Source organism: Ancylobacter sp. (assembly GCF_965229075.1).
Classification (GTDB): domain Bacteria; phylum Pseudomonadota; class Alphaproteobacteria; order Rhizobiales; family Xanthobacteraceae; genus Ancylobacter.
The window spans coordinates 1296748-1406821 of record NZ_CBDDIO010000002.1; the positions used below are offsets into that span (position 1 = coordinate 1296748).

At 69.0% G+C, this 110074-nt stretch carries 107 protein-coding genes and 4 tRNA genes (1 of these 111 cut by a window edge); 42 read left to right on the plus strand and 69 right to left on the minus strand.

What is annotated here, in order from left to right; genetic code table 11:
• Window positions 1–669: 669 nt before the first annotated feature.
• The 5 genes from ACO07Z_RS12130 to aroA all read right to left on the minus strand — a co-directional run bounded on the left by ACO07Z_RS12130 (window position 670) and on the right by aroA (window position 4365).
• Complete coding sequence (locus ACO07Z_RS12130) at window positions 670–1029, minus strand: hypothetical protein (RefSeq protein WP_421698954.1); 360 nt, start codon at window positions 1027–1029, stop codon at window positions 670–672.
• A 95-nt stretch (window positions 1030–1124) separates the two neighbouring features.
• Window positions 1125–1898, minus strand: coding sequence for a precorrin-6A synthase (deacetylating) (gene cobF, locus ACO07Z_RS12135; RefSeq protein ID WP_421698955.1), 774 nt, complete (start codon window positions 1896–1898; stop codon window positions 1125–1127).
• Between the two features lie 3 nt (window positions 1899–1901).
• Window positions 1902–2372: a carboxymuconolactone decarboxylase family protein gene (locus tag ACO07Z_RS12140; RefSeq protein ID WP_421698956.1), complete on the minus strand. Its 471-nt coding sequence runs from the start codon at window positions 2370–2372 to the stop codon at window positions 1902–1904.
• The gene (gene cmk / locus ACO07Z_RS12145; RefSeq protein WP_421698957.1) at window positions 2369–3007 is read right to left on the minus strand and encodes a (d)CMP kinase; all 639 of its coding nucleotides are present in this window, start codon (window positions 3005–3007) and stop codon (window positions 2369–2371) included. The genes ACO07Z_RS12140 and cmk overlap by 4 nt, the downstream gene beginning before the upstream one ends.
• Entirely contained in the window at window positions 3004–4365 is a 1362-nt protein-coding gene (gene aroA, locus ACO07Z_RS12150) for a 3-phosphoshikimate 1-carboxyvinyltransferase (RefSeq protein WP_421698958.1), read from the minus strand. Before aroA ends, cmk begins: the two co-directional genes overlap by 4 nt.
• Window positions 4366–4579: 214 nt before the next feature.
• On the opposite strand from aroA, the gene ACO07Z_RS12155 reads away from it, so the two are divergent.
• Both ACO07Z_RS12155 and ACO07Z_RS12160 read left to right on the plus strand, forming a co-directional pair.
• Window positions 4580–4978: a TIGR02300 family protein gene (locus ACO07Z_RS12155; protein ID WP_421698959.1), complete on the plus strand. Its 399-nt coding sequence runs from the start codon at window positions 4580–4582 to the stop codon at window positions 4976–4978.
• A 166-nt stretch (window positions 4979–5144) separates the two neighbouring features.
• Window positions 5145–5220 (plus strand) — tRNA-Ala (locus ACO07Z_RS12160).
• Between the two features lie 155 nt (window positions 5221–5375).
• Here ACO07Z_RS12160 and ACO07Z_RS12165 read toward each other — a convergent pair.
• The 14 genes from ACO07Z_RS12165 to ACO07Z_RS12230 form a co-directional block, all read right to left on the minus strand.
• A complete protein-coding gene (locus ACO07Z_RS12165) occupies window positions 5376–6758 on the minus strand; it encodes an FtsX-like permease family protein (RefSeq protein WP_421698960.1) in 1383 nt (460 codons plus the stop codon).
• 110 nt (window positions 6759–6868) lie between these two features.
• The gene (locus tag ACO07Z_RS12170) at window positions 6869–7585 is read right to left on the minus strand and encodes an ABC transporter ATP-binding protein (RefSeq protein WP_421698961.1); all 717 of its coding nucleotides are present in this window, start codon (window positions 7583–7585) and stop codon (window positions 6869–6871) included.
• A 2-nt stretch (window positions 7586–7587) separates the two neighbouring features.
• The gene (locus tag ACO07Z_RS12175) at window positions 7588–8082 is read right to left on the minus strand and encodes a hypothetical protein (RefSeq protein WP_421698962.1); all 495 of its coding nucleotides are present in this window, start codon (window positions 8080–8082) and stop codon (window positions 7588–7590) included.
• Window positions 8083–8099: 17 nt separating this feature from the next.
• Window positions 8100–9842: an alkaline phosphatase gene (locus tag ACO07Z_RS12180; protein WP_421698963.1), complete on the minus strand. Its 1743-nt coding sequence runs from the start codon at window positions 9840–9842 to the stop codon at window positions 8100–8102.
• An 89-nt stretch (window positions 9843–9931) separates the two neighbouring features.
• Entirely contained in the window at window positions 9932–10282 is a 351-nt protein-coding gene (locus tag ACO07Z_RS12185; protein WP_421698964.1) for an ethanolamine utilization protein, read from the minus strand.
• A 275-nt stretch (window positions 10283–10557) separates the two neighbouring features.
• A complete protein-coding gene (locus ACO07Z_RS12190) occupies window positions 10558–11427 on the minus strand; it encodes a Cof-type HAD-IIB family hydrolase (RefSeq protein ID WP_421698965.1) in 870 nt (289 codons plus the stop codon).
• The gene (zwf, locus tag ACO07Z_RS12195; protein ID WP_421698966.1) at window positions 11424–12968 is read right to left on the minus strand and encodes a glucose-6-phosphate dehydrogenase; all 1545 of its coding nucleotides are present in this window, start codon (window positions 12966–12968) and stop codon (window positions 11424–11426) included. Before zwf ends, ACO07Z_RS12190 begins: the two co-directional genes overlap by 4 nt.
• Window positions 12969–12985: 17 nt before the next feature.
• Window positions 12986–13993 carry a phosphogluconate dehydrogenase (NAD(+)-dependent, decarboxylating) gene (gene gnd / locus ACO07Z_RS12200; RefSeq protein ID WP_421698967.1) on the minus strand — a complete coding sequence of 336 codons (1008 nt, stop codon included), beginning with the start codon at window positions 13991–13993 and terminating at the stop codon, window positions 12986–12988.
• Between the two features lie 142 nt (window positions 13994–14135).
• Window positions 14136–15962 (minus strand): monovalent cation:proton antiporter-2 (CPA2) family protein, encoded by a 1827-nt coding sequence (locus ACO07Z_RS12205; RefSeq protein WP_421698968.1) that lies wholly within the window; start codon window positions 15960–15962, stop codon window positions 14136–14138.
• Between the two features lie 243 nt (window positions 15963–16205).
• Window positions 16206–16493, minus strand: coding sequence for a formate dehydrogenase subunit delta (locus tag ACO07Z_RS12210; protein ID WP_371348328.1), 288 nt, complete (start codon window positions 16491–16493; stop codon window positions 16206–16208).
• Complete coding sequence (gene fdhD / locus ACO07Z_RS12215) at window positions 16483–17331, minus strand: formate dehydrogenase accessory sulfurtransferase FdhD (RefSeq protein WP_421698969.1); 849 nt, start codon at window positions 17329–17331, stop codon at window positions 16483–16485. Before fdhD ends, ACO07Z_RS12210 begins: the two co-directional genes overlap by 11 nt.
• Window positions 17332–17347: 16 nt before the next feature.
• Entirely contained in the window at window positions 17348–20203 is a 2856-nt protein-coding gene (gene fdhF / locus ACO07Z_RS12220; protein WP_421698970.1) for a formate dehydrogenase subunit alpha, read from the minus strand.
• Window positions 20204–20215: 12 nt separating this feature from the next.
• Window positions 20216–21775: a formate dehydrogenase beta subunit gene (locus tag ACO07Z_RS12225; RefSeq protein ID WP_421698971.1), complete on the minus strand. Its 1560-nt coding sequence runs from the start codon at window positions 21773–21775 to the stop codon at window positions 20216–20218.
• Window positions 21772–22245 carry a formate dehydrogenase subunit gamma gene (locus ACO07Z_RS12230; RefSeq protein WP_244380283.1) on the minus strand — a complete coding sequence of 158 codons (474 nt, stop codon included), beginning with the start codon at window positions 22243–22245 and terminating at the stop codon, window positions 21772–21774. Before ACO07Z_RS12230 ends, ACO07Z_RS12225 begins: the two co-directional genes overlap by 4 nt.
• 262 nt (window positions 22246–22507) lie before the next feature.
• On the opposite strand from ACO07Z_RS12230, the gene ACO07Z_RS12235 reads away from it, so the two are divergent.
• From ACO07Z_RS12235 to ACO07Z_RS12250, 4 genes are all read left to right on the plus strand, one after another.
• Complete coding sequence (locus ACO07Z_RS12235; protein ID WP_421698972.1) at window positions 22508–24040, plus strand: YifB family Mg chelatase-like AAA ATPase; 1533 nt, start codon at window positions 22508–22510, stop codon at window positions 24038–24040.
• 232 nt (window positions 24041–24272) lie between these two features.
• Window positions 24273–25319 carry a GNAT family N-acetyltransferase gene (locus ACO07Z_RS12240; RefSeq protein ID WP_421698973.1) on the plus strand — a complete coding sequence of 349 codons (1047 nt, stop codon included), beginning with the start codon at window positions 24273–24275 and terminating at the stop codon, window positions 25317–25319.
• Between the two features lie 195 nt (window positions 25320–25514).
• Window positions 25515–25937 (plus strand): Hsp20 family protein, encoded by a 423-nt coding sequence (locus tag ACO07Z_RS12245; RefSeq protein WP_421698974.1) that lies wholly within the window; start codon window positions 25515–25517, stop codon window positions 25935–25937.
• A gap of 47 nt (window positions 25938–25984) precedes the next feature.
• Entirely contained in the window at window positions 25985–26269 is a 285-nt protein-coding gene (locus ACO07Z_RS12250) for a DUF1150 family protein (protein ID WP_421698975.1), read from the plus strand.
• Between the two features lie 83 nt (window positions 26270–26352).
• Here ACO07Z_RS12250 and gshB read toward each other — a convergent pair whose 3' ends face one another.
• The 3 genes from gshB to rsmI all read right to left on the minus strand — a co-directional run bounded on the left by gshB (window position 26353) and on the right by rsmI (window position 28731).
• A complete protein-coding gene (gene gshB / locus ACO07Z_RS12255; protein WP_421698976.1) occupies window positions 26353–27294 on the minus strand; it encodes a glutathione synthase in 942 nt (313 codons plus the stop codon).
• 116 nt (window positions 27295–27410) lie between these two features.
• The gene (locus ACO07Z_RS12260; RefSeq protein WP_421698977.1) at window positions 27411–27815 is read right to left on the minus strand and encodes a YraN family protein; all 405 of its coding nucleotides are present in this window, start codon (window positions 27813–27815) and stop codon (window positions 27411–27413) included.
• A complete protein-coding gene (gene rsmI / locus ACO07Z_RS12265) occupies window positions 27808–28731 on the minus strand; it encodes a 16S rRNA (cytidine(1402)-2'-O)-methyltransferase (protein WP_421698978.1) in 924 nt (307 codons plus the stop codon). The genes ACO07Z_RS12260 and rsmI overlap by 8 nt, the downstream gene beginning before the upstream one ends.
• A gap of 215 nt (window positions 28732–28946) precedes the next feature.
• Between rsmI and ACO07Z_RS12270 the strand changes: the two genes are divergently transcribed.
• Window positions 28947–30146 carry a penicillin-binding protein activator gene (locus ACO07Z_RS12270; protein WP_421698979.1) on the plus strand — a complete coding sequence of 400 codons (1200 nt, stop codon included), beginning with the start codon at window positions 28947–28949 and terminating at the stop codon, window positions 30144–30146.
• Window positions 30147–30155: 9 nt separating this feature from the next.
• On the opposite strand, the gene hemW is transcribed toward ACO07Z_RS12270, so the two are convergent.
• From hemW to rph, 3 genes are read right to left on the minus strand one after another with little or no spacing between them, the layout of a single operon-like run.
• Window positions 30156–31331, minus strand: a complete 1176-nt coding sequence (gene hemW, locus ACO07Z_RS12275; protein WP_421698980.1) for a radical SAM family heme chaperone HemW — start codon at window positions 31329–31331, stop codon at window positions 30156–30158.
• Window positions 31324–31977 carry an RdgB/HAM1 family non-canonical purine NTP pyrophosphatase gene (rdgB, locus tag ACO07Z_RS12280; protein WP_244380322.1) on the minus strand — a complete coding sequence of 218 codons (654 nt, stop codon included), beginning with the start codon at window positions 31975–31977 and terminating at the stop codon, window positions 31324–31326. The genes hemW and rdgB overlap by 8 nt, the downstream gene beginning before the upstream one ends.
• Window positions 31974–32687, minus strand: a complete 714-nt coding sequence (rph, locus tag ACO07Z_RS12285; protein WP_244380326.1) for a ribonuclease PH — start codon at window positions 32685–32687, stop codon at window positions 31974–31976. The genes rdgB and rph overlap by 4 nt, the downstream gene beginning before the upstream one ends.
• 211 nt (window positions 32688–32898) lie before the next feature.
• Between rph and hrcA the strand changes: the two genes are divergently transcribed.
• The gene (gene hrcA / locus ACO07Z_RS12290; protein WP_244380331.1) at window positions 32899–33999 is read left to right on the plus strand and encodes a heat-inducible transcriptional repressor HrcA; all 1101 of its coding nucleotides are present in this window, start codon (window positions 32899–32901) and stop codon (window positions 33997–33999) included.
• 81 nt (window positions 34000–34080) lie between these two features.
• Window positions 34081–34698, plus strand: a complete 618-nt coding sequence (gene grpE, locus ACO07Z_RS12295) for a nucleotide exchange factor GrpE (RefSeq protein ID WP_421698981.1) — start codon at window positions 34081–34083, stop codon at window positions 34696–34698.
• 79 nt (window positions 34699–34777) lie between these two features.
• On the opposite strand, the gene ACO07Z_RS12300 is transcribed toward grpE, so the two are convergent.
• From ACO07Z_RS12300 to hisB, 9 genes are all read right to left on the minus strand, one after another.
• Complete coding sequence (locus ACO07Z_RS12300; RefSeq protein ID WP_421698982.1) at window positions 34778–35731, minus strand: hypothetical protein; 954 nt, start codon at window positions 35729–35731, stop codon at window positions 34778–34780.
• 54 nt (window positions 35732–35785) lie between these two features.
• Window positions 35786–36427, minus strand: coding sequence for an alpha-ketoglutarate-dependent dioxygenase AlkB family protein (locus ACO07Z_RS12305; protein WP_421698983.1), 642 nt, complete (start codon window positions 36425–36427; stop codon window positions 35786–35788).
• A 1-nt stretch (window position 36428) separates the two neighbouring features.
• Window positions 36429–37388 carry a type I pantothenate kinase gene (coaA, locus tag ACO07Z_RS12310; RefSeq protein WP_244380339.1) on the minus strand — a complete coding sequence of 320 codons (960 nt, stop codon included), beginning with the start codon at window positions 37386–37388 and terminating at the stop codon, window positions 36429–36431.
• A 129-nt stretch (window positions 37389–37517) separates the two neighbouring features.
• Window positions 37518–37853, minus strand: a complete 336-nt coding sequence (locus tag ACO07Z_RS12315) for a phosphoribosyl-ATP diphosphatase (RefSeq protein ID WP_421698984.1) — start codon at window positions 37851–37853, stop codon at window positions 37518–37520.
• Window positions 37850–38650 (minus strand): imidazole glycerol phosphate synthase subunit HisF, encoded by an 801-nt coding sequence (gene hisF / locus ACO07Z_RS12320; protein ID WP_421700802.1) that lies wholly within the window; start codon window positions 38648–38650, stop codon window positions 37850–37852. Before hisF ends, ACO07Z_RS12315 begins: the two co-directional genes overlap by 4 nt.
• 26 nt (window positions 38651–38676) lie before the next feature.
• Window positions 38677–39411, minus strand: coding sequence for a 1-(5-phosphoribosyl)-5-[(5-phosphoribosylamino)methylideneamino]imidazole-4-carboxamide isomerase (gene hisA / locus ACO07Z_RS12325; RefSeq protein ID WP_421698985.1), 735 nt, complete (start codon window positions 39409–39411; stop codon window positions 38677–38679).
• Window positions 39408–40070, minus strand: coding sequence for an imidazole glycerol phosphate synthase subunit HisH (gene hisH, locus ACO07Z_RS12330; protein ID WP_421698986.1), 663 nt, complete (start codon window positions 40068–40070; stop codon window positions 39408–39410). The genes hisA and hisH overlap by 4 nt, the downstream gene beginning before the upstream one ends.
• Window positions 40067–40564, minus strand: a complete 498-nt coding sequence (locus tag ACO07Z_RS12335; RefSeq protein ID WP_421698987.1) for a DUF2628 domain-containing protein — start codon at window positions 40562–40564, stop codon at window positions 40067–40069. The genes hisH and ACO07Z_RS12335 overlap by 4 nt, the downstream gene beginning before the upstream one ends.
• Before the next feature lie 18 nt (window positions 40565–40582).
• Window positions 40583–41176 (minus strand): imidazoleglycerol-phosphate dehydratase HisB, encoded by a 594-nt coding sequence (hisB, locus tag ACO07Z_RS12340; RefSeq protein ID WP_421698988.1) that lies wholly within the window; start codon window positions 41174–41176, stop codon window positions 40583–40585.
• Between the two features lie 146 nt (window positions 41177–41322).
• On the opposite strand from hisB, the gene hslV reads away from it, so the two are divergent.
• Genes hslV through hslU form a run of 3 tightly spaced genes read left to right on the plus strand, consistent with a single transcriptional unit; the run spans window position 41323 to window position 44257 of the window.
• Window positions 41323–41868 carry an ATP-dependent protease subunit HslV gene (hslV, locus tag ACO07Z_RS12345; protein ID WP_421698989.1) on the plus strand — a complete coding sequence of 182 codons (546 nt, stop codon included), beginning with the start codon at window positions 41323–41325 and terminating at the stop codon, window positions 41866–41868.
• Window positions 41865–42953 (plus strand): hypothetical protein, encoded by a 1089-nt coding sequence (locus ACO07Z_RS12350; RefSeq protein WP_421698990.1) that lies wholly within the window; start codon window positions 41865–41867, stop codon window positions 42951–42953. Before hslV ends, ACO07Z_RS12350 begins: the two co-directional genes overlap by 4 nt.
• Window positions 42950–44257 (plus strand): ATP-dependent protease ATPase subunit HslU, encoded by a 1308-nt coding sequence (gene hslU / locus ACO07Z_RS12355; protein ID WP_421698991.1) that lies wholly within the window; start codon window positions 42950–42952, stop codon window positions 44255–44257. Before ACO07Z_RS12350 ends, hslU begins: the two co-directional genes overlap by 4 nt.
• Before the next feature lie 226 nt (window positions 44258–44483).
• Here the strand turns inward: hslU and ACO07Z_RS12360 are convergent, their stop codons facing one another.
• Genes ACO07Z_RS12360 through ACO07Z_RS12375 form a run of 4 tightly spaced genes read right to left on the minus strand, consistent with a single transcriptional unit; the run spans window position 44484 to window position 47454 of the window.
• The gene (locus ACO07Z_RS12360) at window positions 44484–44849 is read right to left on the minus strand and encodes a helix-turn-helix domain-containing protein (RefSeq protein ID WP_244380373.1); all 366 of its coding nucleotides are present in this window, start codon (window positions 44847–44849) and stop codon (window positions 44484–44486) included.
• Window positions 44846–45454: a Smr/MutS family protein gene (locus ACO07Z_RS12365; RefSeq protein ID WP_421698992.1), complete on the minus strand. Its 609-nt coding sequence runs from the start codon at window positions 45452–45454 to the stop codon at window positions 44846–44848. Before ACO07Z_RS12365 ends, ACO07Z_RS12360 begins: the two co-directional genes overlap by 4 nt.
• Complete coding sequence (locus ACO07Z_RS12370; protein WP_421698993.1) at window positions 45454–46713, minus strand: murein transglycosylase A; 1260 nt, start codon at window positions 46711–46713, stop codon at window positions 45454–45456. The genes ACO07Z_RS12365 and ACO07Z_RS12370 overlap by 1 nt, the downstream gene beginning before the upstream one ends.
• 12 nt (window positions 46714–46725) lie before the next feature.
• Window positions 46726–47454, minus strand: a complete 729-nt coding sequence (locus ACO07Z_RS12375; protein WP_421698994.1) for a Tim44/TimA family putative adaptor protein — start codon at window positions 47452–47454, stop codon at window positions 46726–46728.
• Between the two features lie 414 nt (window positions 47455–47868).
• On the opposite strand from ACO07Z_RS12375, the gene secB reads away from it, so the two are divergent.
• Window positions 47869–48333, plus strand: coding sequence for a protein-export chaperone SecB (secB, locus tag ACO07Z_RS12380; RefSeq protein ID WP_421698995.1), 465 nt, complete (start codon window positions 47869–47871; stop codon window positions 48331–48333).
• A 45-nt stretch (window positions 48334–48378) separates the two neighbouring features.
• Here secB and dnaQ read toward each other — a convergent pair whose 3' ends face one another.
• Genes dnaQ through ACO07Z_RS12405 form a run of 5 tightly spaced genes read right to left on the minus strand, consistent with a single transcriptional unit; the run spans window position 48379 to window position 52049 of the window.
• Window positions 48379–49080 (minus strand): DNA polymerase III subunit epsilon, encoded by a 702-nt coding sequence (dnaQ, locus tag ACO07Z_RS12385; protein WP_307018586.1) that lies wholly within the window; start codon window positions 49078–49080, stop codon window positions 48379–48381.
• Window positions 49073–49702 carry a dephospho-CoA kinase gene (coaE, locus tag ACO07Z_RS12390; protein WP_421698996.1) on the minus strand — a complete coding sequence of 210 codons (630 nt, stop codon included), beginning with the start codon at window positions 49700–49702 and terminating at the stop codon, window positions 49073–49075. The genes dnaQ and coaE overlap by 8 nt, the downstream gene beginning before the upstream one ends.
• Window positions 49703–49715: 13 nt before the next feature.
• A complete protein-coding gene (locus ACO07Z_RS12395; RefSeq protein WP_421698997.1) occupies window positions 49716–50561 on the minus strand; it encodes a shikimate dehydrogenase in 846 nt (281 codons plus the stop codon).
• Window positions 50558–51190: a Maf family protein gene (locus ACO07Z_RS12400; protein ID WP_421698998.1), complete on the minus strand. Its 633-nt coding sequence runs from the start codon at window positions 51188–51190 to the stop codon at window positions 50558–50560. Before ACO07Z_RS12400 ends, ACO07Z_RS12395 begins: the two co-directional genes overlap by 4 nt.
• A complete protein-coding gene (locus tag ACO07Z_RS12405; protein WP_244449939.1) occupies window positions 51183–52049 on the minus strand; it encodes a pyruvate, water dikinase regulatory protein in 867 nt (288 codons plus the stop codon). Before ACO07Z_RS12405 ends, ACO07Z_RS12400 begins: the two co-directional genes overlap by 8 nt.
• 341 nt (window positions 52050–52390) lie before the next feature.
• On the opposite strand from ACO07Z_RS12405, the gene hemE reads away from it, so the two are divergent.
• From hemE to ACO07Z_RS12425, 4 genes are all read left to right on the plus strand, one after another.
• On the plus strand, window positions 52391–53452 hold the full coding sequence (gene hemE / locus ACO07Z_RS12410) for a uroporphyrinogen decarboxylase (protein ID WP_421698999.1): 1062 nt from the start codon (window positions 52391–52393) through the stop codon (window positions 53450–53452).
• 134 nt (window positions 53453–53586) lie between these two features.
• Window positions 53587–54012 (plus strand): protoporphyrinogen oxidase HemJ, encoded by a 426-nt coding sequence (gene hemJ, locus ACO07Z_RS12415; protein WP_421699000.1) that lies wholly within the window; start codon window positions 53587–53589, stop codon window positions 54010–54012.
• 242 nt (window positions 54013–54254) lie between these two features.
• The gene (gene rho, locus ACO07Z_RS12420; protein ID WP_244449942.1) at window positions 54255–55520 is read left to right on the plus strand and encodes a transcription termination factor Rho; all 1266 of its coding nucleotides are present in this window, start codon (window positions 54255–54257) and stop codon (window positions 55518–55520) included.
• Window positions 55521–55584: 64 nt separating this feature from the next.
• Window positions 55585–55989: a hypothetical protein gene (locus ACO07Z_RS12425; RefSeq protein ID WP_421699001.1), complete on the plus strand. Its 405-nt coding sequence runs from the start codon at window positions 55585–55587 to the stop codon at window positions 55987–55989.
• Window positions 55990–56336: 347 nt separating this feature from the next.
• Here the strand turns inward: ACO07Z_RS12425 and ACO07Z_RS12430 are convergent, their stop codons facing one another.
• Window positions 56337–58364: a thioredoxin domain-containing protein gene (locus tag ACO07Z_RS12430; RefSeq protein ID WP_421699002.1), complete on the minus strand. Its 2028-nt coding sequence runs from the start codon at window positions 58362–58364 to the stop codon at window positions 56337–56339.
• 75 nt (window positions 58365–58439) lie between these two features.
• On the opposite strand from ACO07Z_RS12430, the gene mnmE reads away from it, so the two are divergent.
• The 5 genes from mnmE to ACO07Z_RS12455 all read left to right on the plus strand — a co-directional run bounded on the left by mnmE (window position 58440) and on the right by ACO07Z_RS12455 (window position 64488).
• Window positions 58440–59849, plus strand: a complete 1410-nt coding sequence (gene mnmE, locus ACO07Z_RS12435) for a tRNA uridine-5-carboxymethylaminomethyl(34) synthesis GTPase MnmE (RefSeq protein WP_421699003.1) — start codon at window positions 58440–58442, stop codon at window positions 59847–59849.
• 249 nt (window positions 59850–60098) lie between these two features.
• Entirely contained in the window at window positions 60099–61967 is a 1869-nt protein-coding gene (gene mnmG, locus ACO07Z_RS12440) for a tRNA uridine-5-carboxymethylaminomethyl(34) synthesis enzyme MnmG (protein ID WP_421699004.1), read from the plus strand.
• Between the two features lie 58 nt (window positions 61968–62025).
• Window positions 62026–62718 (plus strand): 16S rRNA (guanine(527)-N(7))-methyltransferase RsmG, encoded by a 693-nt coding sequence (gene rsmG, locus ACO07Z_RS12445; protein ID WP_421699005.1) that lies wholly within the window; start codon window positions 62026–62028, stop codon window positions 62716–62718.
• The gene (locus tag ACO07Z_RS12450) at window positions 62711–63568 is read left to right on the plus strand and encodes a ParA family protein (protein WP_421699006.1); all 858 of its coding nucleotides are present in this window, start codon (window positions 62711–62713) and stop codon (window positions 63566–63568) included. Before rsmG ends, ACO07Z_RS12450 begins: the two co-directional genes overlap by 8 nt.
• 11 nt (window positions 63569–63579) lie before the next feature.
• Window positions 63580–64488 (plus strand): ParB/RepB/Spo0J family partition protein, encoded by a 909-nt coding sequence (locus ACO07Z_RS12455; protein ID WP_421699007.1) that lies wholly within the window; start codon window positions 63580–63582, stop codon window positions 64486–64488.
• Window positions 64489–64503: 15 nt separating this feature from the next.
• On the opposite strand, the gene holA is transcribed toward ACO07Z_RS12455, so the two are convergent.
• Genes holA through leuS form a run of 3 tightly spaced genes read right to left on the minus strand, consistent with a single transcriptional unit; the run spans window position 64504 to window position 68794 of the window.
• Window positions 64504–65529, minus strand: a complete 1026-nt coding sequence (gene holA, locus ACO07Z_RS12460; protein WP_421699008.1) for a DNA polymerase III subunit delta — start codon at window positions 65527–65529, stop codon at window positions 64504–64506.
• Window positions 65530–65532: 3 nt separating this feature from the next.
• A complete protein-coding gene (locus ACO07Z_RS12465) occupies window positions 65533–66147 on the minus strand; it encodes a hypothetical protein (RefSeq protein WP_421699009.1) in 615 nt (204 codons plus the stop codon).
• A gap of 13 nt (window positions 66148–66160) precedes the next feature.
• Window positions 66161–68794 (minus strand): leucine--tRNA ligase, encoded by a 2634-nt coding sequence (leuS, locus tag ACO07Z_RS12470; RefSeq protein ID WP_421699010.1) that lies wholly within the window; start codon window positions 68792–68794, stop codon window positions 66161–66163.
• A gap of 187 nt (window positions 68795–68981) precedes the next feature.
• On the opposite strand from leuS, the gene ACO07Z_RS12475 reads away from it, so the two are divergent.
• Window positions 68982–69680, plus strand: a complete 699-nt coding sequence (locus ACO07Z_RS12475) for a YggS family pyridoxal phosphate-dependent enzyme (protein WP_421699011.1) — start codon at window positions 68982–68984, stop codon at window positions 69678–69680.
• Here ACO07Z_RS12475 and ACO07Z_RS12480 read toward each other — a convergent pair.
• The 5 genes from ACO07Z_RS12480 to htpX all read right to left on the minus strand — a co-directional run bounded on the left by ACO07Z_RS12480 (window position 69677) and on the right by htpX (window position 74960).
• Window positions 69677–70738: an acyltransferase family protein gene (locus ACO07Z_RS12480; RefSeq protein ID WP_421699012.1), complete on the minus strand. Its 1062-nt coding sequence runs from the start codon at window positions 70736–70738 to the stop codon at window positions 69677–69679. The genes ACO07Z_RS12475 and ACO07Z_RS12480 overlap by 4 nt on opposite strands.
• A 120-nt stretch (window positions 70739–70858) precedes the next feature.
• Window positions 70859–71761: a LysR family transcriptional regulator gene (locus ACO07Z_RS12485; protein ID WP_421699013.1), complete on the minus strand. Its 903-nt coding sequence runs from the start codon at window positions 71759–71761 to the stop codon at window positions 70859–70861.
• Window positions 71762–71780: 19 nt separating this feature from the next.
• Window positions 71781–72755, minus strand: coding sequence for a YeiH family protein (locus ACO07Z_RS12490; RefSeq protein ID WP_421700803.1), 975 nt, complete (start codon window positions 72753–72755; stop codon window positions 71781–71783).
• Window positions 72756–73735: 980 nt separating this feature from the next.
• Window positions 73736–73811, minus strand: a tRNA-Thr gene (locus tag ACO07Z_RS12495).
• A 153-nt stretch (window positions 73812–73964) separates the two neighbouring features.
• On the minus strand, window positions 73965–74960 hold the full coding sequence (gene htpX / locus ACO07Z_RS12500; RefSeq protein WP_421699014.1) for a zinc metalloprotease HtpX: 996 nt from the start codon (window positions 74958–74960) through the stop codon (window positions 73965–73967).
• Between the two features lie 178 nt (window positions 74961–75138).
• On the opposite strand from htpX, the gene ACO07Z_RS12505 reads away from it, so the two are divergent.
• Window positions 75139–75369, plus strand: coding sequence for a DUF1674 domain-containing protein (locus tag ACO07Z_RS12505; RefSeq protein WP_421700804.1), 231 nt, complete (start codon window positions 75139–75141; stop codon window positions 75367–75369).
• An 11-nt stretch (window positions 75370–75380) separates the two neighbouring features.
• Here the strand turns inward: ACO07Z_RS12505 and arfB are convergent, their stop codons facing one another.
• Genes arfB through ACO07Z_RS12520 form a run of 3 tightly spaced genes read right to left on the minus strand, consistent with a single transcriptional unit; the run spans window position 75381 to window position 77023 of the window.
• A complete protein-coding gene (arfB, locus tag ACO07Z_RS12510; protein ID WP_421699015.1) occupies window positions 75381–75812 on the minus strand; it encodes an alternative ribosome rescue aminoacyl-tRNA hydrolase ArfB in 432 nt (143 codons plus the stop codon).
• On the minus strand, window positions 75809–76294 hold the full coding sequence (locus ACO07Z_RS12515) for a Crp/Fnr family transcriptional regulator (RefSeq protein ID WP_421699016.1): 486 nt from the start codon (window positions 76292–76294) through the stop codon (window positions 75809–75811). Before ACO07Z_RS12515 ends, arfB begins: the two co-directional genes overlap by 4 nt.
• 42 nt (window positions 76295–76336) lie before the next feature.
• Window positions 76337–77023, minus strand: a complete 687-nt coding sequence (locus ACO07Z_RS12520) for a response regulator transcription factor (RefSeq protein WP_018388480.1) — start codon at window positions 77021–77023, stop codon at window positions 76337–76339.
• A gap of 204 nt (window positions 77024–77227) precedes the next feature.
• Between ACO07Z_RS12520 and ACO07Z_RS12525 the strand changes: the two genes are divergently transcribed.
• Window positions 77228–77800, plus strand: a complete 573-nt coding sequence (locus ACO07Z_RS12525) for a L,D-transpeptidase family protein (protein WP_421699017.1) — start codon at window positions 77228–77230, stop codon at window positions 77798–77800.
• 60 nt (window positions 77801–77860) lie between these two features.
• Here ACO07Z_RS12525 and ACO07Z_RS12530 read toward each other — a convergent pair whose 3' ends face one another.
• On the minus strand, window positions 77861–78172 hold the full coding sequence (locus ACO07Z_RS12530; protein WP_421699018.1) for a hypothetical protein: 312 nt from the start codon (window positions 78170–78172) through the stop codon (window positions 77861–77863).
• A gap of 180 nt (window positions 78173–78352) precedes the next feature.
• Here ACO07Z_RS12530 and ACO07Z_RS12535 point away from each other — a divergent pair, with 180 nt between their 5' ends.
• The 3 genes from ACO07Z_RS12535 to ACO07Z_RS12545 all read left to right on the plus strand — a co-directional run bounded on the left by ACO07Z_RS12535 (window position 78353) and on the right by ACO07Z_RS12545 (window position 79378).
• A complete protein-coding gene (locus ACO07Z_RS12535) occupies window positions 78353–78670 on the plus strand; it encodes a hypothetical protein (protein WP_421699019.1) in 318 nt (105 codons plus the stop codon).
• 44 nt (window positions 78671–78714) lie between these two features.
• On the plus strand, window positions 78715–79194 hold the full coding sequence (locus tag ACO07Z_RS12540) for a hypothetical protein (protein ID WP_421699020.1): 480 nt from the start codon (window positions 78715–78717) through the stop codon (window positions 79192–79194).
• 97 nt (window positions 79195–79291) lie between these two features.
• A tRNA-Leu gene (locus tag ACO07Z_RS12545) sits at window positions 79292–79378 on the plus strand.
• A 70-nt stretch (window positions 79379–79448) separates the two neighbouring features.
• Here the strand turns inward: ACO07Z_RS12545 and cysN are convergent.
• Together cysN and cysD are read right to left on the minus strand one after the other, a co-directional pair.
• Window positions 79449–81344 (minus strand): sulfate adenylyltransferase subunit CysN, encoded by a 1896-nt coding sequence (cysN, locus tag ACO07Z_RS12550; protein WP_421699021.1) that lies wholly within the window; start codon window positions 81342–81344, stop codon window positions 79449–79451.
• Window positions 81344–82237 carry a sulfate adenylyltransferase subunit CysD gene (cysD, locus tag ACO07Z_RS12555; RefSeq protein ID WP_421699022.1) on the minus strand — a complete coding sequence of 298 codons (894 nt, stop codon included), beginning with the start codon at window positions 82235–82237 and terminating at the stop codon, window positions 81344–81346. The genes cysN and cysD overlap by 1 nt, the downstream gene beginning before the upstream one ends.
• A 446-nt stretch (window positions 82238–82683) precedes the next feature.
• On the opposite strand from cysD, the gene ACO07Z_RS12560 reads away from it, so the two are divergent.
• The 6 genes from ACO07Z_RS12560 (at window position 82684) to ACO07Z_RS12585 (ending at window position 90477) form a co-directional block, all read left to right on the plus strand.
• Window positions 82684–83178 (plus strand): RNA polymerase sigma factor, encoded by a 495-nt coding sequence (locus tag ACO07Z_RS12560; protein ID WP_421700805.1) that lies wholly within the window; start codon window positions 82684–82686, stop codon window positions 83176–83178.
• An 85-nt stretch (window positions 83179–83263) separates the two neighbouring features.
• Window positions 83264–84238, plus strand: a complete 975-nt coding sequence (locus ACO07Z_RS12565) for a FecR family protein (RefSeq protein WP_421699023.1) — start codon at window positions 83264–83266, stop codon at window positions 84236–84238.
• Between the two features lie 103 nt (window positions 84239–84341).
• Entirely contained in the window at window positions 84342–86741 is a 2400-nt protein-coding gene (locus ACO07Z_RS12570; protein WP_421699024.1) for a TonB-dependent siderophore receptor, read from the plus strand.
• 9 nt (window positions 86742–86750) lie between these two features.
• Window positions 86751–87647 (plus strand): ABC transporter substrate-binding protein, encoded by an 897-nt coding sequence (locus tag ACO07Z_RS12575; RefSeq protein ID WP_421699025.1) that lies wholly within the window; start codon window positions 86751–86753, stop codon window positions 87645–87647.
• Window positions 87644–89617 (plus strand): Fe(3+)-hydroxamate ABC transporter permease FhuB, encoded by a 1974-nt coding sequence (gene fhuB, locus ACO07Z_RS12580; RefSeq protein WP_421699026.1) that lies wholly within the window; start codon window positions 87644–87646, stop codon window positions 89615–89617. The genes ACO07Z_RS12575 and fhuB overlap by 4 nt, the downstream gene beginning before the upstream one ends.
• Window positions 89614–90477 carry an alpha/beta hydrolase gene (locus ACO07Z_RS12585; RefSeq protein ID WP_421699027.1) on the plus strand — a complete coding sequence of 288 codons (864 nt, stop codon included), beginning with the start codon at window positions 89614–89616 and terminating at the stop codon, window positions 90475–90477. Before fhuB ends, ACO07Z_RS12585 begins: the two co-directional genes overlap by 4 nt.
• A gap of 181 nt (window positions 90478–90658) precedes the next feature.
• On the opposite strand, the gene ACO07Z_RS12590 is transcribed toward ACO07Z_RS12585, so the two are convergent.
• Together ACO07Z_RS12590 and ACO07Z_RS12595 are read right to left on the minus strand one after the other, a co-directional pair.
• Window positions 90659–92203 (minus strand): class I SAM-dependent methyltransferase, encoded by a 1545-nt coding sequence (locus ACO07Z_RS12590; protein ID WP_421699028.1) that lies wholly within the window; start codon window positions 92201–92203, stop codon window positions 90659–90661.
• Between the two features lie 278 nt (window positions 92204–92481).
• A tRNA-Arg gene (locus ACO07Z_RS12595) sits at window positions 92482–92558 on the minus strand.
• Window positions 92559–92728: 170 nt separating this feature from the next.
• On the opposite strand from ACO07Z_RS12595, the gene ACO07Z_RS12600 reads away from it, so the two are divergent.
• Both ACO07Z_RS12600 and ACO07Z_RS12605 read left to right on the plus strand, forming a co-directional pair.
• Window positions 92729–93652, plus strand: a complete 924-nt coding sequence (locus tag ACO07Z_RS12600) for a thermonuclease family protein (RefSeq protein WP_421699029.1) — start codon at window positions 92729–92731, stop codon at window positions 93650–93652.
• A 65-nt stretch (window positions 93653–93717) separates the two neighbouring features.
• The gene (locus ACO07Z_RS12605) at window positions 93718–95157 is read left to right on the plus strand and encodes a M48 family metalloprotease (protein ID WP_421699030.1); all 1440 of its coding nucleotides are present in this window, start codon (window positions 93718–93720) and stop codon (window positions 95155–95157) included.
• A gap of 38 nt (window positions 95158–95195) precedes the next feature.
• Here ACO07Z_RS12605 and ACO07Z_RS12610 read toward each other — a convergent pair whose 3' ends face one another.
• The 6 genes from ACO07Z_RS12610 to ACO07Z_RS12635 form a co-directional block, all read right to left on the minus strand.
• Entirely contained in the window at window positions 95196–96077 is an 882-nt protein-coding gene (locus ACO07Z_RS12610) for an RNA polymerase factor sigma-32 (protein WP_421699031.1), read from the minus strand.
• A 241-nt stretch (window positions 96078–96318) separates the two neighbouring features.
• A complete protein-coding gene (locus ACO07Z_RS12615; RefSeq protein ID WP_421699032.1) occupies window positions 96319–96921 on the minus strand; it encodes a CarD family transcriptional regulator in 603 nt (200 codons plus the stop codon).
• Window positions 96922–97309: 388 nt separating this feature from the next.
• A complete protein-coding gene (gene fdxA / locus ACO07Z_RS12620; RefSeq protein WP_307023397.1) occupies window positions 97310–97645 on the minus strand; it encodes a ferredoxin FdxA in 336 nt (111 codons plus the stop codon).
• A gap of 142 nt (window positions 97646–97787) precedes the next feature.
• Window positions 97788–98147 (minus strand): RNA-binding S4 domain-containing protein, encoded by a 360-nt coding sequence (locus ACO07Z_RS12625; protein WP_421699033.1) that lies wholly within the window; start codon window positions 98145–98147, stop codon window positions 97788–97790.
• A 5-nt stretch (window positions 98148–98152) separates the two neighbouring features.
• Window positions 98153–101569, minus strand: coding sequence for a helicase-related protein (locus tag ACO07Z_RS12630; protein ID WP_421699034.1), 3417 nt, complete (start codon window positions 101567–101569; stop codon window positions 98153–98155).
• 178 nt (window positions 101570–101747) lie between these two features.
• The gene (locus ACO07Z_RS12635) at window positions 101748–102590 is read right to left on the minus strand and encodes a DUF3108 domain-containing protein (protein WP_421699035.1); all 843 of its coding nucleotides are present in this window, start codon (window positions 102588–102590) and stop codon (window positions 101748–101750) included.
• A gap of 184 nt (window positions 102591–102774) precedes the next feature.
• Here ACO07Z_RS12635 and ACO07Z_RS12640 point away from each other — a divergent pair, with 184 nt between their 5' ends.
• The 3 genes from ACO07Z_RS12640 to ACO07Z_RS12650 all read left to right on the plus strand — a co-directional run bounded on the left by ACO07Z_RS12640 (window position 102775) and on the right by ACO07Z_RS12650 (window position 104059).
• Entirely contained in the window at window positions 102775–102990 is a 216-nt protein-coding gene (locus ACO07Z_RS12640) for a hypothetical protein (protein ID WP_421699036.1), read from the plus strand.
• Between the two features lie 153 nt (window positions 102991–103143).
• Window positions 103144–103437: a 50S ribosomal protein L28 gene (gene rpmB / locus ACO07Z_RS12645; RefSeq protein ID WP_244449972.1), complete on the plus strand. Its 294-nt coding sequence runs from the start codon at window positions 103144–103146 to the stop codon at window positions 103435–103437.
• Between the two features lie 4 nt (window positions 103438–103441).
• A complete protein-coding gene (locus ACO07Z_RS12650) occupies window positions 103442–104059 on the plus strand; it encodes a queuosine precursor transporter (RefSeq protein ID WP_421699037.1) in 618 nt (205 codons plus the stop codon).
• Between the two features lie 21 nt (window positions 104060–104080).
• Here the strand turns inward: ACO07Z_RS12650 and ACO07Z_RS12655 are convergent, their stop codons facing one another.
• Window positions 104081–105085 (minus strand): esterase-like activity of phytase family protein, encoded by a 1005-nt coding sequence (locus ACO07Z_RS12655; protein WP_421699038.1) that lies wholly within the window; start codon window positions 105083–105085, stop codon window positions 104081–104083.
• A gap of 96 nt (window positions 105086–105181) precedes the next feature.
• Here ACO07Z_RS12655 and rutR point away from each other — a divergent pair, with 96 nt between their 5' ends.
• Both rutR and ACO07Z_RS12665 read left to right on the plus strand, forming a co-directional pair.
• Complete coding sequence (gene rutR / locus ACO07Z_RS12660; protein ID WP_421699039.1) at window positions 105182–105886, plus strand: HTH-type transcriptional regulator RutR; 705 nt, start codon at window positions 105182–105184, stop codon at window positions 105884–105886.
• Between the two features lie 50 nt (window positions 105887–105936).
• Window positions 105937–106605, plus strand: a complete 669-nt coding sequence (locus tag ACO07Z_RS12665; protein WP_421699040.1) for a DsbA family protein — start codon at window positions 105937–105939, stop codon at window positions 106603–106605.
• A gap of 3 nt (window positions 106606–106608) precedes the next feature.
• Here the strand turns inward: ACO07Z_RS12665 and ACO07Z_RS12670 are convergent, their stop codons facing one another.
• Window positions 106609–108174: an AAA family ATPase gene (locus ACO07Z_RS12670; protein WP_421699041.1), complete on the minus strand. Its 1566-nt coding sequence runs from the start codon at window positions 108172–108174 to the stop codon at window positions 106609–106611.
• A 138-nt stretch (window positions 108175–108312) separates the two neighbouring features.
• On the opposite strand from ACO07Z_RS12670, the gene ACO07Z_RS12675 reads away from it, so the two are divergent.
• Complete coding sequence (locus ACO07Z_RS12675; RefSeq protein ID WP_421699042.1) at window positions 108313–109365, plus strand: threonine aldolase family protein; 1053 nt, start codon at window positions 108313–108315, stop codon at window positions 109363–109365.
• A 132-nt stretch (window positions 109366–109497) separates the two neighbouring features.
• Here ACO07Z_RS12675 and ACO07Z_RS12680 read toward each other — a convergent pair whose 3' ends face one another.
• Window positions 109498–110074 carry the end of a PLP-dependent aminotransferase family protein gene (locus ACO07Z_RS12680; RefSeq protein ID WP_421699043.1) on the minus strand. Its footprint extends 809 nt past the window's final position, so only the last 577 of its 1386 coding nucleotides appear in the window; the start codon falls outside the window, past its right edge — the gene reads right to left on this strand; the stop codon is at window positions 109498–109500.

Below are 110074 nucleotides of genomic sequence, written 5' to 3' on the forward strand. Positions count from 1 at the left end.
ACTTTCGTTAGACAATTCATTATGCGCCGCCACATTGGGTGCGTTTAACAAAATCACTTTGCTGGAATCAGCGCTCTTTAGTTCGCGCTTCCCCAAGCAGAAAATTCTTTTACCGGACCTCGGCTCAGCCATTGTTCGGGCGCTCGCCGCTTCAGATAAGCTGGGCGACTCCCTCGTGCCCGTCAACCTTGCGTCACAAACTCTAGCGTGGAGTGCGTGAAAAAATCGCAAAATCTAGATGGCATGCGAAAGGGTCCGGTGACGACGCCGATACCCAATCGAGAGGGGATTCGCGCGCCATGTCCAGCGCCGAACGCAATGGGCAGGAAAGGTCGGTGAACAGTGGGGATGACAAGAGTGGCAAAAGGCTAGGCCACTCGAAGTGGCCTTTCACAACTCCGGCAACGGAAGCTTCCGCTCAAGAACCCCAGTCGAATACTGAGCCTTAGCCAAATTTCTGTGACGGCCGCGCCGAGGCGGATGCATCCGGAAACATCGTCATCCCGGCCGCAGCCGAAGGCGAAGAGCCGGGATCGTCTACGAGACTTGGAACTCGATCCCGGACAGGACCTGCGGTCCTTCCGGGATGACGCGGGCGGCAGCGCGTTGAAACCGGCGCTCCGCAAGCGCAGCGCCCGGCGCGGGCCGCGCTCGTGTCCCGCCCATCCCTCACCGCCTCCCCGCCCGCACCACCGCCGCCACGCCCATGAGGATCAGCCCCGTACACACGCCTGCCGCGAGCACCGCGGCGGGGGTCATGCGGGCGCCGCCGGCGAGGCGCAGCGGGCCGAGGCGGATTTCGCCCGCCGCCTTCATCTCCTGAGGGTGCGTCGGCGGGGCGGCGAGCCAGGCGAGCACGGGGGAGGCAGCCTCCGCCCGGGGCGCAGCCTCCGGACGGGGCGTAGCCTCCGGCCGGGGCGCGGCTTCCGCTCCACCGGGCGCGGCAGGCCGGGCCGGCACGGCGCGCGCCGGCAGGCCGGGGCGGTGGGCGGGATCATCCAGCAAATCGTCACGCGGATCGGCTTCCATGGCGGGCTCCTCGCGGCTGCGTTGTGCCCACCCATTATGCCGGGGAATGCGCGCGCGCCAACCGCGCGAAAACGCCAAGCGAAACGCCGCCGGCCTCAGCCGGCGGGAAGCGCCCGGGCCAGCCACACATCCATCACCCAGCCGCGCGCCGCCTTCACTTGCGCCCGCACCTGCGCGATCTCGCCCGCGACATCGCCGAGCCGCCCGTGCCGCAGCACCTGCGCCGATGTGCCGAGATTGGCGCCCCACCAGATGTCGCCGTCAAAACCCCGCGCCGCCAGCGCGGCAAGGCCGGAACCATCGTCCAGCAGCACGGCGAAGGCGGGGGAGGCGGGCGTCGCTTGCGCCACATTGCGCCCGGTGGTGAGCGCCACTTCCTCGCCAATGGCGTTGAGCGGGATTTCATGCGCCGCGCACAGCGCCTGCAGCGCAGTGAGGCCGGGGAAAACCTCGATGGAAAATTCCGCCTGTGCCCGCGCCGCGCGGAGCACGCGCAGGGTCGAATCATAGAGCATCGGGTCGCCCCAGACGAGCAGCGCGCCCGTCCCCTCCTCCGCCAGCTCCGCCTCGATGAGGCCGGCGAGCAGGCGGGCGCGGGCGCCGTGCCACTCCGCCACCGCGCCTTCATAGGTTTTTCGCGCGGTGTCGAGCGCAGCGGGGCGGCGGGGCGGGCTCGGCGCCCGCACCACGCGGTGGCCGGGGCGGCCGAAGCGGGCGATCAGCTTTTCGCGCGCCGCCACCAGCTCCCCCGCGCCTTCGGATTTGTCGAGCAGGAAGAACACCTCGGCGCGGGCAAGGGCTGAGATGGCGTGGCCGGTGAGCCCTTCCGCCTCGCCCATGCCGATGCCGATGACCAGCACCCGCCGCATGGCTTACCCCGCCACGGGGCCGAGGCCGCGCGCGGCGAACACTTCCTTGGCGATGAGCAGCGCGTCGAGCGCGGCGGGGAAGCCGGCATAGAGCGCCATCTGCATGATGACCTCGACCACCTCTTCGCGCGTCGCCCCCACATTCAGCGCCGAGCCGATATGCACGCGCAGCTCCCGCTCGGCATGGCCGAGGCAGACCAGCCCGGCGACGGTGGCGAGCATGCGGGCGCGCAGATCCAGCCCCGGGCGGGAATAAACGTCGCCATAGCCGAATTCGAAAATATAGCGGGCGAAATCCGGCGCGACATCGCCGAGCGCGGCCATCACCTCCTCGCCGGAGCGGCCGGTGATGGCGGAGAGCCGCGCCTTGCCACGGGCGAGCTTGTCCTCCGCCGGGGCCTTGCCAGTCAGGTCGGCCGCATCGGCCCGATCGGTCTCATCGTCCACCTCATCGGACTCACTATCCACGCTCATCGCACCCCTCCCAAAGCCTGCCGGCGGGCGACGATGGCGAGCGCCGCCTGCCAGCTTTCCTCGACGCCGAGATGGGTGTTGTCGAGGATCTCGGCATCGTCGGCGCGGATGAGCGGGGCACTGGCGCGGCCGCTATCCCTTTCATCGCGCTTGTGAATATCCGCCAGCACCTGCTCAAAGGTGACGGCTTCGCCGCGCCCGACCAGCTCGGTATGGCGGCGCGCGGCGCGGGCTTCCGGCGTCGCGGTGACGAAGATTTTCACCTCCGCCTGCGGCGCGATGACGGTGCCGATGTCGCGCCCGTCCAGCACCGCGCCACCGGGCTGGCGGGCGAAATCCTGCTGTAGGGTCAACAGCTTGGCGCGCACGCCCGGCAGGGCGGCGACGCGCGAGGCGGCCTCGCCGATGGCGCCGGATTTCAGCGATTCGGGGTCCAAAGTGGCGAGGTCGAGCGCGCCGGCGAGGCGTTCGAGGGCGGTGGCGTCCTCGAAATTGACGTGTTCCGCCAAGGCCTTGGCGCCCACCGCGCGGTAGAGCAGCCCGGTGTCGAGATGCGGCAGGCGGAAATGCGCGGCGAGCCGCCGGGCGATGGTGCCCTTGCCCGAGGCGGCCGGTCCGTCGAGCGCGATGATCACGCCGCCGCCTCGCTTTCGATCACCGCTCCCAGCGCCCGCATCTGCGGCAGGAAGGTGGGGAAGGAGGTGGCGATGAAGGAAATATCGTCCACTTTCAAGGGCTTGTCGGTGGCGAGGCCCATGACGAGGAAGCTCATGGCGATGCGGTGATCCATGTGCGTGGCCACCGTTCCGCCCCCCGCCGCCGCCCCGGCGCCGGTGACGATGAGGTCGTCGCCCTCGATGCGATAGGCCACCCCCGCCTGCGCAAGGCCATCCGCGACGGCGGCAAGGCGATCGGACTCCTTCACCCGCAATTCGGAAAGCCCGTTCATCCGCGTCTCGCCGGTGGCGAAAGCGGCCGCAACGGCCAGCACGGGATACTCATCGATCATCGACGGCGCTCGCTCGGCCGGCACATTCACGCCCGTCAGCGCCGAGGCCCGCACGCGGATGTCGGCGACGCTCTCGCCGCCCTCGACGCGCTCGTTCTCGAAGACGATGTCGGCGCCCATCTCCTTGAGCGTGATGAACAATCCGGTGCGCAGCGGGTTGGTCATCACCCCTTCGATCACCAGCTCCGAGCCCGGCACGATCAGCGCCGCCACCAGCGGGAAGGCGGCGGAAGACGGGTCGGCGGGCACGCGGATCGGCGCCGGCTTCAGCTCCGGCCGGCCCTTCAGCGTCACCTTGCGGCCATGCGCGCCATAGGGCTCCACCGTCACCTCGGCGCCGAAATGGGTGAGCATGCGCTCGGTATGGTCGCGGCTCGCCTCCTTCTCGATCACCGTCGTCTCGCCCGGGGCGCCAAGGCCGGCGAGCAGCACGGCGGACTTGATCTGCGCCGAGGCGACCGGGCTCTCATAAGTGATCGGCACCAGTTCCTGCGGGCCCTTGAGGGTCAGCGGCAGGCGCCCGCCTTCGGCGGCGTCGACGACGGCGACGCCCATCTTCTCCAGCGGGTCGAGAATGCGGCGCATCGGCCGGCGGCGCAGGCTGGCATCGCCGTCAAAGGTGGCGGTGATCGGGTTGCCGGCCACCACGCCCATCATCAGCCGCGAGCCGGTGCCGGCATTGCCGAAATCCAGAACGCCCTCGGGGGCGCGCAGCCCGCCGACGCCGACGCCGTGCACCCGCCATTCGCCCTCGCCCACCCGCTCCACATCCGCGCCGAGGGCGGCGCAGGCCTTGGCGGTGTTGAGCACATCCTCGCCCTCCAGAAGGCCGGAAATGCGGGTCTCGCCGACGGTGAGCGCGCCGAAGATGAGCGAGCGGTGCGAGACCGACTTGTCGCCGGGCACGCGCACCCGGCCCTTCAGCGCCGGGGAGCGGCGGGCAAGGGCGGGAACGGGGAGGGTGGCGTGACCGGTGCTGCTCATCACTCAAGCCTTGTCTTGCGATCGATCGGGGAACCGCCCGGCCGGGGGCGGTAACGCGGAACGCCAGGAGAAGCCCCCTCCGGCGCCACAATGCGGGGCCCCTCCTAGCACGGGGGCCGGCCAGCCGCCACGGCCCGTGCAGATGCGGCTTGACTCCGCCCCCTCAGCGGTTCAATGGGAGCACCCTTTCCATCACCACCCGAGGTCCGAAACCGTGGTGAAACCTGAATTAGGCACCAAGCGCGTCTGCCCCGTCACCGGGCGGAAGTTCTACGACCTGAACAAGGATCCGGTGATCTCGCCCTATACCGGCCAGATCGTGCCGATCACCCTTCCGGTCACCCGCGGCCGCGTGGAAGCCCCGCGCGCCGCGGCTGTTGCGGCCGATCCCGACCTGGAAGAGGTCGCCGATGTCGAGCTGGTCTCGCTGGAGGACGCCGACGAGGAAGCCGCCGGCACCTCCAAGGCGGCGGCCGTCGACGACGATCTCGAAATCGACGACGACGAGGTCGCGACCGATGACGACGACACCTTCCTCGAAGAAGACGAGGATGGCGATGATGACGTGACCGATCTCATCGGCGACGGCATCGAGGACGACGAAGAGAGCTGAACGAAGAAAGCCCTGGGGACGGATCACTCGATTTAAAATCGAGGCTTGCAGTCCGATCCGTCCTGTGGTTTACGAGCGTCCCGTCCCGGAGCGATCCGGGCCGGAAAGACCGGATGAGAACCCAAGGTGCAGCGCTCCGGCGCTCCACGCATCCGGCGCCCTCGGTGGGGCCATAGCTCAGTTGGGAGAGCGCTTGAATGGCATTCAAGAGGTCGGCGGTTCGATTCCGCCTGGCTCCACCAAATCTCACCTCCCCCAAGACATTCACGATCAAGACCGCCTGAAGAGACGCCGTGCGGCGTCGTTTGCGGTGCGGCGCGGCTGATGGCCGGAACGCACGCCTCCAGGCAATGCGGGGCGAATCACCCGCGCCTGACCATGCCGCCCGCACAGCGCGTCAGGCGCGAAGGGCGGCCGCAGGGGACTGGCGATAGGCCAGCACGGCCGGCAGCAGTGCCGCCAGCCCGCCAATGGCGAACAGCAACAGAAAGGCCCCGCCATCCTCGGCGGCGAAACCCACCGGCAGCACCACACCGGTCTGCATCGAGATCTGCCGCGCCAGCATCCGGGCGACGCCATAGCCGAGCGCGAATCCGCCCGCCAGCCCGGCACCGATCACCAGCACCGCTTCCAGCCAGACCATGGCACACACCACTGCGCGCGGCGCGCCAAAGGCCCTGAGCGCACCGATCTGGCGACGTCGGCCCATGACATGGATGAGCACCACCAGCAGCACCGCCGCAGCCACCAGAAGCTGGGCGTTGAGCGTCACGAAGGCGAGAATCTGCCGCGCATCGCCGAGCGTACCGTACAGGCGGGTGAGCACCTCGCCGGGAAACACCGCCAGCGTGTGGTCGGTGCGGTAGGCCTGCCGTAGCCGGTAGGCATCGGCGATGGCGCGCGGCTTCACCACGATGGCGGGCACGCCCGGGGCATCGGGGTCCGTCAACGCCGCCGGGTTGATCAGGGCGTCGAAGCCGGCGGCGTCGCTCTGCTCACGCTGCCTGTGCGCCTCGGCGATGGTCCGCGCCGGCGCGCCGGCAGCCGGGCCGGGCTCCAAGGAGCCTTGCACGCCGCGCGATTCCGCCCCCGCCTGCGCGTGGCCGTCGTCCGCGTGATTCGCGTCTTCGTGGTCTTCGGGCGCGTGAGCGTCGCTGCCATGGCCCTCAGCCCCGTGCCTGCCAGGCGCATGGGTGCGCCACACCGCCTCGATCGGCACCAGGATGGCCCGGTCCCACGCGGTACCGGTCGGTGCCAGCCGCCCGACGATTCGGTAGGTGATGGCGCTGTGCACCCCGCCACGGGCCTCCGCCAGGCCGTGCATGGGATGGAAGCTGTCTCCAAGCGCGCGCGGCACGGCGGCACCGATGATGGCGTCGCCCAGCCGGCGGAAACTGTGGCCCTCCGTCACGCCGCCGAGACCATCGACCAGCGGCTGGGTGGTGCCGACGACAGGACGGTCATCGGAAAAATCGCCGAAGCCGACCGGCGCGGCATAGGCAACGCGCGGATCCGCAGTCAGCGCGGCCAGCACGCTGCCGGGCAGCAGAGTCAGCGGCGCCGGCTGCAGGAACACCGCCGACAGCACCAGCTGCGTCTCGCTGCCGGGGGCGCCGATGACGACGTCGAAGGCCGCCGCCGCCCGGGCGCTGCCAAGGCGCAGGGCACGCTCTTCCAGCGTGACCACCACGCCGAGCGCCGTCGCCAGCGCGATCAGCAGCGCAATGGCGAGCGCGCCCCCGCGATGCCGAACGAGATCCGCCGCAATGAGCCGGAACATCTGCGCCTCCTGAAGCATCTTCGAGCGAAGCGGGGTGCGGTTCGCGGGAGAAATGCGTGACAAAGAAAACCCGAAGCCCGTCCGCTCACCCGGCGCGCCCCGGAAACGAGCTAGGCGGCGGGGTCGACGGCCGCGTGAGCCGGCGCGGCGGGACGCATGTCCGCCGGCCCCAGCCGCCCCGCGTCGAGGCGCAGCACCTGCGCCATGCTGGCGATGAGCCGGGCATCATGCGTCGCCACGATCAGGGTCGCCCCCACCTCGCGCGCCAGAGCGACAAGCAGTTCCGCCACCGCCGCCCCGGCGTCGGCGTCGAGGCTGGCGGTCGGCTCGTCGGCGATGAGGATGCGCGGACGCGCCACCAATGCCCGGGCCACGGCCACCCGCTGCATCTGGCCACGGGAAAGCGTTTCCACCTTCTGCCCGGTGCGCGCGATGCCCACCCGCGCCAGCAGGCGGTTGGCCTCGTCCCGCAGGGCCGGCGCCAGCCGGAACGCCGCCAGGCGCTGCGGCAACAGCACGTTATCCAGCGCGGAGAGGCCAGGGAACAGATGAAAATCCTGCATCACCAACCCGACATGCGCGGCCCGCCAGCGGTCGCGGGCACCCTCGCCCAGCCGGCCTATGTCGGTGTCGCCCCAGACGATGCGGCCGGCGGGGGCGCGGTCGAGCCCGGTGAGCAGGTTGATGAGGGTGGTCTTGCCGGAACCTGAGGGCCCGGTGAGCGCCACATGGGCGCCGGCGGGCAGGTGGAGCGCGGAGATGTCGAGCGCCGGCCGCTCCAGCCCCGGAAAACGCACGGCGAGGTCGCTGACGTGAAGTTCCGGCATGGTCACACGGCCCGAAAGGCGGCGCCGACCAGGCGCAGCAGGCTGACGAAGCCGGTTTGCGGATCGGTCCAGGAGCCGACCTCCAGCCGTCCGGTAACGTCGATCGGCGCGTTGGCCTGCACGAAAGTCTGGGCGCGGTCGAGATAGACCACGACGATATTGTCCGGCCAGTCGCTGTCCGAGGAGCAGAAGGGGCAGATGGACATCGGAATCTCGGTCAGGACGAAGAAATTGGCCTCGGCCTTCAGCGGCGGCGCCATGAAGCCGCGCATGGTCACCTCGCGGCCATTCAGCCCCTTCACCTTGTCGGAGAAGGTCAGGCCGAGAACGGTGACCTTGGCGTAGAGCTCGTCGAAGTCGAGCCGCGTCGTGGCGGCCGCGGGCAGGCCGCAGAAAGTGGCGCCGCCGACCCCAAGCAGCAGCCGCGCGCTGCCGATGAGGAAGGCGCGGCGCCCGTCAAAGCCGGCCCCCGTGGGGGCCGGCGGGGCCGACAGCATTGCAGGGTCGTCCGCGATCACTTCTGCGCCGGGGCGAGGGCGAACGCCTCGACCAGCACGCGGTACACGTCGCTTTCTTCCATATAGCCCTTGAAAGCGTCGGCGCCGGGGCCGGAGGCCTGAAGGATGCCGTCATCCACCGCATGCACGGCGGTATCGGTCGAGCGCGGAATATTGCCGATGCGCAACACCGCGCCGGGCAGGTCCTTATAGGCGGCGTTGGCGACGTATTCGCCCTTCTCGTTCTTGATCGCCGGGTCGAACGGGCCGTTCATCTTCGGCCGCCAGGTCTCGTAATAGTCCGGGTAGTTGTTGGCGAACACGGCGAGGCGGCGCGACACGTCCACCTTGTCGGGATAGCCGTCGCCGTCAGTGTCGGTGTAGTTGGGGAAGCCGGCGGCGGCGTAGACGCCCACCTTCTCGCGCATGTCCTCGCCCGGCTTGTCGTCGTCAATCGTGCCGATGATCGAAACGCCGTGGGTGTGGTCCGGGGTCGCGATGACGAGCGTGTCAGGATGCTCCTTGGCGAAATCCATCGCCACGCGCAGGGCCTGATCGAACTCGATGGTGTCGTAGAGGGCGCGGTCCCAGTCCATGGGATGCGACATCTTGTCGATCGTGGCGCCTTCCACCATCAGGAAGAAGCCTTCCGGGTTCTTGGCCAGCTGGGCCAGCGCCACCTTGGTCATGTCAACGAGGCCGGGCTGGTCGGGGAACTTGTCGACCGTGCCCTTCTTCAGGAATTTGCGGTCGAGCACCGAGTCCATGTTGCCGGTGTGGAACAGGCCGAGGATCTTGCCGGCATTCGCCTGCCCCACCGCCTGCAGCGTGCCGGCGTCGGTGGCGAGGCTGTAGCCGGCCTCGGTGAAGGCCTTGATGAAGTCCTGGTCGTCCTTGCGCTTCGAGCCGGGGGTGGACTTCGGCAGGAAATAGGCCGAGCCGCCGCCGAGCACGACTTCCGGCTTCAGCGCGAACATCATCTCGACGATATCCGCCTTGCGGTCGCGCAGGCGGGTATGGGCGACCACGGCGGCCGGGGTCGCGTCCTCGACCTCGGCGGTGGTGACGATGCCCACCGACTTGCGGCCGGTGCGGGCGAGCGCTTCGGTGATGTTCTCCACCCGCGGATCGTCCAGCGGGTCCTTGGTGCGGTCGGCATAGACGCCGAGCGCGTTCACCGCCGTCTTGTGGCCGGTCATGTGCGCCGACATGGTGTTGGCGCTGTCGGTGGCGATGGCGTTGGTGGACGAGGTGCCGATGAAGGCCATGTAGTCGAGATCGTCCATGGCGAGGCGGCCATTGGCCTTGCCCTCGGTCATGCCCTTGGAGAGCAGCCGGGCGCCGGTGCGGTGCGCCACCGACATGCCGTCACCGAGGAAGAAGATGATGTTCTTGGCCTTCGGCACGTCCGGGGTGCCGTACACGTCCCACTTCACCGTCTTGGTGTCGTTTCCGGCCTTGACCTCGACCGCGTAGGTGCCGGGCTTGACCACCTTGGCCGCGCGCAGCAGCACCGCCGAGGCGTCGACGCCCTCTTCCCTGGCGATGAACTCGAAATCCTTCCCGAGGATCTTCGCCGCAGGCTCGCCATTGATGGTGATCGACACATCTTCCGGCTTCACGACACCGGCGAACTCGACCTTGAAGTCGAAAGCCGAGCCGGCCAGGATCGTGGCGCGATCGATCGGATAGACATTCGCCGCATCGGCGGTGCCAATGAAGCAGGCCGTGGCGGCCAGCAGCGCTGCAAAAAGGCGCATGATATTCCCTCGCTCCACCCAAGTACCCGGCGTTGTTAGCGCCGCCACGTGTCACGGCGATAACAGGGCGGGTGCCCGGCGGCGGGGGCCTATTCCCGGGCGGTGCGCCAATGGGGATAGGTGACATAGGCGGTGAGGGCCCCTTCCTCTCGCGCCTGGATGGTCACCCTCTTGCCCTTCGGCATGTAGACGATCTCGCCCGGACCGGCCTCGACAGAGCCGCCCGCGGCCGCGACCGAGAGCCGGCCGGAAAGGACGATCATCACATCATCCACCGCCATGGTTTCGGTCAGCGTCTGGTTGGGGGCGTAGCGGCCATAGCCGATGGTGATCGGCCCGCCGTGGCGCTCATCGACGGCATTGCCGACGAAGATCTCCGCCTCCGTGCCGGGGGTGCGCTCCAGCGTGACGTCGGCGATGGCGAATTTCTGCAGCTTCATCATCCTCTCCCTGCGGCCCGGGCCGGCGGCACATCGGGCGGCAAGGAAATGACGGACATGCGGGAGGACGGTTCCCGAGGTGAAGCTCTTGTGAGCGCGGACGCGCCGGTCTGGAGCGTTTTCGAGCGAAGTGGATACCGGTTCGCGGGAAGAAAACGCGACAAAACAAAGAATTAGATCATTTCACTGTTTCCGTGAAACGGTGAAATGATCTGGGAGGGCTGGCGCACCGCGACCGGGCGCGTGCGCCCGGCCTGGACGATCCTCGCGCCGGATCAGGCGCCGGGGGCGCGGGGCAGCACGAAGCGCTCGATGGCGTGGGCGACGCCGTCCTCCTCATTGGTGCGGGTGACGAAATGCGCCTGCTCCTTCACCTCCGCCGCCCCATTTCCCATGGCGATGGCGAGGCCGCCGACAGCGAACATCGGCAGATCATTGGCCATGTCGCCAATGACCGCCACTTCGTCCATCGACACGCCGTAGTGCCGGGCGAAGGCCCGCGCTGCATAGCCCTTGTCGGTGCCGGGCGGCGTCATGTCGAGATATTTCGCCTGCGAACGCCGCGCCGTGGCGCCGCCGCCCACCAGCGCCTGCAGTTCCGGTTCACTCGCCGCCAGCATGTCGAAATCGGTGGAGGAGAACACGATCTTGCCGGCGCGGGTGAGATGGTCACCGAAATCCTCCACCACCGTCGGCTGGAAGGCGACGGTGCGGATCTCGCCGGCGACGTAGGTGCCATTGGGATCGGTGACGAACCATTCGTCATCGGCGAACACCCAGACCGCCGCGCCGCGCGGCTGCATCAGGGCGATGCCGGCCCGTGCCGCCTCGGCCGAGACGAAATGCTCCTCGGCGATCGAGAAATCCCGGCGCTGGATGCAGCCGCCATTGAAGCCGCCGAACAGGTCGACGTTCAGCGCCTCGACCATCAGCCGCATGCCGCGCGGCGGGCGGGCGGAGACGGCGGCGAAGGCGATGCCGGCCTCATGCAGGCGGCGCACCGCCTCAATGGTGGCGGGCGTCACCTCCTTCGCCTTGTTCACCAGCGTGCCGTCGACATCCGACACCATGAGGCGGATGCGCGACGCGGGCGGGCGCGTGGCGCCTCCCCGCTCTTCGAGGGCCAGTTCGGTCGAAGCGTTCATCGCGGGCGGTCCCTCTCCAGCGGCAGCCACTGAAAGCCGTCCTGCGCCAGCATCACATCCGACATGGCGGGGCCGCTGGAACCGGCGGAATAGAATTGCACGTCGTTTTCGCCGCCGCCGACCGCCTCCAGAATCGGCTCTACCGCCTCCCAGCCGGCCTCGATCGTGTCGGCGCGCTGGAACAGGGTGGGGTCGCCGCACAGGCAGTCATAGATCAGCGTCTCATAGCCCGTGCTGGGCGCCGCCTTGAAGTAGTCGGCATATTTGAAGCTCATCTCGACATCCGAGAGCCGGACCTTGCGGCCGGGCACCTTGGCGGCGAAACGCAGCGAAACGCCTTCGTCCGGCTGCACATGGATCACCATCAGGTTCGGCTTCAGCGCCGTGGGCAGGTGGCGGAACAGCACGCCCGGCGCCCGCTTGAACTGGATGGCGATCTCGGTGCGCCGCACCGCCAGCGCCTTGCCGGTGCGGACATAGAAGGGCACGCCGTTCCAGCGCCAGGAATCGACGAAGCATTTGAGCGCCACATAGGTCTCGGTGCGGCTCTCGGGATGCACGTCCTTCTCGTCGCGATAGTCCTTCACCGCCTCGCCATTGACGAAGCCGGCGCGGTACTGGCCGCGCACCGCCGCGCCGATCGCCTCGCTGGGGCGCATGTGGCGGATGGCTTCGATCACCTTGGTCTTTTCCGAGCGCACCGCGTCGGCGTCGAAGGAGTTGGGCGGCTCCATCGCCGTCATGGCGAGCAGCTGGAACATGTGGTTCGGTACCATGTCGCGCAGCGCGCCGGTGGCGTCGTAGAAGCCGCCGCGCTGTTCCACCGTCACCGTCTCGGCGGCGGTGATCTGGACATGGTCGATATATTCCTTGCTCCAGATCGGCTCGAAAATGCCGTTGCCGAAGCGCAGCGCCATCATGTTCTGGACCGTTTCCTTGCCGAGGAAATGATCGATCCGGTAGATCTGGCGTTCATCGGCGACCGCCAGCAGGCGGCGGTTCAGCGCCTTGGCCGAGGGCATGTCGGAGCCGAAGGGCTTCTCCACCACGACATGGCGGAAGCTGCCCTCCCCCTCCTTCAGCAAGCCGGCAGCGCCGAGCTGCTCGGCGATGGTCGCGAAGAAGCGCGGCGCGACGGCGAGATAGAACACCGCATTGCCGGTCTGCGCCTTGCGCTGGTCCAGCCGCTCGCGGATGCGGCCATAGGTGGCCGGGTCCTCGAAATCGCCGGCGACGTAGAAAATGCGGCTGATCAGCCAGCGCCAGGTTTCGCCCTCGGTGTCGAGCGAGCCCGGCAGTTCCCGCACCGCATCGGTGAGGAAGGCACGGTAATCCTCCTCGCTGCGCTCGACATGGTCGACGCCGACAATGGCGAAGTCGTCGACCAGCACGCCCTCATGGGCGAGGTTGTAGAGCGAGGGCAGGAGCAGGCGCTTGGTGAGATCGCCCGAGGCACCGAAGATGAAGAAGGTCGAGGCCGGTGCCGGCGCCGCATCGGGCGCCAGCACCTTCTGGCCGAGAACGACGGACTCGCTTCCCATGGATCGCTATCCGCCGCTCACTTGGTCTTGAATTCGGTGTGGCCGCCGAACTGGAAGCGCATCGCCGACAGAAGCTTCTCGCCGAAGGTGTGGTCCTGGCGCGAGCGGAAGCGAGTGTAGAGCGCGGCGGACAGCACCTCGGCGGACACCGCCTCCTCGATCGCCGCCATCACCGTCCAGCGCCCCTCGCCGGAATCGGCGACCTCGCCGGGGAAATCGCTGAGAGTCTCATCCTTGGTGAGGGCGATGGCGGAAAGGTCGAGCAGCCAGGACGACACCACCGAGCCGCGCCGCCACACCTCGGCGACATCGGCCATGTCGAGGGTGAAGCGCTCATTCTCCGGCAGATCGGTGGAGTTCTTCTTCTTCAGGATCTCGAAGCCTTCGGCATAGGCCTGCATCAGCCCGTATTCGATGCCGTTATGCACCATCTTGACGAAATGGCCGGAGCCGGCCGGGCCGCAATGCATGTAGCCGTGCTCGACGCGCGCATCGCGGTCCTCGCGGCCGGGCGTGCGGGGAATGTCGCCCAGTCCCGGGGCGAGGGCGGCGAAGATCGGGTCGAGCCGGTCCACCGCTTCCTTCGGGCCGCCGATCATCATGCAATAGCCGCGCTCAAGGCCCCACACGCCGCCTGACGTGCCGACATCGATATAGTGCAGGCCCTTGGGCTCCAGCTCGGCGGCGCGGCGGATGTCGTCCTTGTAGAAGGTATTGCCGCCATCGATGATGACATCGCCCGGCGCCAGCAGGCCGGTCAGGGTGGCGATGGTGCTCTCGGTCGGGCCACCGGCGGGCAGCATCACCCAGATCGCGCGCGGGGCGTCGAGCTTGGCGACGAGATCGGCGAGATCGGCGGCGGGCCGGTTGCCTTCGCCGCCCAGCTCCGTCACGGCGGCTTCGTTGCGGTCCCACACCACGCAGTCATGACCGGCCTTGGTGAGGCGGCGCGCGATATTTCCACCCATGCGGCCAAGGCCGATGATTCCGAGCTGCATCTGCTTTTCTCCCCGATACGACGCCACCCGCCCGCTCGTGCCGCGGCTGCGGAGCCGGCGCCCGCTGCATTCAAGCCGAATGTCTAGGCCAAGCCTATGCCGACCATGCGACAATTGGAACGGGTGGGGTGCGAAAGCGCCGGCATCCGCGCAGCGGCGCGTTCACAACTCAGGACGAGAACTCGGTCTCGTGCTTGAGCACGTCCTCCGCCTCCGGGTTGAGCGGGCGAGCGGGGCGCTCGGGCACGACCAGCGGCTCGGGCTCCAGCGGCAGAGGCCCGCGATCCTCGCCTTCGGCCAGTTGCCGGCGCAGCCGTTCCAAATCGCGCTGGCGCACATCGGCCACGGTCGCCTGCGCGGTGGCAGCATCGATGCCATTGGCGCGCAGCGCGGCCTCACCGAAAGCGAGGGCCGATTCGAAGGTCTCGCGGATCTCGAAATCCACCCCGCGCCCGCGCAGCGCCACCGCATGGGTCCGGTCATAGGCGCGGGCGTGCAGGCGCACATCGGGCATGTTCTGGCGGATGATCTCGACGATACGGTCCGTGGTCTCGCGGCGGTCGACGCAGACGGCGACCACCCGCGCCCGCTCGGCGCCGGCGGCGCGGAGCACGTCGAGCCGCGTGCCGTCGCCATAGAAGATGCGGAAGCCGAAGCGGCCGGCGTTCTGGATCATCTCGACATCATTGTCGATGATCGTCACTTCCAGCCCCCGCGCCAGCAGGCACTGCGACACGATCTGGCCGAAGCGACCGAAGCCGACCACCAGTACCGAGCCATGCGCGTCGCTGAAATCCTCGTCCGGCACGGCGGCGCGGCGGTCGAGCCGGCGGGCAAGTTGCTCGCCGAGCAGCGCCACCGGGGGCCCGAGCAGCATGGTCATGGCGGCGCAGGCCACCAGCATGTCGGACTGGCGCGAATCGATCAGCCCCAGGCTGAGCGCGAGCGGAAACAGCACGAAGGAGAACTCACCCGCCGGCGTCAGCACGGAGGCCGAGCGCACCGCGTCGGCGCGCGTGCTGTCGGAAAAGCGGAACACCGCCCACACCGACACCGCCTTCACCAGCGTCACCATCAGCGTGCCGACGATGAGAAGCGGCGCATTGGCGAGCACCACGTCGAGATTCATCGACATGCCCACGCCCATGAAGAACAGGGCGATCAGCAGGCCGCGAAACGCTTCGATATTGGCTTCCAACTCGTGGCGGAAATTCGATTCCGACAGCATGACGCCAGCGAGAAAGGCGCCAAGCGCCATCGACATCCCTGCCGCCGCCATCAGCGCGCCGGCGCCGAGGACGACAAGGAGCGCTGCGGCCGTCATCACCTCACGGGCGCCGGAGTGCGCAAGGATGCGGAACACGAGTGGCAACAGATAGCGGCCGGCACCGACGATGAACAGCATCGCCCCGATTATGATCGCCACATGCTCGGCCGAATCGAGGAAGCTGTGCTCCTCATGCGCGCCCTGACCGAGAAAGGGCAGGAGGGCGAGGAGCGGCACGACCGCCATGTCCTGGAACAGCAGCACGCCGAAAGCGCGCTGGCCATAGGGCTGGGCGAGGCCGCTCTTTTCTTCGAGCAGCTGCAGCGCGATGGAGGTGGCCGACAGCGCCAGCGCCATGCCGGCGACCAGCGCCCCGCGCCAGTCGAAATCGCGGGCGGCGTAATGGCTGAGCACGGCGATGGCGGCGCCGCTGAACAGAAGCTGCGCGGTGCCGAGGCCAAAGATCGCCCGTCGCAGCGCCAGCAGCCGCGAGAATTGCAGCTCCAGCCCGATGATGAAGAGCAGCAGCACCACGCCGATTTCGGCGACGGTGATGATCCGTTCGGGATCGTTAAAGGCGCCGAGGCCCGAGGGTCCGATGGCGACACCGGCCAGCAGATAGCCCACGATCGGCGAGAGGCCGAGCCGGCGCGCGACCGGAACGGCGATGACGGCGGTGGCGAGGAATACCAGCGCTCCGATCAGAAATCCGTGGCCGTCTGCATGCATGGACCCGCCATCCTCCGCGCCTTCGCCCGCTCCACAGTACCGGATCGGATGACGCGCGCCGATGGCGGAAGCGTGATGGAAAGGCGAAGATTCGGCGCTGAACCCGGCCATTCGCACGAAATCATGCCGCGGGAAAACCGCCGCAGGCACATGCCGTTACGGAAGTAGCTGGCGGGAGAGCTCCCGACATGACGAGGCCGGCAGCGCCTCGCGGCGTGCCGGCCTGGTGTAAAGGCGCAAGTCTCAGTGGTGATGCGCGGTCGGGCCGGGAATGTCCCGGGTCGGGCGCGGGAGAGGGATGCTGTCGCGGGAGACCGGCGGGAGCGACTTCAGCGCCTCGAGCACATGCGGGGCAAGGCCCTCGCCGCCGGCAGCGATATGGTCCTCGATGCGCGCGCGCATGCGCGGATCCCAGAAGTCCTTGATATGCTTGGCGACGCCCTTCACGGCCTTCTCATAGCCCTGCGGCTCGAAGAACTTGCCGATCTGGTTCGCCATATAGACCAGACGTTCCATCGTGTTAGCCGACATGGGCGATCCGCTCCTTCTCTGCCCCGTCCAGCACGATGCGATGGGGGTGGGTAAAAACTTCAAATCCATCGTCGCGGGCGATGGCGACGAGGGTGATGCCGGCCTTCTCCGCCGTGCGTACAGCGAGCGCGGTCGGCGCCGACACCGCCACCAGCACCGAGGCGCCGAGCATGGCGGTCTTCTGCACCATCTCGATCGACACCCGGCTGGTGAGCAGCACCAACCCGCCACCGGCCCCATAGCCGTTGCGAACCAGATGGCCGACGAGCTTGTCGAGCGCGTTGTGCCGCCCGACATCCTCGCGCACGGCCACGAGCCCGGCGTCCGGCTCCCAGAACGCGGCCGCATGCACGGCACGGGTCTGGTGGTTCAACGTCTGTGCCGGGGGCAGCGCGGCCACGGCGCGGGAGATTTCCGCAGCGGTGAACTGCCGACCCTCCGGCACGGTGCGGGCGGGCTTCACCGCCAGCTCCAGACTCTCCACCCCACATAGGCCGCAGCCCGTGGGGCCGGCGATCTGGCGGCGGCGGGCGACCTGTTCGCCGGCGCGGGCGGCGGTGAGCCAGAGGCGCACCTCGACGCCGCTGACGCCGTCCTCCTCGCCGAATTCGAGCGTCTCGATCTGCTCGACATCGGCGAGGCTTTCGATGACGCCCTCGGTCAGGCTGAAGCCATAACCGAAATCCTCGAGATCGGCCGGCGTCGCCATCATCACGGCATAGGTGGAGCCGTTATGGACGATGGCGACGGCAGTCTCCTCGGGGATCGCCCGCTCGCCCGCCATCACACCCGTGGAGGTGACGGCGCGGCGCGCAACGCGGGCGACCGGCGGGATCATGACCGCGAGGCCCCGCTCACTCCGCCGCCACCGCGATGCGGCGGCTCTGGCGGGTGAACTCGTCATAGTCTTCCTGCCACTCGGACGGGCCGTTCGAGCGGGCGATCTGCACCGCCGTCACCTTGAACTCGGGGCAGTTGGTGGCCCAGTCCGAGAAGTCGGTGGTGACGACATTCGCCTGCGTCGTCGGGTGGTGGAAGGTGGTGTAGACAACGCCCGGCGCCACGCGGTCGGTGATCTGCGCGCGTAGGGTGGTGGAACCGGCGCGGCTGTCGATGCGCACCCAGTCGCCGTCGCGCACGCCACGCTGCTCGGCGTCGTGCGGGTGGATTTCCAGCACGTCCTCGGGATGCCAGGCCACGTTCTCGGTGCGGCGGGTCTGCGCGCCGACATTGTAGTGGCTGAGGATGCGGCCGGTGGTGAGCAGCAGCGGGAAGCGCGGACCGGAACGCTCATCCGTCGGCACATATTCGGTAACGACGAACTTGCCCTTGCCGCGCGCGAAGCCGCCAATGTGCATGATCGGCATGCCCTCGGGATTGGCGTCGTTGCAGGGCCACTGCACCGAGCCCATCTCGTCCAGCTTCTTGAACGACACGCCGGCGAAGCTCGGGGTGAGCGCGGCGATCTCGTCCATGATCTGGGCGGGGTGGCTGTAGTTCCAGTCGAGGCCGATGGCGCGGGCGAGCATCTGGGTGACTTCCCAGTCGCCATAGCCATTCTTCGGCGCCATCACCTTGCGCACGAGCTGGATACGGCGCTCGGCATTGGTGAAGGTGCCGTCCTTCTCAAGGAAGGTGCAGCCCGGCAGGAACACATGCGCGTAGGCGGCGGTCTCGTTCAGGAACAGGTCCTGCACGATCACCAGCTCCATCGCCGCGAGGCCGGAGGCGACGTGATGCGTGTCCGGGTCGGACTGCAGAATGTCCTCGCCCTGGATGTAGATCGCCTTGAACGTGCCGTCGACGGCCGCGTCCAGCATGTTGGGAATGCGCAGGCCGGGCTCGGGATCGAGCGGGCGGCCCCACATCGCCTCGAAGGTGGCGCGGGTGGCGTCGTCGGAGATGTGGCGGTAGCCCGGCAGCTCATGCGGGAACGAGCCCATGTCGCACGAGCCCTGCACGTTGTTCTGGCCGCGCAGCGGGTTCACGCCGACGCCGCGACGGCCGATATTGCCGGTCGCCATGGCGAGGTTGGCGATCGCCATCACCGTGGTCGAGCCCTGCGAGTGCTCGGTGACGCCGAGGCCGTAATAGATCGCCGCATTGCCGCCGGTGGCGTAGAGCCGGGCCGCGCCGCGAATCTGCTCGGCCGGCACGCCGGAGAGCTTCTCGACTTCCTCGGGCGAGTGACGCGCATCGGCGACGAACTCGGCCCAGTCCTGGAATTCCTCCCAGTCGCAGAACTGGCGGACATATTCCTCGTTCACCAGCCCCTCGGTCACGATGACATGGGCGAGCGAGGTGACGATGGCGACGTTGGTGCCCGGCTGCAGCGGCAGGTGGAAATCCGCCTTGATGTGGGGCGAACGCACGAGGTCGATGCGGCGCGGATCGATGACGATCAGCTTGGCGCCCTCGCGCAGGCGCTTCTTCATGCGCGAGCCGAACACCGGATGGCCGTCGGTCGGGTTGGCGCCGATCACCAGGATGACGTCGGAATCCTCGACCGAGTCGAAGTCCTGCGTGCCCGCCGAGGTGCCGAAGGCCTGGTTCAGGCCGTAGCCGGTCGGCGAATGGCAGACGCGGGCACAGGTGTCGACATTGTTGGTGCCGAAGCCGGCGCGGATGATCTTCTGGACGAGATAGGCTTCCTCATTGGTGCAGCGCGAGGAAGTGATGCCGCCGACCGACTTGCGGCCATAGGTTTCCTGGATGCGCGTCAGCTCGGAGGCGGTGTAGGCGATCGCCTCCTCCCAGGAGACTTCGCGCCACGGCTCGGTGACCTTGGAACGGATCATCGGCTTGAGGATGCGGTCCTGGTGCATGGCATAGCCCCAGGCGAAACGGCCCTTGACGCAGCTATGGCCGCGATTGGCCTTGCCGTCCTTCCACGGCACCATGCGCACCACTTCCTGGCCGCGCATTTCCGCCTTGAAGGTACAGCCGACGCCGCAATAGGCGCAGGTCGTCACCACCGAATGCTCGGGCGTGCCGATGTCGATGAGGCGCTTCTCGGAAAGGGTCGCGGTCGGGCAGGCCTGCACGCAGGCGCCGCAGGACACGCATTCCGAGGTGAGGAAGGCTTCCGACTGGCCGGGGGAGACGCGGCTGTCGAAGCCGCGGCCGGAAATGGTCAGCGCGAAGGTGCCCTGCACTTCCTCGCAGGCGCGTACGCAGCGATTGCAGACGATGCACTTGGCCGGGTCATAGGTGAAGTACGGGTTCGACTCGTCCTTCGGCATGGCGAGCTCGGAGGAGGGGGCGAAGTGGTTCGCGCCCTCCATGCCGTAGCGCACTTCGCGCAGGCCGACCGCGCCGGCCATGTCCTGCAGCTCGCAATCGCCATTGGCGGCGCAGGTCAGGCAGTCCAGCGGGTGGTCGGAGATATAAAGCTCCATCACCCCCTTGCGCAGCTGGGCGAGCCGCGGGGTCTGGGTGTGGACCTTGATGCCCGGCGCCACCGGCGTGGTGCAGGAGGCCGGAGTGCCGTTGCGGCCCTCGATCTCGATCAGGCAGAGGCGGCAGGAGCCGAAGGCTTCCAGCGAATCGGTGGCGCAGAGCTTGGGGATCTGCGTTCCCATCTCCATCGCCGCGCGCATGATGGACGTGCCCTCCGGCACGGTCACTTCCATGCCGTCAATGGTGAGGGTCACCATCTTGTCGGTCTTCGGAGCCGGCGTACCGTAGTCGATCTCATGGATGAGAGACATGATGCGTCCTCCTCACTCGGCGGCTTCGAGGCGGCGCGGGGGTGCGCCGAATTCCTCGGGGAAATGGTTCAGCGCACTCAGCACCGGATAGGGGGTAAACCCACCAAGGGCGCAAAGCGATCCAAGCTTCATGGTCTGGCAGAGGTCGGTGAGCGTGGCGAGATTGGCCTCGACGCGCTCGCCGGCAATGATCTTGTCCATCAGTTCGACGCCGCGCGTCGAGCCGATGCGGCAGGGCGTGCACTTGCCGCAGCTTTCCACGGAGCAGAACTCCATGGCGAAGCGCGCCATCTTGGCGAGGTCGGCGCTCTCGTCGAACACGACGATGCCGCCATGGCCGATCAGCGCGTCCTTGGCCGCGAACGCCTCATAGTCGAAGGGCAGGTCGAACTGCCAGGTCGGCACATAGGCGCCGAGCGGGCCGCCGACCTGCGCGGCCTTCACCGGCTTGCCGGTGGCGGTGCCACCGCCAATGTCGTTGATCAGCTCGCCGAGCGTGATGCCGAAGGCGGTTTCGAACAGGCCGCCGAACTTCACATTGCCGGCGATCTGGATCGGCATCGTGCCGCGCGAGCGGCCCATGCCGAAATTGGCGTAGAACTCGCCGCCATCGGCCAGGATATGCGGCACGGCGGTGAGGGAGAGCACGTTGTTGATGACGGTCGGCTTCTGGAACAGACCCTTATGCGCCGGCAGCGGCGGCTTGGCGCGCACCGTGCCGCGCTTGCCTTCCAGGCTGTCGAGCAGGGCGGTCTCCTCGCCGCACACATAGGCGCCGGCGCCTATGCGCACTTCCATGTCGAAGCTGTAGGCCGAGCCGGCGATATTGACGCCCAGCATGCCGTGGGCGCGCGCCACCTCGATCGCCTTCTCCATCGCCCAAATGGCGTGGGGATATTCGGAACGGGTGTAGACATAGCCCTTGGTAGCGCCCACCGCGATGCCGGCGATGGTCATGCCCTCGATCAGCTCGAAGGGGTCGCCTTCCATGATCATGCGGTCGGCGAAGGTGCCGCTGTCGCCTTCGTCGGCGTTGCAGACGATGTATTTGCGATCGGCCTTCGCGTCGGCCACGGTCTTCCACTTGATCGCGGTCGGGAAGCCGGCGCCGCCACGGCCGCGCAGGCCGGACTTCTTTACTTCCTCGATGATCTCGGCCGGCCCGAGCTGCAGCGCGCGCTCCAGGCCCCTATAGCCGCCATGGGCGCGGTAATCGGCATAGGAGGCCGGGTCGATGATGCCGCAGCGGGCGAAGGTGAGCCGGGTCTGCTTGGCGAGGAAGGGATGCTCCTCCGGCTTGCCGATGCGCAGCGCATGGTCGCCGCCGGTGAGGAAGCCGGCCGCGAACAGGCCCTCGACATCGCCAGCCTCGACAGGGCCATAGGCGATGCGGCCCTCGGGGGTGACGACCTCGATCATCGGCTCGAGCCAGAGCATGCCGCGCGAGCCGTTGCGCACGATCTCGACCGGCTGGCGCGCCGAAACGGCGGCGGCGGCGATCGCCTCGGCCACCTCGTCGGCGCCGCAGGCGATGGCGCAGGCATCCTTGGGAACATAGATGCGGATGGTCACGACTGGGCCTCCTCGATCAGGGCGTCGAGCCGGCGCTCGTTGAGCCGCGCGACGATCCGGCCGTCCAGCATGGCGGAGGGCGCGGTCGCGCACAGGCCGAGGCAGTAGATCGGCTCCACGGTGACGCGGCCGTCGGCCGTGGTCTCGCCGAGCTTGCAGCCGAGCCGGTGTTCGGCATGTTCGGCCAGCGCATCGCCGCCCGCCGCCTGGCAGGCTTCGGCGCGGCACAGCTTCAGCACATGGCGGCCGGCCGGCTCGTGGCGGAAGTCGTGATAGAAGGTGACGACGCCGTGCACTTCGGCGCGCGAGACGTTCAGCTTCTCGGCCAGCATGGGCACGACGGCGTCGGGAACGTGGCCGAACGTCTCCTGCACCGCGTGGAGCATCGGCATCAGCGGGCCTTCCAGATGAGAAAACTCATCGATGACCGCGCGGGCGCGCTCGTCGCTCCAGGGTTCGTAATGCGGCATTTCTCCCGTAGCCTTCTTTTAGAATTTTCCAAAGGTAAGGATGGTACGCAGCGAAACTGAAATCAATTCAGGTGTTCCGTGCCACGATAGAATTTCTCTATCATCAATCAGGCGGGTAGGCGCTTAACGTTCTGTTCATGTTCCGCCCGGTTTGTTCCCTTATTGTTCTTGACGTTCGCGTCGTGGGCCGTATTCTGCCACCAGCGGGTGCGGAACGGCGGCGCCCCGACCTGCATTGCCGGATCTCCTGGGAGAGGGTGCGATGGTCCAGCGCGTGGCGACGGTGGCGTTCGAAGGGGTGGAGACCTGCCCGGTCGATGTTCAAGTTCAAGTGAGCCCGGGCCTGCCGGCCTTCAATCTCGTCGGCCTGGCCGACAAGGCGGTCACCGAAGCGAAGGAGCGGGTGCGCGCCGCCCTCACCGCCTCCGGCCTTGCGCTTCCCGCCCGCCGCATCACCGTCAACCTCGCCCCCGCCGACCTGCCGAAGGAAGGCAGCCATTACGACCTTCCCATCGCCCTCGGCCTGATGGCCGCGATCGGCGCCATCGGCCCCGACGCGCTGGAAGGCTTCACCGTGGTCGGCGAACTCGCGCTCGACGGGCGCATCGCCGCCGTCTCCGGCGTGCTGCCGGCAGCCATCGGCGCCAATGCACGCGATCATGGCCTCATCTGCCCGGAAGCCTGCGGGCCGGAAGCGGCCTGGGCGAGCCCCGACATGCCGGTGCTGGCGCCGCATTCGCTGATCCAGCTGGTCAATCACTTCGCCGGCCGCCAACTGCTCTCCCGTCCGGAGCCGCGACTGGAGGCGGGGTCGGCCCATTTGCCCGACCTCGCCGATGTGAAGGGCCAGGAAACCGCCCGGCGGGCGCTGGAGATTGCCGCCGCCGGACGCCACAATCTTCTGCTCAGCGGCCCGCCCGGCGCCGGCAAGTCCATGCTGGCGCAGCGCCTGCCCTCGCTGCTGCCGCCGCTCACCCCCTCGGAGCTGCTGGAAGTGTCGATGGTCGCCTCGGTGGCCGGTACGCTGCAGGGCGGGGCGCTGACCAGCCGGCGCCCGTTCCGTGCGCCGCACCATTCCGCCAGCATGGCGGCGATGGTGGGCGGCGGCATGCGGGCGCGGCCGGGCGAGGTGTCGCTGGCGCATAATGGCGTGCTGTTCCTCGACGAATTGCCGGAGTTCGCCCCCGCCGTGCTCGATTCGTTGCGCCAGCCGCTGGAAACCGGCGAGGCGGTGATCGCCCGCGCCAATCACCGCATCTCCTATCCCGCCCGCTTCCAGCTGATCGCGGCGATGAACCCCTGCCGCTGCGGCCGCGCCGGCGAGCCGGGGCAGAGCTGCCGGCGCGGGCCGCGCTGTGCGGCGGAATATCAGGCACGCCTCTCCGGCCCGTTCCTCGACCGGGTCGACCTGCATCTCGACGTGCCGGCCGTCGCGGCGGTCGATCTGGTGCGGCCCGGCCCCTCCGAGCCCAGCGCGGCCGTGGCGCGGCGGGTGGCGCAGGCGCGCGTGCTGCAGCGCGAGCGCTTCCTGGCGCTCGGCCGGCCTGACCTGTTCACCAATGCCGAGGCGACAGGCCCGATCCTGGAAGAAATCGCCACGCCCGACGCCGCCGGCACGGCCCTGCTGGCGGACGCGGCCAAGCTGATGCGCCTCTCCGCCCGCGGCTATCACCGGGTGCTGCGGGTGGCGCGCACCCTCGCCGATCTCGCCGGAGCGGAGACGGTCGGCCGGGGTCATCTGGCCGAGGCCTTGGCCTACCGCGCCGCTGCCGACCGCCACGCCGCCGCCGCCTGACGGAGAAAGCGCGCGGAGGTCGGCCCGGGGCATTGAGCGTGGGTCGCCGCCCCCGGCGGGTCACGACGCGGAGCCCGCAATCATCGCCACCCCGCCGGCAGCGCATCGACATGACGGCTCGGCATCTGCCGCCCCCGGCGCGGCTTGGTGCCCCCCGTCTGTCACATGACCGTCCGAGAAATGTGATTCCTGTCACAAAACGCTATAGTGAAGGCAGCGTGGGGGACCGGACATGACGCAGCTGTTCGCCGAAGGGACTGTCGAGACACCGCCCGCCTCGCGCTTCGCCGCCTCGCTCAACGCTCCCGGCCTCTCGGCGCTGCGCAGCTTCTTTGCCCCCCGCACGGCCCTGCCCGGCGCCGCGCCGCTGCGGCTGGTGCCGGCGGCGCTCACCCCCTCCCGCCTGATGCCGGCTTTGCGTTCCTATTCCGGCGTGCGTCATCGCGGCAGCCGGGGCGAGCCCGGCCCCGCGACGCTGGGGCGCATCGGCGCGCTCGAAGTGCGGCTCGCGGTGACGGCGGCGGATGTGCGCCGCGCTCAGCGCCTGCGCTATGAAGTGTTCTACGAGGAAATGTCGGCGACCCCGGCGGCCGCCATGCGGCTCGCCCGGCGCGATGTCGACGCCTTTGACGGCATTTGCGATCACCTTCTCGTGCTCGACCATGAGTCCTGCCGCATGGTGCGCGGTAAGCGCGTGCCGCGCGTCGTCGGCACCTACCGCCTGCTGCGGCAGGAGATCGCCGACCGGCACAATGGCTTCTACACGGCGAGCGAGTTCGACATCGCCCCGCTGCTGGCGCGCCACCCGCACCGCCGCTTCCTCGAACTCGGCCGCTCCTGCGTGCTCTCATCCTACCGCACCAAGCGCACGGTGGAGCTGCTCTGGCACGGCATCTGGGCCTATGTGCGCCGCCACGGCATCGACGTGATGTTCGGCTGCGCCAGCCTGGAAGGCTGCGACCCGCAGGCGCTCGCCCGTCCGCTGGCCTTCCTGCACCATTTCGCGCCGACCGATCCGGAATGGGCGGCGCAGGCGCTGCCGCAGCATGCCGCGCCAATGGACCTTGTTTCGGTGGAAGCGCTGGACGCCAAGGCGGCGCTGCTGGCGCTGCCGCCGCTCATCAAGGGCTATCTGCGTCTCGGCGCACAGATCGGGCGCGGCGCGGTGATCGACCGCCAGTTCGGCACCACCGATGTGCTGATCGTGCTGCCGGTGGAGAAGATCAGCCCGCGCTATCTCGACCATTTCGGCGTCAATGGCGAGCGCCACGCCGCCTGAGCGACGCGCTTCCCGTCCCGACAGCCAGTCCCCGTCGCCCACCGCGGCCGCGGCCTCCCGCCGCCGCCATCGCGCGCCCACATGTCGTGCGCGATGTCTTGCGCGCCGGCCCGCGCCCTCCCATATCGCTACCCAACGGGATGCCTCATTGGGGTCCCATCACACAAAGTCGCTTCAGACGAGGACTTTGGGAGCATGTCGCGTATTCCCTCGTTGTCGAGCCCCTTCCTGCTCGGCTTTGACGAGGTCGAGCGGGCGCTCGACCGTGTCATGAAAGGTTCCGACGGGTACCCGCCCTACAATATCGAGCGGGTGGCCACGCCGGATCAGCCGGAAAAACTCCGCATCACGCTGGCCGTCGCGGGCTTCACCCGCGAGCAGCTCGACGTGACGGTGGAGGAGAAGGAACTCGTCATCCGCGGCCGCCAGAGCGAAGAGCCCGGGCGGGTCTTTCTTCACCGGGGCATCGCCGCCCGCCAGTTCCAGCGCGTCTTCGTGCTGGCCGACGGCATGAAGGTGATCGGCGCCGAACTGAAGAACGGCCTGCTCTGCGTCGAACTGGTGCGGCCGGAACCGGAACGCGTCGTCCGGCGTATCACCATTGCGACGGATGAGTGACGACGTCCCCCAGGCGGTCTCGACTGTACGCAGAGGAGTAGCCGATCATGACCAACGAATTTCACATCGACCCCGCTTCCGCCGGCTCGGCCCTCACCGGCGCCCTCACGCCGGAAGATTTCGCCAATCTCGGCGGCGGGCACATCGCCTATCTGCGCACCATCCGTTCGGAAGAGGCGGCGGAAATGTTCCCGCAGGCGCATCTCTCGCCCGGCCTCGTGCTGTTCACCCTGCACGCCGCCGACGGCACGCCGATCATGCTGACCGACAGCCGGGAAGCGGCGATCGCCAATGCGATGCAGAACGAATTGGTGACGCTCAGCGTGCACTGAGCCCCTCAAGCCCACGGCTTGAAACGCAACGGCACCGTCCCCTGGGACGGTGCCGTTTTCGTGTGAGGCCCCTCCGCCCCGCCTCAGCGGCGCTTGGCCTCGATCATGTCCCACACCGTCACCGCGATATCCGGCCCGCCAATGCGCTTGATGGCGCGAATGCCGGTGGGAGCGGTGACGTTGATCTCGGTGAGATGGCCGTCGATCACGTCGATGCCGGTGAGCAGCAGCCCGCGCTCCCGCAGCGCCGGGCCCAGCCGCTCGCAGATCTCGCGCTCGCGGGGCGTCAGGTCGGTTTCCGCCGCCGCCCCGCCACGCACCATGTTGGAGCGCAGATCGCCCTCGCTCGGCACCCGGTTCACCGCGCCGGCGAACACGCCGTCGACCAGGATGATGCGCTTGTCGCCGTGCTTCACCTCGGGGAGGAAGCGCTGCACCACCCAGGGCTCGCGGAAGGTGGTGGCGAACAGATCATAGAGCGAGCCGAAATTCAGGTCGTCGCGGGTGAGGCGGAACACCGAAGCGCCGCCATGGCCGTAGAGCGGCTTCATCACGATGTCGCCGAACTCGTCGCGGAACGCCTTGATCTCATTGAGGTCGCGGGTGATCAGCGTCGGCGGCATCAGGTCCGGGAATTCGGTGACGAAGATCTTTTCCGGCGCGTTGCGCACATGGGCGGGGTCGTTCACCACGAGCGTCTTCGGATGAATGCGCTCCAGCATGTGCGTGGCGGTGATGTAGCTCATGTCGAAGGGCGGGTCCTGCCGCATCAGGATCACGTCGAACGTGTCGAGCCGAACCCGCCGCGCCTCGCCGAGCGTGTAGTGATCGCCCTTCACATCGCGCACCTCCAAGGGGTGGACGGTGGCGAACACCTCGCCGTCGCGCATCGCCATGCGGTCGGGCGTGTAATAGGCGAGCGCGTGGCCGCGCGCCTGCGCTTCCAACATCAGGGCGAAGGCGGAATCGCCGGCAATATTGATGCGGTCGATCGGGTCCATCTGGACGGCGACGTTGAGGCTCATGGGAGTTCCGTCTGCGACAGGAGGGAGCCGGCCGGCGGCAAATGTGCCCGGCGGCGTTTTTCATATCCCTGTTTAGTCGCTCCCGCGTCGCTGCGCCACGGCCTCGTGCCCCGCGCTCATTCCGCCTCGAAGGCGCCCGGCAGATGCAGCGGCGGCGCGCCAGGCGCGACCAGAACCACGTCGAGCCGCTGGTCGAGCGTGGCGAGTTCAGGATGGCGCGCGAGATAGATTTCCGCCGCGCCCACGATCCGCCGGCGCTGGCGCGGCAAGATCGATTCGGCCGCGAAACGTAGCGAGGCGCGGGCCTTCACCTCGATGAACACGACAAGGTCTCCACGTCGCGCCACCAGGTCGATCTCGCCGCGCGGCGTGCGGGCGCGCCGGTCCAGAATGACGAAGCCGTCGGCCTCGAACAGGGCGGCGGCGGCGGCTTCCGCCGCCATGCCCCGGGTGAAGGCGGCCTGGCGGCGTTGAAGCGCCCGCGCACGCCCCCCATCCGCCGGCGCGCCCCCGTCAGCCATCGCCGCCCTGCAAGGCCAGCGCGCGGGCATAGACGGCGCGGCGCGGAAGCCCGGTCGCGGTCGCCACCGCCGCCGCCGCGTCCTTCACCGAAAGGCTCGCCAGCGCCGCCTTCAGCGCCGCGTCGAGATCGGCCTCGCTGGATTCCTCCGCCAAAGGCGGGCCGATCACCAGCACGATCTCGCCCTTGGGCGGACCGGCCTCGGCATAATGCGCGGCGAGCGCGTCCAGCGTGCCGCGCCGCGCCTCCTCGAAGGTCTTGGTGAGTTCCCGGCACACCGCCGCCGGGCGCGGGCCCAGCCCGTCGGCAAGGTCGGCGAGGCTGTCGGGCAGGCGCGGGCCGCTCTCATAGAGGATCAGCGTTGCCGGCAGCGTCTTCAATTCGCTGATGCGGGTGCGGCGGGCGCCGCTCTTGGCCGGCAGGAACCCCTCGAAGAAGAACCGGTCGGTCGGCAGCCCCGCCGCCACCAGCGCGGCAAGGCTCGCCGAAGCCCCAGGGAGCGGAATCACCCGGTGCCCGGCCTCGATGGCGGCCGCGACCAGCTTGTAACCGGGATCGGACACCAGCGGCGTGCCGGCATCCGACACCTGCGCCACCACCCCGCCCTCCGCGAGCCGGGCGAGCAGGCGCGGGCGGGCCTGCTCGGCATTGTGGTCGTGATAGGCCACGAGTTTCGTTCCGATACCGTAACGCTCCAGCAGCCGGCGGGTGACGCGGGTGTCCTCGCAGGCGATCAGATCGGCCCCGGCAAGGGTTTCCAGTGCGCGCAGCGTCACGTCGCCGAGATTGCCGATCGGCGTGGCGACAATGTAGAGCCCGGGCTGCGGGCGCGCGGCGGGCAGGCTGTGCGCGCCGATGCGGAAGCTGCGCGGCTCGGAGGTCTCGGACGGGGCGGAGGTAGCGGGAGAAAGGGTCATGCGCGCATTGTAGAGAGCCGCGCGGCCGGCGTCATGCGCCACGTGCCGGACCACTGCGGCCCGCGCTGGCGCAGAATGACGGCCGAACGCGTGGATATTTAACGCTTTCGCGCCCCCGGCCGCGCGGAGAAGGTGACAGCGCGAGTCCCGCCGTCCTAAAAAGGTGGGCGACGTCGGCCAGGGTGGCAGGCGCACAGCCGAGCCGAACGCACCGCATGAACCCCAGGGATATGGCCGCGATCCGCACAGGCCTCGCCCGGACGAGCCGGCGCGGCTTTCTCCTCATGGCGGGCGCGGCAGGGCTGGCCGCCTGCTCCTCCGGGCCGGATATGGGGGCGCCCCAGGCGGCGCTGCCACTGCCGGAAGCGCCGCCGACCGCCAATCCCGCCCTCGGCACCGGCACCCCCATCGGCCTCATCCTGCCGCTCGGCGCCAGCGGCAATGCCGGCGCGGTAGCCATCTCGCTGCGCAACGCCGCGGAAATGGCGCTGTCGGAATTTTCCGGCGCTCGCATCCGGCTGATCGTCAAGGACGATGGCGGCACCGGGCCGGGCGCGCAGGCCGCCGCCAGCCAGGCGCTGGACGAGGGCGCCCGCGCGCTCATCGGGCCGCTCTTCGCCCACTCCGTCGCCGCCGCCGGACAGGTGGCGCGCCAGCGCGGCGTGCCGCTGGTCGGCTTCTCCACCGATACCAATGTGGCGACGCAGGGGGTCTATCTCCTTAGCTTCCTGCCGCAGACCGATGTGGAACGGGTGATCCGCTACGCCGCCTCCCAGGGCCGGCGCTCCTATGTCGGGCTGGTGCCGGACAATGCCTATGGCTCGGTGGTCGAGGCGGCCTTCCGCGAAACCGTGCCTGTGGTCGGCGGGCGCGTGGTCGGGCTGGAACGCTACGCCTCGGGCCAGGCGGCCGAAGCGGCGCGGCGTCTCGCCGGCTCGATGGCGCAGGCAGACGCCGTATTCCTTCCCGACGCCGCCGACACGGTGCCGCAGATCGTGCAGGCGCTGTCGGGCTCCGGCCTCACCGGCAAGCAGCTGATCGGCACCGGCCTGTGGGACGATGCCAAGCTGTTCGCCAATCCCGCCATGAATGGCGGCATCTTCGCCGCGCCGGACACGGCCGGCTTCCGCGCCTTCGCCGCCCGCTACCGCGCCCGCTTCGGCAGCGAGCCGGTGCGCACCACCACGCTCTCGCATGATGCGGTGTCGCTGATGGCAGCGCTGGTCAATTCCTATGGCGAGAACGGCATTACCGACGCCGCGATCCAGAACCCCTCGGGCTTTTCCGGCGTCGACGGCATTTTCCGCTTCCGCGCCGATGGGACCAATCAGCGCGGGCTGGCGGTGATGCAGATTTCCGGCGGCACCAGCCAGATCGTCAGCCCCGCCCCCCGCAGCTTCGCGCAGGGGATGTAACCGGTCGCCCTACGCCGCCAGATCGGCGACGAGGGCGTCGAGCACCGGCAGGCCGAGAGCGGTGGCGCGCAGGCGGTCGCCCGGCAATTCCTCGATCATGCCGTCTTCCAGCAGCGCCGCGACGCGCGCGGGGTCGAAACCGCGCCCCGCCAGCCGGGCGAAGCGGGCGCGGTCGATGCCCTCCATAAGCCGCAACCCCATCAGCAGATATTCGTCGGCCTGTTCGGCGCGGGTCAGCGTCTCGTCGGCGATGACGCCATGGCCCTGCGCCTCCACCTTCGCCACCCATGCCTCCGGCCCGCGCTCGGTGGAGGTGGCGACCCGCCCCTCCGGTGTATCGAGCCGCCCATGCGCGCCGGGCCCGATGCCGGCATATTCGCCATAGCGCCAGTAGAGCAGATTGTGCCGGCTCTCCGCCCCCGGGCGGGCGTGGTTGGAGATTTCATAGGCCGGCAAGCCGGCGGCGCGAGTCGTCTCCTGCGTCACGTCCCACAGGGCGCGCGCCACCTCGTCCTCAGGCACGATCAGCCGGCCGGCGCGGTGCAGGGCGGCGAAGGGCGTGCCCTCCTCAATGGTCAGCTGGTAGAGCGAGAGGTGCTCGCAGCCCTCATTGATGGCGCGCTGGAGTTCGGCGGCCCAGTCCTGCGGTCGCTGGTCCGGCCGGGCATAGATGAGATCGAAGGAAACGCGCTCGAAGGCGGCGCGCGCCACCGCCACCGCGCCCAGCGCCTCATCGGCCGTGTGCATGCGCCCGAGCGCCTTCAGCGCGGCGTCGTCCAGGGCCTGGACGCCGAGCGAGACGCGGTTGACGCCGGCGGCGCGATAGCCGCGGAACCGACCGGCCTCGACGCTGGTGGGGTTGGCCTCGAGCGTCACCTCGGCGCGCGCGTCGAGCGGCCAAGCCTCATGGATGGCGTCGAGAATGGCGCCGACGGTCGCCGGTTCCATCAGCGACGGCGTGCCGCCGCCGAAGAACACGCTGTGGGTCCGCCGCTGGCCGATGCGTTCGCGCGTATGGGCGATCTCGGCCCGGAAGGCCGCCACGAAGCGCGCCTGGTCCGGCGGTGCGTGGCGGACATGCGAGTTGAAGTCGCAATAGGGGCATTTGGCCTTGCAGAACGGCCAATGCACATAGACGCCGAAGCCGGGGTCCACCGGCGGCGGCGCGGGCGCGCGCTCAGTCAAACGTCGCCCCGAGGCAGGCCTGCGCCAGCGTCATGAAGGCCCGGGCGCGGTGGGAGAGGCCACGCCCATGCGGCGGCAGGCCGTGCTTTTCGGCACCGCTCATCTCGCCGAAGGTGCGCTCATGGCCATCGGGCTGGAACATCGGGTCGTAGCCGAAGCCGGCCGGCCCGCGCGGCGGCCACACCAGCGTGCCGTTCACCACGCCCTCGAAATCCTCGACATGCCCGTCTGGCCAGGCGAGGCACAAGGCGGAGATGAAATGCGCCTTGCGCAGGTCGGGAAGTTCCGCCCCGGCATCGCGCAGTTCCTCCTCCACGCGGGTCATCGCCGCCATGAAGTCTTTTTCCGGCCCGGCCCAGCGGGCGGTGTAGAGCCCCGGCGCGCCGCCCAGCGCATCGACGCACAGGCCGGAATCGTCGGCGAAGGCCGGCAGGCCCGACGCGTTGGCGGCGGCGATCGCCTTGATGCGGGCATTCTCGCCGAAGGTGAGGCCGGTTTCTTCCGGCTCGGGCAGGCCGAGCTCGCCGGCGGACACGGCATCGATGCCATAGGGCGCCAGCAGGCCCCGCATCTCCTCAAGCTTGCCGGGATTATGGGTGGCGATGACGACCCGGCCTTCCAGCCGGCGGTGCGCGGCGGGGCTCATGCGACGGCCAGCTTCTGCAGATCGACCAGCTTGGCGACGCCCTTGCGGGCGAGGCCGAGCATGGCGTTGAACTCATCCTCGGTGAACGGCGTCTTCTCCGCCGTGCCCTGCACCTCGACGAAGCCGCCGGAGCCGGTCATGACGAAGTTCACATCCGTATGCGCCTCGGAATCCTCGGCATAATCGAGATCGAGCCGCGGCTCGCCGTCGATGATACCGCAGGAAACGGCGGCGAGATGATCGCGCAGCGGCAGGGTGGAGAGCATGCCGCGCGCCTTCATCCAGCTCAGGCAGTCATGCAGCGCGATCCACGCCCCGGTGACCGAAGCGGTGCGGGTGCCGCCATCGGCCTGGATCACGTCGCAATCGATGGTGATCTGCCGCTCGCCGAGCTTTTCCAGGTCCATCACCGCGCGCAGCGAACGGCCGATGAGGCGCTGGATTTCCTGCGTGCGGCCGGATTGCTTGCCGGCAGCGGCCTCGCGGCGCGTGCGGTCATGGGTGGCGCGCGGCAGCATGCCGTATTCCGCCGTCACCCAGCCGCGCCCCTGCCCCTTCAGCCAGGGCGGCAGCCGCTCTTCCAGCGTGGCGGCGACGAGCACATGGGTCTCGCCGAACTTCACGAGGCAGGAGCCTTCGGCATGGCGCAGCACGCCGCGCTCGAAACTCACGGCCCGCATCTCGTCGGGAAGGCGGCGGGAAGGGCGCATGCGGACGATCTCCTGAACGGCGGCGACGAGCCCGTCGCGACGGGCCCCGTGGGCGGACCTTGTAAGGGCGGCGCCCGCCCTGTGCAATCGCCGGGCGCGTTCGGCGCGGCCGCACGGGCCGAACCGTGCGCCCCGCCTTGTACATGGGCGGCGATTACCGAGATAATAGACACCCATGACCGGGTAGACGAGACAAGGGACAGGCCCCGCGATGCCCCTCGACCCATTTCTCTCCGCCACCGCGCCGTCACTGGCGCGGCTCGACGAGCGCTCGCGCGAGATTTTCCGGCAGATCGTCGAAACCTATCTCGCCACCGGCGAGCCCGCCGGCTCGCGCAATATTTCCCGGCTCATTCCGATGACGCTGTCGCCCGCCTCGGTGCGTAATGTGATGGCGGACCTCGAAGCGGCGGGGCTGATCTTCGCTCCGCACACCAGCGCCGGCCGTCTGCCGACCGAGCGGGGGCTGCGCTTCTTCGTCGATGCGCTGCTGGAGATCGGCGATGTCTCAGAGGATGAGCGCAATTCGATCGAGACGCAGGTGCGCGCCGCCGCCCGCGCCCAGACGGTGGACGGGGTGCTGGCGGAAGCGTCGAACCTGCTCTCCGGCCTCTCGCGCGGCGCCGGCGTCGTCACGACGGGCAAGACCGATGTGCGGCTCAAACATATCGAGTTCGTGCCGCTCGACCCCAGCCGGGCGCTGCTGATCCTCGTCTCCGAGGATGGCGAGGTGGAGAACCGACTCGTGCCGCTGCCCAAGGGCCTGCCTTCCTCCGCGCTGGTGGAAGCGACCAATTTCCTCAGCGCGCTGACGCGCGGGCGCACGCTGGTGGAGCTGCGCACCGAAGTGGAGCGCACTCTCGCCGCCCGCCGTGCCGAGCTGGACGAGGTAACGGCGCGGGTGGTGGAAAGCGGCATGGCCAGCTGGTCGGGCGGCGACAAGGCCGAGCGGCGGCTGATCGTGCGCGGCCAGACGCGGCTGCTGCACGATCTGCGCGCCATCGAGGATCTGGAGCGGGTACGTCTGCTGTTCGACGATCTCGAAGCCAAGCAGGAGGTCGTGGACCTCCTGGGGCGGGCCGAGGACGCGCAGGGCCTGCGTATTTTCATCGGCTCGGAGAACAAGCTGTTCTCGCTGTCCGGCTCCTCCACCATCGTCGCGCCCTATCGCGACGGGCAGGGCAGGGTGGTCGGCGTGCTCGGCGTCATCGGGCCGACGCGGCTCAACTATGCCCGCATCGTGCCGATGGTCGACTTCACCGCCCGCGTCGTCAGCCGCGTCCTTGCTGGTCCGGGGATTGACGCGGCTTGATTTTTGCGGCTTGCGCCCCGATATGGCGGGCGTCCGCGCGGCCCTGCCGCCGGGACGGATTCATTGTTCGACGAGGTATTCATGAGCGACGCAAACCGCACTCCGGCTGACCAGCCCGAAACGGGTGATCAGACTGTCGACGCCGAGCACGGCGCTGCGGGCGCGCCGGACGACCTCGCTGCCGCCTTCGCCGCCGAGAAGGAACAGCTTGAGGCCGAGATCGCCGCGCTGAAGGACAAGTTCCTGCGCGCCTTCGCCGAGGCCGACAATGTGCGCCGCCGCGCCGAGCGCGAGGTGGCGGACGCCAAGGTCTACGGCATCACCGGCTTTGCCCGCGACATCCTCACCGTGGCCGACGATTTCGAGCGCGCGCTCGGCGCCATCGACGCCGAGGCCCGCGCCAAGGCCGACGGCACGCTGAAGACGCTGCTGGAAGGCATCGACCTCACCGGCCGGGCGTTGCTGCACGCGCTGTCCAAGCATGGCGTGACGCGCATCGAGGCGGAAGGGGCGAAGTTCGATCCCAACATGCATCAGGCGATGTTCGAGGTGCCGAACACCGAGGTGCCCACCGGCACCGTGGTTCAGGTCATCCAGCCCGGCTACAAGCTCGGCGAGCGCGTGCTGCGCCCGGCGCTGGTCGGCGTCTCCAAGGGCGGGCCGAAGGCAGCCCCTACGGAAACGCCGGCCGGAAACTGAGCCGCGCTCGGCGCGCGCCGGCACATCCGACATGAAAAAGGGCCCCGGTGGGGCCCTTTTTTGTGGTTGGTCCGGAAGTTCAGCGCAGGGTCACGCCGTCGCGCACGGCCCGCATCGCGGTGTAGTCGGCATCGAAATTGTCCGTCGCCGCCACGCCGACCATGCGCAGATAGCCGCTGCGGCCGAAGCTGAGCCACTGCGCCACCTTCACCGGCGTGCCGCTCTGCTGGTCCACCGCATTGGCGATCAGCTCATAGCCGGGCTGGCCGCCGACGCGCAGCGGGCCGCCGCGCTCGACGCGCAGTTCCTTGATGCCCGGCACGCTGGCGATCGCCCGCTTGGCCACCGCTTCGCGCTCATCCTCGCGGATCTCACCGGGGCCGACCGCCACGATAAAAAAGGACTGGGACTGCTGCTCGCCCTTGTCCGCCGGGGCGGCATCGGCCTTGGTGAGCAGCACCGCATTATTGCCGATCACCTTCATCACCTTGTAGCCACTCAGCTGATCAAGCGTGAAGGGCAGCTTGGCGAGCATTTCCTCGGTGCTGGGGGGCGCGCGGAACACCACCGTCTTCAGCGCCTCCTCGACCTTGGCGTCGGGATAGCGGCTGCTGGACGCCTCCGGGAACTGCACCGTGATCATGCCGGTCTGGTCCTTGCCGCCGGCGATGAGGATCCATTTCTTCAGCGCCCCGGCGCCCACGGTCTGGAAGCCCTTGAGCAGCACGGCCGGCACGCCATCGGCGAGCGTCACGTCGCGGCGCTCTTCCACCGTCACACCCTGCTTCTCCAGCTCCTTGGCGGCGAAGCTCTTGGTGATCTCTTCATAGGCGGGCTTGGGCATTTCCAGCACCAGCAGCGAGGCGCTGGCGGCGCGGTCCTGGAAGCCGGGCACGCCGGGCACGGGCACCATGCCCTCCGGCGGCACCAGGCCGATCGTGCCCTCATTGACGAACACCGGCTGGGCGGCGGCGGGAAGGGCGAGCGCCGCCAGGACAAAGGCAGCGGCGGCAAGGCGGGCAACAAGGCGCATTCGCAATCCTTCAAATCTCAAGGCGACCGTAACTTCGCCCTTTCTGCGCATTCATCAAGGCCGAATTTCGCTCGTGCCCGCCCTGTGTACCCGCCGTAACGTCAGATTGATGCGCCCGGGCTGCTTCAGAAGCGTCGAGGTGCCGGGATAGATGCGGTCAATGCCGTGAAAGGCCAGCCGCGCCGGCCCCGCCAGCAGCAGCGCGTCGCCGGAGGCGAGGCGGAGCGAGCGGGTGGGGTCGCTGCGGGCCGTGCCGCCGATGCGGAACAAGGCGGTGTCGCCGAGCGAGAGCGAGAGAACCGGGGCCGCGAACTCCTCCTCGTCGCGGTCCTGATGCAGCCCCATCCGCGCCTGCGGCCCATACCAGTTGATGAGGCAGGCCTCGGGTGCCATGTCGACGCCCGCCAGCGCGTCCCAGGCGCGGATCAGCACAGGCGGGAAGGGCGGCCAGGGTTGGCCGGTCTCGGGATGGGTCGGCTGGTAGCGATAGCCGGACACGTCCGACACCCAGCCGAGCGGCCCGCAATTGGACATGCGGACGGAGAAGGGCTTGCCGGTGCGCGGCATGAGCGGGGTGAACAGCGGCGCCGTAGCGAGGACGGCGCGCAGCTCTTCCGCCAGCGCTTCCTGCCCCTCGCGGTCGAGCCAGCCCGGCCAGTAGCGGCAGCCGGGCACGATATCGACCGCCGCCGTCATTTCACAGCTTCCTCAGCGCCACCGCCTCGACCTCATGGTCGCCGCCCTTGCGCAGGATGAGATCGGCGCGCTGGCGGGTGGGCAGGATGTTCTCGCGCAGGTTCACCAAGTTGATCGAGCGCCAGATGGCGCGGGCGGTGGCGTCCGCCTCCGCGCCGGTGAGGCTGGAATAGCGGTGGAAATAGGCCTTGGGGTCGCGGAAGGCGGTCTCGCGCAGCCGCATGAAGCGCTCGACATACCAGCGCTCCAGAATGGTCTCGTCGGCGTCGATATAGACCTTGAAGTCGAAGAAGTCGGAGACGAAGGGAATGCCCTTGCCATCCTTGGGCGGGCGGCTGGTCTGCAGCACGTTCAGCCCCTCGACGATGAGAATGTCGGGCTGGTCGACCTCGATCGCCGCATTGGGCGTCACGTCATAGTCGAAATGGCTGTAGAGCGGCGCCCGCACCGGCCGGCGGCCGGCCTTGATGTCGGTGAGGAAGTGCAGCAGCGCCGGCAGGTCGTAGCTTTCCGGGAAGCCCTTGCGCCCCATCAGCCCTTCCTGCTCCAGAATGGCGTTGGGCAGCAGAAACCCGTCCGTCGTCACCAGCGCGACCTTCGGCGTGTTGGGCCAGCGCGCCAGCAGCGCCTGCAGCACGCGGGCGGTAGTGGACTTGCCCACCGCCACCGAGCCGGCGACGCCGATGATGTAGGGCATCTTGCCGTTCTGCTCGGGGCCGAGAAACTTCTGCATCTGCCGGAACAGCTTCTGCGTCGCCCCGACATAGATCGAGAGCAGGCGCGAGAGCGGCAGATAGATTTCCTCGATCTCGGGCAGTGACAGCCGGTCATTGAGACCCTGCAGCCGCTGGATCTCGTCCGGCTTCAAGGGCTGGGGCGTGTCGGCGCGCAAAGCCGCCCATTCGGCGCGGCTGAATTGACGGAAAGGCGACAGCACCGCCCCGTCGAGCTTCAGGTCCATGGTAGCGTTTCCCGGCTCGCCCGGACATTGAAAGCGCCGGGCGTTGGTCGACCGTATACCACCTTAGTTGAAGGCAGGATACTGGCCGCCGGCCGGAGAACCGCCGTCGGAAACAAGGGGAAGGCGGCCTCAGCCCTTGGGGCGGGACGCCTTTTCCTCCAGGCCGGACTGGTTCGTCCGGCGGCCGAGCTCCGCATACACGTCATCCAGCGACACGCCGCGCGCCTGAAGCAGCACGGCAAGATGGTAGAGAAGATCGGCGCTTTCGGAAATGACCGCTTTCGTATCGGTGCCGACGGCGGCGAGCGCCGTCTCCACCGCTTCCTCGCCCAGCTTCTGCGCGCATTTGGCGACGCCCTTGGCCAGCAGCGTGCGGGTATAGGACGGCTCGCCCTCGGCCGCGGCGCGGCGGGCGACGATGGCGGCAAGCTCTTCGAGGGTGACCCGGGCGGGCGTCGCATTCATCGGCCGGTCTCCTCAATGTCGCCGCCACCGTGCCGGATGGGCAGGCCGGCGTGCGCCAGGGCGTCCTTGGCGGCGCCGATGGTGAAGGTGCCGAAATGGAAGATCGAGGCCGCCAGCACCGCCGAGGCCCCCCCGTCACGGATGCCGTCCACGAGGTGGTCGAGCGTGCCGACGCCGCCGGAGGCGATCACCGGCACCTTCACCGCATCGGAAATGGCGCGGGTGAGCTTCAGGTCGAAACCCTCGCCGGTGCCGTCGCGGTCCATGGAGGTGAGCAGGATCTCGCCGGCGCCGAGCGCGACGACCTCCTTCGCATACTCCACGGCGTCAATGCCGGTGCGGTTGCGCCCGCCATGGGTGAAGATCTCCCAGCGGTCGGGCTCGCCCTCGGCGGAGACCTTCTTGGCGTCGATGGCGACGACGATGCACTGCTCGCCGAATTTTTCCGCCGCCTCGCGCACGAACTCCCGCCGGTTCACCGCCGCCGTGTTGATCGACACCTTGTCGGCGCCGGCGTTGAGCAGCGCGCGGATGTCCTCCACCGTGCGCACGCCGCCACCGACGGTGAGCGGCATGAAGCACTGTTCGGCGGTGCGGCTCACCACGTCGATGAGCGTGCTGCGCGCCTCGACGCTGGCGGTGATGTCGAGGAAGCAGAGCTCGTCGGCGCCGGCGGCGTCATAGGCCTTGGCCGCTTCCACGGGATCGCCGGCGTCGCGCAGATCGACGAACTTCACGCCCTTGACGACCCGGCCGTCCTTCACGTCGAGGCAGGGAATGACGCGGACCTTCAGCATGGAGTCCCCCCGGGCGGCTGCGTCGCTCATGCCGCCAGCCCCGCCACCAGCGCCAGCGCGGCGCGCGGATCGAGCCGGCCATCATAGAGCGCCCTTCCGGTGATGGCGCCTTCCAGCTTCGCCGCGCGCGGCTCCATCAGCGCCTTCACATCGTCGAGCGAGGCGAGCCCGCCCGAGGCGATGACCGGAATGGAAATGGCGTCCGCCAGCGCAATGGTCGCCTCCATATTGAGGCCCTTCAGCAGCCCGTCACGGGCGATGTCGGTGTAGATGATGGCGGCGACGCCGGCATCCTCGAAGCGCTGCGCCAGTTCCAGCGCGGTGAGGTCCGAGGTCTCGGCCCAGCCTTCCACCGCCACGCGCCCGTCCTTGGCGTCGAGCCCCACCGCCACGCGGCCGGGAAAGCGCCGTGCCGCCTCCCTGACGAAGGCGGGATCGCGCACCGCCGCCGTGCCGAGGATGACACGGGTGATGCCCTTTTCCAGCCAGTCCTCGACCCGGCCAATGTCGCGAATGCCGCCGCCGAGTTGCACCGGCATAGTTACGGCTTCGAGAATGCGCTCCACCGGCGCCGCGTTCACCGGCGCGCCGGCGAAGGCACCGTCGAGATCGACGATGTGCAGATAGCGAAAGCCCTGCGCCTCGAACTGCGCCGCCTGCTGGGCGGGGTCGTGGTTGAAGATCGTGGCGCGTGCCATGTCGCCCTGCTGCAGGCGCACGCACTTGCCTTCCTTGAGATCGATGGCGGGAAAGAGGATCACGGCGCCCACTTCAGGAAATTGGCGAGAAGGGCGAGGCCAAGGCGCTGGCTCTTCTCGGGATGGAACTGCGTTCCGGCGATGTTGTCGCGGCCGACCATGGCCGTAATCGCCCCGCCATAGGAGGTGGTGGCGATCACGTCCGCCGCGCGCGCGGCCTTGAGATGGTAGGAATGCACGAAATAGGCGTCGAGCCCGTCCGCGCCGGTGGGAATGCCGTCGAGGATCGGGTGGGCACGCGCCACATCCAGCGAATTCCAGCCCATATGCGGAATTTTAAGCGAGGAATCGGCCGGCTCGATCTTCACCACGTCGCCGTCGATCCAGCCGAGCCCGGCGGTCTCGCCATGCTCCAGCCCGCGCGTCGCCATCAATTGCAGCCCGACGCAGATGCCGAGGAACGGGCGGCCCCGTTCCATCACCGCTTCGGTCAGCGCCTCCACCATGCCGGGCACGGCGTCGAGGCCGCGCCGGCAATCGGCATAAGCGCCGACGCCGGGCAGCACGATGCGGTCGGCGCGGCGCACCACGTCGGGGTCGGCGGTGACCAGCACGGCCTTGCCGCTGCCGCCCTCGCGCGCGGCGCGCTCCAGCGCCTTGCCGGCGGAATGCAGATTGCCGGAACCGTAGTCGATCAAGGCGACGGGGGCGGGTGGGGTCATCGGGACGCCTCCGGAAACAGGCCGAGCACGCCGGCCTCGGCCGGCCGCGCCCCGGCATGGGCACGGGCGCCGCCCATCGGCGGCAGGAAGGGACGCGGCGCGGCCACATCGCCGAGCCGGGCGTCGAAATAGCGCTGTTCGGCGGCTTCCAGCTTCGGCGCCACCACGCAGCCCGCTTCCTCATAGCCCTGCGCGAGCAGTTTTGACCGCCGCAGGCCCGGCAGGCCGACGGCGACGGCGCTATTGCCGACCAGCAGCAGCACCAGCGCACGGTCGGGCAGGTCGAGCACGCCGACGGCGAGGATCACCGCCGCCTGCAGCAGCGCATAGCCGAGGAAAGCCAGCCACAGGCGGTGGCGCAGCAGCACCAGCGGGGCGAAGAGCAACGCGCTCCAGGACAGGCGTTCAGGCACGAAGGCGAAGCCGTCCGCCCATTGCTGGGTGCTGCGCCGCGTCTCCGCCTCCTCGGGTTCGAAAACCGTCCAGACCGCCATGCCGCCGTTCCTGCCCTGTCAGCCGCCGAGGCTGCCCTTGGTGGAGGGGATTTCCCCCGCCGCCGCCGGATCGATGGCCACCGCCGCACGCAGCGCGCGGGCCAGACCCTTGAAGCAGCTCTCCGCTATATGGTGCGCGTTGGCGCCATAGAGAGTCTCCACATGCAGGGTCAGCCCGGCATTGATGGCGAAGGCCTGGAAGAATTCGCGCACCAGCTCGGTGTCGAACTCCCCGATCTTCGCCACCGCGAATTCGGTACGGAACACGAGGAAGGGCCGGCCGGAAATGTCGAGCGCGACGCGGGTCAGCGTCTCGTCCATCGGCAGGTGCAGGCTGGCATAGCGGGTGACGCCGCGCATGTCGCCGAGCGCCGCCTTCACCGCCTGGCCGAGCGCGATGCCGACATCCTCCACCGTGTGGTGGAAGTCGATATGCAGGTCGCCCTTGGCCTCGATCTCCATGTCGATGCGCGAATGGCGGGCCAGAAGGTCCAGCATATGGTCGAAGAAACCCACCCCGGTCGCGACCGTTGCCTTCCCCGTGCCGTCGAGATCGACGGAGAGGCGGATCTGCGTTTCCTTGGTGGCGCGGGTGATGCTGGCCGTGCGCATGGCAAAGGGCTCCCGGAAAGAGCGCGCCTCTTAGCAGCTATGCGGTTGCTATGCCATATGCACGCATGACAGCGGCCACCCGCAGGCGCGGCGAGTTGCGCCCGCGCAGCGAGGCCTTAAGTAAGGGGCCTCGACCGGAGCCCTTCATGACCCATTCCCCCGACACGATCTACGGCACCACCATCGTCTCCGTCCGCGCCGGCGGGCGCGTCGCCATTGGCGGCGACGGGCAGGTGACGCTCGGCAACACGGTGATGAAGTCGAACGCCCGCAAGGTGCGCCGGCTGGGCAAGGGCGACGTGATCGGCGGCTTCGCCGGCGCCACGGCGGACGCCTTCACCCTGTTCGAGCGGCTGGAAGCCAAGCTGGAACAGTATCCCGGCCAGCTGCAGCGCGCCTGTGTCGAGCTCGCCAAGGACTGGCGCACCGACCGCTATCTGCGCCGGCTGGAGGCGATGATGATCGTCGCCGACGCCAACGTCACGCTGGTGCTCACCGGTACCGGCGACGTGCTGGAGCCGGAGAACGGCATCGCCGCCATCGGCTCGGGCGGCGGCTTCGCGCTGGCGGCGGCCCGCGCGCTCGCCGACAGCGGCAAGGACGCCGAAGCCATCGTGCGCAAGAGCCTCGCCATCGCCGCCGACATCTGCATCTACACCAACCATAATGTGGTGGTGGAGACGATCGGGTGACCCTTTCGGAGCAGACCGTCCTCGTCGCGACCGAGCGCGGCATCATCTCGCCGGAGCAGGCCGAGCGCCTGCGTGCGCTGGAGGCTGAGCTGGCGCCGAGCACCGGCGCCACCCTCCCGCCGCCGGAGGATGACGAGCGGCTGCGCCTCGTCACCGGCTTCGGCGATATCTTCGTCACCATCGGCCTCGCGCTGTTTCTCGGTGCGCTCGGCTATTTCAGCACGGCGCTCGGCGCCGCCGGCATGTGGGCCGCGATCGCCGCGGCCAGCTGGCTGCTGGCGGAATTCTTCACCCGCGTGCAACGCATGGCTTTGCCCAGCATCGTCCTACTCGTGGTGTTCTGCGGATCGGTGTTCGTGGCGGCGTCGGCCGCGCTGGGCAGCACCGTGCCCCTGTTCCCGAGCGTCCTCTCGCTGAGCGAGGCCCCCGTGACCCTGGCGCTCGCCGGTCTGGCGACGCTGGCGGCCGCGACGCTGCATTACTGGCGCTTCCGGGTGCCGATCACCATCGCCGCCGGCGCGGCGGCGCTGGTGGCCATCGTGGTCGGCCTGGTCGCGGCCGTGGCGCCCGGCGGCATCGAAGCCGCGATCAATCCGGTGCTCATGCTCTGCGGCCTCGGCGTCTTCGCCCTCGCCATGCGCTTCGACCTGAGCGACCCGCAACGGCTCACCCGGCGCACCGACATCGCCTTCTGGCTGCATCTGCTGGCGGCGCCGTTGATCGTGCATCCGCTCATCCACGGCTTCATCTGGCCGGACGGCACGCCCGGCGAGGCCAGCGCGCTGCCGGTGCTGGCGGTGTTCGCTGTGCTCGGCGTGGTCGCGGTGCTGATCGACCGCCGCGCGCTGCTCGTCTCCGGCCTCGCCTATGCCGGCTTCGCCTTCGCCTCGCTCATCGAGGGCAGCGGCTTTGCCGACAGCTCCACACCGCTGAGCCTGCTGGTGCTCGGTGCCCTCATCCTCCTGCTGAGCGCGCTCTGGCACCCGCTGCGTCGGGGCGTGCTCGCGCTCGTCCCGGCCCGCCTGGCGCAGCGCCTGCCCCACCCCCTTGTTTCTCTCTCGACGCGGAACGCCTCATCGTCATGACCAGCTTCTCGCCCCGCGAAATCGTCTCCGAGCTCGACCGCTACATTGTCGGCCAGCACAAGGCCAAGCGCGCGGTCGCCATCGCCCTGCGCAACCGCTGGCGCCGCCAGCAGCTTGAAGGGCAGCTGCGCGAGGAAGTGCTGCCGAAGAACATCCTGATGATCGGCCCCACCGGTGTCGGCAAGACGGAAATCTCCCGCCGCCTCGCCAAGCTCGCCGGCGCGCCCTTCCTCAAGGTGGAAGCGACCAAATTCACCGAGGTCGGCTATGTCGGCCGCGATGTCGAACAGATCATCCGCGATCTCGTCGAGATCGGCATCGGCCTGGTGCGCGAGGTGCGCCGCAAGGGGGTGGAGGCCAAGGCGCATCTCGCCGCCGAGGAACGGGTGCTCGACGCGCTGGTCGGCGCCACCGCCTCGTCCGGCACGCGCGAGAGCTTCCGCAAGAAGCTGCGCGACGGGCTGATGGACGACAAGGAGATCGAGATCGAAATCGCCTCGGGCAATCAGGGCATGCCGATGTTCGAGATTCCCGGCATGCCCGGCGCGCAGATGGGCGCCGTCTCCATTGGCGACATGCTGGGTAAGGCCTTCGGCGGCCGCTCCAAGCCGCGCCGGGTGACGGTGAAGGACGCCCACCCGCTGCTGCTCTCGGAAGAAGCCGACAAGCTGATCGACCAGGACGCCATCGTGCAGGAAGCCATCCGCTCGGTGGAGGAGAACGGCATCGTGTTCCTCGACGAGATCGACAAGATCGCCGGCTCAGAGCGGCGCGGCGGCGCGGATGTGTCGCGCGAAGGCGTGCAGCGCGACCTGCTGCCGCTGATCGAGGGCACGACCGTCTCCACCAAGCACGGGGCGGTGAAGACCGACCACATCCTGTTCATCGCCTCCGGCGCCTTCCACGTCTCCAAGCCGTCGGACCTGCTGCCCGAACTGCAGGGCCGGCTGCCGATCCGGGTCGAGCTGGAAGCCCTCACCCGCGAGGATTTCACCCGCATCCTCACCGAAACCGAGGCGAGCCTCGTCAAACAGTCGGTGGCTCTGATGGGCACGGAAGGGGTGGAACTCCTCATCACCGAGGAGGCGGTGGCGGCCATCGCCGACATCGCGGTGCAGGTGAACGCCAGCGTCGAGAATATCGGCGCCCGCCGGCTGCAGACGGTGATCGAGCGGGTGCTGGACGACCTGTCTTTCACCGCGCCGGACCGCGCCGGCGACAAGGTGGTGGTGGATGCCGACTATGTCCGCTCCCGCGTCGCCGACCTCGCCGGCAACACGGATCTGAGCCGCTACATCCTCTGATTCGGTTCCGGAACGAGTGCTGAGCCGACTCAACGTTTCACGTGAAACCGGGGCGCGCTGCCTGTACGCCCCGTCTGCGTGCTTCGAGGCCGGCCTTTCGGCCGGCACCTCAGCATGACGGGGGGCAACGCTGCATCGCCGGCTGGTCTTGCTGGGAGAGGAACCTCGTCATGCTGAGGAGCGGGGCAGTGCCCCGCGTCTCGAAGCACGCAGGTCCACAGCACCGCTACCCCGGCCGTCCCAATATCTTGAGCCGGCCAAGCAGTTCCGCCACCGCTTCCGGCGGCAGGGTCGCGATTTCGCGCGCCAGAAGATTGGCCAGTTCGGTGGCCTCCGGCGAGAGGCCTGACGTGTCCACCACCACGCGCGGGTCGGAAAGCTCCGCCAGCGCCTGCAACGCCTCGGCCTCGTCCCAGATCACGTTGAAATAGGCGATGATGCGCTGAAGCATCAACCAGGTCGGCTGGCCGCGCTTGCCGTGTTCCAGGGCGGAGAGATAGGCGGCGGACACGCCGATCGCCTCGGCCATCTGGCTCAGCGTCACCCCGCGCTCGGCGCGCAGTTCGCGCAAGCGGCGGCCGAACGGGGTCACAGCCGGCCTCCGCGCAGGCGGCGCACCCGCACATAGAGCGCGCCTTCCCCGCCATGGCCGCGCCCGGCGGTCTCGAAGCCGAGCACGATGGTGCGCAGTTCCGGGGCGCCGAGCCATTGCGGCACCAGCCGGCGCAGCACCCCGCGCCCGCCTTCGCCGGCGAGCATGCTCATCGCCTCGCCCTTGCCGGTGATGACAAGCACCAGCCCGTGGCCCTCGCCTTGCGCCGCGCGCAGAAAGCCGATCAGCCGTCCATGCGCCGCCGCCTGGGTCATGCCGTGCAAATCCAGCCGCGCATCCACCTCCGCACCGCGCGAGAGCCGGCGGCGCAGCTTCGGCTCCAGCGGGGCGAGCGGCGGCGGGGCCGGGGGCTTTGGGGGCGCCTTGGGGGCGGCGGGAACGGCCTTGGCCGGCTTGGCGACCGCCGTCGGGGCGGCCTCGGGCGGCGCTTCGACCACCCCGCCGGCCTCGGCCTTGGCGAGGGCGGCGCGCTTCACCGGGCGGATCGGCTTGATGGAGCGGGTGACATGCTCCCACAGCGCCTTTTCCTCGGCGTCGAGCGGCCGCCGCCGGCGGGTGCGCCCGGCTGAATCGCTGCCCGCCATCACGGCGTCTCCGAGATCGCGGCGGGGATCGTCGGCCGGGGCCTCGGCAACGGCACCCGGGCGCGGGCGGGATCGAGCACGCGCGGCAGCAGCAGGACGAAGCGGCCGGGGTGCTGCACCCGGCCGGCGATGGTGCCGGCCTCCGGCCCCGCGCCGAAGAAGATGTCGCCGCGCGCCGGGCCGATAATGGCCGATCCCGTGTCCTGCGCGATCATCAGCCGCTCGAACGGTTCGGGCGCACCGTCCCGCCCGGTCGGCAGATCGGCATCGAGGAAAATGGGCGTACCGTAGACATGGATCGCCTTGTCGACGGCGAGCGAGCGTCCGGCGGTGAGCGGCAGGCCCTGCGCGCCCACGGCGCCGTCTTCGGCGGTGAGTTCGCGGGCGACGCGGAAAAAGACATAGGAACGGTTCTGCCGCATCAAGGCGCGCCCTTCGTCGGGATGGGCGGCGATATAGCCACGAATGGCGTCCATCGACATCTTTTCGCGCGGCACCAGCCCGCGTTCGATCAGCAGCCGGCCGATCGGCGTGTAGGGCTGGCCGTTATGGCCGTCATAATTGAGCCGTAGCACCTCTCCATCGGGCAGGCGCACCCGCACCGATCCCTGAATATGGGCGAAAAAGGCGTCGGCGGGGTCGCGGATCCACGCCACCACCTCCGCCCGGTCACCCAGCGCCCCATCCTCGATGGCGGCGCGGTCGAAATAGGGTAGGCGCTGGCCGTCCACCTCGCGAAAGGCGCCGCTCTTGTTGGTCGGGGGCCCGCCGCCGGGCGGGGTCTCGATGATGAGGTCGCGCGGCCGGGCATAGAGCGGCGTGGCGAACACGTCGGAACGGGTGCGCGCCCCCTCCACCTCCGGCTCGTAATAGCCGGTGAGGAAGCCGGCCGGCTTGTCCAGCGCGGTGATGATGTAGGGACGGAATTCGCGCTCGAAGAATTTTCGCGCCGCCGCTTCGCCCGGCGGCTTCGGCAGCCGTGCCGCACGGGCGCAGATCGGCCGCAAGGCGGTGAAGACGGGGCGGGGCGGGGCGACGAGGTCCGGCTTGCGGACGAGCGCCGTGCAACTGCGGCGGAAGGTGGCGAGCGCCTTGGCGTGGTCGTCGCCGGCCCAGCCGGGCAGGTCGGCGAAACGGGTCGGCTCCAGCACCGCCTGCGGAAACAGCGGGGCAGGGGCGGCATGCGCGTCGTTGCCCCCGCCGGCGAGGGCGCCGGTCAGAACGAGGAGAAGAGCGGGGAGGACGAGAGGCGTGCGCACCCCGTCATCTTCTCACGAAGCCGCTTCGGTGGCGACCAGCTTCCAGTTGGGGTCGCGGGCGCCAAGTTCGCGCGCGAAGGTCCACACATCGGTCACGTCGGCGACCTGCTCGGGATCGCCGTCCACCACGCCGCCATTGCGGTCGCGGGTGACGGAGATCAGCTGCGACAGGAAGCGCACGGTGATCTGCGCGCTGCGTCCGCGTGCCTCGGCCTCGATGATCTCGGCCTTCTCGATGCCGACGAACTGCGTTTCCATCTTCTCGCCGCGCTGCTCGCGCTCGGCGATGGCGGCGCTGAAGCCGTCGAACACGTCGCGCGCCAGCAGGTCCTTCAGGCTGGCGCGGTCGCCATTGGCGAAGGCGACGATGATCATCTCGTAAGCCGCGCGGGCACCGGTGAGGAAGTGCTTGGCGTCGAATTCGCGCTCCTGCGCGGCGATGGCGTCGAGGCCGTTGGCCACGGCCGAGCCGACCTCGGCGATGCCGGCCCAGCGTGCCGGGGCGGGCTCGGCGTCTTCCACCGGTTCCACCGGCGCGGGCACGGCGGGCTTATCGGTGGCGGTGCCGGGGAAATTCACCACCTTGTCGGAGGCGCCCACGGGCGCCTTGGCGGCATCGCGGCGCGAATAGGGATCGTAAGGCGGCCGCTCCCGCCCCGTCCGCTGCCCCAGCACGCTCCGCAGCCGTATGAAGATGAACACGGCGAGGGCCAGGAAGATGATCGTATAAATATCGAACACGTCGCAGTTCGCCGCTGTTGGCCCCGCCGGAGCCGTTCCGGCGCGGGACTGTGCCTCATGTGGTGTCCGCGCGACGCCTTCCAAGGACGGGCCGCGCGGTTGACATGACCTATTTACGACGTCTGGCCGATTTCGCCACCCCGTCCCTGCCGCAGGGTCATCACTTCGGCGGAGCAGCAGGGCGATAAGCTGACGTCCCGGCCACAGTAGAGCACAGCCGCCGCGTCCGCCAAGCGCCGCCGTCGCCCGCATCCGCAGCAGGCCGCGCAAAGCGTGCCGCGCGCTTGTGAGCCGCACCCAACCGTGTTAGCGACACCCGCCCTTTGCAAGACCGGCTGAGGCGGAACGACCGACCCAGCGGCACCATCGCCGGTGCCCCCGGGGGCGATGCCGGCGAACCCCACGGAGAAACCTATGGCTGAGACCGACAACGCCCAGATGCCGACGCTTCAGGTGCTGACGCAGTACACGAAAGACCTGTCCTTCGAAAATCCGGGCGCGCCGGAATCGCTGGTCGTCAAGGGCCAGCCGCAGATCGGCATCCAGATCAATGTCGGCGCCAAGCCGCTGCGCGACGGCGCCGAGTATGAAGTCGAGCTGAAGGTCGAGGCCAAGGCCGAGCTGAACGGCAAGACGCTGTTCGCGCTGGAGCTGGTCTATGCCGGCATCTTCCGCGCCCAGAACGTGGCGCAGGAGACCATCCACCCCTTCGTGCTCATCGAATGCCCGCGCATGCTGTTCCCCTTCGCGCGGCAGATCGTCGCCGACACGGTGCGCAATGGCGGCTTCCCGCCGCTGATGATCGACCCGGTCGATTTCGTCACGCTGTATCGCCAGCGCATGGCCCAGCAGGCGCCGAGCAACGTGCTCGCTTCCTGACGCGCCTTCCGGCGCTCTGACCTCTCTACAGCACGGCCGGCGGCGTCAGCTTCCGGCCGTGTATTCGTTCCAGATGGCGTTTTCGCCCAGCGTGGCGATGAAGGCGGCATGCGCCGCTGCCTCTTCCGCGCTCCGGCGCGGCGCCAGCGGGCGGGGGCGCTGCAACGGCGCCGCCACCTGCCCCTCGATCACCACCGTGGTCGTCGTCTCCACCATGGTGAGGCTCAGCGCCGTCTGCTTGCCGCCGCACAGCTCGGCGTAGACCTCGGCCAGCAATTCGGAATCGAGCAGCGCCCCGTGCTTGGTGCGGCGGGATGAGTCGATGCCGTACCGGTTCATCAGGTCATCGAGACGATTCGACGCACCCGGATGCCGCCGCCGCGCCAGCGACAGCGTATCGACCACGCGGTCGAAGGTGAGCGCCGGCCGCCCGACCTTCGCCAGCTCCGCATTGAGGAAGCCGATATCGAAGGCGGCGTTATGGATGACCAGCGGGTCGCCGGCGATGAAGGCGAGGAAATCGTCCACCACCTGCGCGAAGAGCGGCTTGTCGGCGAGGAATTCGGTCGAGAGGCCGTGGACGTTGAACGCCTCCACCGGCATGTCGCGCTGGGGGTTCAGATAGACATGGTAGACTTGCCCCGTCGGGATGCGGTTGTAGATCTCGACACAGCCGATCTCCACCAGACGGTCGCCGGTGAGCGGGTTGAGCCCGGTGGTCTCGGTGTCGAGCACGATCTCACGCATCGCATTTCCCTTCGTCGTCGCTGCGCCGTGCCCGCAGCTCGTCCAGCAGCGCCGCCACCGCCGCGCGGGCGCGGTCGAGCCCATGGCCGGTGTCGATCACATGGTCGGCCCGCCGCCGCTTTTCGCTATCCGGCACCTGCCGGGCAAGGATGGCGGCAAATTTCTCTTCCGTCATGCCCGGCCGGGCGAGAACCCGGGCGCGCTGCACCGATTCCGGTGCGCTGACCACCAGCACGGCGTCGACGCGGTTCTCGCCGCCGGTCTCGAACAGCAGCGGGATGTCGAGCACGGCGATGGGCGCGCCGGCGGTCGCGGCGGCTTGCAGAAACGCCTTTTCGCGCGCATGCACCAGCGGGTGGACGATGGCTTCCAGCCGCTTCATCGCCGCCTCATCGCCGAGCACACGCGCGCCGAGCAGAGTACGGTCGATCCGCCCGCCCTGCGTCACGCCGGGAAAGGCCGCCTCGACCGGGGCGACGCCCTCGGCGCCATAAAGCGCGTGAACGGCCGCGTCGGCATCGTGCACCGGCACGCCCTGCTCGCGGAAAATCTGCGCGGTGGTGGATTTGCCCATGCCGATCGAGCCGGTCAGGCCGAGGCGGAAGGGCCGGCGGGCGCTCACGCGAACGTCCCCCTCACGCGAACTGCCCTTTGGCCTTGAGGTCGGCGATCGCGAGGGCGCGCAGTTCCGCCGTCACCTCCGGCCGCACGCCAAACCAGCGCTCGAAGCCCGGCACCGCCTGGTGCAGCAGCATGCCGAGCCCATCCACCGTGGCGAGGCCGCGCGCCTTGGCGGCCCTCAGGAGCGGGGTTTCCAGCGGCACATAGACGATGTCCGTCACCAGGGCGTCGGGCGAAAGCGCGGAAAGGTCGACATCGAGCGGCGGCTGGCCCTTCATGCCGAGCGAGGTGGTGTTGACCAGCAGCCGGCAGCCGATCAGCCGCCCGCCAAGGTCGCGCCACTCCACCGGGAGCACACGCGGGCCAAACTGGTCGCGCAGCGCCTCGGCCCGCGCAATCGTGCGGTTGGCCACCACCACGCGGTCGACCCCGCGCTGCAACAGCCCGTAGACAATGGCCCGCGCCGCGCCGCCGGCGCCCAGCACCACCGCCTCGCCCAGCGCCCGCGCCCATTCCGGCTCGGCAGCGTCGAGATTGGCGAGGAAGCCGTGCACATCGGTATTAGCGCCGTGGAGCGCGCCGTCATCCAGCCAGATCGTGTTCACCGCGCCGAGGGCCTCCGCCACCGGATCACGCACCGCGCAGGCGCGGAAGGCGGCTTCCTTATGCGGCACGGTGACATTGCCGCCGACGAGGCCGGACGCGGCGAAAGCGCCGAGAAAACCGTCGATCTCGGCGGGCGGAACATCGCGGACGCCGTAGCTGCCGTCGATGCCGTGCTGGGCCAGCCAGTAGCCATGGATCAGCGGCGAGCGCGAATGGCTGACGGGATGGCCGATGATCGCGACATGACGGGTCACAGCAGAAGTCCTTCGGAGCGCAGAAAGCCGAGCAGCGGCAGCAGCGGCAGCCCCAATATCACCGAATGGTCGCCCTCGACACGCTCGAACAGGTGAATGCCCAGCCCTTCCAGCTGGTAACCGCCGACGCTGGACAGCACTGCCTCGCCCGCCGCATCGAGATAGGCCTCGATCGCCGCCTCTGTGAGCGGGCGCATCGTGAGATGCGCGCTGTCCACCGTCGCCCACAGCACCGCGCCGTCGCGTGCCACCGCCACGGCCGAATGCAGGCTATGGGTGCGCCCGGCGAGACGGGCGATCTGCGCCCTCGCTGCCGCCCGGTCCGCCGGCTTGTGCAGGGCGTCGTCGCCCAGCGCCAGCGTCTGGTCGGCACCGATGACGTGCCGGCCGGGATGCGCCGCCGCCCCCGCCAGCGCCTTGGCCCGAGCGAGGGTGACCGCCACGCCGGCGGGATCGGCACCATCGCGCACCGCCTCGGCCTCAATGGCGCGCTCATCGACCGCGACGCTCACCGCCTCAAACGGCACGCGGGCGGCCTCCAGCAGCGCCCGGCGGGCGGCGCTCTTCGAGGCGAGCAGCAGCGGCGCCGTCCCGCGCCAGAGCGGATTGTCAGGCACGGCCTCAGCCATTCGGGTTCTCGGTCTGCTGGCGCCGGCGCTCCTGCAGCAAGGCGATGATCGCCGCCGCCGTCTCCTCGATGGAGCGGCGGGTCACGTCGATCATCGGCCAGCCATGGCGGGCGCAGAGCCGGCGGGAAAAGGCGATCTCCTCCGCCACCGCCTCGCGGTCGGTATAGGTGTCGGCGGCCTGCGCGGCGTTCAGCCCGAGCAGCCGGTTGCGGCGGATTTCCACCACCCGGTCGGCACTGGCGAGCAGGCCGACCACCAGCGGGCGCTTGAGGTCGGCGAGGCCCGGCGGCACCGGCAGGCTCGGCACCAGCGGGATATTGGCGGTCTTGATGCCGCGATTGGCGAGATAGATGCTGGTCGGCGTCTTCGAGGAGCGGGAAATGCCGAGCAGGACCACATCGGCGGCTTCCAGCCCGTCCACATGCTGGCCGTCATCATGCATGACGGTGAAGTTCATCGCGTCGATGCGGCGGAAATAATCGCCGTCGAGCTGGTGCTGACCGCCGACGCGCGGCTCCGGCGCCCCGCCGAGATAGGCCTGGAACAGCTGCACGACAGGCGCCAGCACCGAGAGCACCGGCACGCCATGGTCGCGGCAATAGGTCTTCAGCCGGTTGCGCAGTTCCGGGTCGGTCAGCGTGTAGAGCACGATGCCGGGAAATTCGTCGATCGCCTGCACCACCTTGTCGAGCTGCTTGTGCGAGCGCACCAGCGGGTAAATGTGCTCGATCGGCTTCACGTCATACTGCGCCGCCGCCGCGCGGCCGACGCTGATCAGCGTCTCGCCGGTGGAATCCGAGACGAGATGGAGGTGGTAGTAGCTCTCCGACGGGCGGTTGGCGTCAGTCACGCCGTTCATCCACAGGCCTGTGCATAGAATGGGAACAAGCCACGCCCTTCGACGGTTCGCAAGGGGAGGGCTGGGGACAGCGGCGGTTTTCCTCCACAGGCGAGACCCTGTGCGCTTTATCAAGGCGGGCGCGGCGAACTGCGTGGATAACCCCGCATGCGGCGCTTAAGCCCTTAAACCGGCTGAATTTTGGAATCGTCTGCGCGCGGCCCGCCGGTGCCACGCCTGGGGGTCTGTTGTGGGCGGGGAGGAACATCTCTAATCCCCTGCTCACTACACAGACAACCTTCTATTCAAAGTGCTTAAAGAAGTATGAAGAGGCAGGGGACAAGCGGATGGAAAGCGCCGGAATGGACAGCGCCACGGCAGGGGCCAGCGTGACGAAGAAGCCGATCCTGCTGCAGGCGCTGGAAGGCCATGTGCCCAACCGCACGCCGATCTGGATGATGCGCCAGGCCGGGCGCTATCTCCCGGAATATCGCGAGGTACGGGCCAAGGCCGGCGATTTCCTCACCCTGTGCTACACGCCCGATTACGCCGTCGAGGTGACGCTGCAGCCGATCCGCCGTTTCGGCTTCGACGCGGCGATCCTATTCTCCGACATTCTCGTCGTGCCGCACGCGCTCGGTTGTCCGCTGACCTTCGAGGCCGGCGAGGGGCCGCGTCTGGTGCCGGTCACCACTGGCGCGGAACTCGCGGCGCTGCGCCAGACGCTCGACCCGGACAAGATCGACCGGGTGCTGGAAGCGGTCAGCCGCATCCGCGCCGAGCTGCCCGCTGAGACGGCGCTGCTTGGTTTCTGCGGCGCACCATGGACGGTGGCGACCTATATGATCGCCGGGCGCGGCACGCCGGACCAGGCGCCGGCACGCCTCGCCTCGCTCACGGACCCGGCCTTCTTCACCGCGCTGATCGATCTCCTGGTGGAAACCTCCACGCGCTATCTCGTCGGCCAGCTCAAGGCTGGCGCCGATGCAGTGCAGATTTTCGACAGCTGGGCCGGGGTGCTCGATCCCGAGAGCTTCCGCCGCTGGTCAATCGACCCGATCCGCCGCATCGTCGCCGCCGTGCGAGCGGAAGTCCCGAGCGCGCGCATCATCGCCTTCCCCAAGGGCGCGACGCTGTCCGGGCTCACCGAGATGGTGCAGGCGACGGGCGTGAACGCGGTGGGCCTCGACTGGACCGCCGACCGCAAGGCGACGCGCTACGCGCTGGGCGGCAAATGCGCGTTGCAGGGCAATCTCGATCCGCTCACCCTCATCGCCGGCGGTGCCGCGCTCGATTCCGCCATCGACGGCATTCTCGCGGATTTCCACGGCGCCTCGCATGTGTTCAATCTCGGCCATGGCATCCGCCCGGAAACGCCGATCGCCCATGTCGAGCGGATGATCGCGCGGATTCGCGGCGTCTAGAGCACGTTCCGATCTGACTGCATCGCAATCAGATCGGTAAAACGTTCTCTATCAATACTTTAGAGACTGATTCACCGATCAGGTTGATTCAACCTGATCGGATCAGGCTCTAGGCGAGGGGTCGAAGGCGTTCCATGTTGTATGAGTGGATCAAGGTGCTGCATGTGATCGCCATCATCTCCTGGATGGCCGGCATGCTCTATCTGCCGCGGCTGATGGTCTATCACTGCGACGCGCCCAAGGGTTCGCCGCAGTCGGAAACCTTCAAGGTGATGGAACGCCGCCTGCTCAAGGCGATCATGAACCCGGCGATGATCGTCGCCTGGCTCGCGGGCCTGTGGCTCGCCTGGGACGGTGGCTGGTTCACGTCGGGCTGGTTTCACGTGAAACTGGCGCTGGTGCTGGCGATGAGCGGCTTTCACGGCGCGCTGTCGCGCTGGGTGAAGGATTTCGCCGCCGACCGCAATGTCCGCCCGGCCCGCTTCTACCGCATCATGAACGAGGTGCCGACGCTGCTGATGATCGGCATCGTCATCATGGTCATCGTAAAGCCGTTTTGACGCGTTCAAAGCGTGGCGCGGCGCACTTGCGCCGAATCGTGCCTTTGCCTATGGTGCGCGAACTCCACGAAGCTGGCTGTCGCTCCGTTCAGGCGGGCATCTTCCCCGATGCCGCACGGTGTGCCGGATAAGAAGCCGATCCCCTCGGCCTGGGTCCGCAGACCAGCGCTTCCCACCTTTTGTCGTTTCGGCGGGACTTCCCGGCCGGCTACGTCCACATTTAGATATCGAGGCCTTTTCCCATGGGGGAAATGAAGCTCCAGGACCTCAAGTCCAAGAACCCCGCCGAACTTCTGGTGTTCGCGGAGGAGCTTGAGGTTGAGAACGCCAGCACGCTGCGCAAGCAGGAGCTGATGTTCGCCATTCTCAAGCAGCTCGCCGCCAAGGACACCGACATTATCGGCGAGGGCGTGGTCGAGATCCTCTCCGACGGGTTCGGCTTCCTGCGCTCCCCGGACGCGAACTACCTCCCCGGCCCTGACGACATCTATGTCTCGCCCAGCCAGATCCGCCGCTTCGGCCTGCGGACGGGTGACACGGTCGAAGGCCAGATCCGCTCCCCGAAGGATGGGGAGCGCTACTTCGCCCTCCTCAAGGTCAACACGATCAATTTCGAGGACCCGGACAAGATCCGGCACAAGATCAACTTCGACAACCTCACCCCGCTCTATCCCGACGAGCGGCTGAAGCTGGAAATCGAAGACCCCACCCGCAAGGATTTCTCGGCCCGCGTCATCGATGTCGTGGCGCCCATCGGCAAGGGCCAGCGCGGCCTCATCGTCGCGCCGCCGCGCACCGGCAAGACGGTGCTGCTGCAGAACATCGCCCAGTCCATCACGACAAATCATCCCGAGTGCTACCTCATCGTGCTGCTCATCGACGAGCGGCCGGAGGAAGTGACCGACATGCAGCGCTCGGTGAAGGGCGAGGTCGTCTCCTCCACCTTCGACGAGCCGGCACAGCGCCATGTGCAGGTCGCCGAGATGGTGATCGAGAAGGCTAAGCGCCTGGTCGAGCACAAGCGCGACGTGGTGATCCTTCTCGACTCCATCACCCGTCTCGGCCGCGCCTACAACACGGTGGTGCCGTCGTCGGGCAAGGTGCTGACCGGCGGTGTCGACGCCAATGCCCTGCAGCGGCCCAAGCGCTTCTTCGGCGCGGCGCGCAACATTGAAGAGGGCGGCTCGCTCACCATCATCGCCACGGCGCTGGTCGATACCGGCTCGCGCATGGACGAAGTGATCTTCGAAGAGTTCAAGGGCACCGGCAATTCCGAGGTCATCCTCGACCGCAAGGTGTCGGACAAGCGCGTGTTCCCGGCGATCGACATCACCCGTTCGGGCACCCGCAAGGAAGAGCTGCTTGTGCCGGCCGACGTTTTGAAGAAAATGTACGTCCTGCGCCGCATTCTCAACCCGATGGGCACGGTCGACGCGATCGAGTTCCTGGTCGACAAGCTGCGCCAGACCAAGACCAATGGCGACTTCTTCGACTCAATGAACACGTAAAGCAAAACATAAGGCAAGCGCGCCCACGGCGAAAACGCCGGGGCGAGGCCGCTGGGAGGCGGGCATGCGGGCAGGGCGGATCTACCGGCTTTCGTTGATGTCGCTACCTGTCACTCTGCTTCTGGCGTTGCCTGTGCAGGCGGGCGTCGCCGAGCGCGAGCCGCCCATGGCCGAGCTGTGGCTGTTCGTCATCGGCATCGCCGCGCTGAGCTGGGTCATGGCCTGCCGGCGCTGGTGGCTTCCCCTCGCCGTGTGGCTGCCCACGGCTCTGTTCGTCGCCAGCCTCATCGCCGATTTCGCCGATCCCGTCATCGGGCCGGCGGTGCGGGCCGAACTCGGGCTCGCCTATGTGCTGCAGGCGGACCTCGCCGGCGCGCTGATGCTGGTGGTGCCGCTGATGCTGGCCAATGTGAAGTTCAGCCGGCTGGACACGGATAACCGGCCGCGCATGCGGGGTCAGCGGCGCTGATTGCGGGTTTGCACTGAATACGGCTGAATCTCCGGTATCTTTGGCAAATTCGCCCGAAATTCATCATTTCGCTTACGAAATGATGGCCTTCAGAAATGACTCAGGGCGGGCGAGAGACGTGTCGTCCGATCCATTCCTCGTAAAAGCCCAAACGCCCGCCAGCGGCCGTTTCTGTTGATCTGTGCGGGGGTGGGGGATTTTCTCCCCGGATTATCCACAGGCTTACCCACACAAGGCGCTGGTGGCGCCGATTCGACTACGCGACGCCGTCGTCGGCGCGCTGATCGCCCGCTCGTACCGGCAAGCGGGGGAGGGGCCTCAAAGGCGGCCCTATTGGCCCCCTCCCTTCAGCCGCCGCGCAGCAGCTCCTCCAGTCGATTCACTTCCGTAACGGGCAGCGAACAACTGCCGCCAGCGCAGACGAAGGCGGCTGACCCGTTGTCGCCCTCGCTTCCGCTCGTCAGGCTCTCGGCCTTCGCCCGCGCCGGGTGATCGGCGGGCAGGGTGGAAGGGTTGGCCACGCGCTGCACGCTGACATCGACCAATGGCATCCGCCGGGCGGCGTCGGTCAGCGCGTCAGCCTCAGCCCCCGCGCCGATCACCACCACCTCGCGCGCCCGCAGCCTGGTGTCGAGCGCGTTGAGCAGCCCGGCATGGCTGTAGAGGTTCGGCGCGGCGCGCGGCAGCAGCGTCTCGAACAGGCGGTCGGCGCGGGCGCGATAGGCGTCATCGCCGGTCAGCGTCGCCAGCCGCACCAGATTGCGGGCGATCAGCGCCTGCGGGTTGGTCACCGCATCATCGGCGGTGGCGTCCGGGCGCAGGATCAGCCCTTCCGCGTCGTCGGCGGTGAGGTAATAGCCGCCCGCTTCGGTCGCGTGATGCCGCTCAAGCATCCCCTGCCAGGCCACCGCAAGGTCGAGATAGGCTTGCTCGCCCGTCGTTTCCGCCAGCGCCAGCGCCGCGCCGATCATCGCGGCGTAATCCGAGGCGAGACCGGGGAAGACCAGCCGGCCCGCGCGCCAGCTATGGCCGAGCCGCCCGTCCTTCACCATCGATTCGGCGATGAAACGGAACGCACCGGCGGCCAGCTCCACCCATTCCGGCCGGCCGATGCGTGGGGCGGCGCCGACCAGCGCCGAGATCATCAGCCCGTTCCAGTCGGCCAGCACCTTGTCGTCGCGGCCGGGCGGCACGCGCTTTTCCCGTACGGCAAGCAGCTTGTCGCGCAGCATGGCAAGCCGCACTTCGTCCGCGCCCGAGCGCTCCATCTCCTTCAGACGGTTGGGGATCGACACGCCTTCCCAATTGCCGAAGGGGGCGATGTCGTAATGGCGGGCGAAGAATTCCGCGTCCTGCGCCCCCAGCGCGTCCAGCACCTGTTTCAGCGTCCAGACATAATAACGGCCTTCATGGCCCTCGGAATCGGCGTCGAGGCTGGCGGCGAAGGCGCCGCCTTCGGTCAGCATTTCCCGCTGCAGCCAGCCGACCGTCTCGATGGCGCGGGCGCGGAACAACTCGGCGCCGGTCTCGGCATAGGCCAGGCCGAGCAGGTCGAGGATTTGCGCATTGTCGTACAGCATCTTCTCGAAATGCGGCACCAGCCAGCGGTCATCGACGCTGTAGCGGGAATAGCCGCCGCCAATATGGTCGTAGATGCCGCCCTCGCTCATGCCGTCCAGTGCGTGCAGCGCCGCGTCGCGCAGCTTTTGCCGACCGGTGCGCTCCCAGCCGCGCCACAGCAGTTCGAGGAACGGCGTGTTGGGGAATTTCGGCGAGCCCTGCAGGCCGCCATGCTCGGTGTCCATAATGCCGAGAATGCGCCCTGCGATGTCATCCAGCTCATTGGTGCCGATCACCACCTGGCCCGCCGGCCGCGCCTTCTGCCGCAGCCGCTCCAGCAGCGCCACCCGGTTCTGGGCGATGCGCGGATCGCCAGAGGCATAGGCGTTCGCCATGGTCTTCAGCACATCGGTGAAGGCGGGCTGCCCATAGCGCGCCTCCTTTGGGAAATAAGTGCCGCCCCAGAACGGCGCGCCCTCGGGGTCGAGGAACATGGTCATCGGCCAGCCGCCCTGCACGCCGAGCTGCTGGAGGGCGGCCATATAGATCTGGTCGACCTCCGGCCGCTCCTCGCGATCGACCTTGATGTTGACGAACAGCTCGTTCATCACCGCCGCCGTCGCCGCGTCTTCGAAGCTTTCATGCGCCATCACATGGCACCAATGGCACGCGGCATAGCCGATCGAGAGCAGGATCGGCCGGTTGCTGCGCCGCGCCTCGGCGAAGGCCTCCGGCGTCCATTCCCACCAGTCGACGGGGTTGTCCTTGTGCTGGAGCAGATAGGGGCTGGCGGCGGCGGCGAGCTGGTTGGGCAAGATGACGCTCCGGCTTGGGACGGGGTATCGTGGCGGCCGGTCAAGGCGGCCGATTCAACAGATAGGGCGTAGCGGGTGGACGTGCAGGAAAAAAGCGCAATCGCGACCGACGCAAAGGCGACCGGTCCGGGCGGCGGGGCAGGGGAAGGGGCGCGGGGTGACACCATCGCGGCGGTCTCGTCCGGCACCGGCGGGGCGGTGGCGGTCATCCGCCTGTCCGGCCCGCAGGCCGGTGTCGCGCTCGCCGCGCTCGCCGGGCGCCTGCCGGAGCCGCGCCGCGCCCAGCTTGCCCGGCTGCGCCATCCCGTCTCCGGCGAAGCGCTCGACCAGGGGCTCGTGCTGTGGTTCCCCGGCCCGCGCAGCGCGACGGGGGAGGATATGGCGGAGCTGCAAATCCATGGCGGGCGCGCCGTGGTCGCCGCCGTGCTCGGCGCGGTGCTCACCGTGCCGGGGCTGCGGCCGGCGGAGGCGGGCGAGTTCACCCGTCGCGCCTTTCTTAATGGGCGGATGGACCTGACGGAAGCCGAAGGCCTCGCCGACCTGATCGCCGCGGAGACGCAGGCGCAGCGCCGGCTGGCCTTCGCTCATGCCTTCGGCCATCTCGGCCAGCAGGTGGAAGCGTGGCGCGGCCGGCTCATCCGCGCCATGGCGCTTATCGAGGCCGGCATCGATTTCGCCGATGAGGACGATGTGCCGGCCGGCGCGCGCGCGTTGGCGAAGCCGGAAGTGACGGCGCTTCTGGAAGAACTCACCTGTGCGCTGGCCGACCGACGTGGCGCGCTGGTGCGCGAAGGCGCGCTCATCGCCATTGCCGGCCTGCCCAATGCCGGCAAGTCGTCGCTGCTCAACGCGCTCGCCCGGCGCGAGGTCGCCATCGTTTCCGACGAGCCGGGCACCACGCGCGACCTGCTGGAAGTCGCGCTCGACCTTGACGGCCACAAGGCGACGCTGGTCGACACCGCCGGCCTGCGCGAGGCGGAAAGCCGGGTGGAGGCGGAGGGTATTCGCCGCGCCCGCGCCCGCATGGCGGAAGCCGACCTCGTTCTCTGGGTACACGATCTCACCGATGGCGCCGCGCCGGCCGAGGCCCCGGTAACGGCCGACGCGCCGCTCTGGCTGCTCGGCAACAAGGTTGACCGGGCGGAGGGTTCCCCCACGCTCGGCGTTGATTGGGCGCGCCATCAGCTGGCGGTTTCCGCCGCGCGCGGCGAGGGGCTGGAGGAACTCACCGGCGCCCTCGGCCGCTTCATCGCCGAGCGGGCGGCGGGGGAGCACCCGGCGCTGCTGCGTGCCCGCCATCGCGCCAGCGCGGAGGAAGCGCGCGGTCATCTCGCCTTGGCCCTGGAACGCTGGGACGGGCTCGACGACGAACTCCTCGCCGAAGAACTGCGCCTCGCCGCGCGGGCGCTTGGCCGGATGACCGGCGCCATCGGCGTCGAGGATCTTCTTGATGTCGTGTTCCGCGAATTCTGCATCGGCAAATAGGCACCGCGCGGGACAGCGGATTCACGTGAAACACCGGCCACACCGAGGCCGATTCGTAAACGAAATGTTTCACGTGAATCAGCTCGCCGGGTTCTCCACCACGAAGACGAGCGCCCCCGCGACTTGACGCCGGGGTGAAACGCTGGCTCAAACGGCACTCTCCCTTTGCCGGCCAATCCGTGCGCGTGCTTTCAGCGACGCGCGAAAACGCCGCGAGCCCATGAACCGCGAGCTATGATCCGCGAGCCAATGACCAGCGTTTCCGTCTCTCCCGATCTTCGCTTCGATGTCGTCATCGTCGGTGGCGGGCATGCCGGCGCCGAGGCGGCGGCCGCCGCTGCCCGGCTCGGCGCCCGCACCGCGCTGGTGACGCACAGCCACGCCACGCTCGGTACCCTGTCGTGCAATCCCGCGATTGGCGGGCTCGGCAAAGGCCATCTCGTGCGTGAGATCGACGCGCTGGACGGGCTGATGGGCCGCGTCGCCGATCAGGGCGGCATACAGTTCCGGCTGCTCAACCGGCGCAAGGGGCCGGCGGTGCGCGGCCCGCGCGCCCAGGCCGACCGCAAGCTCTATGCGCAGGCAATGCAGCGGGAGATCGATTCGCAGCCGAACCTATCGGTGGTCGAAGGCGAAGCCGACCGCCTCATCATGAAGGACGGCTGCGTCGCCGGGCTGGTGCTGGCGGATGGCCGCCATGTCGCGGCGGGCGCCGTGGTCATCACGACGGGCACGTTTCTCAATGGGCTGATCCACATCGGCGACCGGCAGATTCCGGCGGGCCGGATGGGCGAGGCGCCGGCGCGCGGGCTGTCTTCGTCGCTCGCCGCGCTCGGGCTGCGGCTCGGCCGGCTGAAGACGGGCACGCCGCCGCGCCTCAACGGCCGCACCATCGACTGGGCCGGGCTGGAGATGCAGGAGGGCGACACGCCGCCCGAACCGTTCTCGGCGCTCACCACCGCGATCACCAACCCGCAGGTGATGTGCGGCATCACCCGCACCACGCCGGAAACCCATGCGGTGATCCGCGCCAACATCGCGCGCTCGGCCATGTATTCCGGCAACATCCAGAGCGTCGGTCCGCGCTACTGCCCCTCCATCGAGGACAAGATCGTCCGCTTCGGCGAGCGCGATGGGCACCAGATTTTCCTGGAGCCGGAAGGGCTGGACGATCCGACCGTCTATCCCAACGGCATTTCCACCTCGCTGCCGGAAGAGGTGCAGCGCGCGCTTCTGGCAACCATTCCGGGGCTGGAACGGGTGGAGGTGCTGCGCCCCGGCTATGCCATCGAATATGATCATGTCGATCCGCGCGAACTGGAGCCGACGCTGGAGGTGCGCAGGGCGCGCGGGCTGTTCCTTGCCGGCCAGATCAACGGCACCACCGGCTACGAGGAAGCGGCGGCGCAAGGTCTGGTTGCCGGGCTCAATGCCGCTCGCCGCGCCGGCGGCCAGGACGGCGCGACCTTCGATCGGGCAGAAGCCTATATCGGCGTGATGATCGACGACCTCGTCACCCGTGGCGTGTCGGAGCCTTACCGCATGTTCACCTCGCGGGCGGAGTACCGTCTCTCGCTGCGCGCGGACAATGCCGACCAGCGGCTGACGGCCAAGGGCGAGGGGCTCGGGCTCGTCGGCGAAGCCCGCCGCCACCACTTCGCCGGACGCCGGGAGGCGCTGGCGCGGGTGACCGCCTGGGCGCATTCGGTCTCCATCACCCCAGGGGAGGGAGACCGCCACGGCCTGACCCTCAACCGCGACGGCCAGCGGCGCACGGCGTTCGACCTTCTCTCCTACCCGCAGGTCGGTTGGGCTGACATCTGCCGCATCTGGCCAGAGGCGCAGGCGGAAGAGCCGCGCATTGGCGAGCAGGTGGAAGTCGATGCCAAATACGCCGTCTATCTCCATCGGCAGGAGGCCGACATCGCCGCCTTCCGCCGCGAGGAAGCGGCGGAATTGGCGGAGATGGATTATCGCGGGCTGGCCGGACTCTCCAACGAGCTCAAGGCCAAGCTGGAATCGATTCGGCCCCGTACCATTGGTCAGGCAGGGCGGATTGATGGCATGACGCCGGCCGCGCTCGCGCTGCTCGCCGCCCATGCAAAGCGGGCCTCCTGAACCGGCGCCAGCAGCGGTCTTTCGCTGATCCCCGGCCGCCGATGCGGTATGCTGCGGCATGTCCCAAACCGATTCGTCCGACCGCGCCCATGCGCTGAGCCTCACGCCTGTTTCACGTGAAACAGAACAGCGGCTCGACATCATCGTCGCCCTGCTGGAAAAATGGCAGCGCACCATCAATCTGGTCGCGCCGGCCACGCTCCCCGTGGTGTGGACCCGGCATGTCGCGGACTCGCTGCAGCTGATTCCGCTGGCAGGAGCGGCGACACGCTGGGTCGATCTCGGCTCCGGCGGCGGTTTTCCCGGCCTCGTCGTGGCGGCGGCGCTGGCGGAGCGGCCGGACGCGGATGTGACGCTGGTGGAGAGCGACAGCCGCAAGGCGGCGTTTCTGCGCGAGGCGGCGCGGCTGGCGGACCTTCCGGTCACGGTGGTGCCGTCGCGCATTGAGCAGGTCGCCGGCGCGCTGGCCCCGGGCGTCGAGGTGGTTTCCGCCCGCGCGCTTGCGCCATTGCCGCGCCTGCTCCAGCTGGCGGCGCCCTTCCTTGCACAGGGGGCGACGGGGCTGTTCCTGAAGGGACAAGATGTTGATAACGAATTGACCGAGTCAGCTAAATCTTGGAGAATCAACAGTGAAACCTCGCCCAGCCTTACTGGTGGCGGCGGGCATGTGCTGATCGTCCGCAGCGCCGTTCCCTTGAGCGCCGAGGCGGCCGCAGACGACGGTTTTTCGCAGGGTGGACATCATGACTGAGGCTTCGCTCGCTCCCGCCGCGCCCCGGGCGGTTCCCCGCGTGCTCGCCCTCGCCAACCAGAAGGGCGGCGTCGGCAAGACCACGACGGCGATCAATCTCGGCACCGCCCTCGCCGCCATTGGCGAGACAGTGCTGATCATCGATCTCGATCCGCAGGGCAATGCCTCCACCGGGCTCGGCATCGAGCGCAGCCGCCGGCGCGTCTCCACCTATGACGTGCTGACCGGCGAGATCGAGCTGCGCGACGCGGTGCTGGAAACCGCGGTGCCGCGCCTGCACATCGCGCCCTCGACGCTGGACCTCTCCGGCATCGAGCTGGAACTCGCCAGCCAGCGCGACCGCGCCTTCCGCCTGCGCGATGCCATTCGCCGGCTGAATGGGACGGCCGATTCGGATCCGGAACGAACGGATCCCGAATACACCTACGTGCTGATCGATTGCCCGCCGTCGTTGAACCTGATCACGGTCAACGCCATGGCGGCGTCCAACGCGATTTTGGTCCCGCTGCAATGCGAATTCTTCGCGCTGGAAGGCCTGTCGCAGCTGCTGAAGACCGTGGAGCAGGTGCGCACCACGCTCAACCCCGGCCTGTCCATCCATGGCATCGTGCTGACCATGTTCGACGCGCGCAACAATCTCTCCACCCAGGTGGTGGACGATGTGCGCCAGTTCATGGGCGAGAAGGTCTATGAGACCATCATTCCGCGCAATGTGCGGGTGTCGGAAGCGCCGTCCTATGGCAAGCCGGTCCTGCTCTACGATCTCAAATGCGTGGGGTCGCAGGCCTATCTTCGTCTCGCTTCCGAAATAATCCAGCGCGAGCGCAGCCTGCGCGTCGCAGCGGCGTGAGGGAGGGAGCAATGGCGATGGCGGAAGACGGCGGCCGCTCGCGGCTCGGGCGCGGCCTTGCGGCGCTGATCGGCGATATGGGCGAGGATGGCGGCGCCAGCAATGAGCGGGCCCGCGTTCCCGGCGGCGCGCGCAAGGTGCCGCTGGCTTTTCTGCGCGCCAATCCGCGCAACCCGCGCCGCAGCTTCGCCGAGGCGGACCTTGAGGATCTCGCCGCCTCCATCCGCGAGCGCGGCATCATCCAGCCCATCGTCGTGCGCCAGGTCGCCGGCGAGCGCGACGCCTATGAGATCGTCGCCGGCGAGCGTCGCTGGCGGGCGTCGCAGCGGGCGGGCATCCATGAGGTGCCGATCGTCGTCGTCGAGGTCAATGACCGCGAGGCGCTGGAAATCGCCATCATCGAGAACGTCCAGCGCGCCGATCTCAACCCGCTGGAAGAGGCGGCGGGCTACCAGTCGCTCGCCGACCAGTTCGGCTATTCGCAGAACGATCTCGCCCGCGTCATCGGCAAGAGCCGCAGCCATGTCGCCAATACGATGCGGCTGCTGCGCCTGCCGGAGCCGGTGAAGGCCTATCTCGCCGATGGCCGCCTCTCCGCCGGCCATGCACGAGCGCTGCTGACGCAGGACGATCCCGAGGCGCTGGCGCGGGCGATTGTCGAGCAGGGCATGAATGTGCGCGCCATCGAGGCGCTGGCGCAGGAGCTCAACGTCGCCAAGGCGGAAGCGGCCGGTAAGCCGCCGAAGAATCCGAAGCATCCCGCGCTCGACGCCGACACCGCCGCGCTGCAGCGCCGGCTCTCCGACGAACTCGGCCTTGCGGTGACGCTGAAGCATGATGGCGAGGCGGGCGAGATCCGCATCCGCTATTCCTCGCTCGATCAGCTCGACGAGGTCTGCCGGCGCCTCGCCGGCGTCTGAGCCAGGCGCGCCGTCTCAGCCGCGCCGGGCCTGCGCCGCCACCTGCAGCAGCGCCCGCTCGGCGATGGCTGGGCCGAGCGCGGCATTGCGGCGGGCGGCGAGCAGCGCGTCGTCCAGCGCGAACAGCGCCGTCTCCAGCCGGGTGACGGTCCAGCTGCGCAGCGCCTTCTCGATGAAGGGCTTGCGGCGGAAATGGATCGCCGGCCGCGCGCCTTCCACCGCGCGCTCGACGCTGCCGCCGGCCTCGATGGCGAGACGCATCTGGTGCAGCGCCTGCGCCGTGCGGCACACCGCCCCCAGCACGATATCCGCCCGCATGCCTTCGCCGGTGGCCTTGGCGAAGGCGCTCGCCATGTCGGCGGGCTGGCCGGCAAAGGTGGCATCGGCGATCTCGTCGAGCGCGAGACTGGACGCGTCGCCGACAATGGCGCGCACATGCGCGCTGGTGATGCGCGGTTCGCCGGCGGCGTAAAGCAGCAGCTTGGCGATCTCGCCGCGCGAGGCCATGCGGTCGCCGCCGAGCAGGGCCATCAATTCGCCGCGTGCGTCGCGGTCGAGCTGGGTGCCGGCCTCGGCCATCATGGTGTCGATCAGCCGGCTAAGGTCGCGCTCGCTATCGGCATAGCAGGCGATGGCGAGCGCGTGCGGCGAGGCTTCGCACAGCGCCCGCAAGCCCTGGCCGCGCTTGAGATCGCCGGCCTCGATGACGACGATCGCCTGTTCCGGCGGCTGGGCCAGCAGCGCTTCCACCGCCGGCACCACATTGCGCGACCCGACGCGCAGGGAGACCACGCGGCGGCCGCCGAACAGCGCCACCGTGCCGGCCTCGTCGACCAGCCGTCCGGGATCACCGGAAATCTCGTCGCCGTCGAGCCGGATCAGGCCGAAAGGATCGTCGGAACCGGTGCTGGCGCGGGCGAGATAGGCCTTGGCGCGCTCGCGCACCAGGCCGCTATCCGGGCCGAACAGCAGCAGCACCGGGCGCAACGGGTCGAGGCGGCTCAGCGTCGCCTCGACATCGCCCGGCCGTACGGCGACCATACCTCAGCTCTTCGGCGCGGCGGTCGCGGGCGCTTCGGTGAGCGGCGCGGTCGTCACCGGGGCGGTAGTGCCCGGGGCGGCTGACTTCGGACCGCCGGTGACGAAATAGGAGGCGAGCTGGCTCCGGATCGATTCGGCGGCGACCATGGCCGAGCGGTTCTCGGCGTCGCGAATGGCGCGGGCGCGGGCGAAACGCTGATAGCCGCTGTCCAGCGAGGCCTTGCCGCTGGCCTTGCCGGTGCGCAGCGGCGTCTTGAGGTTGCCGGCGTCGAACAGCTTCCAGGAGACATCCACCGAGACGATTTCCACTTCCGGCAGGCCGGTGAGCGGGCTGACGACGGAGGCCTGGTTGGTCTTGCTCGCCACGTCGAGGAACAGCTTGTAAGGCGCGCCCACCGGATTGCCGGCGCCGCCGGTCAGGGCGAAGATCAGGTCATTGCGCACCTCGTCGGCGACGCGGCCCTGCGCGAACACCACTTCCACCTGGCTGAAGCTTTCCTGCAGCGACGAGCCCTGGCCGGGCGTGGTCTCCGCATACATGGGCTGGAAACAGCCCGCCGTGGAAAGGGCGAGCAGTCCCGCCCCGGCGAGACCGAGCAGGCGGCGGCGTGAGGGCATCGTGTTCCTCCGGTCAGGCGACGACATTCACAATCCTTTGCGGCACGACGATGATACGCTTCGGGGCGCGTCCGTCGAGGGCCTGCGCGATCAGGTCGAGGGCGAGCACCGCCTTCTCCACCTCGGCGGGGCTGGCCTCCTTCGGCACCACGATCTCGCCGCGCCGCTTGCCGTTGATCTGAATCGGCAGCGTAACGGTGTCGTCCACCAGCAGCGCGGCCTCCACCTCGGGCCAGTGCGCCTGCGCCATCAGCCCGGCGCCGTTCAGCACCTGCCCGCATTCCTCGGCGAGATGCGGCACCATCGGCGCCACAACGGAAACGAGGAAGCCCGCCGCCTCGCGCAGGGCGAAGGCGAGGTCGGGCGCCAGCGCGCCGGCCTCCGCCGTCTTGCGCGCGCCCGTCAGCGCGTCGCCGAACACATTGGCGAAGGCGTGCACGCGCGCCACCGCCACGTTGAAGCGCAGCCGCTCGATATCCTCGGCCACCTGCGCCGCCAGCTTGTGCGAGGCGCGGCGCAGCGCGAGAGATTCGGCCCCGAAATCATCCGGCCGCGCCACCACGCCCGGCACCAGGGCGGCGGTGTCGCCGACGAGGCGCCACACGCGCTGCACGAAGCGCCAGGCGCCCTCGATGCCCTTGTCCGTCCATTCGCTGTCGCGCTCGGGCGGGGTGTCGGAGAGCATGAACCAGCGGGCGCTGTCGACGCCATAGGTGTCGGCCACCACTTCCGGCGGCACGACATTCTTCTTCGACTTCGACATCTTCTCCGGCGCGCCGACGGTCACCTTCTCGCCGGTGCCCACCTTCACCGGCTGGCCGGCGGCGTCGCGTTCCACCTCTTCGGGGAACAGCCAACGGCCTTCCGCGTCCTTATAGGTCTCGTGGACGATCATGCCCTGCGTGAACAGGCCGGCGAAGGGCTCGGCCACCGAGAGGCGGTCGAGCTTCTTCAGCGTGCGGATGAAGAAGCGGGAATAGAGCAGGTGCAGAATCGCGTGCTCGATGCCGCCAATATACTGGTCCACCGGAAGCCACTGGTCGGCGGCGCCCTTTTGCAGCGGCGCGGTGCCGGGCTCGGCGGCGAAGCGGGCGAAGTACCAGGAGGAATCGACGAACGTGTCCATCGTGTCGGTTTCGCGCCGGGCCGGCGCGCCGCAGCTCGGGCAGTTCACATGCTTCCAGCTGGGGTGGCGGTCCAGCGGGTTGCCGGGCTGGTCGAAGGACACGTCCTCCGGCAGCTTCACGGGAAGCTGGTCGTCCGGCACCGGCACCGGGCCGCAGGCGTCGCAATGGATGATCGGGATCGGGCAGCCCCAATAGCGCTGGCGCGAAATGCCCCAGTCGCGCAGGCGGTAATTCACCGCCCGCTCGCCGACGGGCGCGTTGCCGAGAATCTCGTTCTCCAGCCGCAGCGCCACCTTCTCCTTCGCCGCCGGCACGGTGAGGCCGTCGAGGAAGCCGGAATTGAACAGCACGCCCTCGCCCTCATAGGGCGCCTCCGCCACCGAGAAGGCCGCAGGGTCGACATCGGGCGGCAGCACCACCGGGGTGATCGGCAGGGCGTATTTGCGGGCGAAGTCATGGTCGCGCTGGTCATGTGCCGGGCAGCCGAAAATGGCGCCGGTGCCGTATTCCATCAGCACGAAATTGGCGACATAGACCGGCAGATCCGGCCCGCCCAAGGGGTGGCGCACCTTCAGCCCGGTGTCGAAGCCCATCTTCTCCTGGGTCTCGATCTCGGCGGTGGAGGTGCCGCCGCGCCGGCATTCCTCGACGAAGCTCGCCAGCGCCGGGTTGCCGGCGGCGAGGGTCTCGGTCACGGGGTGGCCGGGGGAAAGGGCGAGGAAGGCGGCGCCGAACAGCGTGTCCGGCCGGGTGGTGTAGACCTTGATCTCGGCCGGCAGGCTTTCGGGCCGCCCCGCCGGCGCGTCGGCCAGCGCGAAGCGCACATGCAGCCCTTCCGAGCGGCCGATCCAGTTGCGCTGCATCAGCCGCACCTTGTCGGGCCAGCGCTCCAGCGTGTCGAGCCCGGCGAGCAGTTCCTCGGAGGCGTCGGAAATGCGGAAGAACCACTGCGCCAGCTTGCGCCGTTCCACCAGCGCGCCGGACCGCCAGCCGCGCCCGTCGATCACCTGCTCATTGGCGAGCACGGTGTTGTCGACCGGGTCCCAGTTCACCTCGCTCTCACGGCGGTAGACGAAGCCGCCTTTGAGGAAATCGAGGAAGATGCGCTGCTGCTCGCCATAATAGGAGGGATCGCAGGTGGCGATCTCGCGCGACCAGTCGAGCGACAGGCCGAGCAGCTTCAGCTGCTCGCGCATGGTGGCGATGTTCTCGTAGGTCCACTTGCCCGGATGCGTCTTGCGCTCGATCGCGGCGTTCTCCGCCGGCAGGCCGAACGCGTCCCAGCCCATGGGGTGGAGCACGTTGAAGCCCTTCATGCGCTTGAAGCGCGCCACCACGTCGCCCATCACATAGTTGCGGCCATGGCCGATATGGATGCGCCCCGAGGGGTAGGGGAACATTTCGAGCACATAGTATTTGGGACGCGGATCGTCGTTGCGGGTGCGGTAGATTCCGCGTTCGTCCCAGATCTTCTGCCAGCGGGGCTCGGCCTCGCGGGCGTTGTAGCGCTCGGTGCTCATGGACAGGCTTCTTGGATAGGCGGACGTCGACTAAGGAGCCGCAAGGGTTCAGGTAATGGCGCCGGACTAGGCACCAAGTCGCGTTCCCGGTCAACCTTTCGCTGCGCTGCGGCGTTTTCCGCGAGGCCCGCGTTTGCGCGCGGGCGCGATTGGCGTATCTGGTCGAAGCCCGAAGCAGGAGAGCGCCATGGACCCCATCCGCGACGAGACCGCTGCCGCGAACGCGATCACCGCCCGGCTGGACGAGGTGCGCGCCCGCATCGCCCAGGCCTGCGAGGACGCCGGGCGCGATCCCGCCGCGGTGCAGCTGATCGCGGTGTCGAAGACCTTCGGGCCGGAAGACATCGCCCCCGTCATCGCCGCCGGCCAGCGGCGCTTCGGCGAGAACCGGGTGCAGGAGACGGCGGGGAAATGGCCGGCGCTGCGCGCGGCCCATCCCGATCTCGAACTCCATCTCATCGGCCCGCTGCAAACCAACAAGGTGCGCGAGGCGCTCAGCCTCTTCGACGTGATCCAGACGCTCGACCGGCCCTCGCTCGCCGCCGCCCTCGCCAAGGAACTGAAGCGCGAAGGCGCCCCGTCGGCGCCGCGCCTGCTGGTGCAGGTCAATACTGGCGAGGAGCCGCAAAAGGCCGGCGTCGCCCCGCACGAGGTCGACGCCTTCCTCGCCGAATGCCGCGACGTGCATGGGCTGGCGATCGAGGGGCTGATGTGCATTCCCCCGGCCGACGAGCCGGCGGCGCCGCATTTCGCCCTGCTGGCGAAGATCGCCGCGCGCCATGGGCTCACGACCCTCTCCATGGGCATGAGCGGCGATTACGAGACCGCCATCACGCTCGGCGCCACCCATGTGCGGGTCGGCAGCGCCATTTTCGGCCACCGCTAGAAGCTGGCCGCAGGCGCAGGGCGAGGGCGCACCAGCGCCCGCCCCAGCGCGATGCCGGGCGTCTCCACATAGGTGAAACTCAGCCAGGCGAGCGGCACCGTGAGCCCGCAGACGGCGATGATGAAGCCGTAGCCCTCGGCATAGGGGGCTACCAGCACCATGACGATCGGGTGCAGCAGATAGAGCGAGAAGCTGATCCGGCCGAGAAACAGCAGCGCCCGCGCCGGCCACCCCTGCGGCGTCGCCACCCCGGACAGGGCGGCGAAGAACAGCAGCGAGGCCAGCAGCCACGGCACCAGCGCGTGGTGCAGCCTGATCGACGGGTGGGTGAAATAGCCGAACGCCACGCCGTTCGCGATCAGCATCAGCAGCACGAAGGCGGCCGCCGAGCCCACCACCTGCCCGCGGGAAATCTCGCCTTCGGCATGGCGATAGACCTGCATGCCGACCACGGCCGCGTACAGCATGCCGATCCGCCCGAAGGGCAGCCGCACCCCTGACAGCAGCGAGAACACGATCAGCGCGGCGAGCCCGAGCGGAAAGGCCAGCGCCAGCAGCCCTAGCCCGCGCCGACCGAGCGTGAAGACGCACAGCCCGAACAGCCCGTACCAGGCGAATTCGATGGGCAGCGTCCAGGTGACGCCGAGCAGGCCGGGCACGCCGACGAAATCCTGCAGCAGCAGCAGGTTGATCAGCCAGACATAGGCGGAATCGGAGATTCCGGGCAGCGCCGGGATGGCGCCGAGCGCCATCAGCCCGGCCAGCAGGGCGAAGGCGAACAAGGTGAGCGGGTAGATGCGCAGCAGCCGCCGCAGCGCGAAATCCTGCCAGCGCGGCGCGCCGCGCAGCGAGAGCGGAATGACGAAGCCGCTGATGAGGAAGAACAGCACCACGCCGAACACGCCGGGCGCGGCTTCCAGCAGAGGCCACAGCTCCGCCCGGCCGGAGGATTCCGCCACATGCTGCAGCACCACGGCGCTGGCCGCGAGGCCGCGCAGCATGTCGACCACGCCGATGCGCCGCTGGTGCCGGCCCGCGGCCGTCGTTTCGCGCTCCACCCTGCGCCGCCCCTCTGTCCCACCCGCTGTCCGCGCCAGTGTGGCGGCCTCTGGGGTCCGGCGCCACGCCGAAACGCGGGGAAGGCCGAGTTTCCACCGCGCGATGGCTCGGCCCACGCCTCAGCCCTGCGTGACGGCGGCCCGGTCCTCCCCGGCCAGCGCGAGAAAGGCCTGCGCCGCCTTGGTGGTGTAGCGCTCGCGGTGGCGCAGCGAGAGAAAGGGGCGGGCGGGCAGGGGATAGTCGATCAGCGCCATGGTGCCGGCGCGGATGGCGCCGTCCACCACCCGGCGCGAGATCACCGTCACCCCGCTGCCGGCCTCCACCGCCGCCCGCACCGCCTCGTTGGAGGGATAGTCGAGCACGACCCGCAGGCTGGCGGGCGCGATCCCCGCCGCGTCGAGATAGGCTTCCAGCATGGCGCGGGTGCCCGATCCCGGCTCGCGCAGCACCCAGGGGCCGTCGATGAGCTCGGCCGGGGCGCGCGGCGGGCGCCAGTGCCAGGGGTGCGTCACCGGCGCCACCAGCACCATTTCGTCCTGCGCCACGGCGGCGGTGGCCAGCACCGGGGTCTCGATGCCGCCCTCGATGAAGCCGAGATCGGCGGCCCCTTCCTGCACCAGGGCGGCGACGAAATCGGTGTTGCCGATGGCAAGGCTGACGGAAACGCCGGGATAGCGGCGGCGATAGGCCTCGATCAGCGGTGGCAGCCAGTAATTGGCCACGGTCTGGCTGCCCGCCAGTGCCAGCGTGCCCTGCACCAGCCCGGCGAGGTCGGCCAGCACCTTCTCGGCGGCACTGGCGCGGGCCAGCACGGCGCGGGCCTCGGGCAGGAACAGCCGCCCGGCTTCGGTGAGCACGATGCCGCGCCCCACCCGATCGAACAGCTTGGTGGCGTGGCGCGCCTCCAGTGCCGCGATCGCCGCGCTGGTGGCGGAAGGGGTAAGGTGGATGTCCCGCGCGGCCTGCGTGATGTGCTCACGCTCCGCCACGGCGACGAAGATGCGCAGCTGTTCCAGGGTCATCCACCATCCTCGGCCTCGCTCAGGCGGTCATCTTTACCAGAGCGAGGCTGAACAGGGCGATGAAGACGAAGGCGGCGAGGCCGAGCAGGAAGGGGCGCACGCCCTTGGCGCGCAGCTTGGCGATGTCGGTCTCCAGCCCCATCGCCGCCAGCGCCATGGAGAGCATGAAGGTGGTGGCCAGCACCAGCGCCGCCTTCATCTCGGCCGGCATCGTCACCACGCTGTTGAGCGCCACCATGGCCAGAAACCCGAGAACGAACCATGGCATGGGCGGGCGGGCGCGGCCGGCATCCTCGCCGCGGCCCCGGGCCTGGCGCGCCGCCATCAGCCCGAGGGCGATCACCATCGGCGCCAGCAGCATCACCCGCGACAGCTTGGCAATGGTGCCGAACTCGCCCGCCGCCGGCCCGCCCTGATAGGCGGCGGCCACTACCTGGGCGATTTCGTGGATCGAGGCGCCGGCCCACAGCCCATAGGCGTGCGGGGAAAGGCCGAGCACCACGGGGAGCAGAGGATAGAGGAACATCGCCACCGAGCCGAACACGGTGACGCAGGCCACCGCATAGGCGACATCCTCGTCAGGAGCGCGCGTCACCGTGTTGGTGGCGATCACCGCCGAGGCGCCGCAGATGGAAGTGCCGGCGGCGATCAGCTGGGCGAGGCCGCGCTCCACCCCCATCAGCCGGCCGAGCCATGTGGTGAACAGGAAGGTGGAAACGAGGGTGAGGGCGATCACCGCGAGGCCGGTGGCGCCCACTTCCGCCACCTGCGCGGCGGTGAGCTGCAGCCCCAGCAGCACGATGGCCGCGCGCAGGATGCGCCGCATGGCGAAGGTGACGCCCGGCTTCGCCCGCGCCGGCGTGCCGATGAGGTTGTGAAAGCCGATGCCGATCATGATGGCGAGGATCATCGGGCTCAGCACCCCGACCATGGGCAGCTGGCGCAGCGCAAAGCCGAGGCCGGCAATGCCAGCCGTCAGCACCAAGCCGGGCAGCAGCGCGGCGGGTGCAATCTTCGCGGCGGGGGATTTTGAGGCGAGGGCCTTGGCGGTGCGGGCCTTGGCCTGGATCGTCCCGGCATGGACCTTGGCGGTGCGGGTGCCCTCGGCCATTTCGACATGCGCGACCATGATGCGTCTCCCCTTGCGGCATCACCTTCGTCGCAGGAGATGATCGTTCGATCCAGCGCATTATATCGCACAAATCATCCGATAAGATTGGATGATTGTAGGCGTCGCGGTCGTCACCCCGTGAGCTCCGAAAATCAGGCGTGGCACTCACCATCGGCAGCGAGGAACATCTGGGGCGCAGCCGATATCCGGCGAGGCGCAGTCCGTCCTCCGCGCTGCCCCGCGACGTGCCTCTCCCCGTCGGGGAGAGGTGGCCCGCGAAGCGGGTCGGCGAGGGGACGCTGGGGCGGAAGGCAAGCGCCCCTCACCCCAACCCTCTCCCCCATGGGGAGAGGGCGAAGGACGCCGACTGCCATGAGCGCGTGGGGGTGTCGAAGCGCGCCCCGTTTTGCTGACGCCTGCAGCGGCAGCGGAAGGCGATCCGGCACCCAGCTCCAAGCTCTTTGGCACTTTACCAGCGGGGTGGTGTGCAGCCCGCGGCTGGTCTGGAGCCCTCATGGCCGGGCTTGACCCGGCCACCCAGCCTTTCCCGCGCACATGCGGAAACGCTGGGTCCTCGGGTCAAGCCCGGGGATGAGGGCGCGGGTGGTGCGCAGGGCGCTCCCGGTCCTTCTGGCCGGGGGAGGATCCGTATCGAGCGACGGGGAAGCGCTCCCGGCTCATCCTGACAACCTAACGCCCCCTCATGGCCGGGCTTGACCCGGCCACCCAGACTTTTCCCGCGCACCAGCGAAAACGCTGGGTCCCCGGGTCACGCCCGGGGATGAGGGTACGCGGGAGCGCGGAGCGAATGACTGAAATGGGGAAGGGGGTGCCGCCGGGCTCTCAAAGCCGGGGCGGAGGAATGGTGCCGCTTGTCAGACTCGAACTGACGACCTCCGCATTACGAATGCGATGCTCTACCAACTGAGCTAAAGCGGCACGCGCGGCTCTGATAGCGGCGAAGCGCGGCTTTTTCAAGCGTCACGGCGGCAATGCGAGCGGGATGCGCGCGCGATCAACGCGCGGGGCCGGGAAACGGGGAGGGGGCGATGCCCGCCCGGCACCCCGCGACGGCAGAATGCGCCCGCAGTCTCAGCCCCAAGGGCCGCGCCGGTCGTCGCCGCCGCGCCGGCCCCAGGGATTGCCGGTCGGGCGGGTGGCCGGTCGCGAAGCCCCACGGCCCGCCCACGGTCCGCCCTGCGGGGCCGAAGCGGCGGCGTTGTCATAGCCATAACCGCCCGACCCCATCTGCTGCGCCAGCGCCTGCAGCGCGGCGATGCGGTTCTCCGTGGCGGGGTGGGTGGAGAACAAATTGTCCATCCGCTCGCCCGATAGCGGGTTGATGATGAACATATGCGCGGTGGCCGGGTTGTGTTCGGCCGGCATGTTCGGCACCGCATGCGCGGCATTGGAAATCTTCGCCAGCGCCGAGGCGAGCCACATCGGCTGGCCGCAAATCTGCGCGCCGAGCTTGTCCGCCTCATATTCGCGCGAACGCGACACCGCCATCTGCACCACCATGGCGGCGAGCGGAGCGAGGATCACCATGGCGATGGTGCCGAGTATGCCGAAGCCGTTATTGTTGTTGCGGTTGCCGCCGAAGAACATGGCGAAATTCGCCAGCATGGAAATGGCGCCGGCCAGCGTGGCGGTGATGGTCATGGTCAGCGTGTCGTAATTCTTCACATGCGCCAGCTCATGCGCCATCACCCCGGCCACCTCCTCGCGCGAGAGCGAATGGAGCAGGCCCGTCGTAGCGGCCACCGCCGCGTTTTGCGGGTTGCGGCCGGTGGCGAAGGCGTTGGGCTGGGGATTGTCCATGAGGTAGACGCGCGGCATGGGCAGCTGCGCCCGTGCCGCCAGCTCCTCCACCATGCCGTAGAATTCCGGCGCGCTGGCCCGGTCGACCTCGCGGGCGCCGTACATGGACAGCACCATGCGGTCGGAATTCCAGTAGCTGAACACATTCATGCCGGCGGCGACCAGCAGCGCGATCATCATGCCGCCCTGACCGCCGATCATGAAGCCGACGCCCATGAACAGCGCGGTCATGCCCGCGAGCAGGATGGCCGTACGGAAATAATTCATCGTTCCCTCATGCGCCGCAGGTTGCGGCATGTCGCTGGGGAAATGGGAGCGGCCCGCCCCGCGCGCAAGATTGGCGAGTGCGCCGGCGCGTCGCGCGCTCGTGAGTGACACCGTCTTGACGCCGGCTCGCGGCGAGTGGTTCCAATGGCGCATGAGCCAGAGCGATCCCACCGCACCGATCGGTCCCACACTCCACCTCACCGCACTCACTGGTCAGGCCACCGAGAGCGCGGCGCCCGCCCCGCGCCGCCCGCTCACCCCTGCCGCCGAGCGGGCGCTGGCCGAGGCCGAAGCCCGCCGCGCCGCCGCCGCGCCGGTGGTCGGGCCAAGGGAAATCGACGGCCGCGACGGGCCGGAGCCCGTGCGCTACGGCGATTGGGAAGTGAAGGGAATCGCGACGGATTTCTAGGGGTTAGCCTCTCAATCCTCGTTGCCGCCCGAAGGCCGGTCGCGGCGCAGCGACTTGATACCGGAGCGCTTCGCCTTGCCTTCCAGCCGGCGGATCTTCGAGCCGAGGGTCGGGCGGGTCGGCCGGCGGGTGATCGGCACCACGGCCGCCTCGCGCACCAGCTCCACCAGCCGCGCCAGCGCATCGGCGCGATTCTGTTCCTGCGTGCGGTAGCGCTGCGCCACGAGAACCAGCACGCCCTCCTTGGTCAGGCGCCGCCCGGCGAGCCGCTCCAGCCGCTCTTTCACGTGGTCCGCCAAGGTCTTGGAGCCGCGCACGTCGAAGCGCAGCTGCACGGCGCTCGACACTTTGTTGACGTTCTGCCCGCCCGGGCCGGAGGCGCGGATGAAGGTTTCCTCGATCTCGTCCTCGTCGAGCCAGACCCGGGGGGCGACCGGAATCATGGCCGCCGCACGTCCTCGATCGCCTCCAGCCGCTCGCGCACGCGTTCGAGATCGGCCAGGGTGGCAGAAACGCGCTCGCTCAGCCGGCGGGTGAGTTCCCGCGCGGCGTCGGGATAGCTTTCCAGCGTGCGCAGGAACATGTTGCGGGGAATGCGCAGCACCTCCGCCGGTTCCAGCGCGGTGGCAGTGGCGGGGCGGCGGGTTTCGGTGAGCAGCGCCATCTCGCCGATCAGCGCGCCTTCGCCGGCGCGGATGCTCTGGCCCGGGCGCATCGCCAGCTGCGGGTCTTCCGGCGCCACCCGCAGGCTGCCCTGCTGCACCACATAGGCGCAATCGGCCGGCTCACCCTCGTGAAACAGCGTCTGCCCGCGCGCCAGCGTGAAATGATCCACGCTGATGGCGATGACGCGCAACGCCTCCCGCCCCATCAATGCGAGCGTCGGCACACGTTCCAGAAAGGCGATGTCGTCCTCGATGGACATTCGGCGGGCGAAACTCCAAGGCCGGACGAATCAATCGGCCAGTCAGGGCAGCAATTTGTACCCGCCAGCCTCGGTGGCAAGCAGGCTGGGGTGGGAGGGGTCTTTTTCGATCTTCTGGCGCAGGCGATATATATGCGTCTCAAGCGTATGGGTCGTCACGCCTGAATTATAGCCCCACACTTCCTGCAGAAGTATTTCGCGCGCCACCGGCTTTTTTCCAGCCCGGTAGAGATAGCGCAGAATGGCTGTTTCCTTCTCGGTGAGACGGATCTTCGAGTTGCGCTCGGTCACCAGCATCTTGGCGCCGGGGCGGAACGTGTACGGCCCGATGGTGAAGACCGCGTCCTCGCTCGCCTCATGCGAGCGCATCTGCGCGCGGATGCGGGCGAGCAGCACGGCGAATCGGAACGGCTTGGCGACATAGTCATTGGCGCCGGCTTCCAGGCCCATGATGGTGTCGCTGTCGGTATCATGGCCGGTCAGCATGATGACCGGCGCCTTGAAGCCGTTCTGGCGCATCACCCGCACCGCCTCGCGCCCGTCCTTGTCCGGCAGGCCGACATCCATCAGCACCAGATCCACCCGCGTCGATTCGACTTCGCTGATCGCGGCCGTGGCGCTGTCGACGGAAACCACCTCGAATTCGTCATAGAGTGAGAGTTGTTCGACCAGCGCCTCACGCAGATCCTTGTCGTCGTCGACCACCAAAACTCGCAGAGCGTTCGCCATATCGCTTTCCCGAATAATCGCGTTCCCGAGAGAGGCCGCTCGTTGAAGCCCTTGTCCCAGGTGCCTCGTGCGTCCACTCTCACGCGAGGTTGGAGTGAAATGCCGTATGCCCCGAGTAGGCAGGCGAAGCGCATTCGGCAAGCGTCGAGGACTCGTGGGACGAAGGTGCTGCCGGTTCGTGACGTGATCGTGAACGGAAATGGCGTGAAGAAGACCCTTCGCACAGAATCACACGGAAAATCCCACAGCCTTTCCCGCCTGCGCGTCGCCGCGCGACCCGGCGGTCCACCCAACGGGCGCCAGCGCGGCTGGCTGCTTGTCGAGGGCCGGCCGGTTCCCGTCGCGCTGGGCCGGTCGGGAATCCGCGCCGACAAGCGCGAGGGCGACGGCGCGACGCCGAAGGGCATCTGGCACGCGCGCGAAGTGCGCTACCGCGCCGATCATGGCCCCCGCCCGGTCACCCGCCTGCCGGTGTTTCGCATCAAGCCCGACGATGGCTGGTGCGACGCGCCGCGCCATGGTCGCTACAACCGACCGGTCAAGCGGCCTTTTCCCACCTCGCATGAGGAGATGTGGCGGGCGGATGGGCTGTATGATCTCGTGGTCGTGCTGGACCATAACAGCCGGCCCCGCCGCGCCCATCGCGGCTCGGCGGTGTTTCTCCATATCGCGCGCGGTGCCTTCGAACCGACGGCGGGCTGTGTCGCCTTTCGCCCGAGCGATCTGCGCCGCCTGCTCGCCCGGCTCGGGCCGCGTACGGAGATCGAGATCGTCTGACCACAAAGGCCGCGACGGGAGTGCCCCCTCGCGGCCTCGATCATCAGCTGCGGTCAAACGCTAGCGGTAGACATACCAGCAGCGGCGCACCGGGCGGCCCCAGCGGTCGCGGCGCACCGCGCACACCCGGCGGCGGCGACGGCGGCGGCGCCAGCCGGGAGGCGGCGGGCCGGGCGGGCCCCATTGAGTCGATTCGATCGGCGTGCCGTCAGGCGCGTGCGCGACCGCCTCCAGGCCCTCTTCTCCCGCAGGGGCGATGTCCCGCAACTGGTTCAGCACCGCCGCCTCGGCCGACGATGTCAACAGCGCGCCCGCGGCGCTACCTGCACCGAGCACGCCGGCCAGGCCGAGTAAAAAACCTCGTCTGTCCATGTCCTTCTCCACTCTTCATGCCCTAGGGCTGCCGACGCCCGACAACGCGGAAAGCGGAGAATGGTTCGCCGGTCGTGGCCGGCACGGCGGCCAGGGCCCCCTCATCGTCGCGCAACGGTGCGGCCTTGCCGCCAGCCGGGCCGCGCGCGATAGTCGAGCGAGCGAATCGCGAGGTCGGACATGAACGTCTTCGGCACCAAATTCCTGGGGTGGATCATCCGGGCGACATTGGCGCTTGCCGTCGCCCTGCCGCTGCTGGCGGTGAGCCCGCCCGCCCATGCCGGCAATTCGACCGGCGCGCTGATCGGCGGGCTTGTCGCCGGCGCTCTGGTCGGCTCGGCCGTCACCGCGGCGGTGAACCAGCCGAAGACCTATTATTACGCGCCGCCGCCGCCGCCCCCGCCGGCCTATTACCCGCCCCCGCCGCCGCGTCCGGTCTATGGCCCGGGCTATTGCGGCGCGCCGCCCTACCCGCCGTGCCGCACGCCGGTCTACTGAGACGCTTCGCTCCGCTCCTTCCGGTCACGCATCAGGGCACTCCCATGCTGAAGACGGCCGCTACCGCGCTCTGCCTGCTCCTCGGTCTCGCCGCCGCGCAGGCGCAGGAGACGCAGGCGCTGGATTCCTCCGGCGCCTCCACCGGGCCCTCCGCCGCCGTACCGCCGCCGGCCCCGGCAGGGGAAACGCTGCCGGCGCCGATCGCTTGCACGTTCGAGAAGGTGTTCGTCTGCACCGCAGCGGGCTGCAATCCCTCGCCGGAGCTGGGCACGATCGATCTGCCGGCGCATTTCCTCATCCATTTCGGCGAGCAGATCATCGCCAGCGTGTCGGACGACAAGGTGCCGCATATCAGCTCGATCCAGAGTGTCATCGGCGATGGCGACACGCTGATTCTCGACGGTAATGACAATATGGCCGCCTGGGCGATCCAGCTGTCGCTCGCCAAGCCCGAGGCGACCCTGACCACGCTCGCCGGCGGCAAGGTGCTGACCTCCTTCGGCACCTGCGCCCCTGCGCAGTGATACGCGCCGATCCTGCGCGGCCACGAGAGCCGGCTGTTGACCGCAGCCGGCTTTTCTCTTGGCGGCGCGCGTCGTTTCGTTATAGACAGCGCTCCGCGCGGGCGTGGCGGAATCGGTAGACGCGGCGGACTCAAAATCCGTTTCTGGTGACAGAGTGTCGGTTCGAGTCCGACCGCCCGCACCAGTTCTTTAAGCACTATCACTTCCGGCCCTGCCGTCCCGCCCCAGCGGGGCGATGACGGCGTCGTGCCGGGTCAGCTGAGATAACCCTGGTCCAGCAGATAGGCGAAGATGCGCTCGGCGGCAGCCTCGGCGGCCAGTGCCCCGCTCTCGATGGTGATCTCGGCGGCGAGCGGTGGCTCATAGGGGCTGTCGATGCCGGTGAAGTTGCGGATCTGTCCGGCCCGCGCCCGCTTGTACAGCCCCTTCACATCGCGCGCTTCCGCCACGTCCAGCGGCGTGTCGACGAAGATTTCGACGAATTCGCCGGCATCCAGCAGCTCGCGCGCCATCTGCCGCTCGGCGCGGAAGGGCGAGATGAAGGAGACGAGCACGATCAGCCCGGCATCCACCATCAGCCGCGACACTTCTGCGACCCGGCGGATGTTCTCCACCCGGTCGGCATCGGTGAAGCCGAGATCCTTGTTCAGCCCGTGGCGGACATTGTCGCCGTCGAGCAGATAGGTGTGCTTGCCGAGCGCGTTGAGGCGCTTCTCGACCAGATTGGCGATGGTCGACTTGCCGGCGCCGGAGAGCCCGGTGAACCACAGCACCGCCGGCTTCTGCAGCTTCAGCCCGGAGCGGCTGGCCTTGGACACATCCAGCGCCTGCCAGTGCACATTGGTCGCCCGCCGCAGGCTGAAATCGACCATGCCGGCGCCGACCGTCTGGTTGGTCATGCGGTCAATGACGATGAAGGCGCCGGTCTGGGGGATTTCCGCGAAGGGGTCGAGCGCGATCGGCTCATGGGTGGCGATATTGACCACCGCGACATCGTTCAGCACCAGCGTCTTGGCGGCCAGCTTCTGGAAGCTGTTCACGTCGATGCGGTGCTTGATCTCGGTCACCGACATGACGACGTTGCGCGTGCCGATCTTCATGACATAGGGGCGGCCGGGCAGCAGCGCGTCCTCATGCATCCAGATCAGATGGGCGGCGAACTGGTCGGAGACCTCCGGCCGCGCCGCCGCCGCCGCGATCACGTCGCCGCGCGAGGCGTCGATCTCGTCTTCCAGTGTCAGCGTCACCGCCTGGCCGGCGCCGGCCTCGGGCAGTTCCCCGTCGGCGGTGACGATGGCGGCGACGCGCGAGGTCGCGCCCGATCCGGCGACCACCACCGCCTCGCCCACCCGCACCGTGCCGGACGCAATGGTGCCGGAGAAGCCGCGGAAGTTCAGGTTCGGCCGGTTTACCCACTGCACCGGCAGGCGGAACGGGCGCGTATGGGCGCCGTCTTCCACTTCCAGCGTGTCGAGATGGTCGAGCAGCGAGGGGCCGTCATACCAGGGCGTGTTGGCGCTGCGGGCGATGACATTGTCACCATGGCGGGCGGAGATCGGGATCGGCACCAGCGTGCGGAAGCCGAACTGCGCGGCGAAGGCACGGTATTCCGCGACGATCTCGTCGAAGACCGCCTGCGAATAGTCCATCAGGTCGATCTTGTTGACCGCCAGCACCACATCCTTCAGTCCCAGCAGCGAGACGATGAAGGAATGCCGCCGCGTCTGGGTGAGGATGCCCTTGCGCGCATCGACGAGAATGACCGCCACGTCGGAATTGGAAGCACCGGTCGCCATGTTGCGGGTGTACTGCTCGTGGCCCGGCGTGTCGGCGACGATGAATTTGCGCTTCTCGGTGGCGAAGAAGCGATAGGCGACATCGATGGTGATGCCCTGTTCGCGCTCGGCCGCCAGCCCGTCGACCAGCAGCGCGAAATCGAGATCCTCGCCGGCGGTGCCATGCTTGCGCGAATCCGAGGCGAGCGTCTCCAGCTGGTCCTCGAACAGCAGCTTGGTGTCGTAGAGCAGCCGGCCGATCAGGGTGGACTTGCCGTCATCCACGCTGCCGCAGGTGAGAAAGCGCAGCAGGCCCTTGTCTTCATGGCGGGCGAGATAGTCGGCGGCGCCGAGGGAGGTGATCGCCTCATTCATCAGAAATAGCCCTCGCGCTTCTTCTTCTCCATCGAGGCGGCCTCGTCATGGTCGATCAGCCGGCCGGCGCGCTCGGAGGTGCGGGCGAGCAGCATCTCGCCGACAATGGCCTCCAGCGTGTCGGCATCGCTCTCGATGGCGGCGGTGAGCGGGTAGCAGCCAAGCGTGCGAAAGCGCACCCGCTTCATCTGCGGCACCTCGCCCGGCGCCAGCGGCAGGCGCTCGTCATCGACCATGATGAGCTGGCCGCCGCGTTCCACCACCGGCCGTTCGGCGGCGAAATAGAGCGGAACGATGGGGATGTTCTCGGCGAGGATGTACTGCCAGATGTCGAGTTCGGTCCAGTTGGACAGCGGGAACACGCGGATCGATTCCCCCGGCCGGACGCGGGCATTGTAGAGGTTCCACAGCTCCGGGCGCTGGCTCTTGGGGTCCCAGCCATGGCTGGCGGTGCGGAAGGAGAACACCCGCTCCTTGGCCCGGCTCTTCTCCTCGTCGCGGCGCGCACCGCCAAAGGCGGCGTCGAAGCCGTGCAACGTCAGCGCCTCCTTCAGCGCTTCGGTCTTCATCACATGGGTATAGAGCGAGGAGCCGTGGTCGAACGGGTTGATGCCGCGCGCGAGCCCGTCCTGGTTGGTGTGGACCAGCAGCTTGAAGCCGAGGCGCTTGGCCATGGCGTCGCGGAAGGCGATCATCTCGCGGAATTTCCACGTCGTGTCGATATGCATCAGCGGGAAGGGCGGGGGCGAGGGATAGAACGCCTTGGCCGCGAGATGCAGCATCACGGCCGAATCCTTGCCGATGGAATAGAGCATCACGGGGTTGGCGAACTCGGCCGCCACCTCCCGCATGATGAAGATGGATTCCGCTTCCAGACGCCTGAGGTGCGTCATCCGTTCCGACGACATCGAATCCGCCTCTCTCTCCTGATCGCCGCCGCTTGTCAGCGCGCGGGTGCGGACGTCCGCGCCACGGCGCCCGGGCAAACCTTGCTCGTCCGCGACCGGGGAGCGTGGCCGGACCGTCTTCGCCGACGGCATCGATCCGTCGTCGGGCAGGCGCCAGCATCAACCTCACGCGAGGCGTTCTTAGAGACGCCGGGGAGGGAGGTCAATATCTCACAGCAGGCGGTCGGTTTCCGTAGATATATACTACGAGACAATGTGTTTAAGAGCGTGGCTCCGCGCCGGGCCGCAACCGACCTGCCGTCACAGCCGCGGACCCGCCGTCCCACCTTAGATGATATCTAAACTATTGATATTGATAGACTATTTATTTTCACGTAAGTGTGAACCCGGATCATCAGCCGCGCCACCACGGTGCATGAGGTTTGGACACGGTGACTGCCGATCTAAAAATCGCGTTCCACACGCATGGGCCGGAGTTACGCAATTATCTCCGGGGCCGGCTTGGCGATGCGCACCTGGCCTCGGACCTCGTGCAGGACACCTTTCTGCGGGTGATCGAGCGGCCGGAAACCCGCATCCAGGATGTCCGTGCCTATCTCTACACCATCGCCCGCAACCTCCTGCTCAATCACCGCAAACAAGAATCCCGCCGCCGCACCGACAGCGTGCCGCATGAATGGCTGGGCGCGGTCGCGGCCGATGCGCCGTCGCCGGAAGACGCCGCCGACGCCACGTTGCAGCTTGAACGCCTGCAACGCTTCATCGGCGAATTGCCGCCGCGCACCCAGCAGATCTTCGTGCTGAATCGTGTCGACGGCCTGACCCAGCCGGAGGTGGCGCGCGCGCTTTCGCTTTCCGAAAGCACGGTGCAGAAGCACCTGGCGCTGGCGATCCAGCACGTGACGCAGCGCCTGCGGGCGCGCTAGATCAGCGGCTCTTTACGGGTTTCGGCCACGCCGGTTGTCCTCATCGCATGAGGCATTGCCGCGCGCGGCTTTCGGGGATGAGGGCGTGAACGAGGATCAATCGTCGGACACCGACCGGCGCGCGGCGCTCTGGGTCGCCCGTCTCGACGGCGGGCCGCTGGATGAGGCCGAGCGCACCGCCTTCCACGCCTGGCTCGACGCTGACCCCGACCATCGCGCCGCGTTCGAGGAGGCGCACAGTGCCTGGCGCAGCCTTGCCGTTCTGCGCCACGACCCCGGTCCATTGCGCGCCGTGCCGCGTCCCCGGCGGCGGGGGAGTCTCGGCAGGGCCGGCATGGCCGGCGCCGTGTTTCTTCTCGCCGCCGGCCTGCTCGCCCTGCGCTTCCAGATCGGCGATCCCTGGATCGCGCTCGCCGCCGACTGGCGCACCGAGCCGGGGCAGACGCGCCAGATCACGCTCGCCGATGGCAGTCTGGTCGATCTCGGGCCGGACAGTGCCATCGCGGTCGACTTCACCGATGAGGAGCGCCGCGTCGTTCTGCTCTCCGGCGAAGCCTTCTTCCAGGCGGCGCCGCGCGCGGGCGGGGAGCGGCGTCCCTTCGTGGTGGCGGCGGCGCAGGGCACCACCACCGCGCTGGGCACCCAGTTTCAGATCGAAGAGTGGGAGACGGGCGCCCGCGTCACCGCGATAGAGCACCGCATCGAAATCGCTCTCGACCTTCCTCAAGACGGCGCGGAGCGCGTCGTGCTCGTGCCGGGCTCGGCGGTGGCCTATAGCGGGACGCTTGGTCTCGGCCCGGTCGGCGCCGCCAATGTCGAGGAAGCGACCGCCTGGCGGCGGGGCCTGCTCGTGTTCGATTCGGTGCCTCTGGAAGACGTGGTGCGCCGGCTGAACCGCTACCGGCGCGGGCGCATCGTCATCGCCGATCCCCGGCTCGCCCAGCGCAAGGTCAGCGGCGTGTTCGCGAGCGGAAATCTCGACGATGTGATCCGCACCATCACGGCGGAACTCGGCGCCCGCGCCTCCTCCCTGCCACCGCTGGTGACCGTGCTGTACTGAGGTCGCGGTTTTTTTTACGGGGTCCGGGCCTCCCGGTTGTCTTCCCCTCCAGCGACCAGGCGCTGGCACGAGGGGATGAACAGAAATGGCTGAGAAGCGGTCTATGGCGGGCTCTCCCGCACGGCATCGCAGGTTGACGGCAGGGTTGATCGCCGGGCTTCTCGCTTCCGTCGCGCTGCCCGGTCTCGCTGTTGCCCAGCAGCCCGCCTCCGCAGTGGCCGGCCGTATCGCCTTCGATATTCCCGCGCAGGATCTCAATCGCGGGGTGCTCCTCTTCGCCCAGCGCGCCGGGGTCCAGGTGTTCTATGACACGGCGAAGCTGCAGGGTCGCCGCTCCTCGGCGGTGGCGGGCACGCTCACGCCGGCAGAGGCGCTGGCCCGCCTCCTCGCCGGCACCGGCCTCACCTATCGTTTCACCGGGCCAAATCAGGTCACCATCATCGATCCCAGCGCGACCACCGCGGCCGGCACCAGCCCGGACGGGGCGATCGAACTCGGCACCATCGACGTGCAGGGCAACGGTACGGTCGGCTATGTCGCCACCACCAGCGATGTCGGCACCAAGACCGACACGCCGCTGATCGAGACACCCCAGTCCATCTCCGTCGTCACCCGCGACGAGCTCAATGACCGCAACGTGCAGTCCCTCACCCAGGCGGTGGCCTATACGCCCGGCGTGCGCACCGGGCAGAGCGGCTTTGATCCGCGCTATGACGCCTTCACCATTCGCGGCTTCGACGCCACCTATAACGGCATCTACCGCGACGGGCTGCGCTGGCCGGGCGCGAACATGTCCGTGTTCAAGATCGAGCCCTATGGGGTGGAGAGCGTCACCGTGCTGCGTGGCCCGAGCTCCGCGCTCTACGGCCTCGGCTCGCCGGGCGGCCTGGTCGACGTCACCTCCAAGCGCCCGACCGAGGAAGCCTTCGGCGAGGTGGAGCTGCAGGGCGGGAATTACGAGTGGTGGCAGGGTCAGTTCGATGTCGGCGGGCCGATCGACAAGGACGGGCAGTTCCTCTACCGCCTGACCGGCCTGCTGCGCGACGCCGGCTCGCCCAACACTCTGGGCGGCGGCGTCAACGACATGGCCTTCATCGCCCCGGCGCTGACCTGGAAGCCGAACGACCAGACCCGCATCACCTTCCTCGGCGAGTACCAGCAGTCGGAAACCCCAGCCTCGCTGCCCTTCTATCAATGGCAGGGCCCGGGCGGAACCTTCAGCCGCGCGCCCGGCGACTATAACAGCCAGCCGCAGGAACAATGGCGCATCGGCTACCTGGCCGAGCACGACATCAACGACGTGTTCACGGTTCGGCAGAATCTGCGCTACGGCTCGGCCGACACCACGGTGCGCTACACCAGCGTGTACCCCATCGACCCCGTCACCAACATTGCCCAGCGCGGCACCGGCTATGTCCACGACCTGCTCGATTCCTTCGCGGTCGACAATCAGGTGCAGGCCGATTTCGTCACCGGCCCCGTCACGCACAAGTTGCTGGTGGGTCTCGACTACACCTATCTGGCGCTGGATGGCGGCATCGGCTTCGGCACGGCGGCGGATTTCAATTTCACCACCGGCCAGCCGCTCGGCCCGACTTTCGATCCCCCGTTCAACTATGCCCGCTACAAGCAGACGCAGAGCCAGACCGGCATCTATGTGCAGGAGCAGGCGACGTTCGACCGCTGGATCGTGACGCTGACCGGCCGCTACGACTGGGTGTCGTCCACGGATGACGACCTGCTGACCTTCACCACCGAGAACACCGACGACAATGCCTTCACCGGCCGCGCCGGCCTCACCTATCTCTTCGACAATGGCATCGCGCCCTATGTGAGTTACGCGACCTCCTTTGCGCCCACGCTCGGCGTCGATGCCAGCGGCAATGCCTTCGTGCCGACCACGGCACGGCAGATCGAAGGCGGCGTGAAATATGTGCCGCCGGGCTTCGACGGCTATTTCACCGCCGCCGTGTTCCAGATCAATCAGGAAAACGGGCTCACCACCGATCCCCTCAACCCGCTGTTCCAGGTGCAGACGGGCGAGGTGCGGGCGCGGGGCTTCGAGCTGGAGGCGGTGGCCAATCTCGGCAATGGGCTGAAGATTCGCGGCGCCTACACCTATCTCGATCTCACCAATGTCGCGGGCGATCCCGACACGATCGGCCTCTCCCCGTCGGGCCAGCCGCAGAACGCCTTCTCCATCTGGGCGGACTACCAGTTCCAGGAGGGCAGCAAGTTGGCCGGGCTCGGGATCGGCGCGGGCGTGCGCTACACCGGCGCCACCTGGGGCGACACGCTCAACACGTTCCAGAACAGCGCCTACACGCTGGTCGATGCCAAGCTGAGCTATGATTTCAGCTATCTCGACGCGGCGTTGAAGGGCTGGAGCCTGCAGGTCAACGCCCAGAACCTGCTCAATGAGGAGTATGTCACCTGCGATGCCGGCTATTGCTATATGGGCGCGCCGCGCACCGTTCTGGCCGGGCTGAAATACCGCTGGTAGGTGCCGGTCGTGCCCGCCTTCCACACCGTCACCCGGCGCGGCCTGCTGGCCGCCGCCGCGCTCGGCCTTGTCGCGGCGCCGTCCCGTCCATGGGCTGAGGCGGCGCCGGCGCGGATCGTCTCCCTCGATTACGGCCTCGCCGAAACCTTGCTGGCGCTGGGCGTGACGCCGGCCGCCATCGCCGAGGCGGATCAATGGGCGACCTGGGTGGTGGAGCCGGCCATGCCGCCGGGGGTGGTCAATCTGGGGGCGGCGCAGGAAGCCAATATCGAACTGCTGCAGGCGCTGAAACCTGATCTCATCCTCGCCACGCCCTATCTGGCCGGCCTTCTCCCGGTGCTGCAGCGTCTCGCCCGCACCGAGAGCTTCGCCATCAACACCCCTGACCCCGGCACGCCCTATTCCCGCAGCCTCGATGCCACACGCCGGCTCGCCGGGCTGATCGGCCGGTCACGCGAGGGCGAGGCGCTGATCGCCGCCAGCGCGGCGCGCATGGACGAGACACGCGCCGCCCTCGCGCCGGTGGCCGCCACGCCGGTGTTTCTCGTCAGCTTCATGGATACCCGGCATGTCCGCGTCTATGGCGCCAAGAGCCTGTTCGACGACGTGCTGACGCTGTGCGGCCTCACCAATGCCTGGCAGGGCCCCGCCAATTACTGGGGCTTCGCCACGGTCGGCATCGAGCAGCTGGCCCGGGCGCCCGAGGCGCGACTGATCTATGTCGAGCCGATCGCCGCCGACGTGAAGGCGGCGCTGGCCCGCTCTCCTTTGTGGAACGCGCTCGGTTTCGTGCGGGCGGAGCGTGTGCAGGCGATGCCGCCGGTGCTGATGTCCGGCATGCTGCCCTCCGCCATGCGCTTCGCGCGGCTGCTGCAAGCGACCCTCTCGGGAGCGCCGCGCGGATGACGAGCCGGCTTTCTTTCGGTCCTGGCAGGCTGATCGGCCTTCTGGCGCTCGCCGCGCTTGGGCTCAGCGTGTCGACCCTGGCGCTGCGGCTTCCCACCTCGCTCTGGCTGGAGGCGTTGGCGACCCCCGACGTTGCCGATATCCGCCAGATGCTGGTGCGCTATAGCTACGCGCCGCGCCTCGTCACCTCGCTGCTGTGCGGCGGCGCGCTCGGCCTCGCCGGGGCGCTGCTGCAAATGGCGCTGCGCAACCCGCTGGCGTCGCCGACCACGCTCGGTGTTTCCGCCGGTGCCAATCTCGCCCTAGCGATGGCGATGCTGTGGGCGCCGGGGCTGCTGGCGGTGGGGCGGGAATGGACGGCGATGGCCGGCGGGCTCGCCGCCGCGCTGGTCGTGCTCGCCCTCTCCTGGTCGCGGCGGCTTTCCCCGCTCACTGTGGTGCTGGCCGGCATGGTGGTGAGTCTCTACTGCGGCGCGCTGGCAGCGATGCTCGCGCTGTTCAACAGCCACTACCTCGCCGGCCTGTTCATCTGGGGCGGTGGCTCGCTGAGCCAGCAGGACTGGGAGATTCCCCGCTTCCTGGCGCCGCGGCTAGCGCTTGCCGGCGTGGCCGCCGCGTTTCTAGTGCGCCCGCTTACCTTGTTGACCCTCGACGACGACCAGGCGAAGGGCCTGGGCCTGTCCGTGCCGCTGATCCGGCTCTCCGCCCTCGCCCTCGCCGTCGCCCTCACCGGCTTCGTCGTCGGCACGGTCGGCGTCATCGGCTTCATCGGGCTGGCGGCACCGGCACTGGCGAACGCCGCCGGCGCCCGGCGGGTCGGGCCCCGCCTTCTCGCCGCGACGCTGCTCGGCGCGGCGCTGCTGTGGCTGACCGACCAGGGCGTGCAGCGGCTCGCCGGCGATGCCGCCGAAATGGTGCCGACCGGTGCCGTTACCGCCCTGTTCGGCGCGCCGCTGCTGCTATGGCTGGTCACGCGTCTGCGCCTCTCGCTGCAGCGGCCCGCCGGACCGGAAGAGGCTGTCCGCCGCGCCGCCCGGCCGCTCGTCATTCTCGGCGGGCTCGGGCTGGTGCTGGTGGTGCTCGTCCTGCTGTCGCTCGTCATCGGCTATGGGCCGGAGGGCTGGAGCGTCGCGCCCGATCTCGTGCCTTGGCGCTGGCCGCGGGCCATTGCCGCCCTCGCCGCCGGGGTGATGCTGGCTTGCGCCGGGGGTATGCTGCAGCGCCTGACCGGCAACCCGATGGCGAGTCCGGAAGTGCTGGGGGTGAGCGCCGGCGCCGCCTTCGGCCTCATCCTCGCTCTGTTCGTTCTGGATTCCAGCGCACGCGGGCCGCAGCTCGGCGCCGCGACACTGGGCGCCCTGCTGGCCCTGCTCGCCATTCTCGCGCTGGGCCGCAGCCGCGTCGTCGCGCCGGAGCGCATGCTGCTCGCCGGCGTCGCGCTCGGGGCGATGTTCGACGCGCTCGTCACCGGGCTGATGGCGGGCGGCGATCCGCGCGCCATGCTGCTGCTCAACTGGATGACCGGTTCGACCTATGGCGCGACCGCGACCGATGCGGCCGTCGCGGCGGCGGCGGCCATGGTCAGCCTCGCCGCCCTGCCGCTGGTCGCGCGCTGGCTCGACATCGTGCCGCTAGGCGCGCCGACATCCACCGCGCTCGGCCTGCCGCCCCGCCGGAGCCAGGTCGTGCTGCTGGTGCTGACCGCGGCGATGACGGCGGTGGCGACGCTGGTGATCGGCCCGCTCACCTTTGTCGGGCTGATGGCGCCGCATCTCGCCCGCTTCCTCGGGCTGCAGCGGGCCCTGCCGCAGCTCGTCGCCGCAGCGCTGCTCGGGGCCATCCTTATGGTGGCGGCGGACTGGCTCGGCCGAACGCTCGCCTTTCCCTGGCAGATCCCGGCGGGCCTGACCGCCACCTTCATCGGTTGCCCGGCCCTGATGTGGCTGCTGGCACGGAGACACAGCGCATGACGATCCCCGCCCGCATTCCCGGCACCGTGCAGTTCAACCTCGCCTCGCGCGAAGGCGGCGAGCCGCACCGCATCTTTCTCTACACCCCGCCGGGCGAACCGCCCGCGGGCGGCTGGCCGGTGCTGTACCTGCTGGACGGCAACGCGGTCATCGCCACGGCGGTAGAGGCCATGCGGGCGCAGGCGCCCTATACGCTCGGCACGGGCATCACCTTCGGGGTGATCGTCGCGGTCGGCTATCCCACCGAGGAGGCCTATGACAGCCTGCGCCGCTCCTGGGATCTCGGCCCGCCGCCGGGCCAGACCTACCCGCCCTTCGTCGAGGGCGGCCCGCCGGTCCGCACCGGCGGCGCGGACGCGTTCTTCGCCTTCATCGAGAATGAACTGAAACCCGAGATCGCCCGCCGGGTGCCCGTGGATGCGGGCCGGCAGGCGATCTTCGGCCATTCCTTCGGCGGCCTGTTCGTGCTGCACGCCTTGTTCCAGAAGCCCGACGCCTTCGCCGGTTGGGTTTCCGCCAGCCCGGCGATCTGGTGGGAAAGCGCAGGCATCGTGGAGCGGGCGCAGGCCTTCGTCGCTTCGGGGCGGGGCTGCGCCGGGCGTCTGCTGCTGCTGGTCGGCGAGTATGAGCAGCAGCTTGCGCCGTTCCAGATGGGGGCCGAAGACGCGGAAAAGCGTCGCGCCAGCTTCCTTGAGAGCCGGATCGTCGATCACACCCGGGAGATGGCCGAGCGGCTGGCCCCGGTGCCGGGGCTGGCGACGGCCTACGAATTCCTGCCCGGCGAAACCCATATGTCGGTGCTGCCGGCCTCGGTCAACCACGCGCTGCGCGTTGCCTTCGGCGTGCCGCAGGGCGGATGAGGCGCGGCTGTTCGCGTCCGCTTCGTAGCCGGCGGCCGCACCCTCCTCGGACCGCTGGAGGTGATCTACGTCTAGCGATGGGCGTCGGCACCGCCGGCGGGGACGGTCCAGCCTTGTGCTAGGTGCGTTGACCGGCGGGCGTGTGCGGCCCGCCGGGCCGCACACGCCGCCGCCGAGGGGATCAGACCGCGATGCCGAGATGGCGCCAGACCGGCAACTGGCCCTTGCGCAGTCTTTCAATCAGTTCTGCAAGTTCGGCGGTGTCCGCCGCGCCGAGCGCGCGGTCGCCTCGCCGCATCTTCTGTCCCGACGCCTCGATCTGCCCGATCACCCGCGCCGCGACCGCCGCTGCGGAGGCGTCCGGCTCAGCGAGAAGCGCGGGGAGCGCGAGACGGTCGAACTGGCCGGCGGCGATCGCCGAGCCTGCCACCGGCGCTGCAAGGAAGCGGTGAGTGTCGGCGATGGTCGCCATCGCGCAGATTGCCGCATTGAACCGGCGCGCCGCGCTCTGATCGCCTTCTCCGCCATCGGGGCGGCAGGGAAGCACAGCGGCGTTGTGCACCAGGAGTTCGAGGACGATCTGAACATCCTTCTCGGTGAAGCCCTCCGCTTGTGCCCGCTCGACAAGCTCCGCTCCCGTCGCGGAACCCTCGCCAAGGCGCGCCGCGAGGGTCGCCACCAACCCCGCCTTGGGCCGGGCGTCGCCGGAGGGGACCTTCCAGCTTTCCTTCGCCCCGGCTTCCGCCGAGGTGAGGGCGAAGCGGGCGCGCTCGAAGCACTGGCGCTGCTCGGCCGTGGTCAGCGCGATCGGCCCTTTCACATAGACGTCGCGGCGGAACTGCTTGTTCACCGCGAAGTCCTTCACCTGCTCGCGCATGGCGAGGTCGGTCGCGGAGGTCACCAGCTCGTGCATCTCCTTCGGCACGGCGAAGGAGATGCGGTTCTCGCCGACCGAGGCCGAGCCGATGAAGGTGAGCTTGGCCTCGCGGAACTGTGCGAAGGCGTCGGTCACATAGATCGGCGACCAGTGTTCGTTGAGGAATTCGTGGGCGAGATAGTGTACGTCCTGCTTGGCCATATGTTCGACCCGGCTCCGCACCGACGGATTCTGCGCCGTATAGGCGCAGCCGGGCTGGGCCAGCTGGGCGATCATCTCGCGTGCGCGCCCGATGCGGGCAATGCTGTCACCGGTGGAGCGGGCGGCCACCTGGCGGATCATATGCTGCAGCGGGGCGAGGGCCGTCCAGCCGGGATAGGTGTTGTAGCTGACATAGGCGATGCCGCCGGGCCGCAGCCGCGTGCGCAGGAAGTCAACGATCTCGCGTCGCGCCTCCGGGCTGACCCAGGTGAAGACGCCGTGCAGGGTGACGAAGTCGAAATCATCGAGCGCCGCGTCGCTGGACGCCCCCGCATCGCCGAAGCTCGCCTCCAGGAAGATGAGATTGGCGAGGCCCACCTTGTCGGCGAAGGCGCGAGCCTCGGCGATATGGGTCGGGTTGAAGTCGATGCCGACGAAATCCATGTCGGGATTGGCGGCGGCAAGCAGGGCGGTGCCATAGCCGCGTCCGCAGCCCAGCTCGCAATAGCGCAGCCGCCGCCCCGCCGGCGGGCCCTTCACGCCATTGGATTCGCAGACATAGGTAAGAAAGGCCGGAGAAAGTTCGCGATAATAGCCCAATGTGTAGGCGACATCGCTGACATAGCCGCCCATCCAACTCGCCGACATGATAACCCCCAAAGCCCCGCATGAGCTTACTCGGCTACATAGGCGGGCAAACCGCCGGGGATCAAGCGCCGGCGGAACGGTATTTAGCTAATGCCGGCGGCAAACGGGCAGATCGTCGGCGCGCGGCCCTGCCGCCCGGTCACCGGCGAAGGCACATCCAGGCGACGGCAGAAGGCTGTGTCTGCCAATAAGCGGTGACGGGGAACGCCACGCGCTGCACCCGTCGTTTCCGACGCATCGCGCGCGTTGTTTCCGTCAGCAGGCGTTCATTACGGTGGTGGCCTCCCGGAAGGGAATCGAACCCCTGACCCCAGGTTTAGGAAACCTGTGCTCTATCCTGCTGAGCTACCGGGAGTGACCGCGCGTACATGACCCGAATTGGGCGCGGCGATCAAGGGGGCCCGGGTGCATCGCCGTTCTCCCGCGGACAGGCCCCGCCCAGGCGGGGTGGGCGACGGCCGGGCTTTGCGCTAGGCTACCGCAAAGGCACGGGAGCCACGGGCCGGCGGCGCCGTGGAAAACGCCATGGCGACGCGCACGACCTCCAAGCTGTCTGACCCGCGCGTCCGTGCCCGCGTCCGGGCGAGCCTTGCGCCATGGGTGCTCGTGGCCATCGGCCTCTTGGTTCCGGGGACGGTTCTTGCCGCCTCCCCGCCGCCTTCTTCCGTCGCCGCGCCCTGCCTGCCGGCGCCGCTCGCGCGCGGTCATGTGGCTGAGGTGACGGCAGCTGGCGATCTCGTCCTGGACGACGGTTCCGTCCTGCGGCCCGCCGGGCTGGCGGGCGGCGGCGCGGGCACGGCGGTGAGCTGGCGGGCGGCGCTCGCCGGGCGGGTCGCGGGGCGCGAGATCGCCTTCGCCGCCGGGCCGGCGCGCGACCGGTATGGCCGGCGCGCCGCCCTTATCGCCTCTCCCGGCGCGGCGGCGGCGGAAGAGGGGGCGACCCTGCAGCAGGCGCTGCTGCGCGAGGGCCTCGCTGTGGCGCGGCCGGAAGACGCGGTGCTCGCCTGCTTGCCCGCCTGGCTGGCGGCGGAGGCCGAGGCACGGCGCGACCGGCGCGGGCTGTGGCGTCAGTTGCCGCTCGCGGCCGCCAATATCGCGGCTTTGCGCGCGCAGCAGGGGCGGTTCACAATCGTGGCAGGCCATATTCTTGACATTGGAAAGACGGCCCGCGTGGATTACCTCAATTTTGGCCGGGTTTGGCGGCAGGATATGACGGGAAGGGTCGAGGCCGAAGGCCGGGCGTCGCTGACGGCGCGCGGTCTGGCATCGGCCGATCTTGCCGGGCGCCATGTGCGGCTGCGCGGCACGCTGTTCGAGGCCGGCGGGCCGGCGATCACCGTGCGGCGGGCCGAACAGATCGAACTGGCCGGGAACGCGGTATACGCGTCGCCCGGCGACGCTATGGAAAACGGGGCGGAAGGCCGGGCACGGCGGACGGGGGACGAGTGACAGGAGCGAGGAGCACAAGCGGGACGCAGCGGGCCGCGCCTTTCGGGCGCGCGCGGGCGCTTGGCTTGTTGCCGCGCGCTTTGCTACTCGCGGCCTCGCTGCTTGTGGCCGGCTGCGCCGCCGTCGACGACAAACAGGCTTCCGCCCCGTCGGCGATCAGCCGCGATGACGCGCTGACCCCGGCGCAGCGCAAGGAACATGAGCGCCTCGTCGCCTCCTATGGTGGGGCCTATAACGACCCCAAGCTGCAGAAGCAGATCGAGGTCGTGGTGGCGCGCCTCGTCGCCGCCTCCGAGCGGCCGGATCTGCATTACCGCGTCACCATCCTCAATTCCCCGGCGGTCAACGCCTTCGCCCTGCCCAATGGTTCGCTCTATGTGACGCGCGGCCTGCTCGCCCTGTCCTCCGACAATGCCGAGCTCGCCTCGGTGCTGGCGCATGAGATGGCGCATGTCATCGCCAATCACGCGGCGACGCGCGAGGACCAGATGAAGCAGGCGGTGTTGGTCAGCCGCGTCATTTCCGATGTGGTGAACGATTCCGATCTCGGCGCGCTGGCGCTGGCACGCAGCCGTGTGTCGCTCGCCAGCTTCTCGCGCGGGCAGGAGCTGGAGGCGGACGCCATCGGGGTCGGCATCAGCGCCCGCGCCGGCTTCGATCCCTATGGTGCCGAGCGCTTCCTCACCACCATGGGCCGGCAGGCGGGCATGCGCTCCATGTCGATGAACCAGAGTGCCGGCGCGGATTCGCCCGATTTCCTCGCCACCCACCCGGCGACGCCTGAGCGCATTTCCATCGTCATGGCCAATGCGCGCGAATATGCCTCGCCGGACAAGCCGGGGGAGCGCGACCGCAAGCAGTATCTGACCGCGATCGACGGGCTGGTCTATGGCGACGACCCGAAGGAGGGCTTCGTCCGCGGCAGCCGCTTCTTCCATCCCAAGCTCGGCTTCACCTTCACCGCCCCCACGGGATTCACGCTGGAGAACACCTCGCAGGCGGTGCTGGGCGCCAGCGCCTCCGGCCGCGAGGCGCTGCGGCTCGATGCGGTGCGCGTCGCCGGCGACCAGTCGCTGTCGCAATACCTGTCCTCGGGCTGGATCGAGGGGGTGGAGATCTCCACGGTGGAAAGCCTGGTGCTCAATGGCTTTCCCGCCGCCACGGCGGTGGCGCGCGGCGACCAGTGGTCGTTCCGCATGTTCGCCATCCGCTTCGGCAGCGATGTCTACCGGCTGATCTTCGCCGCGCGCGAATTGACGCCGGATCTCGACCGCGCCTTCCGCGAGGCGGCGGAAACCTTCCGCCGCGTGTCCATCGAGGAGGCGGAAAACGTCAAGCCGCTGCGCCTGCGCATCGTCACCGCCGGCCTCACCGACACGCCCGAGCGCATGGCGGCGAAGATGGACGTGCAGGACAAGGCGCTGGAGCGGTTCCTGATCCTCAATGGCCTCAATCGCGGTGACAAGCTCGGCTATGGCGAGCCCTACAAGATCATCGCGGAATAGGCGGAGGCCGTCCGGTCAGGCGGCGCCTCGGGCCCGCCTCAGGCGGTGAAGGCGCCGCGCGGCACGTCCGGCCCGTTGGTCAGGGCGAAGCGCAGCTTCTCGATGGCGCGGCTCTCGATCTGCCGCACCCGCTCCTTGGAAATGCCGAGCCGGGCGCCCAGCACTTCCAGCGTCTCGCTCTCATCGGTCAGCCGACGCGCCTTGATGATGCGGAACTCGCGGTCATTGAGCCCGCGCAGCGCGCCGATCAGCCAGCGCCGCTGGCGCTCGCCGTCAATCTCGCGGCTCACCTGCTCGTCGGGCAGCGGATCGGTGGCCACCAGCTGGTCGAGCCGTTCCGCCCCGTCCTCCTCGCCGGCGGCGAGCGGTGCGTTGAGCGAGAGGTCGGGAATGTTCAGCCGCGCATCCATCCGCGCCACTTCGGTGGAGCTCACGCCAAGCTTTTCGGCGATGGAGCGGTGCAGTTCCTCGCGGGTCGGGGCGGCGGCGCCTTCATTGGCGCGCTCCAGCCGTGCCCGCACCCGGCGCAGATTGAAGAACAGCGCCTTCTGGCCGGAGGAGGTGCCGCCGCGCACGATCGACCAGTTGCGCAGCACATAGTCCTGGATCGCGGCGCGGATCCACCAGGTGGCATAGGTGGAGAAGCGCACCTCGCGCGTCGTCTCGAACCGGGCGGCGGCTTCCATCAGCCCGATATGGCCTTCCTGCACGAGGTCGGACATGGGCAGCCCGTAATTGCGGAAGCGACGGGCAATGGCGAGGGCGAGGCGCATATGCGCGTGAATGAGCGCGTGGAGCGCCTTCTGGTCGCCTTCCTCGCTCCAGCGGCGGGCGAGGTCGTATTCTTCCTCGCGTTCGAGCAGCGGCGTCGCCATCGCGGTGCGCGCCATCTGGGTGCTGCGGCTGGCCTGTTCGCTCATGCGCCTCTCCCCGAACCTGCCGGGCGGGCGACGGCATACACCGGCGGATGACCGCCGGGGGCGCCGCGCCCAGGCCCGAACGGGGCATCAACGCGCCGGGGCGCCGGAAGTTCCCGCGCGGGCGCCGCGAGATAGGGCGCAAGTAAGCCTTGTCAATGAACGGGCCTTGTCAATGAAAAGGCCCGGCGCAAGCCGGGCCTTCCTAAATTGTCAGCGACGGAGCGCCGGGGTGCGGCGCGCCTCAGGCGGCGGCTTCCTCGGTGTCGGCCTCGTCATCGGCCTCGGTGGCGTCGGCTTCCGCCTCGCCCTTGCCGGTGCGGCGCGGGCCCTTGAGCAGGTTCTGCTCGATGAGCTTGATCGCCTCGGTCTCCGTCAGATTGTCGACGGCGGCGAGTTCGCGCGCCATGCGGTCGAGCGCGGCTTCATAAAGCTGGCGCTCGGAATAGGACTGCTCGGGCTGCGCCTCGGAACGGTAGAGGTCGCGCACCACTTCCGAGATGGCGACGAGGTCGCCGGAATTGATCTTGGCCTCATATTCCTGTGCGCGGCGGCTCCACATGGTGCGCTTCACGCGGGCGCGGCCCTTGAGGGTTTCCAGCGCCTTCTTCATCACCGTCGGCTCGGAGAGCTTGCGCATGCCGACCGAAGCAATCTTCGGCACGGGCACGCGCAGCGTCATCTTGTCCTTCTCGAAATGGATGACGAACAGCTCAAGCTTGAAGCCCGCAACTTCCTGGTCCTCGATCGCCATAATACGCCCGACGCCATGGGACGGATAGACGATGTGCTCGCCCGTCTTGAAACCCTGGCGGATGTTGCTGGACGGCTTCTTGGTCGACGTCATTCTGTGCCTGCTCCTGGGTCTCGGTTCATCCGGCGCCGCGTCGCCCTCGGCGCGCTGCCGCCTGCGGCCCAGCCGCAGGGAAAAGAAACACCCCGGCGCCCCGCGGATGCGGGAGCCGTACTTCAGCCGTCGACGGAAAATTCAGGGATGCTCTTCCCGCGGCGTGCGCCGCACGAGGAGCGAAGACCCGACATCGGTTCCGGGAGGGGCGCTCCGGGAGGGGAGCGTTGCGCCATGGCAAACCCAATCGACTGCACGAAGGGCTATATAGCACAAATCTGGGGAGAATCAAAATACTGCCGCATTGCAGCGCATACCACCGCGCCGCCGCCGGCGGAAGCGGCAGCGGAGAAAGGCGCGGTCAGCAGGCTGCCGTTACGGCCGCCGCTCAGTCCTGCTTACCCGGTTCGGGCGAGAGATACTGTAGCTTGTCGGGCACACCGTCCCACTCCTTGGCGTCGGGGAGCGGGTCCTTGCGGTCGGTGATGTTCGGCCAGACCTTGGCGTAGTCGGCGTTGAGCGTCAGCCATTTGTCGAGGCCCGGCTCGGTATCCGGCTTAATCGCCTCGGCCGGGCATTCCGGCTCGCACACGCCGCAGTCGATGCACTCGTCCGGGTGGATGACGAGGAAGTTCTCGCCCTCATAGAAGCAGTCCACCGGACAGACGGAGACGCAGTCGGTGTATTTGCACTTTATGCAATTATCCGTGACTACGTAGGTCATTGATCCAGTCTCCGTGCGGGGCATGTGAATTAGAGGCGCCGGACAACCCCGCAACGGCTCCCCTAGCGCACCTGCAGGGGCCGCGCAACACCATCCCGCGCGTGGCTGCATGGGCGCGGCGCATGGCAGACCCGCCGCGCGGCTAGATGCCAGGTTCGTCCGGCGGCGGCGAGGCGGCCGCCTCCGACGCCACGTCCACATAGGTGGTGAGGGCGGTGGGCGCATCCCCCCGCCGTTCGATGAATCCGGTCACGCGCCACAGCCGGACCCGGGAATCGAGCGACAGGGTAAGGACATCGCCGACGCGGACAGGATGGCTCGGGGCGGTGACGCGCGCGCCATTCAGCCGCACCCGCCCCGCCTTCACCAGATCGGCCGCGCTGGTGCGGGTGCGCACGCAGCGGGCGTGGAACAGCCAGACATCGAGCCGCTGGCGGACGGGCTCCGCCTCCACGCCGGCCGCAGGCGGACCGGAACGGGGGCGGGAGCCGGCGCCGCGCATGGGGCTCAGCCGCCCTTCTTCTCCGCCTCCATGCGCGCCTTCAGGGCGAGCAGGGCGGCAAAGGGCGAATCCGGATCGACCGGCTTGTCGCGGCGGGGTTCGCTGCGATGCTCGTTCCGGTGCTCCGGCCGGTTCTGGCCGGCGCGGTGGTCCGGGCGCTCGCCTCGTTCCGGGCGCTGCGGGCGCGGGCCGGATTCGCGGCGGTTGTCGTCACGGCGCGGCTCGCGCTCGCCCTCGGTACGCTCGGGACGGCGCTCGCGCCGGTCGTCGCGCGGCGGGCGGCGGCCGCGCTCGCCGTCAGGACGCTCGCCTTGCTGGCGCTCACCCTGGGGACGCTCGCGGCGGGCGTCAGTGGCGCCGGCTTCCGCCGAAGCCTGGCCACGCGGACCAGAGCGGTCCTGCGGCGCGCCGTCGCGATTGTTGCTGTCGCGTCCGCCACGGCGGGCGCCATGGGCGGGGCGGTTCTGTCCCGGCGGACGGCCGGGACGCCAGATCTCGATCATCGCCGGCTCGGCAGGCACCTCGGGCGTGGCCTCGGGTGCCGCCTCGACGGGCGCCGCTTCGACCACCGTCGCATCGGCCGTGGCCGGCGCTTCGGGTGCCGCCTCGATCACCGGCGCTGCGGCTTCCGCCACCGGCTCCAGTGCCGGTTCGACGGTCTGGTCGAAGACGGGATCGGTGAACACCTCGCCGCTCACCGCGCCGTCATCCACCGGCAGCGCCTCGCGCACCTCGACAGCGGCGGGCGCCTCTTCCAACGCCGGCTCGACCGTCTGGTCGAACGCGACATCGGTGCCGACCGGCACGTCGGGCGCGGCCATGTCCGCCGCCGCCTCGCTGGCGGGGGCCTCGCTGGCGGGAGTCTCGGTCGCGCTCGTCTCGGTCGCGCTCGTCTCGGTCGCCGCCACCTCGGCCACCGCCGGCGTCTCCACCGGCGCCGGGCGGCGCTCCAGGCGATAGCCGAGCGAGCGCAGGATGGAGGCGAAGTCCTCGCCCGCGCAGCCGGCCAGCGAGGTCATGGCGACGGTGGCGATGAAGCCATTGCCGTCAAAGGCGCCCGCCGGCTTCTCGCCGGGCGAATTGGGCCGCCAGGCCAGCGCCGGGCGGATGAGGTCGGCGAGGCGTTCGAGAATGTCGACGCGCACCGCCCGCTCGCCCGCCACGCGGAAACCGACGGCGCGGTAGAGCCCCTTCTGGATTTCCGGGTCGACCGGAATGGAGGTGCGGCCGGAAGCGGCGAGGTGCGGGAGTTCGTCCAGCCCCTTCTGCTGCAGCCCGCCATGCTTGAGCGCCCAGAGCTGGGCGGCCAGCGCGCGCGGCGCCGGCTTCAGCAGGGTCGGCAGGTAGATGTGGTGCGCACCGAAGCGCACGCCATGGCCGCGCAGCACGGCGCGGGCCTCCTGCGGCAGCGCCTTCATCTCCTCGGCCACGCGATGGCGTTCCAGCACGCCGAGCGATTCGACCAGCTGGAAGGCGATGCCACGGGCGATGCCGGTCACGTCCTCGGCCTTGCCGAGCACGAGCAGGGCGCCGAGCAGCTTCTCGATATGCGCCTTCAGCCACAATTCGATGCGCGCCTGCACCGCGTCGCGCGCGGGGCCGGTGAGGTGCTCGTCGGCGATGACCTTGAGGCGGGGGGTGAGCACCTCCTCGCCGGGAATGAGCTTGGCGACGGGATCGCCGATCCAGCGCAGCGTGCCGTCGGTGGAGAGCACGAAGGCATCGTCGCCCGCCTCGGACAGGCGCTTGGCGCGGGCCTCGATCTCGCCGGCGAGCGCCTTCTGGGCGGCGGCGCGCAGCGCCTTGGCCTCCGGCCCGCCGGCGGAAGCGTCCGCGGCGAACTGGAATCCGAGAAGGTGGCCGATCACATGGCCTTCAACGACGACGTCGCCGGTCTTGGTGATTTCTGTTTCGAGCATCGCGTTCTCTCGCAGGCGTCTCATCAGCACGCTGGTCCGGCGATCGACGAAGCGGTGGGCGAGCCGCTCGTGAAGCGCATCGGACAGCCTATCCTCCACACGCCGCGTGACACCCTGCCAGTGTTCCGGGTCGTCGAGCCAGTCCGGCCGGTTCGCCGCGAAGGTCAGAGTACGGACCTGCGCTATGCGTCCCGACAGGGTGTCTATGTCACCTTCCGCTCGGTCCGCCAAGGCCACTTGTTTGGCAAACCACTCGGTGGAGAGCCTTCCGCGCTGCATCAGGTCGGCATAGACCGTCGCCACGAGGTCGGAATGCGAGGCCGGGGACACTTTCCGGTAGTCCGGCAGCTGGCAGGCTTCCCACAGCCGTTCGATCGCCGGCGCGCTGTTGGCGAGCCGGCGAATGGCGGGATCGCCGGCCAGCCGTTCCAGCACCAGCACGTCGTCGGCGGTGGGGGCGCGGGTCAGCCCTTCCTCGCGCGGCGGGATGGACAGCGAACGGTTCAGCGCCTCGATGCTGGAGAAATCGAGCTGGCTGTTGCGCCATTGCGCCATGCGGTGCGGCTCGAAGGCGTGCGCTTCCAGCCGCTCCACCATTTCCGCGTCGAAGGGCGTGCAGCGCCCTGTCGTGCCGAAGGTGCCGTCGCGCTGGGCGCGGCCGGCGCGGCCGGCGATCTGCGCCAGCTCGCCGGGGTTGAGCCGGCGAAACTGCCAGCCGTCGAATTTGGTGTCGCCGGCGAAGGCGACATGGTCGACATCGAGATTGAGCCCCATGCCGATGGCGTCGGTGGCGACGAGATAGTCCACGTCGCCATTCTGGTACATCGCCACCTGGGCGTTGCGGGTGCGCGGCGAGAGCGCGCCCAGCACCACCGCCGCCCCGCCCTGCTGGCGGCGGATCAGCTCGGCGATGGCATAGACCTCGTCGGCCGAGAAGGCGACGATGGCCGAGCGGCGCGGCAGGCGGGTGATCTTCTTCTCGCCGGCGAAGGTGAGGTTGGACAGGCGCGGGCGCACCAGAATGTTCACGCCCGGCAGCAGCTTCTCCACCAGCGGGCGCATGGTGGCGGCGCCGAGCAGCAGCGTCTCCTCGCGGCCGCGCCGGTTCAGCAGCCGCTCGGTGAAGACATGGCCCCGGTCGAGATCGGCGGCGATCTGGATTTCGTCCAGCGCCACGAAGGCGACATCGAGATCCCTCGGCATCGCCTCGACGGTGGCGACCCAGTAGCGCGGATTGTCCGGCTTGATGCGCTCCTCGCCGGTGATCAGCGCGACATTATGCTCGCCGGCGCGTTCCACCAGCTTGCCATAGACCTCGCGGGCGAGCAGGCGCAGCGGCAGGCCGATCAGCCCGGAGGAATGGCCGAGCATGCGCTCGATGGCCAGGCTGGTCTTGCCGGTATTGGTGGGGCCCAGAACGGCGGTGACGCCGCGCGCGCGCTGCTGCGGCAGCAGGGGCTTGGTGTCGGAGCGCAGTTGGGCCGGCGGGGCGGCGATGTTCATTGAGCCGTTCAGCTGGAGCCGTTCAGAAAAAGCCGTTCAGAGAAGTCATGGCGTCGCGCCGTCGCGGGGAACGCCGGCGGGCGCCTTTTAGCATGGGAAGCCGCATATGGGCACGCCCCCGGCCGATTGCTCGTCCCACGCACGAATTGGCTCAAGGGCTCAGGGCAGTCCCGAACGCTCAGGGCAGGCCCGCCTTGGCCGGGGTGGCGCGGGTGCCGACCATTTCGCGGGTCTCGAAGGCTTCCGCCTCCAGCGCGGCGATGCCGATGGCGGTGGCGACCGAGGCGCGGAACGGCACCAGCACGCGGGTGCCGGCCACCGGCGCCAGCCACACGAACATGTCCTTGTTCTTCATCATGTATTTCACGCCGGCGCGGTTCGGCTTGTGGCCGGACACCGGGCGATAGGCGACGCGGCAGACCACGGCCGGGCCGGCATAGCCCTTATCGGCCTTCACCTCGTCGATGCGCTCATAGGAGAGCACGAGATCGTAGCGCTGGCGGCCGTCGAAGATGGCGAGCGTGCGCTCGCACGCCTTTTCCGACACCGGCGCCTCGGTGCCCGGCACCATCACCAGCGCCGCCGTCATCGGATCGAAAATGCCGCGCTTGTCCTTGTCCGCCACCGGCACCCGGTCGGGGGAGGGGATGACGGGCGGCTCGACGCGCATGTCCGACACGCCGGCGGGGGTCATCACCAGGCGGATGGCCTCACTCTTCTTGTCGGATTCCGCCTCCATGGCGAAGCTGCGCGGGGCGAGCGCGCCGCCGCTGATGGCGCCGCGCGCGCCGGCCGTGCCCTTGCCGGTGGAGACCGCCTGCACCACGCCGGTGAGCCGCCCGCTGCCGGAGGCGATGTAGGAATTGCTGTCGATCTCGACGAGAAGCGCGACGCGGCCGAGTTCCAGCCCGCCCAGCGACAGGCGATAGCGGGCGTCCAGCCGCCCGTCGGCGAAGGCATCCGTCACCATCGTGCCCGCGCCGGCGAGCGCGAGGAAAGCCGTGAGGCAGGCGCGCATCATGAAGGCTATTCCCGAATCGGCCCCGCCGGCCGGACGAAGCGTGAATTTATCCCGGTTTCGGATGTGGGGGGAAGGCGGCGGAACTGTGACTCGCCCGCTCACGAACACGACAGCGCCATGACAGGGGCGGCGTGTAGCCCGCGCAAGAGCGCTCGCTATACTTACAATGTTGGAGGGCTTCACCGTGAAATCGACCTACACCAATGCTGCTGAGATGGCGCGGGATCGTGGAATTGACGGCAAGAGGTTTCGTGCCAGATTGCGACGTGATTTGCACGAGCATCACATATTCGGCAGTTGGAGGGTCGTCGTGGGTAGCGACAAGCACCTGCTGATGGATAGCGTGGCGGATGAGATGGTGCGTGCGGACATCTCTCGCCCGTCGCCTCGTCGGATCTGACCGCTGGCGGCTGACTCCTGCCGCTCCGGCCTTGACGGGCCTGGGTCATCCCCTTATAGGAGCGCACTCTAATTTCCACGGATGCCGCATGCGGGATCGTCGGGCGCTCATAAATGCCTGCGACGCATCGGTTTTGATACAAGGAAGTCCACGATGTCGCGTCGGTGCGAACTTACCGGGAAGGCGGTTCTGACCGGCAATCTCGTGAGCCACTCCAACCGCAAGACCCGTCGGCGCTTTCTGCCGAACCTGGTGAACGTTACCCTCACCAGCGACGTGCTGAAGCGGTCGGTGAAGCTCCGCGTGAGCGCCAATGCCCTCAAGACCGTCGATCATCGCGGCGGCCTCGATGCGTTCCTGCTGAAGGCCCGCAGCGAAGAACTGTCGCCGAAGGCGGCCGAGCTGAAGCGCGCCGTCGCCAAGGCGAGCGTCGCTGCCGCCGCCTGAGCCAATGAAGCTCGCCGGCTCCGAGATCACGTTCAAGACGCTCGCCCTCCCCGTCCTCTCCATGATGGCGGTGGTGGCGGCGTCGAACGTGCTTGTCCAGTATCCGGTGCAAGCCTTCGGGCTTCAGGAAGTGCTGACCTGGGGCGCCTTCTCCTATCCCGTCGCCTTTCTCGTCAACGACCTGACCAATCGCCGCTTCGGCCCCGCCGTCGCCCGGCAGGTGGTCTATTTCGGCTTCGCCCTCGCGGTGGTGCTGTCGATCTATCTGGCGACGCCGCGCATCGCGCTGGCCTCGGGCACCGCGTTCCTGTTCGGCCAGCTGCTCGACATCGGCGTGTTCAACCGCCTGCGCCGGATGAGCTGGTGGCAGGCACCGCTCGCCGGCAGCCTGTTCGGCTCGGCCATCGACACCGCGCTGTTCTTCTCGCTGGCCTTTGCCGGCGATGCCGACATGTCTTTCCCCGTCACCTATGCCTCGACCGGCATCACCGTGCCGCTGTGGATGGGCCTCGCCTATTTCGATTTCCTTGTTAAGGCCGCCTGCGCGCTGCTCGCGCTGCTGCCCTATGGCGCGCTGATGGGCTGGCTCAAGCCCTGGCGCGCGGCCCCCGGCGCCCGCTGAGGCGCCTTTCGGTTTCCCATCTCATTCAACCAGGGCGAAACGCAGCAGCAGCGTGCGCTGCAGCGGCGAGAAATTGTCGTCGGAAATCAGCGTCAGGATCAGTTCGCCCGCCGCGTTGCGGTGAAGGGCGAGCCCTTCCATGTTGTCGATCGCGGCCACCCGGTTGGCGCTGAGCAGCACCTCGCCCTCGATCACCGATCCCGGCTGAACGGCGCTGAGCGGAAAGCGGCGAAGGCGCAGGGCGACGCCGCGCAGCAGGTCGAAGCGTCGTTCCAGCAGATAGACGTTGCCGTCATCGGCAAGCGCCGCGTCGGTGGCGTCGAACTCATCCGTGCGTGTGATCGTGAAACGGCCCTTTGGCTTCGGGTTGGCGAGCGGGTCGAACAGGAAGCCGGGCAGGGCGTTCGCGTCGTCCGGGCTTTCCTCGCCGATGACGATCACCGCCGCGGGCACGCCGCCGGGCGGGGCAAGCAGCGTCTCCGGGCCCTGATTGCCGCCGAGCCGTGACAGCGCCGGGTCGGAAATCAGCCGGCGCCCGGTTGCCTTAAGCGGGTCCGGCCCATCGAAGCGCCAGACTTCCTGCACGCGCTCGATCCCCACCAGCACGCCGCCGGGAATGCGGGCGAGCGATTCCACATCGCCGCGCCCCTGGCTCGCCAGCGTCGCGCCCTTGGCGGTGCGCATCGGCGCCATGCGGGCCTCGGCGATGCCGACCGGCGTATCGCCCTCGCTGACGATGCGGCCGGAGAGCCACCAGCCCTTGTCGGTGACGGCGAGAAAACCTTCGCCCGCCTCGTCCACGACGAGGCCGGAGAGCCCGCCGAAATTCGGCGAGGGCGAGGACAGCACCAGCCCGCCGCGGAACTCTAGCGGCCCGAAGCGCCGCGCGCCGCCGGCATCGAAGCGCTCGATCGGGGACGCCTGCACGGTAACCGGCTCGGCCGCCTGCGCGCGCGCGGGGAACGGCGCGGCAGTGGCGAGCAGCAGGGCGGCGGCGAGGAAGCTGCATGCGTGGCGCGTCGCCATGGGGATCGTCGCTCCGTGGACCGGCGCGGCCGGCCCGAATCGCCGCGTCCGCGCCGGCATATTGCGGTGGCTTTCCTTTCCGTGCCATGTCAGGGCATGAGCCAGGGGACCAAGCCTTCGCCGAGAGCCGCGCCTCCCACCGATCCGGCGCCGCCGACCCGCGCCGCGCCGCCCGCCCGGCCGAAGACGCCGCACCGCCTGCGCCGCATCGCCGAAAAGCGCGGCGCCATTCTCGACGCCGGGCTGGCGCTGTTCTCCCGCCAGGGCCTGCACGGCACCACGGTGGAGCAGATCGCCCGCACGGCGGCCGTCTCCAAAACCAATCTGTTCTATTATTTCGCCTCCAAGGAAGAGGTCTATGTCGGGGTGCTGAGCCGGCTGCTCGACGAGTGGCTGGATCCCTTGCGCGCGCTGGAGGTGGAGAGCGACCCGGTGGAGGGCATCCGCGCCTATATCGCCCGCAAGATCCGCTTCTCGCGCACCCACCCCGAGGCGTCGCGGCTGTTCTGCCTCGAAGTGGTGCAGGGCGCGCCGCTGCTGCGGCCGGAACTGGAGACCTCGCTGAAGCAGCTGGTCGAGGCCAAGGCCGCGGTGATCCATGGCTGGATCGCCGCCGGCAAGCTGGCGCCGGTCGATCCGCACCACCTCATCTTCGCGCTGTGGGCGACGACGCAACACTATGCCGACTTCGCGCCGCAGATCGACGCGCTGCTCGGCAGGGGGCTGGACGAGGAGGCGTTTGTCGAAGAGGCTACGCGCAACGTGCAGCGCCTTCTCCTCGACGGGCTGCGCCCCCGCTAGTTCGGCGGTTGCGTCCTGTCGGGCGTGCCCGCAGCCAGAAGGACGTTCCGATGAAGCGCCGCGCGCTGCTCCTCACCGCCGCCGGCGCCCTTGTTGGCGCGGCATTTGTCGGCGCGGCGCTGCCGGCCCTCGCGGCCACGCCGGAGGTGAAGCCGCCGGCGGCGAAGACGCTCGATGTCGACGCCCTGCTCAATGACAAGCAGACCCCGACCTTCGGCAACCCGCAGGGCGATGTCACCATCGTCGCCTTCTTCGACTATCATTGCGGCTATTGCCGCAAGTCGCTCCCCGAGCTGGAACGGCTGGTGGCGGAGGACGGCAAGATCCGCCTCGTCTACAAGGACTGGCCGATCCTGTCGGAATCCTCCGTCGTCGCCGCCCAGCTGGCGCTGGCCGCCAACTATCAGGGCCGCTATCTCGACGCCCACAAGGTGCTGATGAAGATGCCCGCCCGCGCCTCCACCGAGCGGATGAGCGAGGCGCTGGGCGCGGCCGGCATCGACCGCAAGAAGCTGGCCAAAGACCTGAAAGCGCATGCCGGCGAGATCGGCGCCCTGCTTCGGCGCACCAATGACCAGGCCGAGGCGCTCGGCCTGCCGGGCACGCCGGTCTATCTCGTCGGCCCGTTCAAGGTCGCCGCCGCACTCGACTATCAGGGCTTCAAGGACGTGGTCGCCGACGCCCGCGCCCGTGCCGCCGAGAGCGCGCCGCCGAACTGATCCTCACAGGTCCAGCAGCGCCCGGGCCTGCGCCAGCACGGTGGCGGGTGGCCGGGCGGAATCCAGCCGCACCCAGTCGAGCGGGCCGGCCTCGCGGCCCGCCTGCCAGCGCACCACCTCCGCCGTGGCGTCGGAGGCGTCGCCGCGCCGCGCGCTCACGCGGTCGGCCAGCGCCTCCACCGGCGCTTCCAGCCACAGGCCGAGAAAATCCACCCCGGCTTCCTGCGCCAGAGCGGCGATCTCCGCCCGCTCGTCGGGGCGCTGGTGCACGGCATCGACAATCACCGCATGGCCGGCGGCCAGTACCGCCTCCGCCCGCTCGCGCAGCACGGCATAGACCTGCTGCGTCCTATCAAGCGAATAGGCCTCCGGCGGCAGGCGCTCCAGCTCCGGCGTGCCGTTCAGCCGCTTGCGCTCGACATCCGAGCGCAGATGCACCGCGCCGGGCGCCGGCCCGAGAAAGGGCGCCAGCGCGGCGGCGAGCGTGCTCTTGCCGGAACCGGAGAGGCCGCCGACCGCCACCAGCTTCACCGCACGTGGCGCCAGAGCCGCCTGCGCATAGGCGAGATAGGCCCGGGCATCCGCCCCTGCCGCCGCGCGGCCAGCGGGGTCGCGAAAGGCCGCCGCCGCCGCGCCCACCTGCGCGCGTATCGCGGCGCGAAGGGCGAGAAACAGCGGCAGTGCCCCCAGCCCGTCATAGGGCGGGTCCTCGCCGCAGGCGATGAGGTAGCGGTTGAGCAGCCGATTCGCCTCGAACGCCATGCCCCGCATGGCGATGTCCATGATCAGGAAGGCGAGGTCGTAGAGCCGGTCGGTGGTGGCGAGCGCTTCGTCGAATTCCAGCGCGTCGAACAGCACCGGCGCGCCGTCGATGAGCGCGATGTTGCGCAGATGCAGGTCGCCATGGCAGCGCCGCACCTCGCCCGCCGCCGCGCGGCGCGCCAGCAGCGGTTCCAGCCGGTCGAAGGCTTCGAGAAAGGCCGCTTCCAGCGCGGCGACCTGCGTCGGCGGCAGCAGGTCGGGCGCCTCGCGCAGCCCGGCGACGACGTTGCGCGCCACGGCCCGCAACGCGCGGCCGCTGGTGCCGGCGACAACAGGGGCCTGCCGGTGCGCCCGCTCCACCGCCTGCGCCAGCGCATCGATCAGCGCGGGGGATAGACCCTCGCGCGTCGCCACATGGTCGAGCGTCGCGTTTTCGTCGAAGCGGCGCATCTCGACCGCCCATTCCACGATCTCGCCCGGCGCGTCGCTCGCGCCCACAGGGCCCAGATGCAGCGTTCCGTTCCGCCGCAGGATGGGCACCAGCCCGCGATAAAGTGCCGGCGCAGTGGCGCGGTTCAGTTCCACTTCGCGGGCGCAGGCCCGCCGGCGCTTTTCCAGCGTGGAGAAATCCATGAATGAGAAGCGCACCGCGCGCTTGACCTTGTACACCGTGTCGCCGGCGAGAAAGACCACCGCGCCATGCGTGTCGACACGGCGGACGGGTTCGCTCACGCCGTAGGTGGAGGGGTCGGCGAGCAGGGCGAAGATCGCCTCCTGGTCGGCGACGACATGGTCACGGGCACTCATGCGCGCCATCTAACGCCGACGCGCCGGCGCGCGCCATCCGGCACTTGACGCAGGGAACGCCCTGCCGGCGCGATTGACAAGCGCCCCGGCTGGGTCTCCTCCCTTGTCGAACCGTTCCTCATCGCCGCAGGACCCGCCGTGACCGACACCCCCGCCCCCCGCCCACCCGGCTTCGGCAGCGACAATGTCGCCGGAATCTCCCCCGCCATCCTCGAAGCGCTGGCGGCGGCCAATGAAGGGCCGATGCCCTCCTATGGCGCCGACGCGATTTCCGCCCGCGTCGAGGCTAGGCTCTCCGCCCTGTTCGAGCGCGAGGTGAGCGTACTGCTGGTATCCACCGGCACCGCCGCCAATGCGCTGGCCTTGAGCGTGCTCACCCCGCCCTGGGGCGCGGTGCTGTGCCATTCGGACAGCCATATCGAGAATGATGAATGCGGCGCGCCGGAATTCTACACCGGCGGCGCCAAGCTGGTGCATGTGCCCGGGGCGAACGCCAAGATCGACCGTGACGCCTTGGCCACCGCCGCCCACCGCGACCGGGGCGACGTGCATTGCGTGCAACCCTCTTGCGTCTCCATCACCCAGATCACGGAACGCGGCACGCTCTATTCGGTGGACGAGACCGCCGCCCTCGGCGCGGTGTGCCGGGAGGCCGGGCTGGGCCTGCATATGGACGGCGCGCGCTTCGCCAATGCGGTGGCGGCGCTGGGCGCTTCTCCCGCCGAGATGACCTGGAAGGCGGGAGTGGACATTCTCTCCTTCGGGGCCACCAAGAACGGCGCGCTGGGGGTGGAGGCCATCGTGCTGTTCGACCCCGCCCGCGCCGGCGAGCTCGCCTTCCGCCGCAAGCGCGCTGGGCACCTTGCCTCCAAGATGCGGTTTCTCGCCGCGCAGATGGACGCCTATCTCGACGGCGATCTCTGGCTCGCCAATGCCCGCCACGCCAATGCCATGGCGGCGCGGCTCGCCGCCGGCCTCGCGGGGATTGCCGGGGTGGAGATACAGCGGAAGGTGGAGGCGAACATGCTGTTCGTCCGCCTGCCCGCGCCCATCTGCGAGGGCCTGCTGGCGCAGGGCTTCCGTTTCTACACCGACCGCTGGGGCGCGGGCGTGGTGCGCCTCGTCACCTCCTTCGCCACCTCGGAGGGCGATGTCGACCGGCTCGTGGCGGCGGCGCGGGCGCTGGGGTGAGGGAGCGCCCGTTGCCGCGCGCTTTCCCTCATGGCCGGGCTTGACCCGGCCACCCAGACTTTGAGCCTCGGCGCGATCAGCCGGGTGGGTCCCCGGGTCAAGCCCGGGGATGAGGGGCGCGTGAGCGGCCCCTCACATCACCGCCGACACCACCTCGGGCGATTCTTCCAGCGCGTGCGCCATGAAATCCAGCGCCGAGCGGATCTGCGCGCGCGTCGCCGGGCCGCCGAGGCAGACGCGCACCGCCTCCACCGTGGGGGCGGTGACGGTGAAGGCGTCGCTCGCCACCACGCCGATGCCGGTGGAACGCATATGGCCGACAAAGGCGGAGCGGGTCCACGGCGCGGGGAGTTCGATCCAGAGATTGAAGCTCAGCGGGTCGGCGCGGAAGCTGCCCTTGGGTAGAACCTCGCTCGCCAGCGCCTGCCGCGCGGCGGCCTCGGTGCGGATGAAGCGCAGCAGCGTGTCGGCGGTGCCGTCCTCGATCCAGCGCGTCGCCAGCGCGGTGGTCAGCGGCGAGGCCATGACATTGGCGGTGCGCAGCGCGCTGGCGAAGGCGTAGCCGGCGCGCACCTCCGGCGCCACCACATAGGCGGCGCGCAGCCCGGCGCCGATGCATTTGGCCAGCCCCGCTATATGCCAGGTGAGGTCCGGGGCGATGGCGGCCAGCGGCGGCGGGCCGTGCGGCGGCACGAAGCCATAGGCGTCG

What these genes read in the sequence shown, in the direction of transcription:
- ACO07Z_RS12130 (WP_421698954.1), bottom strand. Translation starts at nt 1,029, where the DNA reads ATGGAAGCCGATCCGCGTGACGATTTGCTGGATGATCCCGCCCACCGC.
- cobF (WP_421698955.1), bottom strand. Translation starts at nt 1,898, where the DNA reads ATGCGGCGGGTGCTGGTCATCGGCATCGGCATGGGCGAGGCGGAAGGG.
- ACO07Z_RS12140 (WP_421698956.1), bottom strand. Translation starts at nt 2,372, where the DNA reads ATGAGCGTGGATAGTGAGTCCGATGAGGTGGACGATGAGACCGATCGG.
- aroA (WP_421698958.1), bottom strand. Translation starts at nt 4,365, where the DNA reads ATGAGCAGCACCGGTCACGCCACCCTCCCCGTTCCCGCCCTTGCCCGC.
- ACO07Z_RS12165 (WP_421698960.1), bottom strand. Translation starts at nt 6,758, where the DNA reads ATGTTCCGGCTCATTGCGGCGGATCTCGTTCGGCATCGCGGGGGCGCG.
- ACO07Z_RS12170 (WP_421698961.1), bottom strand. Translation starts at nt 7,585, where the DNA reads ATGCCGGAACTTCACGTCAGCGACCTCGCCGTGCGTTTTCCGGGGCTG.
- ACO07Z_RS12175 (WP_421698962.1), bottom strand. Translation starts at nt 8,082, where the DNA reads ATGCTGTCGGCCCCGCCGGCCCCCACGGGGGCCGGCTTTGACGGGCGC.
- ACO07Z_RS12180 (WP_421698963.1), bottom strand. Translation starts at nt 9,842, where the DNA reads ATGCGCCTTTTTGCAGCGCTGCTGGCCGCCACGGCCTGCTTCATTGGC.
- ACO07Z_RS12185 (WP_421698964.1), bottom strand. Translation starts at nt 10,282, where the DNA reads ATGAAGCTGCAGAAATTCGCCATCGCCGACGTCACGCTGGAGCGCACC.
- ACO07Z_RS12190 (WP_421698965.1), bottom strand. Translation starts at nt 11,427, where the DNA reads ATGAACGCTTCGACCGAACTGGCCCTCGAAGAGCGGGGAGGCGCCACG.
- zwf (WP_421698966.1), bottom strand. Translation starts at nt 12,968, where the DNA reads ATGGGAAGCGAGTCCGTCGTTCTCGGCCAGAAGGTGCTGGCGCCCGAT.
- ACO07Z_RS12205 (WP_421698968.1), bottom strand. Translation starts at nt 15,962, where the DNA reads ATGCATGCAGACGGCCACGGATTTCTGATCGGAGCGCTGGTATTCCTC.
- ACO07Z_RS12210 (WP_371348328.1), bottom strand. Translation starts at nt 16,493, where the DNA reads ATGTCGGCTAACACGATGGAACGTCTGGTCTATATGGCGAACCAGATC.
- fdhD (WP_421698969.1), bottom strand. Translation starts at nt 17,331, where the DNA reads ATGATCCCGCCGGTCGCCCGCGTTGCGCGCCGCGCCGTCACCTCCACG.
- fdhF (WP_421698970.1), bottom strand. Translation starts at nt 20,203, where the DNA reads ATGTCTCTCATCCATGAGATCGACTACGGTACGCCGGCTCCGAAGACC.
- ACO07Z_RS12230 (WP_244380283.1), bottom strand. Translation starts at nt 22,245, where the DNA reads ATGCCGCATTACGAACCCTGGAGCGACGAGCGCGCCCGCGCGGTCATC.
- ACO07Z_RS12235 (WP_421698972.1), top strand. Translation starts at nt 22,508, where the DNA reads ATGGTCCAGCGCGTGGCGACGGTGGCGTTCGAAGGGGTGGAGACCTGC.
- ACO07Z_RS12240 (WP_421698973.1), top strand. Translation starts at nt 24,273, where the DNA reads ATGACGCAGCTGTTCGCCGAAGGGACTGTCGAGACACCGCCCGCCTCG.
- ACO07Z_RS12245 (WP_421698974.1), top strand. Translation starts at nt 25,515, where the DNA reads ATGTCGCGTATTCCCTCGTTGTCGAGCCCCTTCCTGCTCGGCTTTGAC.
- ACO07Z_RS12250 (WP_421698975.1), top strand. Translation starts at nt 25,985, where the DNA reads ATGACCAACGAATTTCACATCGACCCCGCTTCCGCCGGCTCGGCCCTC.
- gshB (WP_421698976.1), bottom strand. Translation starts at nt 27,294, where the DNA reads ATGAGCCTCAACGTCGCCGTCCAGATGGACCCGATCGACCGCATCAAT.
- ACO07Z_RS12260 (WP_421698977.1), bottom strand. Translation starts at nt 27,815, where the DNA reads ATGGCTGACGGGGGCGCGCCGGCGGATGGGGGGCGTGCGCGGGCGCTT.
- rsmI (WP_421698978.1), bottom strand. Translation starts at nt 28,731, where the DNA reads ATGACCCTTTCTCCCGCTACCTCCGCCCCGTCCGAGACCTCCGAGCCG.
- ACO07Z_RS12270 (WP_421698979.1), top strand. Translation starts at nt 28,947, where the DNA reads ATGAACCCCAGGGATATGGCCGCGATCCGCACAGGCCTCGCCCGGACG.
- rdgB (WP_244380322.1), bottom strand. Translation starts at nt 31,977, where the DNA reads ATGAGCCCCGCCGCGCACCGCCGGCTGGAAGGCCGGGTCGTCATCGCC.
- rph (WP_244380326.1), bottom strand. Translation starts at nt 32,687, where the DNA reads ATGCGCCCTTCCCGCCGCCTTCCCGACGAGATGCGGGCCGTGAGTTTC.
- hrcA (WP_244380331.1), top strand. Translation starts at nt 32,899, where the DNA reads ATGCCCCTCGACCCATTTCTCTCCGCCACCGCGCCGTCACTGGCGCGG.
- grpE (WP_421698981.1), top strand. Translation starts at nt 34,081, where the DNA reads ATGAGCGACGCAAACCGCACTCCGGCTGACCAGCCCGAAACGGGTGAT.
- ACO07Z_RS12300 (WP_421698982.1), bottom strand. Translation starts at nt 35,731, where the DNA reads ATGCGCCTTGTTGCCCGCCTTGCCGCCGCTGCCTTTGTCCTGGCGGCG.
- ACO07Z_RS12305 (WP_421698983.1), bottom strand. Translation starts at nt 36,427, where the DNA reads ATGACGGCGGCGGTCGATATCGTGCCCGGCTGCCGCTACTGGCCGGGC.
- coaA (WP_244380339.1), bottom strand. Translation starts at nt 37,388, where the DNA reads ATGGACCTGAAGCTCGACGGGGCGGTGCTGTCGCCTTTCCGTCAATTC.
- ACO07Z_RS12315 (WP_421698984.1), bottom strand. Translation starts at nt 37,853, where the DNA reads ATGAATGCGACGCCCGCCCGGGTCACCCTCGAAGAGCTTGCCGCCATC.
- hisF (WP_421700802.1), bottom strand. Translation starts at nt 38,650, where the DNA reads ATGCTGAAGGTCCGCGTCATTCCCTGCCTCGACGTGAAGGACGGCCGG.
- hisH (WP_421698986.1), bottom strand. Translation starts at nt 40,070, where the DNA reads ATGACCCCACCCGCCCCCGTCGCCTTGATCGACTACGGTTCCGGCAAT.
- ACO07Z_RS12335 (WP_421698987.1), bottom strand. Translation starts at nt 40,564, where the DNA reads ATGGCGGTCTGGACGGTTTTCGAACCCGAGGAGGCGGAGACGCGGCGC.
- hisB (WP_421698988.1), bottom strand. Translation starts at nt 41,176, where the DNA reads ATGCGCACGGCCAGCATCACCCGCGCCACCAAGGAAACGCAGATCCGC.
- hslV (WP_421698989.1), top strand. Translation starts at nt 41,323, where the DNA reads ATGACCCATTCCCCCGACACGATCTACGGCACCACCATCGTCTCCGTC.
- hslU (WP_421698991.1), top strand. Translation starts at nt 42,950, where the DNA reads ATGACCAGCTTCTCGCCCCGCGAAATCGTCTCCGAGCTCGACCGCTAC.
- ACO07Z_RS12365 (WP_421698992.1), bottom strand. Translation starts at nt 45,454, where the DNA reads ATGGCGGGCAGCGATTCAGCCGGGCGCACCCGCCGGCGGCGGCCGCTC.
- secB (WP_421698995.1), top strand. Translation starts at nt 47,869, where the DNA reads ATGGCTGAGACCGACAACGCCCAGATGCCGACGCTTCAGGTGCTGACG.
- dnaQ (WP_307018586.1), bottom strand. Translation starts at nt 49,080, where the DNA reads ATGCGTGAGATCGTGCTCGACACCGAGACCACCGGGCTCAACCCGCTC.
- ACO07Z_RS12400 (WP_421698998.1), bottom strand. Translation starts at nt 51,190, where the DNA reads ATGGCTGAGGCCGTGCCTGACAATCCGCTCTGGCGCGGGACGGCGCCG.
- ACO07Z_RS12405 (WP_244449939.1), bottom strand. Translation starts at nt 52,049, where the DNA reads ATGAACGGCGTGACTGACGCCAACCGCCCGTCGGAGAGCTACTACCAC.
- hemE (WP_421698999.1), top strand. Translation starts at nt 52,391, where the DNA reads ATGGACAGCGCCACGGCAGGGGCCAGCGTGACGAAGAAGCCGATCCTG.
- hemJ (WP_421699000.1), top strand. Translation starts at nt 53,587, where the DNA reads ATGTTGTATGAGTGGATCAAGGTGCTGCATGTGATCGCCATCATCTCC.
- rho (WP_244449942.1), top strand. Translation starts at nt 54,255, where the DNA reads ATGGGGGAAATGAAGCTCCAGGACCTCAAGTCCAAGAACCCCGCCGAA.
- ACO07Z_RS12425 (WP_421699001.1), top strand. Translation starts at nt 55,585, where the DNA reads ATGCGGGCAGGGCGGATCTACCGGCTTTCGTTGATGTCGCTACCTGTC.
- mnmG (WP_421699004.1), top strand. Translation starts at nt 60,099, where the DNA reads ATGACCAGCGTTTCCGTCTCTCCCGATCTTCGCTTCGATGTCGTCATC.
- rsmG (WP_421699005.1), top strand. Translation starts at nt 62,026, where the DNA reads ATGTCCCAAACCGATTCGTCCGACCGCGCCCATGCGCTGAGCCTCACG.
- ACO07Z_RS12450 (WP_421699006.1), top strand. Translation starts at nt 62,711, where the DNA reads ATGACTGAGGCTTCGCTCGCTCCCGCCGCGCCCCGGGCGGTTCCCCGC.
- ACO07Z_RS12455 (WP_421699007.1), top strand. Translation starts at nt 63,580, where the DNA reads ATGGCGATGGCGGAAGACGGCGGCCGCTCGCGGCTCGGGCGCGGCCTT.
- holA (WP_421699008.1), bottom strand. Translation starts at nt 65,529, where the DNA reads ATGGTCGCCGTACGGCCGGGCGATGTCGAGGCGACGCTGAGCCGCCTC.
- ACO07Z_RS12465 (WP_421699009.1), bottom strand. Translation starts at nt 66,147, where the DNA reads ATGCCCTCACGCCGCCGCCTGCTCGGTCTCGCCGGGGCGGGACTGCTC.
- leuS (WP_421699010.1), bottom strand. Translation starts at nt 68,794, where the DNA reads ATGAGCACCGAGCGCTACAACGCCCGCGAGGCCGAGCCCCGCTGGCAG.
- ACO07Z_RS12475 (WP_421699011.1), top strand. Translation starts at nt 68,982, where the DNA reads ATGGACCCCATCCGCGACGAGACCGCTGCCGCGAACGCGATCACCGCC.
- ACO07Z_RS12485 (WP_421699013.1), bottom strand. Translation starts at nt 71,761, where the DNA reads ATGACCCTGGAACAGCTGCGCATCTTCGTCGCCGTGGCGGAGCGTGAG.
- htpX (WP_421699014.1), bottom strand. Translation starts at nt 74,960, where the DNA reads ATGAATTATTTCCGTACGGCCATCCTGCTCGCGGGCATGACCGCGCTG.
- arfB (WP_421699015.1), bottom strand. Translation starts at nt 75,812, where the DNA reads ATGATTCCGGTCGCCCCCCGGGTCTGGCTCGACGAGGACGAGATCGAG.
- ACO07Z_RS12515 (WP_421699016.1), bottom strand. Translation starts at nt 76,294, where the DNA reads ATGTCCATCGAGGACGACATCGCCTTTCTGGAACGTGTGCCGACGCTC.
- ACO07Z_RS12520 (WP_018388480.1), bottom strand. Translation starts at nt 77,023, where the DNA reads ATGGCGAACGCTCTGCGAGTTTTGGTGGTCGACGACGACAAGGATCTG.
- ACO07Z_RS12530 (WP_421699018.1), bottom strand. Translation starts at nt 78,172, where the DNA reads ATGGACAGACGAGGTTTTTTACTCGGCCTGGCCGGCGTGCTCGGTGCA.
- ACO07Z_RS12535 (WP_421699019.1), top strand. Translation starts at nt 78,353, where the DNA reads ATGAACGTCTTCGGCACCAAATTCCTGGGGTGGATCATCCGGGCGACA.
- ACO07Z_RS12540 (WP_421699020.1), top strand. Translation starts at nt 78,715, where the DNA reads ATGCTGAAGACGGCCGCTACCGCGCTCTGCCTGCTCCTCGGTCTCGCC.
- cysN (WP_421699021.1), bottom strand. Translation starts at nt 81,344, where the DNA reads ATGAATGAGGCGATCACCTCCCTCGGCGCCGCCGACTATCTCGCCCGC.
- cysD (WP_421699022.1), bottom strand. Translation starts at nt 82,237, where the DNA reads ATGACGCACCTCAGGCGTCTGGAAGCGGAATCCATCTTCATCATGCGG.
- ACO07Z_RS12570 (WP_421699024.1), top strand. Translation starts at nt 84,342, where the DNA reads ATGGCGGGCTCTCCCGCACGGCATCGCAGGTTGACGGCAGGGTTGATC.
- fhuB (WP_421699026.1), top strand. Translation starts at nt 87,644, where the DNA reads ATGACGAGCCGGCTTTCTTTCGGTCCTGGCAGGCTGATCGGCCTTCTG.
- ACO07Z_RS12585 (WP_421699027.1), top strand. Translation starts at nt 89,614, where the DNA reads ATGACGATCCCCGCCCGCATTCCCGGCACCGTGCAGTTCAACCTCGCC.
- ACO07Z_RS12590 (WP_421699028.1), bottom strand. Translation starts at nt 92,203, where the DNA reads ATGTCGGCGAGTTGGATGGGCGGCTATGTCAGCGATGTCGCCTACACA.
- ACO07Z_RS12600 (WP_421699029.1), top strand. Translation starts at nt 92,729, where the DNA reads ATGGCGACGCGCACGACCTCCAAGCTGTCTGACCCGCGCGTCCGTGCC.
- ACO07Z_RS12610 (WP_421699031.1), bottom strand. Translation starts at nt 96,077, where the DNA reads ATGAGCGAACAGGCCAGCCGCAGCACCCAGATGGCGCGCACCGCGATG.
- ACO07Z_RS12615 (WP_421699032.1), bottom strand. Translation starts at nt 96,921, where the DNA reads ATGACGTCGACCAAGAAGCCGTCCAGCAACATCCGCCAGGGTTTCAAG.
- fdxA (WP_307023397.1), bottom strand. Translation starts at nt 97,645, where the DNA reads ATGACCTACGTAGTCACGGATAATTGCATAAAGTGCAAATACACCGAC.
- ACO07Z_RS12625 (WP_421699033.1), bottom strand. Translation starts at nt 98,147, where the DNA reads ATGCGCGGCGCCGGCTCCCGCCCCCGTTCCGGTCCGCCTGCGGCCGGC.
- ACO07Z_RS12630 (WP_421699034.1), bottom strand. Translation starts at nt 101,569, where the DNA reads ATGAACATCGCCGCCCCGCCGGCCCAACTGCGCTCCGACACCAAGCCC.
- ACO07Z_RS12635 (WP_421699035.1), bottom strand. Translation starts at nt 102,590, where the DNA reads ATGATGCGCGCCTGCCTCACGGCTTTCCTCGCGCTCGCCGGCGCGGGC.
- rpmB (WP_244449972.1), top strand. Translation starts at nt 103,144, where the DNA reads ATGTCGCGTCGGTGCGAACTTACCGGGAAGGCGGTTCTGACCGGCAAT.
- ACO07Z_RS12650 (WP_421699037.1), top strand. Translation starts at nt 103,442, where the DNA reads ATGAAGCTCGCCGGCTCCGAGATCACGTTCAAGACGCTCGCCCTCCCC.
- ACO07Z_RS12655 (WP_421699038.1), bottom strand. Translation starts at nt 105,085, where the DNA reads ATGGCGACGCGCCACGCATGCAGCTTCCTCGCCGCCGCCCTGCTGCTC.
- rutR (WP_421699039.1), top strand. Translation starts at nt 105,182, where the DNA reads ATGAGCCAGGGGACCAAGCCTTCGCCGAGAGCCGCGCCTCCCACCGAT.
- ACO07Z_RS12665 (WP_421699040.1), top strand. Translation starts at nt 105,937, where the DNA reads ATGAAGCGCCGCGCGCTGCTCCTCACCGCCGCCGGCGCCCTTGTTGGC.
- ACO07Z_RS12670 (WP_421699041.1), bottom strand. Translation starts at nt 108,174, where the DNA reads ATGAGTGCCCGTGACCATGTCGTCGCCGACCAGGAGGCGATCTTCGCC.